Source organism: Microcoleus sp. N9_A2 (assembly GCF_036701775.1).
Lineage (GTDB): Bacteria > Cyanobacteriota > Cyanobacteriia > Cyanobacteriales > Microcoleaceae > Microcoleus.
The window spans coordinates 1-92,992 of the sequence record NZ_JAUBRH010000021.1 but is presented as its reverse complement, the minus strand read 5'-3'; the positions used below and the strand labels follow the sequence as shown (position 1 = coordinate 92,992).

The 92,992-nt window shown below is 45.1% G+C and carries 84 protein-coding genes; 47 read left to right on the top strand and 37 right to left on the bottom strand.

Going from position 1 to position 92,992, the window contains the following annotated elements; translation table 11 throughout:
• Positions 1-674: 674 nt before the first annotated feature.
• The gene (locus QUA44_RS14925) at positions 675-818 is read left to right on the top strand and encodes a ribbon-helix-helix domain-containing protein (protein ID WP_333252057.1); all 144 of its coding nucleotides are present in this window, start codon (positions 675-677) and stop codon (positions 816-818) included.
• 43 nt (positions 819-861) lie between these two features.
• Here the strand turns inward: QUA44_RS14925 and QUA44_RS14920 are convergent, their stop codons facing one another.
• The 5 genes from QUA44_RS14920 to QUA44_RS14900 all read right to left on the bottom strand — a co-directional run bounded on the left by QUA44_RS14920 (position 862) and on the right by QUA44_RS14900 (position 6,932).
• Entirely contained in the window at positions 862-1,437 is a 576-nt protein-coding gene (locus QUA44_RS14920) for a TIGR04376 family protein (RefSeq protein WP_333252058.1), read from the bottom strand.
• Positions 1,438-1,602: 165 nt separating this feature from the next.
• Complete coding sequence (locus QUA44_RS14915; RefSeq protein WP_333252059.1) at positions 1,603-2,817, bottom strand: hypothetical protein; 1,215 nt, start codon at positions 2,815-2,817, stop codon at positions 1,603-1,605.
• Between the two features lie 452 nt (positions 2,818-3,269).
• A complete protein-coding gene (locus tag QUA44_RS14910; protein ID WP_333252060.1) occupies positions 3,270-3,827 on the bottom strand; it encodes a hypothetical protein in 558 nt (185 codons plus the stop codon).
• Entirely contained in the window at positions 3,814-4,932 is a 1,119-nt protein-coding gene (locus QUA44_RS14905) for an AAA family ATPase (protein ID WP_333252061.1), read from the bottom strand. The genes QUA44_RS14910 and QUA44_RS14905 overlap by 14 nt, the downstream gene beginning before the upstream one ends.
• 77 nt (positions 4,933-5,009) lie before the next feature.
• Positions 5,010-6,932: an ABC-F family ATP-binding cassette domain-containing protein gene (locus QUA44_RS14900; RefSeq protein WP_333252062.1), complete on the bottom strand. Its 1,923-nt coding sequence runs from the start codon at positions 6,930-6,932 to the stop codon at positions 5,010-5,012.
• 119 nt (positions 6,933-7,051) lie between these two features.
• Here QUA44_RS14900 and QUA44_RS14895 point away from each other — a divergent pair, with 119 nt between their 5' ends.
• From QUA44_RS14895 to QUA44_RS14870, 6 genes are all read left to right on the top strand, one after another.
• Entirely contained in the window at positions 7,052-8,203 is a 1,152-nt protein-coding gene (locus QUA44_RS14895) for a dsDNA nuclease domain-containing protein (protein WP_333252063.1), read from the top strand.
• On the top strand, positions 8,196-8,714 hold the full coding sequence (locus tag QUA44_RS14890) for a hypothetical protein (protein WP_333252064.1): 519 nt from the start codon (positions 8,196-8,198) through the stop codon (positions 8,712-8,714). Before QUA44_RS14895 ends, QUA44_RS14890 begins: the two co-directional genes overlap by 8 nt.
• A complete protein-coding gene (locus QUA44_RS14885; RefSeq protein WP_333252065.1) occupies positions 8,711-10,570 on the top strand; it encodes an AAA family ATPase in 1,860 nt (619 codons plus the stop codon). The genes QUA44_RS14890 and QUA44_RS14885 overlap by 4 nt, the downstream gene beginning before the upstream one ends.
• 149 nt (positions 10,571-10,719) lie before the next feature.
• Positions 10,720-11,352, top strand: a complete 633-nt coding sequence (locus QUA44_RS14880; protein WP_333309749.1) for a TMEM175 family protein — start codon at positions 10,720-10,722, stop codon at positions 11,350-11,352.
• A 73-nt stretch (positions 11,353-11,425) separates the two neighbouring features.
• On the top strand, positions 11,426-11,914 hold the full coding sequence (locus QUA44_RS14875) for a cupin domain-containing protein (protein ID WP_333252067.1): 489 nt from the start codon (positions 11,426-11,428) through the stop codon (positions 11,912-11,914).
• Between the two features lie 142 nt (positions 11,915-12,056).
• Positions 12,057-12,272, top strand: coding sequence for a nucleotidyltransferase domain-containing protein (locus tag QUA44_RS14870; protein ID WP_333252068.1), 216 nt, complete (start codon positions 12,057-12,059; stop codon positions 12,270-12,272).
• Between the two features lie 112 nt (positions 12,273-12,384).
• On the opposite strand, the gene QUA44_RS14865 is transcribed toward QUA44_RS14870, so the two are convergent.
• Both QUA44_RS14865 and QUA44_RS14860 read right to left on the bottom strand, forming a co-directional pair.
• On the bottom strand, positions 12,385-12,516 hold the full coding sequence (locus QUA44_RS14865) for a hypothetical protein (protein ID WP_333252069.1): 132 nt from the start codon (positions 12,514-12,516) through the stop codon (positions 12,385-12,387).
• A 39-nt stretch (positions 12,517-12,555) separates the two neighbouring features.
• Positions 12,556-12,657, bottom strand: coding sequence for a helix-turn-helix transcriptional regulator (locus QUA44_RS14860; RefSeq protein ID WP_333309755.1), 102 nt, complete (start codon positions 12,655-12,657; stop codon positions 12,556-12,558).
• 480 nt (positions 12,658-13,137) lie between these two features.
• Between QUA44_RS14860 and QUA44_RS14855 the strand changes: the two genes are divergently transcribed.
• Positions 13,138-13,509: a DUF4342 domain-containing protein gene (locus QUA44_RS14855; RefSeq protein ID WP_333166918.1), complete on the top strand. Its 372-nt coding sequence runs from the start codon at positions 13,138-13,140 to the stop codon at positions 13,507-13,509.
• A gap of 86 nt (positions 13,510-13,595) precedes the next feature.
• Here the strand turns inward: QUA44_RS14855 and QUA44_RS14850 are convergent, their stop codons facing one another.
• Positions 13,596-14,927 (bottom strand): serine hydrolase, encoded by a 1,332-nt coding sequence (locus QUA44_RS14850; protein ID WP_333252070.1) that lies wholly within the window; start codon positions 14,925-14,927, stop codon positions 13,596-13,598.
• Here QUA44_RS14850 and QUA44_RS14845 point away from each other — a divergent pair.
• Positions 14,926-15,102: a hypothetical protein gene (locus QUA44_RS14845; protein WP_333252071.1), complete on the top strand. Its 177-nt coding sequence runs from the start codon at positions 14,926-14,928 to the stop codon at positions 15,100-15,102. The genes QUA44_RS14850 and QUA44_RS14845 overlap by 2 nt on opposite strands.
• Before the next feature lie 244 nt (positions 15,103-15,346).
• Here the strand turns inward: QUA44_RS14845 and QUA44_RS14840 are convergent, their stop codons facing one another.
• Positions 15,347-15,679, bottom strand: coding sequence for a hypothetical protein (locus tag QUA44_RS14840; protein WP_333252072.1), 333 nt, complete (start codon positions 15,677-15,679; stop codon positions 15,347-15,349).
• Between the two features lie 44 nt (positions 15,680-15,723).
• Positions 15,724-15,897: a hypothetical protein gene (locus QUA44_RS14835; protein WP_333252073.1), complete on the bottom strand. Its 174-nt coding sequence runs from the start codon at positions 15,895-15,897 to the stop codon at positions 15,724-15,726.
• Between the two features lie 276 nt (positions 15,898-16,173).
• Between QUA44_RS14835 and QUA44_RS14830 the strand changes: the two genes are divergently transcribed.
• Both QUA44_RS14830 and QUA44_RS14825 read left to right on the top strand, forming a co-directional pair.
• On the top strand, positions 16,174-18,039 hold the full coding sequence (locus QUA44_RS14830) for an AAA-like domain-containing protein (RefSeq protein ID WP_333252074.1): 1,866 nt from the start codon (positions 16,174-16,176) through the stop codon (positions 18,037-18,039).
• Positions 18,040-18,156: 117 nt separating this feature from the next.
• Positions 18,157-19,107, top strand: a complete 951-nt coding sequence (locus QUA44_RS14825) for a phytanoyl-CoA dioxygenase family protein (RefSeq protein WP_333252075.1) — start codon at positions 18,157-18,159, stop codon at positions 19,105-19,107.
• 459 nt (positions 19,108-19,566) lie between these two features.
• Here QUA44_RS14825 and QUA44_RS14820 read toward each other — a convergent pair whose 3' ends face one another.
• Positions 19,567-20,325 (bottom strand): 5-formyltetrahydrofolate cyclo-ligase, encoded by a 759-nt coding sequence (locus tag QUA44_RS14820; protein ID WP_333252076.1) that lies wholly within the window; start codon positions 20,323-20,325, stop codon positions 19,567-19,569.
• Positions 20,326-20,472: 147 nt separating this feature from the next.
• On the opposite strand from QUA44_RS14820, the gene QUA44_RS14815 reads away from it, so the two are divergent.
• On the top strand, positions 20,473-23,247 hold the full coding sequence (locus QUA44_RS14815) for an AAA-like domain-containing protein (protein WP_333252077.1): 2,775 nt from the start codon (positions 20,473-20,475) through the stop codon (positions 23,245-23,247).
• Positions 23,248-23,319: 72 nt separating this feature from the next.
• On the opposite strand, the gene QUA44_RS14810 is transcribed toward QUA44_RS14815, so the two are convergent.
• The gene (locus tag QUA44_RS14810; RefSeq protein ID WP_190659269.1) at positions 23,320-23,784 is read right to left on the bottom strand and encodes a COP23 domain-containing protein; all 465 of its coding nucleotides are present in this window, start codon (positions 23,782-23,784) and stop codon (positions 23,320-23,322) included.
• 368 nt (positions 23,785-24,152) lie between these two features.
• On the opposite strand from QUA44_RS14810, the gene QUA44_RS14805 reads away from it, so the two are divergent.
• The 7 genes from QUA44_RS14805 (at position 24,153) to QUA44_RS14775 (ending at position 37,694) form a co-directional block, all read left to right on the top strand.
• A complete protein-coding gene (locus QUA44_RS14805) occupies positions 24,153-24,650 on the top strand; it encodes an HNH endonuclease (protein ID WP_190659271.1) in 498 nt (165 codons plus the stop codon).
• Positions 24,651-24,888: 238 nt separating this feature from the next.
• The gene (locus tag QUA44_RS14800) at positions 24,889-26,163 is read left to right on the top strand and encodes a bifunctional oligoribonuclease/PAP phosphatase NrnA (RefSeq protein ID WP_333252078.1); all 1,275 of its coding nucleotides are present in this window, start codon (positions 24,889-24,891) and stop codon (positions 26,161-26,163) included.
• Positions 26,164-27,032: 869 nt separating this feature from the next.
• Positions 27,033-30,677 carry a diguanylate cyclase domain-containing protein gene (locus QUA44_RS14795; protein ID WP_333252079.1) on the top strand — a complete coding sequence of 1,215 codons (3,645 nt, stop codon included), beginning with the start codon at positions 27,033-27,035 and terminating at the stop codon, positions 30,675-30,677.
• Between the two features lie 93 nt (positions 30,678-30,770).
• A complete protein-coding gene (sixA, locus tag QUA44_RS14790) occupies positions 30,771-31,265 on the top strand; it encodes a phosphohistidine phosphatase SixA (protein ID WP_333252080.1) in 495 nt (164 codons plus the stop codon).
• A gap of 235 nt (positions 31,266-31,500) precedes the next feature.
• Positions 31,501-32,673, top strand: a complete 1,173-nt coding sequence (locus QUA44_RS14785) for a citrate synthase (RefSeq protein WP_333252081.1) — start codon at positions 31,501-31,503, stop codon at positions 32,671-32,673.
• Between the two features lie 349 nt (positions 32,674-33,022).
• Positions 33,023-36,532, top strand: coding sequence for a sacsin N-terminal ATP-binding-like domain-containing protein (locus tag QUA44_RS14780; protein ID WP_333252082.1), 3,510 nt, complete (start codon positions 33,023-33,025; stop codon positions 36,530-36,532).
• The gene (locus tag QUA44_RS14775) at positions 36,522-37,694 is read left to right on the top strand and encodes a hypothetical protein (protein WP_333252083.1); all 1,173 of its coding nucleotides are present in this window, start codon (positions 36,522-36,524) and stop codon (positions 37,692-37,694) included. Before QUA44_RS14780 ends, QUA44_RS14775 begins: the two co-directional genes overlap by 11 nt.
• Positions 37,695-37,781: 87 nt before the next feature.
• Here the strand turns inward: QUA44_RS14775 and QUA44_RS14770 are convergent, their stop codons facing one another.
• The 4 genes from QUA44_RS14770 to QUA44_RS14755 all read right to left on the bottom strand — a co-directional run bounded on the left by QUA44_RS14770 (position 37,782) and on the right by QUA44_RS14755 (position 45,503).
• A complete protein-coding gene (locus QUA44_RS14770; RefSeq protein WP_333252084.1) occupies positions 37,782-38,297 on the bottom strand; it encodes a DUF29 family protein in 516 nt (171 codons plus the stop codon).
• Positions 38,298-38,441: 144 nt separating this feature from the next.
• Positions 38,442-40,556 carry a bifunctional arginine dihydrolase/ornithine cyclodeaminase gene (argZ, locus tag QUA44_RS14765; RefSeq protein WP_333252085.1) on the bottom strand — a complete coding sequence of 705 codons (2,115 nt, stop codon included), beginning with the start codon at positions 40,554-40,556 and terminating at the stop codon, positions 38,442-38,444.
• 223 nt (positions 40,557-40,779) lie between these two features.
• On the bottom strand, positions 40,780-43,992 hold the full coding sequence (locus tag QUA44_RS14760) for a PAS domain-containing protein (RefSeq protein WP_333252086.1): 3,213 nt from the start codon (positions 43,990-43,992) through the stop codon (positions 40,780-40,782).
• Positions 43,993-44,564: 572 nt separating this feature from the next.
• Positions 44,565-45,503, bottom strand: a complete 939-nt coding sequence (locus QUA44_RS14755) for a glycosyltransferase (RefSeq protein WP_333252087.1) — start codon at positions 45,501-45,503, stop codon at positions 44,565-44,567.
• A gap of 380 nt (positions 45,504-45,883) precedes the next feature.
• Here QUA44_RS14755 and QUA44_RS14750 point away from each other — a divergent pair, with 380 nt between their 5' ends.
• Both QUA44_RS14750 and QUA44_RS14745 read left to right on the top strand, forming a co-directional pair.
• The gene (locus QUA44_RS14750; protein ID WP_333252088.1) at positions 45,884-47,086 is read left to right on the top strand and encodes an argininosuccinate synthase; all 1,203 of its coding nucleotides are present in this window, start codon (positions 45,884-45,886) and stop codon (positions 47,084-47,086) included.
• Positions 47,087-47,616: 530 nt separating this feature from the next.
• Positions 47,617-48,129 carry a hypothetical protein gene (locus tag QUA44_RS14745; RefSeq protein WP_333252089.1) on the top strand — a complete coding sequence of 171 codons (513 nt, stop codon included), beginning with the start codon at positions 47,617-47,619 and terminating at the stop codon, positions 48,127-48,129.
• Between the two features lie 317 nt (positions 48,130-48,446).
• Here QUA44_RS14745 and QUA44_RS14740 read toward each other — a convergent pair whose 3' ends face one another.
• Positions 48,447-49,895, bottom strand: coding sequence for a GTP-binding protein (locus tag QUA44_RS14740; RefSeq protein ID WP_333252090.1), 1,449 nt, complete (start codon positions 49,893-49,895; stop codon positions 48,447-48,449).
• 482 nt (positions 49,896-50,377) lie between these two features.
• Here QUA44_RS14740 and QUA44_RS14735 point away from each other — a divergent pair, with 482 nt between their 5' ends.
• The 5 genes from QUA44_RS14735 to QUA44_RS14715 all read left to right on the top strand — a co-directional run bounded on the left by QUA44_RS14735 (position 50,378) and on the right by QUA44_RS14715 (position 52,399).
• Entirely contained in the window at positions 50,378-51,211 is an 834-nt protein-coding gene (locus tag QUA44_RS14735) for a lysostaphin resistance A-like protein (protein ID WP_333252091.1), read from the top strand.
• Between the two features lie 63 nt (positions 51,212-51,274).
• A complete protein-coding gene (locus QUA44_RS14730) occupies positions 51,275-51,493 on the top strand; it encodes a hypothetical protein (RefSeq protein ID WP_333252092.1) in 219 nt (72 codons plus the stop codon).
• Positions 51,486-51,917 (top strand): hypothetical protein, encoded by a 432-nt coding sequence (locus QUA44_RS14725; RefSeq protein ID WP_333252093.1) that lies wholly within the window; start codon positions 51,486-51,488, stop codon positions 51,915-51,917. Before QUA44_RS14730 ends, QUA44_RS14725 begins: the two co-directional genes overlap by 8 nt.
• Positions 51,880-52,125, top strand: coding sequence for a hypothetical protein (locus QUA44_RS14720; protein WP_333252094.1), 246 nt, complete (start codon positions 51,880-51,882; stop codon positions 52,123-52,125). The genes QUA44_RS14725 and QUA44_RS14720 overlap by 38 nt, the downstream gene beginning before the upstream one ends.
• An 88-nt stretch (positions 52,126-52,213) precedes the next feature.
• Positions 52,214-52,399, top strand: coding sequence for a DUF433 domain-containing protein (locus QUA44_RS14715; RefSeq protein WP_333309746.1), 186 nt, complete (start codon positions 52,214-52,216; stop codon positions 52,397-52,399).
• Here QUA44_RS14715 and QUA44_RS14710 read toward each other — a convergent pair.
• Together QUA44_RS14710 and QUA44_RS14705 are read right to left on the bottom strand one after the other, a co-directional pair.
• Entirely contained in the window at positions 52,396-52,860 is a 465-nt protein-coding gene (locus tag QUA44_RS14710; RefSeq protein WP_333252096.1) for a DUF29 domain-containing protein, read from the bottom strand. The genes QUA44_RS14715 and QUA44_RS14710 overlap by 4 nt on opposite strands.
• A gap of 473 nt (positions 52,861-53,333) precedes the next feature.
• Complete coding sequence (locus QUA44_RS14705) at positions 53,334-53,480, bottom strand: hypothetical protein (protein WP_333252098.1); 147 nt, start codon at positions 53,478-53,480, stop codon at positions 53,334-53,336.
• Positions 53,481-53,738: 258 nt separating this feature from the next.
• Here QUA44_RS14705 and QUA44_RS14700 point away from each other — a divergent pair, with 258 nt between their 5' ends.
• The 3 genes from QUA44_RS14700 to QUA44_RS14690 are packed head-to-tail and all read left to right on the top strand — an operon-like array spanning position 53,739 to position 54,452.
• Positions 53,739-54,065 (top strand): nucleotidyltransferase domain-containing protein, encoded by a 327-nt coding sequence (locus QUA44_RS14700; protein ID WP_333252099.1) that lies wholly within the window; start codon positions 53,739-53,741, stop codon positions 54,063-54,065.
• Positions 54,062-54,334 (top strand): HEPN domain-containing protein, encoded by a 273-nt coding sequence (locus tag QUA44_RS14695; protein WP_332995933.1) that lies wholly within the window; start codon positions 54,062-54,064, stop codon positions 54,332-54,334. The genes QUA44_RS14700 and QUA44_RS14695 overlap by 4 nt, the downstream gene beginning before the upstream one ends.
• On the top strand, positions 54,312-54,452 hold the full coding sequence (locus QUA44_RS14690) for a hypothetical protein (protein WP_333252100.1): 141 nt from the start codon (positions 54,312-54,314) through the stop codon (positions 54,450-54,452). The genes QUA44_RS14695 and QUA44_RS14690 overlap by 23 nt, the downstream gene beginning before the upstream one ends.
• Before the next feature lie 167 nt (positions 54,453-54,619).
• Here the strand turns inward: QUA44_RS14690 and QUA44_RS14685 are convergent, their stop codons facing one another.
• A complete protein-coding gene (locus tag QUA44_RS14685; RefSeq protein ID WP_333252101.1) occupies positions 54,620-56,386 on the bottom strand; it encodes a bifunctional serine/threonine-protein kinase/formylglycine-generating enzyme family protein in 1,767 nt (588 codons plus the stop codon).
• A 56-nt stretch (positions 56,387-56,442) separates the two neighbouring features.
• On the opposite strand from QUA44_RS14685, the gene QUA44_RS14680 reads away from it, so the two are divergent.
• On the top strand, positions 56,443-56,763 hold the full coding sequence (locus tag QUA44_RS14680) for an S-layer protein (RefSeq protein ID WP_333252102.1): 321 nt from the start codon (positions 56,443-56,445) through the stop codon (positions 56,761-56,763).
• Here the strand turns inward: QUA44_RS14680 and QUA44_RS14675 are convergent.
• From QUA44_RS14675 to psbH, 5 genes are all read right to left on the bottom strand, one after another.
• Positions 56,725-57,015, bottom strand: coding sequence for a helix-turn-helix transcriptional regulator (locus QUA44_RS14675; protein WP_333309752.1), 291 nt, complete (start codon positions 57,013-57,015; stop codon positions 56,725-56,727). The two genes, QUA44_RS14680 and QUA44_RS14675, sit on opposite strands and share 39 nt — an antisense overlap.
• Before the next feature lie 306 nt (positions 57,016-57,321).
• Positions 57,322-57,588 (bottom strand): DUF3146 family protein, encoded by a 267-nt coding sequence (locus QUA44_RS14670; protein ID WP_194010069.1) that lies wholly within the window; start codon positions 57,586-57,588, stop codon positions 57,322-57,324.
• A complete protein-coding gene (gene pth / locus QUA44_RS14665) occupies positions 57,585-58,247 on the bottom strand; it encodes an aminoacyl-tRNA hydrolase (protein WP_333252103.1) in 663 nt (220 codons plus the stop codon). The genes QUA44_RS14670 and pth overlap by 4 nt, the downstream gene beginning before the upstream one ends.
• Entirely contained in the window at positions 58,248-58,505 is a 258-nt protein-coding gene (locus QUA44_RS14660) for a TatA/E family twin arginine-targeting protein translocase (RefSeq protein WP_333252104.1), read from the bottom strand.
• A 147-nt stretch (positions 58,506-58,652) separates the two neighbouring features.
• Positions 58,653-58,856, bottom strand: coding sequence for a photosystem II reaction center phosphoprotein PsbH (gene psbH, locus QUA44_RS14655; RefSeq protein WP_006633692.1), 204 nt, complete (start codon positions 58,854-58,856; stop codon positions 58,653-58,655).
• 212 nt (positions 58,857-59,068) lie between these two features.
• Between psbH and psbN the strand changes: the two genes are divergently transcribed.
• From psbN to QUA44_RS14620, 7 genes are all read left to right on the top strand, one after another.
• Positions 59,069-59,200, top strand: a complete 132-nt coding sequence (psbN, locus tag QUA44_RS14650) for a photosystem II reaction center protein PsbN (protein ID WP_190742515.1) — start codon at positions 59,069-59,071, stop codon at positions 59,198-59,200.
• Positions 59,201-59,512: 312 nt separating this feature from the next.
• On the top strand, positions 59,513-60,613 hold the full coding sequence (aroC, locus tag QUA44_RS14645) for a chorismate synthase (protein ID WP_333252105.1): 1,101 nt from the start codon (positions 59,513-59,515) through the stop codon (positions 60,611-60,613).
• A gap of 1 nt (position 60,614) precedes the next feature.
• Positions 60,615-61,526, top strand: a complete 912-nt coding sequence (locus QUA44_RS14640; RefSeq protein ID WP_333252106.1) for an MBL fold metallo-hydrolase — start codon at positions 60,615-60,617, stop codon at positions 61,524-61,526.
• Positions 61,527-62,159: 633 nt separating this feature from the next.
• Positions 62,160-63,083 carry a hypothetical protein gene (locus QUA44_RS14635; protein WP_333252107.1) on the top strand — a complete coding sequence of 308 codons (924 nt, stop codon included), beginning with the start codon at positions 62,160-62,162 and terminating at the stop codon, positions 63,081-63,083.
• An 843-nt stretch (positions 63,084-63,926) separates the two neighbouring features.
• The gene (locus QUA44_RS14630) at positions 63,927-64,526 is read left to right on the top strand and encodes a class II aldolase/adducin family protein (RefSeq protein ID WP_333252108.1); all 600 of its coding nucleotides are present in this window, start codon (positions 63,927-63,929) and stop codon (positions 64,524-64,526) included.
• 262 nt (positions 64,527-64,788) lie between these two features.
• Positions 64,789-65,343, top strand: a complete 555-nt coding sequence (locus QUA44_RS14625; RefSeq protein WP_333252109.1) for an Npun_F5560 family protein — start codon at positions 64,789-64,791, stop codon at positions 65,341-65,343.
• Positions 65,336-66,004 (top strand): hypothetical protein, encoded by a 669-nt coding sequence (locus QUA44_RS14620; protein ID WP_333252110.1) that lies wholly within the window; start codon positions 65,336-65,338, stop codon positions 66,002-66,004. The genes QUA44_RS14625 and QUA44_RS14620 overlap by 8 nt, the downstream gene beginning before the upstream one ends.
• 26 nt (positions 66,005-66,030) lie before the next feature.
• On the opposite strand, the gene QUA44_RS14615 is transcribed toward QUA44_RS14620, so the two are convergent.
• Together QUA44_RS14615 and QUA44_RS14610 are read right to left on the bottom strand one after the other, a co-directional pair.
• Positions 66,031-66,375: an STAS domain-containing protein gene (locus QUA44_RS14615; protein WP_333252111.1), complete on the bottom strand. Its 345-nt coding sequence runs from the start codon at positions 66,373-66,375 to the stop codon at positions 66,031-66,033.
• A 39-nt stretch (positions 66,376-66,414) separates the two neighbouring features.
• Positions 66,415-66,573: a hypothetical protein gene (locus tag QUA44_RS14610; protein WP_333252112.1), complete on the bottom strand. Its 159-nt coding sequence runs from the start codon at positions 66,571-66,573 to the stop codon at positions 66,415-66,417.
• A gap of 149 nt (positions 66,574-66,722) precedes the next feature.
• On the opposite strand from QUA44_RS14610, the gene QUA44_RS14605 reads away from it, so the two are divergent.
• The 3 genes from QUA44_RS14605 to QUA44_RS14595 all read left to right on the top strand — a co-directional run bounded on the left by QUA44_RS14605 (position 66,723) and on the right by QUA44_RS14595 (position 67,793).
• A complete protein-coding gene (locus QUA44_RS14605) occupies positions 66,723-67,346 on the top strand; it encodes a DedA family protein (RefSeq protein ID WP_333041712.1) in 624 nt (207 codons plus the stop codon).
• Between the two features lie 64 nt (positions 67,347-67,410).
• The gene (locus QUA44_RS14600; RefSeq protein ID WP_333252113.1) at positions 67,411-67,566 is read left to right on the top strand and encodes a hypothetical protein; all 156 of its coding nucleotides are present in this window, start codon (positions 67,411-67,413) and stop codon (positions 67,564-67,566) included.
• A gap of 14 nt (positions 67,567-67,580) precedes the next feature.
• Positions 67,581-67,793, top strand: coding sequence for a Uma2 family endonuclease (locus QUA44_RS14595; RefSeq protein ID WP_333252133.1), 213 nt, complete (start codon positions 67,581-67,583; stop codon positions 67,791-67,793).
• A 274-nt stretch (positions 67,794-68,067) separates the two neighbouring features.
• Here the strand turns inward: QUA44_RS14595 and QUA44_RS14590 are convergent, their stop codons facing one another.
• Positions 68,068-68,481, bottom strand: coding sequence for a DUF1542 domain-containing protein (locus tag QUA44_RS14590; protein WP_333252114.1), 414 nt, complete (start codon positions 68,479-68,481; stop codon positions 68,068-68,070).
• A 44-nt stretch (positions 68,482-68,525) separates the two neighbouring features.
• Entirely contained in the window at positions 68,526-69,182 is a 657-nt protein-coding gene (locus tag QUA44_RS14585) for a hypothetical protein (RefSeq protein ID WP_333252115.1), read from the bottom strand.
• Between the two features lie 157 nt (positions 69,183-69,339).
• Between QUA44_RS14585 and QUA44_RS14580 the strand changes: the two genes are divergently transcribed.
• Positions 69,340-70,125: a pentapeptide repeat-containing protein gene (locus tag QUA44_RS14580; protein WP_333252116.1), complete on the top strand. Its 786-nt coding sequence runs from the start codon at positions 69,340-69,342 to the stop codon at positions 70,123-70,125.
• A gap of 424 nt (positions 70,126-70,549) precedes the next feature.
• Here the strand turns inward: QUA44_RS14580 and purM are convergent, their stop codons facing one another.
• Positions 70,550-71,578, bottom strand: a complete 1,029-nt coding sequence (gene purM, locus QUA44_RS14575; RefSeq protein WP_333252117.1) for a phosphoribosylformylglycinamidine cyclo-ligase — start codon at positions 71,576-71,578, stop codon at positions 70,550-70,552.
• Between the two features lie 468 nt (positions 71,579-72,046).
• Here purM and QUA44_RS14570 point away from each other — a divergent pair, with 468 nt between their 5' ends.
• The 3 genes from QUA44_RS14570 to QUA44_RS14560 all read left to right on the top strand — a co-directional run bounded on the left by QUA44_RS14570 (position 72,047) and on the right by QUA44_RS14560 (position 76,530).
• On the top strand, positions 72,047-73,147 hold the full coding sequence (locus QUA44_RS14570) for a septal ring lytic transglycosylase RlpA family protein (RefSeq protein ID WP_333252118.1): 1,101 nt from the start codon (positions 72,047-72,049) through the stop codon (positions 73,145-73,147).
• A gap of 370 nt (positions 73,148-73,517) precedes the next feature.
• Positions 73,518-75,107: a bifunctional pantoate--beta-alanine ligase/(d)CMP kinase gene (locus tag QUA44_RS14565; RefSeq protein WP_333252119.1), complete on the top strand. Its 1,590-nt coding sequence runs from the start codon at positions 73,518-73,520 to the stop codon at positions 75,105-75,107.
• Positions 75,108-75,594: 487 nt separating this feature from the next.
• Positions 75,595-76,530 (top strand): polysaccharide deacetylase family protein, encoded by a 936-nt coding sequence (locus QUA44_RS14560; RefSeq protein WP_333252120.1) that lies wholly within the window; start codon positions 75,595-75,597, stop codon positions 76,528-76,530.
• 127 nt (positions 76,531-76,657) lie between these two features.
• On the opposite strand, the gene QUA44_RS14555 is transcribed toward QUA44_RS14560, so the two are convergent.
• Entirely contained in the window at positions 76,658-76,780 is a 123-nt protein-coding gene (locus QUA44_RS14555) for a hypothetical protein (RefSeq protein ID WP_333252121.1), read from the bottom strand.
• Positions 76,781-76,934: 154 nt separating this feature from the next.
• Positions 76,935-78,014, bottom strand: a complete 1,080-nt coding sequence (locus QUA44_RS14550) for an FAD-dependent oxidoreductase (RefSeq protein WP_333252122.1) — start codon at positions 78,012-78,014, stop codon at positions 76,935-76,937.
• Positions 78,015-78,291: 277 nt separating this feature from the next.
• Here QUA44_RS14550 and QUA44_RS14545 point away from each other — a divergent pair, with 277 nt between their 5' ends.
• Together QUA44_RS14545 and QUA44_RS14540 are read left to right on the top strand one after the other, a co-directional pair.
• Entirely contained in the window at positions 78,292-79,137 is an 846-nt protein-coding gene (locus QUA44_RS14545) for a YaaW family protein (RefSeq protein WP_333252123.1), read from the top strand.
• A 36-nt stretch (positions 79,138-79,173) separates the two neighbouring features.
• On the top strand, positions 79,174-80,730 hold the full coding sequence (locus tag QUA44_RS14540) for an O-antigen ligase family protein (protein WP_333252124.1): 1,557 nt from the start codon (positions 79,174-79,176) through the stop codon (positions 80,728-80,730).
• Between the two features lie 130 nt (positions 80,731-80,860).
• Here the strand turns inward: QUA44_RS14540 and glmS are convergent, their stop codons facing one another.
• The 3 genes from glmS to QUA44_RS14525 form a co-directional block, all read right to left on the bottom strand.
• Complete coding sequence (gene glmS, locus QUA44_RS14535; RefSeq protein WP_333252125.1) at positions 80,861-82,783, bottom strand: glutamine--fructose-6-phosphate transaminase (isomerizing); 1,923 nt, start codon at positions 82,781-82,783, stop codon at positions 80,861-80,863.
• A gap of 160 nt (positions 82,784-82,943) precedes the next feature.
• Complete coding sequence (psaC, locus tag QUA44_RS14530; protein WP_015175986.1) at positions 82,944-83,189, bottom strand: photosystem I iron-sulfur center protein PsaC; 246 nt, start codon at positions 83,187-83,189, stop codon at positions 82,944-82,946.
• Positions 83,190-83,292: 103 nt separating this feature from the next.
• A complete protein-coding gene (locus tag QUA44_RS14525; RefSeq protein ID WP_333252126.1) occupies positions 83,293-83,481 on the bottom strand; it encodes a hypothetical protein in 189 nt (62 codons plus the stop codon).
• Positions 83,482-84,275: 794 nt separating this feature from the next.
• On the opposite strand from QUA44_RS14525, the gene QUA44_RS14520 reads away from it, so the two are divergent.
• On the top strand, positions 84,276-89,630 hold the full coding sequence (locus QUA44_RS14520) for an AAA family ATPase (RefSeq protein ID WP_333252127.1): 5,355 nt from the start codon (positions 84,276-84,278) through the stop codon (positions 89,628-89,630).
• Positions 89,631-90,213: 583 nt separating this feature from the next.
• On the opposite strand, the gene QUA44_RS14515 is transcribed toward QUA44_RS14520, so the two are convergent.
• Positions 90,214-91,428 carry a chloride channel protein gene (locus QUA44_RS14515; protein WP_333252129.1) on the bottom strand — a complete coding sequence of 405 codons (1,215 nt, stop codon included), beginning with the start codon at positions 91,426-91,428 and terminating at the stop codon, positions 90,214-90,216.
• A 338-nt stretch (positions 91,429-91,766) separates the two neighbouring features.
• Complete coding sequence (locus QUA44_RS14510; RefSeq protein WP_333252130.1) at positions 91,767-92,672, bottom strand: CoB--CoM heterodisulfide reductase iron-sulfur subunit B family protein; 906 nt, start codon at positions 92,670-92,672, stop codon at positions 91,767-91,769.
• Positions 92,673-92,992: the final 320 nt, after the last annotated feature.

Below are 92,992 nucleotides of genomic sequence, written 5' to 3'. Positions count from 1 at the left end.
CCTCATTCTCTCCTAGCGCGGTGGCTCTAGTTCTTCTTTTGCCACCGTTCTCATCTTTGGTTAGTCTAAACTACAGTCACGGATATTATTCCAAAATATGGCGTTTGGCGTTGCTGAATATAGGTATGAATTCAAGATTTCGCAATTGCTATGGGCTAAGTCGGGTGAGTTTTGTAAGTTCCGAGAAAAGTTTATTCATACCGTGAATCAGCAACGCCAAACTATCTATCGGAACGGCAGTTCTTCAACCAAATATCCGTTCGATTAATTAAATATTGAGCCTAATTTAGTTAGTCCCAGAGGGTTTTGTCTCCCCAAGCGTTTGAGAATTCCTTCTCATTTTTCCGGAGGCCCTGCGGTACGATCGTTTAAATTCCCAGAACTTACTTTTCTGATTTGAGCTTACGTTAGTTAGTTAGTTAAGCTATGTTTTTCGTGGTGTTCGCCATCCACTAGCTATTATTATTTCCCGACCAGTCGTTTGAGCTTGGTATCTCATGTGGATGGGCGGTTATTCTATCTGTGGAATACTACTATAGCAGTTCTCAAAAAAGTGAGGATAGCCATAGCCATAGCCATAGCCATAGCCATAGCCATAGCCATAGCCATAGCCCGGATGGTACCTCATCTTTCTGAGAAAGGCTATATTATATATCCCAATGGGATAACGTGCCATGAAAACTGAGAGAATAAATGTTAGAACAACCAAACAATTGAAAGAGAAGATTACCAAAATGGCTGACGAAAAGGGAGTTCCTGTTTCTGAGTTGATTGACGACTATATTAAGGGACTTCCATCATCAAGCGGGATTAATTAAAGCAGTCCTAAAAGGAGGGGGCTTTTACCCAAATTCCCGGTAACTATCGGCCTATATTCCGCTTCATTTGATCGAGTTCTTCGTCTGCTTCCCAGCGTTGAAACTTTTCTTCTAAAGGGTCTGCAGCCGTAAAACTTCTATAAGTTGAGCTCTGATTCCAACCCTTTGTATCCCAATTCTGCTCTGTTTTAGTGGTAGTTCGAGTTGCAGCTTCTGCCGCTTTTGCTCGGACTTCTTTTCGCCGTACTTGAATTTGGCGGTACAGTTCTTTTGCTTTTTCAATCCGTTCTTTGCAGCCTTGCATTTGACCCCAGCGCTGATTTCCCTGACGCAGCAAAGCTGCTTGCCGCTCTTGGGCGGCTTGAGCTAAATCGAGCCTTTGAGCAGCTTTAGCTTTGTTGATTCGATCGTTCCAGCGCTGAATTTCTTGAGCGGCGGAGAGAATTTCGGCTTGCAGTTGTTTCTCTTGTTTTTGGATATCGAGAATCAGCCGCAGAGTGTCTTCTTCTTGTTCCTTCAGTTGTTCTTCTATTGCCTGCAATTCCAGATGGGGATTGCTACGCAAAAATTCTTCTAATCTGGTTTCTAGAAAGCGGCTGAAATCGTCAAATAAGCCCATTTGTTATTATTCCTATGTTATTTGTTATTTGTTATTTGTTATTTGTTATTTGTTGTTAGTTTTTCGCATTTGAGATTCCCCAGTGATTAATTTATTAGCTACTAACAACTAACAACTGACAACTAACAACTAACAACTGACAACTAACAACTAACAACTGACTAATTAAAATTTCTGCCCGACAAAAACCGATCGCACATCTCCTCCCTTGCGAATCACTGCTTCTTGATTTTTGATTTCTGCCAGCGTCCAACCGCTAGCGCCGATGCTTTCGCCGACATAAATTCTGCGGGCTACGCCGTCTACTTCAAACAAAGCAGCCGATCGATCGCCCAACTCCAAAATCCCTACCAACGTGTGCGCGGAAGTCGGGGCGCTGCTGACGGCCGGTGCGGATTGCTCGGGCGCGGGCGCGGATTGCTGAGCTGGGAGCGCTGGTGCCGGTTCGGTTTCGCGAGCCAAAATCTTCGGCTGGGGAGACTCCGACGTGGCAGGGGAAGCGGCGACGGGACTTCGATTCCCGGCCGCGGCGATCGCCCTACCTGAGACGGGATCTGCCGGCGAGGGGGAACCTGCGACGGCTGGAAGAGCCACTGTCACCTGAGTCGGAGGAGCCGGAGCCACCGTCACCTGAGCGGGGGGAGGGATGACTACGACTTGGGGTGCTGGTGCTCCTGGCTGCGAGGCAGCTTGTTCGAGGGCATTAGCAATGCGGTTGACTGCTGTCGAAAGACCTGCGGTTGCCGGCGGCGCGCCGGAAATTGGAATGCTCGGCAGCGTCCCCGGGATGGGGGCTCCGGGAACTCCTGCAAGTTGGGGGTTAGCTTGGGGTGCTTTTTTTTGTTCGATCGCTTCTAGGGAGCGCTGCACATATTCGACAAACGGGGTGTCTGGTGCTGTTTTGCCACTTGCTGTCGGCTTCTCTGGTGCGGGGGCGGCGGGCAAGCGCACCAGTCCCGACCTGCTTGCGAGCCACAACCCCATGACTAGCAGCAGCGACCCAAATGCTGCTCCGAGCAGCATTCTGTCGAATGATTGTTTGGACTGCTGTTTTTTGGTTGTTTCTAGGGCGACTTGGCGGGCGATCGCTTCTACGTCTTTTTCGCCTCGCTGCGGCGCGGGCGCCAACTGCGACAAAACTATTTGAGGTACCGAGATCGACTTGAGCGCCACGAATTCTGGCTGCACGGGTTCGGCTGCCAGTCCGCCGCTACCGTCGAATGCTCGATCGACTCCTTCAAACAGTTCATCCATCAACCGATCGGCGTAGGACTCTACTGCCACTGCTTCGGCTGGCACTGTTTCCACTGTCGCCACCACGGCGATCGGCTCTGACGCTGATTCCAAAGACATCTGTTCGGCGATTACTTTTTGAGGCATAGTTTTCTGTTTGCTCCCGCTCCTCGACAACCCTGAGATTCTCAACTATCAGACTTCTACAGGATACTTGTGATGTTAACCAATTCTTGGTTAAGAACAGGTCAATTGTATCTCACCCATCACCATATTTTTAGTGTTCAGCCAACTTACTTTGCCCGATCGACTTTTGTTGTACTTACTTTTGGGCTTTTTTCGCCCCTGCTTTCTGCTGCCAGTCTTACTCGCTTACCCTGACTTTTAATGCACGTTCTACTGCTTTTGTCAACCCCATCCTCCGGGCATTCACAGTTTTTGACACAAAGCTTTACTTGAGGATCTCACAAAAAAAGCGGGTTTTTGCCGCTGTGTCCGCTTGCATTGCAGCGTTGAAAAGAATTTCAGACTTTTACCAGTTTTAAATTTGTTGGTCTGTTTGGTTAAAAATAATCACAAATTCCAAATTTTTTCATAACTCATGGATCCACAAGTGGTAACAACCGCTGTAATTCCTCACAAGCTGCCTGAAGCGATCGTGGCGCATCTTCTGGTAAGCTCTGAGAATAACATTGATCGGCTAAATCCTCAACAGCGGTTTTGCAAACAGCCTCATTATTCTCAAATTTTGCATAAACAGTCTCCTCATTCACGGTTTCTCCCTGCAAATAGTGTATCCAAGTCTCAATATTGCGCTTAGCAACAAAAATCGCGATCGCTTCATTCGATCGCCTATTTTCCAGATCATTTTCATCAAGGACACTAGCTAACTGATTGAGTCTTGCTTCCAGCGTACCCGTATCTGCATCAATTAACACGACTAATCCAATCGACACCCGGTTTTTCTTCTGTCGATAAGCTTTCACTTCCACCGGATACTGACTGCGTACATATTGTTCTCCTGATTGGCTACCTTTCGGACAAATTTTAGCCCGAAATAGACCTGTAAAACCTCGTTTTTTTAGAAAATAACGCGCAAAAACCTCCTGCTGTCTGTCCTCGCAGAGAATGACAATCTGAACTTTACGCTGACTCATTCAACCATCCCCGTGCAATTAGTTCAGAAACTGGCAATCCAGAATTTTCAGCTACTTCACTGCTAATTCGTTTGACTCGAACAGCAGCATTGCTTTGACGCTCAAACCAATAGCCAATCGGTGAAGCCAAAAGGTAGTTAATTAATTCAGGATGGTGAGAAATTAGTAATGCTTGAAGTTTCCCTTCGCTACAAAGGTCATAAATCTCAATCAGCCAGGGTTGAATTTCTGGCAATGCTAAAAAATTTTCCGGTTCATCAATCCACAAGGTATAATCTTCAGATTTGCAGCCGTAAATCAGCGCGTATAAAGCCACCAATGTTTTTTGTCCATCCGACAATTCTCTGAGACGATATTCAATTGGCTTGCTGTTATCGGTTTCTCCTGAAAACCGCAGTTTTAACACTAAATTATCTTCGCTGACTCGCTCAAACTTAAAATTTGTGAATCCATCCAAAACCTCTCTTAAAATTATGCCAATTTCCGCAACTTTACCTTGATCTTCAGATAAGTAGCGATACCAAGAAACAAAATTTTCCATTTTAGGAGTCAAACGCATTTGTTCTTGGCTGCTTTCATCGACCATCAAGCTGGGAACAACTTGCACGATGATAAATCGCGCCATCCGTTCTCTAAACCAAGTTAACTTCGTGTTGTCGTTTCTTGGCATTAATGAAGGCAGAATAGATTGCGACCAGTCAAACTGGTATTTCGGGCCCGGTGAATAATCATCTCGATAGAGTTGAACTTCGCCGAATTCAAATTGTAGTAAAGGCTGGTTATCAAAGAGCAGACTCTCGTACCTAACACGACATTTATCTCTATAGTCATCGATTTGTAATTGATATGTGTAGCAGCCGCCATTACCGAGAATTTCTAGCTCGAAACGCTGAATTTGTGAGGTTTGCCAGCGGGTGCAGTCCGCTGGTTTGAAAATTCCTTCTACCTTACTGTCGCCGCTAACCAATGCTTGGATTTTCTGCAACACCTCAAAAACTGTTGATTTACCCGAGCCGTTAGCACCGAGAAATAGATTAATTGCATCAAAATGCAGTTCAAAGTTTACCAAACAGCGAAAATTGTTAATATATATTCGTTTCAGCATGGGCTTTTTTCACTTATAATTCCTCTAGCTCCTGTCATTGTTAACAGGAGCTAAGCACAACACTCGGACAACTAAAATTAACCCACCAGTTCCGCCAATTCCAACCAGCGCTCAGTCGCCCGATCGATCTCTTGAGTCAATTTCGCCAAACGATCGGATAATTTCTTCACCTCAGCAAACCCGCTCGGAGCATTGTTAGACAAAATCTTCTCAATCTCTGCTTTCTCAGCTTCCAACTGCGGAATTTTAGTCTCTAACTGCTCGTATTCCCGCTTATCATTAAACGAAACTTTGGTAGATTTTGAAGTAACAGCTTTGGGTTTTGAGTTGTTAGATGCTGCGGTGCGTGCAAGTTTTTCTTTTTCTTTTTGTTCTTGCACTTCCTTGGCTTCTTCGGCTTTTTTATAGTCCAAATACACCGAGTAATTGCCGGGATACAAGCGCAAATTGCCGCCCGGTTCCAAGGCGAAAACCATGTCAATTGTGCGATCGAGAAAATAGCGATCGTGCGACACCACAATCACGCAGCCGTTAAAATCTTCGAGATAATCCTCCAAAACCGCCAGAGTTTGCACGTCCAAGTCGTTTGTCGGTTCGTCCAAAATCAGCACGTTGGGTGCGCTCATCAGCACTTTCAACAGAAATAATCGGCGCTTTTCCCCGCCCGAAAGTTTGTTAATCGGCGCATACTGTTGGTTCGGCGGAAACAGAAACTTTTCCAACATTTGAGAAGCGGTAATGATTTCCCCGTCCGCCGTTTGCACCAACTCCGCCACACTTTTCAAGTATTCAATAACTCGCTGGTCTTCATTCGGCGTCAAATCCTCTGAATGCTGGTCAAAATAACCGATATGAATGGTTGTCCCAATTTCGACAGTACCCGAATCCGGCTGAATGCGTCCGGTGATGATATCCATCAGCGTCGATTTTCCCGCACCGTTGCAGCCAATAATTCCAATCCGGTCTTCGGGAGTGAAATTGTAGGTAAAATCTTTAATTAAAGTGCGATCGTCGTAAGCTTTACTGATATTCAGTAACTCAATCACCTTCTTACCAATCCGGCGGCCCGCTGTGGCAATTTCGACTTTACCGTTGGCTGTTTTGAATTCCTCTGCTCGCATATCTTTAATGCGATCGATCCGGGCTTTTTGCTTGGTACTGCGAGCCTTCGGCCCTTTTTTGAGCCATTCTAACTCGCGCCGCAATACTCCCGAAAATTTGCGCTGAGTGCTGGCTGCGGATTCTTCAGCTAGGGCTTTTTTCTCCAAGTAATAAGCGTAATTTCCAGCATAATTGTAAAGGTCGCCGCGATCGATCTCCAGGATGCGATTGGTAACGCGATCGAGAAAATAGCGATCGTGCGTAATCAGCAGCAGTGCACCGCGATAGCCGTTCAAATAGTTCTGCAACCACTCCACAGACAGCGCATCCAAGTGGTTTGTGGGTTCATCCATCAGCAACACATCGGGCTCGGACAACAAAGCCGTTGCTAAGGCAATTCGCTTGCGGTAGCCGCCGGACAAATCGGCAATTTTTGCATCAAAATCCTCAATCCCCAACTTGGTCAAAATCAATTTCGCCTTGGTTTCCAAATCCCACGCATCCACCTCATCGATGCGTTCCGACACTGCCGACAGACGCGCCATCAACTTGTCTGTATCGCCTTTGCCGTGGGACAATTGATCGGAAATTTCCTCGTATTCGCGCACTAAAGCCATTTGTTCGCCGCTGTCGGCAAATACTTGCTCTAAAACCGTATGCTTTTCGTCTAAATCGGGCTGTTGCGGGAGATAGACAATTGTAGACCCTGGATTGACCCAGCGATCGCCAGAGTCGATCGACTCCATACCCGCAATCATTTTCAGCAGGGTTGATTTCCCGGAACCGTTAGTGCCGATGAGTCCGACTTTATCGCCTTCATCGAGGCTGAAGCTGGCATCTGTCAAGAGTTCCTTGATGCCGAAGTCTTTTTTGATCGATCGCAGAGTAAAAATAGTCATGAGTATATAAAAATATTTACCTAACTTAGTGTAGCGCTGATGGTGATTTAAGCTTATTATGCGAATACCGACGATAATTAGATATCTAGCCTTACCCAACGCTTCCAGAGCAGTACGCGATGAAAAATCCTCTCCATCTGACACCGCCCGATGATACAGGCACAGATACGTTGAAACGGTTTCGCTATCAGGCTCAACTTGCTTTGCCTTTTTGTCTGGCATGTGCGCGTAAGGAGAAGATCCGCTCCATCATCATGGAGCACTTTGAAGATATTGTCATTGAATACGATGATTATTGGCATTTCATCCAAGTTAAAACTCGGAATGCAGAACGAGGTTCATGGAAATTGACTGATGCTATAGATGGGTTAAAAAGTTTATATCGAGCTTTTCATGAAACATCCCATTTAGAAGCTAAATACAGTCTCTTTATCGAAGGAGCGATATCTTCAAGAGATGAGCTTAATGCCTTAGCTCCAGGCAAGACGGATATTTCAGACGAAATTATACAGAAAGTATCTCAAAAACTTGAGATTGAAGATTCTAAATGCAGAGTTTTTCTAAAAGCTGTCACTGTTCATCCCAATCAGCCTCCTAGAACACATATTACATCACATAATATTCACCTAATGGGGCAAGTCTCAGCAAGCACCACAATCTGTGAAATCGAATCTTTAGAGGAAAAACTTACTGATGAAATTCTTCGAGCAATGTCATGCGATCGATTGGAGAATCTTTTGTATCATTACATCGCGAAGGTAGAGGAGATTGAAGATGGGAACAGATCCAGAATCGATGCAAAACGCCTTACTGCCAGCAATATCACTGATATCCTCGGCTCCCTCACAAGTGGCGATTATCCCTTGCTGCTGCGAATTACTGATCTCAATGCACCTACTCCAACGAAGCTAGAAAAGAAACTCATAGCAGGGGGAGCGACTGAACGTATAATTAAAAATGCCAAAGAGCTACGAGCAAATGCCTCTATCCGTGAAGCCGAAATTTTATCATCAGGCTTCTTTATGGAAGAAGAAAAAATTGTCGATGCGCAACTTCGGCTCGAAACGCTTGCCAATTCGGTTGTTGAAAGGTTTGAGGACTCAGATAAGCCAGCTAAGACCATCTGGCTAGAACTTCGGAAGGAAATAACTCAAACAGTAAGTTCTGTTGATCCCAATCGACTATACAAACAAGATCCTTATCTGTTACTTGGTGCAGTCTGTGGACTTTCTGATGAGTGTCGCATTGATTGGGGGGTTAAAATTGCGTAAGGAACTATTTCAACCTTCTATAGAAAGTGAAGCACGTATCCTGTTGCTTATTAATGCTTTCACTACACGAACCAAATCTCTGGAAGGCAGAACAAAATTAGCTAAGCTTGATTTTCTGCTACGCTATCCAGGCTTCATGCAACGCGCTCTAGCGATTCGTACATCAAGCCAAGTTATGGAAGTAGCCTCTGAAGAGCAACACAATATTGAGGGGCGCATGATTCGCTATCGATACGGTCCTTGGGACCCGTCATATTATGCCATACTTGGCAAGCTCATTGGTAAAGGGTTAGTTGAAACTGCTTCCCACAATCAAGGGATTGACTATCGTACTACAACATTAGGTTCAGAACTTGCCAAAAAACTTACCAAGGAAGATTCTTGGCAAGAAACTAGCGCACGTATCAAACTTCTAAAAAATAATTTCGACCTTTCTGGTAGTAATCTCAAGAATTTTATTTACAAGCATTTTCCTGAAGTTACTGGTGCTTCTTGGGGGCAAAAGTTATGAGAATTCACATCAATAAAATCGACTTGGTAGGCACTGGTCGTGAATTTTCCCTAACACCAGGACTGAAAATCATCACTGGTTCGATCACAACTGGCAAAACAACCTTGATCAAGTGCTTTCGCGGGTTGTTGGGTTCTATTCTCAAAGATTTTTCAAGGGAAGCACGAGAGAACATCACTAATCTTGCTGGAGAGATTATCATTGGCGACAATGCGTATGAGATTATCAGACCTTTCGTTACGACCCGTGATGCACTGATTTCTATCGCTGGTGAAAATGAGACAAAACGTTTACCAGCTTTGCTTGGTAAATCTGATGAAGAAACCTATGGAACGTGGTTGCTAGAAAAACTCAACTTGCCAACTTTGAAAGTTCCTACAGCCCCGACTCAAGATGACAGCGATACATCACCTTTATCTATCAATGATTACATGATGTATTGCCATCTTCGCCAAGATGAAATTGACAGTAGCGTTTTTGGACATACCAATTTTTCAAAAAACAACAAACGCAAGTATGTCTTTGAAGTTATTTATGGCAAGTATGATGTCGAAATAGCTCAGCTACAGATGAAACGCAGTGAAACAGTAAGTGAAATTCGGCGGTTACATAATTACACTAAAACAATTGATGAATTTCTTACTGGAACGCCGTTTGAGAATCGGGCAGCCATTGTCCAGAACCTTAACAATGTAAGTAGAGAACTAGAAACAGCATATTTGGATTCAGAAACTCTAGGGCAGGAAATTCGAGGCTATACAAATACGGATGAGTTGCGAGAGAACCTCTTAGAAGTGCAGCAGCAATTGGATGAACTTCACCAGAAGCTTCAGTATGAGCAATATAGCTTTGCACAGAAACAGAGTCTCATTGCCCAACTACAAACCCAAAGTGCCAGACTTACCAAATCCATTGTAGCAGGAAACTATTTGTTAGATTTCGATTTCCTTTCCTGCCCGCGCTGTGGCTCTTCTATTCAACAATCCCGAACCCAACCAGAAATTTGTTATCTTTGCCTGCAACAACCAGAACCTCAAATTACCCAAGATGATTTGATTAAGGAACAAGACAGATTAGAACAACAAATCACTGAAACCTTTGAGCTAGTGAATGCACATCGCACTGCAACTACCGATATTGAACAGGAAATCACCCGACTAGATGCACAACGCCAAACCTTATCTTCCGAGATCAATCATCGGACTCGTCGCTATGTTTCTGAGCAAGCAGAGCAAATCGCACAAGTGGAGCAGCATCGCACCCAATTACAGGAGCAGAAGCAGCGTCTAGAAGAATATCTCGGATTGTATAATCGGCACGATCAGGCTATCAATACTATTCAACAACTGGAATCCCATCTTGAAGAGTTAGATACGGCGATTGATCTAGCTAATAGCCGAGTTTCAGAATTTGACAATTACATATGTTTTCTAGACAGAACTTATCAAGCAATTCTTCAAGAAATCCGAGTACCTTCTTTTTCAGATCCGGGACCATCAATCATTGACCGAAAAACATACCTACCACGTTTTGAGGGCAGACGTTTTGATGAATTGGAGTCTCAGGGTCTTAAAGTGATGGTCAATGTTGCTCATGCGCTTGCACATCAATTAACTTGTATCCATTTTGACTTAAAGCTTCCAAATATCCTGCTAATTGATGGTTTATCCGGCAATATTGGCTATGAAGGGCTAGATCGCGAACGTATTGAAGCTGTTTACAGCTACATCATCCGAATTAGTCATGAGTATCAAAATCGTTTGCAAATTATCGTGTCTGATAATACTGTTCCCGAAAGCGCCCGTGAATACATATTAGTTGAATTCAGCGATGAGAATAAACTCATTCCTCTTTAATTCAAAGTAAGGAGGCTGAATGAAAACTGCGCTCGCCCTACCAATTGACCAAATCGCGAAGTTTCTTCGCAGATATCTCGTTGAGACTCTTATATTTTTCACATAAACCCGGTTGCTTTGCCTGAGTCTTGCTATACTTTGATTGAGAAATGATATGTTCGATAGCAACTTACTTTGAAGTAAGCAAAAAAGGAGCATTTACAAATATGGGTAAAGGGAGGTTAGAAGCATTCAGCGATGGTGTAATCGCCATTCTCATCACCATTATGGTGCTGGAATTGAAAGTGCCCCATGAAGCTGATTTAGCTGCGCTGCGTCCGCTAGTTCCAGTATTTCTGAGCTATGTACTCAGTTTTATTTATCTTGGTATCTACTGGAACAACCACCATCACTTGTTACAGGCGGCTCGGCAGGTCAATGGTAATGTGTTGTGGGCTAATCTGCATCTGCTGTTCTGGTTGTCACTCATTCCCTTTGTCACTGCCTGGACAGGCGAGAACCACTTCGCGGCCTGGCCAGTTGCGCTTTATGGCACTGTGCTGTTGTTGGCTGCGATCGCTTACTTCATTCTTACTCGTGTCCTTATTTCTCACCACGGTAAAGATTCCACTCTGGCAATTGCACTTGGGCGAGACTTTAAAGGTAAAGTATCAGTGGTGATTTATGCCGCAGCAATCCTGCTTTCCTTTGTGAACTCGTGGTTTGCCTTCATGCTATATGTTTTAGTTGCAATAATGTGGCTTATCCCCGATCGGCGTATTGAGAAGATTCTAACTTCGTGAAGAATGTTCCAGGAAAAGGCATCGCCAGCCAGCTAACACTTTGCTTTACCAATTACCAATTAACAATTAACAAATGACAATTCATCTAAACGGACTTTTTGTTGAACCTGGTCAAGGTCGTTCTTACTACCTTGGTCAAGACCTCTATACCTTCAAAGCAATTGGTGAAGAGACAGGTCAAGCCTATGCGCTTTGTGAAGTAATTGTTGCACCTCAAGGCGGTTCCCCGACCCATCGGCACCACCGAGAAGATGAATCATTTTATGTTCAAGACGGAGAGATTGAATTTCAGCTTGACGATCGTACTTTGGTGGCGACGGCTGGAACATTCCTTCATTCACCGAAAGGTCAGCTTCACCGATTCACGAATACGACCGCTACACCCGCTAAGATGATGGTTTGGGTCACTCCTGCTGGTTTTGAGAAATTTATTGCCGAAGCTGGAAAGGCAGTAAATGGTCAGATTACCCTTGGAGCATCCTTGACTCCTGAAGATTTGGACAAAATTCTTACCGCTGCTCCCAAGTACGGTATCGAGATCGTACCTCCACCATCCGAGTAACGATCGTGCGATTTCTTACCGCAAAACAACAACAACGCACAGGAGTAAAGAGATAGCTCATCAGGAGTCTAACTTGAGTCTATGAATGCTGCTTGATGAAGATTCTCAAGCAAAGTATGTGGTCAATAAGTAAGGAGGCTGAATGAAAACCGATCTCGCCCTGCCAATTGACCAAATCAACAAATTCTGCCAACAGTGGCAAATCATCGAACTCTCCCTCTTTGGTTCGATCATTCGTGACGACTTTCATGCAGACAGCGACATCGATATCCTAGTTGCTTTTGCCCCCACAGCCAACTGGGGTCTACTCGATCGCGCCCAAATGCAGGAAGAACTCGAAGCACTGCTAAGTAAGTAATTGGACAGAATTAATTACACACTGATTTTTTGCTAATTTTTTACTAAACAAGGCTTGTAGCAAAACTTTTGTGTAATTAATTGTGTCTTACTACTTAGACGAGTCGATCTAATCAGTAAACGGGCGATCGATCGCAGTTCCAACTGGATTCGCCGCCTTTGAAATTCTCTCTACCGCTCAAACTATTTATGTCAAATAGCCGCGATCGCGCTTCCTTAATCGATCGCTCTTTTTCTTTAAACAATTGCTTTGCCCGTTTTACCCGTTGCGCGATCGAATATTGTTAGGGAGATGTGCCGATCGACTGCTTCCACAGATGGCTGAAATGAAATTGACTCATGCCCAGCAATTGAGCTAAATCTGCAAGCTTAATATCTTGGTTCAGATGTTCGTTGATGTACTCGGTTTGCGTTTCTGATTTTATTGTGCTTCGCCAGTGCGATCGCTATCTCTGGGATGCTTTTGGGAACTGGCATTGCAAGCCATAGCTGGAGTGTACCTAGATAGCAATTACTCTTAAAGTCATTCTAGAAATATAAAGTTTTAATTTTAATAATTTTCCCTGATTTGAGTTCGCTTGGTGTCTAACTTAAAGATTCAACAGACAGCAGCCACCTTGACATGGCTGGCAGTACGCACCTTACTTGTATCTAGAGACGGGTTGTTTAAACAATATCTTCTCTACCTTTAGGAATAGATAAACCCGCCCTGATCTAACGCCAAAAATAAAGTTTTGAGTAAAAAAGCAGGGGTGGAAAGTACGAATGCAAATTGTAGGGTTTCCTTGCCTGTCATTCCCAAGTGCGATCGCCGAAGATAAGGGTATAGAAATTAAACGGCTGGTTTTCACCCGCCCTTACACAAAATGAACTCACAACTAGAACAACAAGTAACAATTCTACAAGACGAAACAGCAGCGGCCGGGAATTCAGCCAACCCAACAGTTGAAACTCATGTATTCGCCTCAGAATTTGCAACCGAGGAAAAAGTCAGAGTGGAAGAATTTAAGATTAGCGGCGACAGCCTAATTGGCAAAGTCAAAGAACTAATTCAGCAAGGAAAACTCCGCCGCCTCGTCATCAAAAACTCGCAAGGGCGGACTTTGGCAGACATTCCGCTGATGGCTGGATTAGTAGGCGGCGTTGCCGGCTCAGTAGTCTTTCCCATTGCTGCTGTACTTGCTACAGTGGGGGCAGTTGCGGCTCATTTGACTGTAGCAATCGAGCGCAAAGAATAGTCCTTAGTAATTAAAAATCTTCTCTTCAAGTCCGCGAAGGCGGACTTTGTTTGTTTAGTAGCGATTTCAATCGCCGAATTGTCTGATCAACGTAAATTATCCGGTACTCTCGCCGCAGGTTGGTCTAAATAATTGTAAACAATCCGCGAAATTCGACGGACAAAATCTCTGACAATCGGGTCATTGTAAGGACGTTTAACAAAGATTGCAGCTAAATAACGCTTACCGTTGGGCATATCAATAATTCCCGCATCGCCAACCACAAAGCCGATATCTCCGGTTTTGTCAGCAATAACTGCGCCGGGGCCTAAACCCGAAGGTAACAGCGTTCTAGTTGTTGTGTGCCGCAATAATTCTAAAGCTTGTTCCCGACTCGATTCAGAAACTAATTTATCGCGAGACAGCATCGCCAGCAGCTTTACCATATCCACAGAACTTGTTGTATTTGTTCCTTGAAAATCTCCCAACCAATTGCGAATTCTCGTATCAGTTAATCCCCAACTGCGAAAACGCTCGTTGAGTTTAGCAATTCCCCCCAAACGTTCAATAATCATGTTGGTGGCTGTATTGTCGCTGATGGTAATCATTTTATCTACGGTTTCTCTGATGCTAAACCGAGTTCCATCTGGTTCGTCTTGCATAGTTCCAGAGCCGCTGGCAACTAAGTCGGACTTCATAACTAATGTTTCGTCTAGGCTAACTTTGCCTGCGTCTACATCTTGATAAAAAGCAATCAGAATTGGTAACTTGATGGTACTCGCGGCCGGAAATACTCGATCGCCCTTGATATCCAAATAGTTTCCTGTATCTAAATCCAGAAAAAACATTCCGGCGCTCAGGGATCTATACTGTTCGATCGCACTTTCGATTTGAGGCTTGATGGCTATCATTTCCGAGCCTGTTGACAGCCCCAAATCAGCCGAATAGTTTCTCTGATTTCCCGGCGAAACAGTGGGCGTAACTTGACCTGCTGCTTGTTCTATGCGGGTAATAGCTGTGGGTATAAAAGACTCGTTGCCGGCTATTTGCTCGGGATTTGGCAACTGAAATGACCAGCGCGTGGCAGATTCTCTAATGACTCGGACTTTTTGGGGGTCTAACTTATAACCGGGAGTTAATTGTATCACTAACCTGGTAGTTCCGGTGTCAAACTGTCCGACTCTAATTTGTTGGATAGCTGAGTTGTAGCTTTGAGGACTTTCAGGATACTCCAAGACTATTCCCGGTAAATCAATTACTAAGCGGGTGGGATTGGCGATTAGTTTGACTTCCGGCTGAACTCCTGAATCTGTGGTTAAATTGAGTTGGTTGCCTTTGGGATCGAAGTGCCAAGATGTTAGTGTATCAGCTTTTGCGGGCAGGGCGATCGAGAAAAGACTAAGGGCGGCCGGCAACAGCCATCGCAGTTTAGGAGTCATGTTTAAAGAGAAAGAGTTTAACGGCTGCAACGAGAAAGCGGCTGGAAAAACCTTATCAACAGCTTTTGAGATGAAGCACCTAGCATCATACAGTCAACTCTTGCCCGCAGCCGTATTTTTTTTTCTTTTCTTTGAGAGTATTCCGTTTCCGGCACTAGACCTCTTGCAAAAATAATTAGGACGGGCTCTCCGGCCCATCCCACAAGAAAAAATAACTCTTGTGGGATGGGCCGGAGAGCCCGTCCCATCAATTGATGAAAAGGATTTTTGCAAGAGGTCTACTGATCTCAAATCTGGTTCTATTACCCCTTTTTCTTCCAGTCTCGCGCAGGCAGACAAAACTTTGTACACTGGCGGATTCTCTTGGCAGAATTCTTGTTTTGTAGGCACAACTTTTATTCACCTGAGATGAATTTAAGTTAGGCGACTTCTCGATTTCTAGCATCTTCAAAAGAGTCGATCGCGGCTTTGAGAAAAACTTTTCCTTTAGCAACAAATCGGCGATCGCTCAAAGGATCGTAAGCTTCCCAATTACCGCTAACTTCGCGATCGCGCCACAAAAACCAGCAGCGGTAGATTTCCCCGTCATCTATATCATCGCACAAAGCCAGCCAATCGTCCCCCGTGAGAGCGCTGGCGTCTAATGCTACCAATTCAACCCATGCAAGTGCAGTGCAGGCATCGATCGCATCAGCGTCAACCGAGTCAGATTTGGTAGCTATAGGTTGTGGCGAACACAGTGTAGACTTCATAATTTCTCCTTAATTTAATTAAATCAATCAATCAATGAATTGCCCTATTTATGGGACTGCCCCGGTACGCCAAGTGGAAAAATTGTGTTTTGATAAATTTCTGGTTGGTCAAATTTACCAGCGGCTGATGCTTCTGTTAAATTATTAAGTGTATTAATTGTAAAAATGGCGGCGGTTCCCAAAGCGGCCATTGCCAGTCTGTGTAAGATTTTGCTCATTTGGCTGCTCCTTTTTTGCTTGGTGTATCTACTCTAAAAAGTTAAGTGGTGATTAGTGGCGGAGATTGGGGAGTTAAGAAAAACTTTTTATCCTAAAATATATTCAACTGTTGAAGCCGTTATCAGGACAGAGTTTGAGGAGTCGATCGCTAAAAAAACCTCCCCAAGTAAAATTCCTTAAATTCCGGCTGGCTGATTATCTTCCTTAAAATCCCCCAAAATAGGAACTTAAGGCGTTAAAATTTCTAGATTCGTTCCCCTTTCACTGCAAGCGAAGTGCTCAAGTCAAAACGCGATCGCGGTCGCATTCTCACTGCCTCTGGCTTAAAGAAACTTAACGAGGCGCTCCAAGAATGGTCTGACCGATATAACATTAAAGGTACTCTGACTGAAATCGAGGCCGAGTCTGGCGTTGGTATCGATACAGTCAGCAAAATTAAGCAGGGTAGAGAAGGTGCGGATTTGAGTAAAATTCGCCAGTTGTTCGCGGCTTTTGAAATGACTCTGGCTGCTAGCGACCATCGATCGGCTAAACTTGAGGAACCGGAAAATTTAGACGAGCTGGACAATTCGCCGGTAGCGGAAGAAACAGCCACCAGCAGCAGAATTGTTAAAGTATTTGTCAGTTATCGCAGCGCCGAACCAGATCGCGAGTTAGGAAAACAGTTAGAAATAGCCTTAAGCGCGATCGGTCATACAGTTTTCACAGCAGAAAATAACATTAGATTGGGAGATAATTGGTTCGATCGCATTAATTTATTCCTCCAAGAATGCGATTATTTGCTGCTACTGTTGCCGCCAACGGGAAACCAAAGCGAACTACTAACATATCAAGTTCAGCAAGCAAAAGAACTACAAGACTCCCGCCCTGACAGAAAACCAATAATTCTCCCCATCCGCGTCGGCTTTCCCCTGAACGCGCCTCTAAATCACGACTTGCGGGGCTATCTGTACCGCATCAAACAGAGGGAATGGAAAACCACCGCCGACACTCCAATTCTTATCGAAGAAGTTCTGAATTTGCTCGCAGAAAAACCCGCATTATTCACAGAAGAAACGGAAGATTTAAAACAAAAACAGCTATTAGAAATTAGCAGCGACGAAATACCTCTACCCGCCGCCGAACCCGAATTACCGGGAGGACAAGTCGATGTCGCTTCTCAATTTTATGTAGAACGCCCGCCCATCGAAGAACGCTGCTATCAAACTATTGTGCAGCCCAGCGCGTTAATTAGAATCAAAGCGCCGAGACAAATGGGCAAAACTTCCTTGATGGCAAGAATTTTGCATCACGGAGCCCGTCAAGGTTATTGCACCGTGCCGCTAACTTTTCAGTTAGTAGATAAAGGCGTATTTGCCAACTTAGATAAATTCTTAAAATGGTTTTGCGCTTATGTCGGGCGCGAGTTGCACTTACCCAATCAATTAGACGATTATTGGGACGAGATTTTCGGCAGCAAAGTCAACTGCAAAGATTACTTTGAAAAATACATTTTGCCGCAAATCGACAGTCCTTTAATTTTAGGATTAGACGAGATAGATCGCGTTTTCCAATATCCCGACATTGCCGAAGACTTTTTAGGACTGCTGCGGGCGTGGCACGAAGAATCGAAGCGGCGCGACATCTGGAAAAAACTGCGATTAATTGTAGTTCACTCCACCGAAGTTTACATCCCGATGAACATCAATCAATCGCCTTTCAACGTCGGGCTGCCCGTAGATTTGCCCGAATTCAACTCTCAGCAAATACAAGATTTAGCAGCGCGCCACAATTTGAATTGGTCGGAGGCAGAAGTAGAAAAATTGATGGCAATTGTCGGCGGTCATCCGTATTTAGTGCGAGTTGCATTATATCACATTTCGCCATCGGATTTGACACTCGATGAATTAAAAGAAACTGCGATCGCAGATGCGGGAATTTACAGCGACCATTTGCGCCGCCAATTGTGGAATTTAGAAGAATATCCAGAGTTAGCGCAGGGGATGAGAGAGATTGTGGCGGCGGATTCTCCGGTGCAATTAAAGGCGATGCAGGCGTTTAAATTAGACAGTTTGGGGTTGGTGAAATTGCAGGGTAACGAGTGCGTGCCGAGGTGCGAACTGTATCGGCAATATTTTAAAACTAATTGGGGAGTTAATTAATTGGAGATTTTAGCTCGTTAATGACGTAGAATCAGCAGTAGGGGAAAAGAGCAGCACAAATATCGCAAAAGAGCGATCGGGCTTTCCCCCGTGCAGTATCAACGTAAAATACGATCGATGACTGAAGAAACCGTGACTCTAAGAAAGTCTCTTGACTTAGATAAATTAATTCCACTTCTACCGCAAGCAGAAGATATTAACTACTGGCGCGAGCTCAACCCCAGTTCAACTATTTCCGCTCGACCATTTGAAGGCTTTTCAGAAGTGTCGGGAATCCAAAAAGCAGAAATTGACGAGTACAGGCTGCAACTGCGAGAAGAAGGCTATTTCCAAACACCTAGCGTCATACCTGCTGCTACTATTCAGGAGATGCGCGACTGTATAGAAAATGTCCGAAAAGCAGGGTTTCCGACAATGTTTGCCCTCGTCTACGATGTCTTCTATCAAGCATTTGGTTACTTTAACTCAACATTGACAGGAATTTTGGGAAACGGCTACAAGCTAGTTCCCAATTTTTGGGTTTATTACATAGAAACTTCTGACAGCGGCAAAGGATTTGATCCTCACCGCGACGCCGAGTACGAAAATACTATAGACTCCAACGGTATGCCGACAGTGCTTACTCTCTGGGTGACAATTACTGAGGCCAATCCCCTCAATTCATGTATGTACATGATTCCGGCAAACCGCGATCCAGAGTATGCTGAAGCCATCAAAAATCTCAAGACAAAAGCTACTAAATTTGCCTTGGAAGATATCCGGGCTTTACCGACACAAGCTGGTACTCTATCGTGCTGGAATCAATACGTTTTTCACTGGGGAAGCCACAGCAGCAGTCGGGCTAAATCGCCTCGAATTAGCTATGCCGTATATTGTCAGCGAGGGGATATTCCACCAGTTGATGATGTGATTGTCGATATCCCCTCAGTCCTTGATTTCCCAACGCGCTTATCTCTGATTTGCAGAGGTTTGTATCGCTATTATTACGCCAGTTTACAGCCATCCCCACAGGCGGAAGCACTGTTATATTTATTGAGGAAGCATACGGCAAGTCTGAAAAAAACTTAATATAATTTCCCCAAAAAGCCCGTCATCTCAATAGCGGTTCCATCGGAATGATTTAACCGCAGAGGACGCAGAGTACGCAGAGTCTCGAGAAGAGAGAGATGGGGATAACTAACCTGGATTTGGTATAATTTATGTAATTAATAATCAGGTGAATGATACCCATGAACGATATTTTTTTGATAACTTCCGATAATTGGCTAGATTGGATAACCGTGTTTGGTTATCTAGGTTTTACTGCTTTCATTGCATGGCGCGTGTTCACCACAAAGTAGATATATTATGAAATTACCTTCTTCCTCTTCTTCTTCCTTCTTACTTTGCGTCCTTCGCGCCTTCGCGGTTCGTTAAATAAACAGTAAAATAAGACAATAATCAACTAGCCCATACCGATTATTATTGAAGGAATAGAAATTGGGGCGATCGCTGTAGATGCTCTTTTGCCTTGATTTTGATTAAAAGCTATTTGTTATTGGTTAATTGCTCTCTCAACTTTCGCAAAATCGGAATTTGTTCCAACTGTTCCGATCGCAAACTATCCCAGTTTAACCCAATTGGACGCGGATAACTTGTATTAGTCTCAATTACCTCCTGGGCAGTAACAATCCAATTCAGCGCCCAATCGTGAGCTTGCATTGGTAAACGCAAATCTTCGACTATTTGCAAAGGATGCACTGTTGTGACAATTGGCGTATCGATTTGTACTAACCCGAATTCTTGCAACATAGCCAATTCCAAATCGGCAAAACCTGCACCTTTCCCGGTTCTTCCCCCGCCCGGCCCTGCTGCTACGCAGCCGACTATTACTAAATCGATCGGCTCCATTTCTGCAAAACTTACCAATTTTCCGCAAGTGAGTGCTTTGCGAGCGATCGCACTTTCGGCAATAGATACATTTTGTCTCTGCAAATCCGCAGCAGTTAACTCTACAAAACAGCGATCGTCTGTCAATCGCGGTACTGCCATATACAGGCCTTTTCCATCTTGCAAAGCTTGCATCCGCACCGGAATTTGTGCCGAATCTGGATTGCACTTAATCGTTTTTGCTTTTTGCCATATTGGTAAAGTTGCCAATCTTTCGGCAGCCAAGTGTGCACCGACAAAGTTGGGAATATGACCGAACGGATCACCAATAGATGCGGCTTGCTGCTTCAGCAAAGACCAAATTTCAGCTCTTAACTTGTCTTTGTCGTCGTTATATCCAGTCCAATCAGTTTTCATGTTGTATTGTGGTACAATGTATCATACAAAAGTTTCCTTTAATACGCCTCATTTCTTCAGTCCGCGAAGGCGGACTTTGTTTGTGTAGTAGCGGTTTCAACCGCCGAATGACCCCAATATATTTTTTTGATTTTACCATTTTATCCTATGAATTTTACCACGAAACCCAGTTATTATCAAGTCGGCGGCAGTCTCACAAATAACGCTCCGAATTATGTGAAGCGGCAAGCCGACGACGATCTTTATAACGGATTGAAGGCGGGGGAATTTTGCTATGTTTTGAATTCCCGGCAAATGGGCAAATCTAGCTTGCAGGTGCGGACAATTCAGCGGCTGAGAAATGAGGGAATTGCTTGTGCTGCGATCGACATTTCGGAAATTGGCAACCGCGGCGTCACTCCCGAACAGTGGTATGCTGGTTTGCTCCGCATTCTCGAAAATAACTTTAACCTGTCGGATATTGTCAACGTGCGGACTTGGTGGCGCGATCGCAATTTTTTAACTCCAGTTCAAAGATTGAGCGAATTCATCGAAACCGTACTCTTACCCAACATTTCCAGCAATATAGTCATTTTTATTGACGAAATCGACAGCATTCTCGCCCTAGATTTTCCCGCCGATGATTTTTTAGCCTTAATTCGATCGTGCTACAACAAGCGCGCCAACAATTCAGAGTTCGATCGCCTAACTTGGGCCCTCTTAGGTGTAGCATCGCCCACGGATTTGTGCCGCGAGCAAAATGCCAGCAGCAATACCCCTTTTAATATTGGCAAGGCGATCGAATTAACTGGTTTTGACGAAACAGAAGCTCAACCGCTAGCAGCGGGGTTGGCAGAGCTGACAGACAGCTCTCATGAAGTTTTGAGAGAGGTTTTGTATTGGACTGGCGGGCAGCCTTTTTTGACTCAAAAGCTGTGCAAACTCCTGCTGGAAAACCCACAATTAATGCCGAATTTACCCCCCCCAGCCCCCCCTTGCCAAGGGGGGGAGGAAGATGCAGCCGCCCGTTGGCAAGGGGGGGAGGAAGATAGAATTCACACTTCTAAAGAGTGGGTTGAGAAGGTAGTGCGCTTGAAAATCGTGGAGAATTGGGAAACTCAGGATGTGCCAGAACATTTGTCCACAATTCGCGATCGGCTTTTCAAAGAAAACCAGCGGATTGTCAGGAGACTGGGATTGTATCAGCAAATTTTAGAGCAAACTGAAATTGTCCCCGATGGCAGTGCGGAACAAATGGAACTACGATTGAGTGGATTAATCGTTAAGCGCGGGGAAAGATTAACAATTTCTAATCCCATTTATGACGCTGTATTTAACAAAGAATTAATTGAAGAAAAGTTAGAAAAACTTTCGCCTTACTCGGAAGCGATCAAACTCTGGCTAAATTCTAGCTGTGAAGATGATTCCCAACTGTTGCGAGGGGATGATTTGCAGTCAGCATTAGTTTGGGCTGCCGATAAAAGCTTGAGAAACGAAGATTTTCAGTTTTTGACTGCCAGCCAAAAAGTTATTTTGAGCGACCAAAATCAACTGCTGCGTTCAGCTACACTCGAAACCAAAAAAGCTGTGCGTGATGCAGAACAAGCTTGGAGTGAAGCTGACTCTGCCAAACAAAAAGCCAAACAGTGGATCGGCGTCGGTTCTGCGGTACTGGCAGCATCGTTAGTGGCGGCGATCGGCTTTTCAACTCTCGCTTACCAGCGGTTTAAACTAGCACAAGCAAGTATTGAAATCGAACAAAATGCCAGCGATGCTTTATTGTTGGCTGTCTCTCAAAAGACCGAAAATAGCGAAGCTTTATCAGAAGCTTTACTGAGGGCGATCGCCTCGGGGAAAAAATTAAAAACCTTGGTTAAAAACAAACACAAGCTAGAACAATACCCAGCAACTAGACCACTATTAGCATTACAAATAATTCTCGATAAAATTAGTGAAACACAGCAGGTCAAAGGCTCATTAATTCCACAAAGAAAGATAAAGTTGCAAGCTCATAAAGGTGCAGTTACCAGCGTCACTTTTAGCCCAAATAGGCAAATTTTAGCAACCGCAGGAATAGACGATAAAGTTAGGATGTGGAACTTTTCCGGGCAAAAAATTGCTGAATGGAAAGCTTTACAGCAGTCAGTTAATATGGTAAATTTTAGCCCAGACGGTAATTTTTTAGCGACTGCCGGAAGGGATAGCACTGTTAAAATATGGAATTTATCAGGTAAAAGTATTTCTACTTTGAAAGGAATTCAAGGCTCTGTTACCAGCATCAGTTTTAGTCCCGAAGGAAAGTTATTAGCGGCGGCAGGGATAGACAGCTATGCTGCAATTTGGAAGTTGTCAAAACTGCCAAAGTTAATATCATCGAGCGTGAAACTTCCCGGTCACAACGGCTTAGTGAGAAGCGTGAATTTTAGCCCGCGGGGCGATTTTTTAACGACTTTAGACGGCAAATCTACAGTGCGAATTTGGAATTTGTCGGGACAACTGAAAAAAACATTGCCGGTTCAGGCAATTGGGATTAGTTTCAGTCCAGATCAACAGCAGCCTCGCTTTGCTACAGTAACATTGAACGGCAAAGTCGGGCTGTGGAATTTGTCAAAAAAAGAATTAGTGAATGAATTTCAAACCTTGCATTTAGATGCGAAATCAATTAGTTTTAGTCCCGACGGAGAACGGCTTGCTACAGTGGGAATTGACAAGACTGTACGGCTGTGGAATTTAGCGGGGCGGCAGGTTGCTCAATTTGAGTTCGAGGAGAATGTTGTTAGTGTCGGTTGGAGTCGAGACGGAAAGCAAATTGCTGTAGCTGGAAGCAACGGCACTGTCTGGCTGAGGCAGGTTGAAGGGTTAGAAGAACTGCTGAAGCAAAGCTGCAATTTTTTCACCACTCAACCGAAGTATTTTACCAGAGTTTCAACTATCTGCAAGTAGGGTGGATACATGACTTTAGCACGTAGGACACAGCATTGCCATGTCCTACCCGTAGCTAATGAGTTATAACTATCAATTTACTTTAACAGGGGAAACACTTACATTAGGATTTGTAACTCTTTTTAAGAGCTCTTGCCGGGCTTGTTCAGGATTTTGACCTTTGGGTACTTGATATAATAATCTACAGGAACCGTCTTGAGGATTAGCTGCACAAATAATTAGTTGGCCGCTGGTCGATGCACCTGCTGTGACAATATTATCCCAGCTTCCTTGCGGTTGCGAGTTGTTGAGAATTCCTGAGACTCTGGTACACCGAGTAATCGCATCTTCTCCTGATTCATTGAAATAGTTATCAGCTAGCCACAAAATGACGGGAATATTTTTGCCTTGTTGGACAGCAATTGTAGCTGGGCGGCCGCCAGCAGCGCCGCAGAAGAATGAAGGCGCTTGGGCAAAGGCTGGACTGTTTGCTAAAATCGGAGCAGCAAGGGCAATAATTGACGCGCTCAAAGCAGACTTTAAGAGCCGAAATTTCATGAGCAGTAATAAGCTTTTTCATTTAAGGTTACTAATAGTCTAAAAAGTTAAACTGTTTGTTGCCGGGAAGATTAGGCATTTAGAGAAAAAAATAAAATTTATTTTGCAAATTTTTGCCGTTAGCGAAGCCCTCGGAGAGGATCGCACACACTGGACTCATCTATACCAAAACTCAGGGAAAAAAGCTCGCTGACAAACACCAAAAGGCAGAAAATAGGTGCAGCCACAGGGGGCGCAGGCGCGAAGGTATAGGGTGAAGGAGTGGTTTTGCACCGTTTTTTGCGATCGCCTCGCTGTTCCTGATGTCGTCCCACCTAAAGTGGAACCTGTGTTAACATCGAAAAAAATATTCTCTTTAATAATCAACAATGGGCAATGTTCTGGTGCTGAACGCCTCCTACGAACCCCTTAACATCACCAATTGGCGAAGGGCGGTAGTTTTGTTGCTGAAAGGAAAAGCAGAACAGGTAGAACACAATGGGAAATTTATTGCGCCAAACTTCCCGCTACCAACTGTGATCCGACTGCGGCATTATGTCCGAGTTCCCTATAAGGATATTCCGCTTACCCGCCGGAACATCTTGCACCGGGATGCACACTCTTGTCAATACTGCAGTTATACGGGGGACGATTTAACCCTCGATCATGTAATTCCCCGATCGCGCGGAGGAGGCGACAGTTGGGAAAACCTCGTCACCGCCTGCGTGCGCTGCAATGTCAATAAAGGCAGCCGCACGCCAAAAGAAGCGGGAATGCCGCTGCGCTATCCGCCGAGGAAACCTCACAGCGGTCTTTATTTTGAAGTCACTAAACACGTTAAGAGCGGTATGCACAAAGAATGGCAAAAATATGTAATAGGCCTTTAAAACCCCTGTCAGCGCAAGCGCGGGGGTTTTTTGCGGAAGTTCTGAGTCCTGAGATTGCTTCCTTCCTCGCAACGCACACTCTCTGCATGAGGTAAAAAGTTAAAGAGAGAATTTACGCTCTTAAATCCGGTTTCTCGTAAAAAGTATGGGCTTTGACAAACAGGCATCTACAAAGAAACCGGGTTTAAGATCGAATGTCGCGCAAATCCTGAAATAGTTAAATAGTTAATTTTCAACGATGAAAGACCATCCCCCTAACAATTCCGATGAAACATCCGGCAACCGCGAAGGTGAACTTGAGGCCAGCAGCGAGGTTGTACCCGGAGTGAGTGCGCCAGGGAAACGGCGCAGCAAAGCCGAAGTTGCTTCCGAAGAGAATCGCGGCCGTCCCCGCGAGGAATTGCACGATCGCAAAGTCGAGCAATTGCGCCAGATGTTCGATCGGCACAAAGGTAATCGCCAGTTAATATTATTGCAAGACTTTCCCGATCCCGACGCACTTTCCAGCGCTTGGGCTTACAAATTAATCGCCGAACAGTATGATATCCAATGCGAGATTATCTACGCCGGCGCCCTCAGCCACCAAGAAAACATTGCCTTAGTTAAATTGACAGGGTTGCCGTTGCAGCGGTGGACGCTGGAAACAGTCAAAACTAAAGATTTGTCGGTTTATCAGGGCTGTGCTTTCATCGACAACCAAGGGACGACTTGTAACTTAACCGAGTTTATTTTAGCGGCAGGAGTTCCGATCGCCGCCGTCATCGACCACCACAATTTACAAGGGGAAATGAAGGCAGAATTTATTGATTTGCGCCCTCAAATCCGCGCTACAGCCACGATTTTTTCCGAGTATTTACAGGCTGGACTTTTAGCTTTCGACGCCAGCGTCAGTCTGCACATCAAGTGCGCTACAGCTTTGATGCACGGTTTGCGATCGGATACGATCGCCCTCAGACAAGCTCAGGAGGAGGACTTTTTAGCTGCGGCTTATTTGAGCCGATTTTATGACCCGCAGTTGTTGAATGCGGTGTTGCAGTCGTCTCGTTCTAAGTGGGTGATGGATGCGATCGAGCGAGCGCTCAAACACCGGACCGTCCAGAACAATTTTTCGATCGCCGGCATCGGCTACCTCCGCTATGACGATCGGGATTCTATTCCCCAAGCAGCGGACTTTTTAGTCACAGAGGAGAACGTACACACAGCAGTTGTCTACGCAATTGTTCACGACAAAGACGAAGAAATTGAAGTAGTAATTGGCTCGCTGCGAACTAATAAACTTACTCTCGACCCCGACGAATTTATCAAAGAAGCCTTCGGTCAAGATGCTCAAGGACGCTTTTTTGGCGGCGGCAGAAGTCAAGCTGGAGGTTTTGAAATACCGGTGGGATTTCTTTCCGGCGGGAATGAGAATAGCGATTATGCAAAGCACAAATGGGAAGTATTCGATGCTCAGATTAAGCAAAAATTGCTGAATTTAATTAGTCCTAAAGACAATCCTGTTTACGATCATTAACTCTGGAGTTTTTAGGTGCGGTTTTGATTCCAGCAACAGCCTGGGAATGCCGCTGGGTTATACCTCCCGTTGCTACCAGGTTTTGCCATATTTTTTTCTCATTCCGGGCTAACTCTCAACTTGGTAATCAGTCCTGCCCGCACTTCAACTCTCATCAACCTGGTTTTTTTAACTCTTATTGAGGGTTGGAAATCCCGCCCAGTCCACCTCTGCCATGAACAGGCTTTCCGGCCTGTTCCAAAACAACTGCATTTTCTTGTGGGGAGTAGGGGTTGGGCAGGAGAATCCGCCCCTAAAAAGTTTATTGAAAATCCTGCAAGATGTCACTTTTAACGAAGTAAGAAGGTTGAAAAACCCGGTTGACTGCTCCAGGACTAACACTAATCAATTTTATCCCGATTTCCCCAAAATATACATCAAAAAAACCGGGTATTTTAAGTATTTTCAAGGGATTAACGAAGTATTTTGCTCAAAAAAACTAGGTTGCAGGGCAAATTTAGTTTTATCTAGTTTACTAAATCCACAATAATTCTTAAGTTTTAACAATTATACAGGGTTGATTTTTTGATATTTTCTTATTTTCTCGCTAAATCAATCACAATTTGTTATAGTTAGTGCAGGATATTTTCGATAATAATTAGTAAAAAACGCTTGAGAAGAATCAAAATAGATACCCAACAACCTAAACCCTTGACTAAATGACATAAAAAAAGTAATTGTAACAGTCAAAAAAAGTTGGGTTCGTCACATAAATATTAGTTTTTTTCTAAGCCCAGGCAGCGATTACTACGAGTTCAAAAAAAATATTATATTTATTTTTTGCCGGTTAGAATAGTAGAAAATAGCTTAAAAAAACAAGGAACACGGAGATGTCTACAAAACAGACTTTCTCTTGGTCGTTAGAGAAAAGCATAGAAAAAGTTTCAGAAATTGCACTTAAAATCAACGAGTTCGTGGCTCTGGAGACAATTTTGCAATGTGCGCTACAAGAAACCAGGGTGCTGCTGCAAACTGATCGCGTGATTATTTATCGCTTCCTACCGCATAGAGATAGGGTAGTATTTGCTGAATCTGTTGGTGATCAGTGGCTGCCAATCCAGGGACAACTGATTCATGACCCTTGCCTGGAAGCAACCTGGGTAGATCGTTACAGCCAGGGACAAACGAGTGCCATTTCTGATATTCACGCTGGTGATCTTCAAGCTTGTGATGTCGAATTGCTCTCGCGAATCCAAGTTCAGGCAAATTTAGTTGCGCCAATCTTGCTAGATGGCCAACAGCAGCAATCTCCGAAGCTTTGGGGACTGTTGATTGCTCATCACTGCCGAAGTGCGCGTCAGTGGGAACCTCTCGACGTTCAAATCCTGCAACAGGTTGCAATGCACATCGGGTTGAGGATGCAGCACTTGGAATCTCACCGCCCTGTGCTGGGGTCAAATCAACCGCCGGAACTCGAAACAGAACCGAATCAAACTGATCCCAATACAGAAAGCGCGCCCAGAGTCAATCATCATCAAAATTGTCTACAACCAGAGTTTGCCTGTTCCCTGAGCGGGGATATTTTCCACCTCAAAACCTTTGACTTGTTGCAAAACCCGATCTGGATATTTGATATTGAGGATTGGCAAATGCGGTGGGCAAACCAAGCATCCTTGTACCTGTGGGATGCTTCCACGCGCCAGCAACTCGCGAGCCACAACTTTAGGGATATGTTCTCAGAGTCTACTCGGATTCGCTTGCAGAGCTATCGGCAGCAGTTTGAGCAAGGCCAAACCTTGTCCGAGCAGTGGACGTTTTATCCGGCCGGTGAGCCTGTTTCTGTAGGCTGTCGGTGCTCTGGCATCAGGATTGATAGCGGGCGTTTGGCAATCCTGGTCGAGGGTAAGGTCGAAACCGCTCCTCAAATCGAACCGGAAACCCTGCGATCGATCGAGGCAATCCGACACACCACGCTGATGGTTTCGCTGTACACCCTCGAAGGTGTGCCGCTGCTGCAAAACCCGGCGGCCTTGGGGTGTTACGGGGAGGCGCTGCACCCTGGCTCTGCGACCGATAATGCTTTTGTGAGTCACTTTGTTGACTCTGAGGTAGCAGAGCGAGCAATGGCAGTTCTTCAGTCCGGTGAGGTATTTAGCACGGAGGCTCAAGTGATTACTCTGGCGGGAATTCGCTGGCATGGGATGGACGTGCGGTGTACCAACGACCCGGTAACAGGCAACCCGATGTTGCTCGTGAACGAAAAGGACATTACCGACCGCCAGCAGACAGAAACAGCGCTGCAAAAGAGTCAAATTAGGTTGTCAGAAGCCCAGCGGGTTGCCCACATCGGTAACTGGGAATGGGACGCGATTACGGGTAAAATTACCTGGTCTCCCGAACTATTTGAGATTTTGGGACGCGACCGGGCACTGGGCGAACCTACCTATGAAGAAAACCTGCGGCTTTACCATCCCGAAAGTGCCAAACAGCTACACCTGGTAGTTCAACGAACGCTCACTCGCGGAGAGCCTTATCTATTGCGGCTCAGAGTCCTGCACCCGAATGGTTCTATGCGCCATACCGAAGCCAGAGGACAGGCCGAACTCAATGCAGAGGGACAAGTCATTCGGTTGTTTGGTACATCCCAAGACATTACGGATCTTGTCCAGGCCGAAACAGAACTCAGAGAAATGAGTATAGCCCTTGCTAATGCCGTCGAAGGCATCTCGCGACTGGATATTTTCGGACGGTATATCACCGTTAATCAAGCCTACGCGAATATAGCAGGTTATCAATCTGAAGAAATGGTTGGTATGAATTGGCAGACAACAGTTCATCCCGACGACTGTGACATGATGAGGGCGGCTTATCAAAAAATGCTAGCCGGCGGCCGAGTCGAGGTTGAGGCCCGTGGTATCCGAAAAGATGGTTCGATTTTTTACAAGCAATTGGTGATGTTGGCAGCCTACGACTGGCAGGAGCGATCGATCGGGCATCACTGCTTTATGAAGGATATCACTGCTCGCAAACAAGCAGAAGCAGCGTTAAAAAAAGAGTTCGAGCGTCTGGGTATAGTGATTGCTACCCAACAGGAAATCGCCCTTCGTAATCCTAACCTGGATGCAGTGATGGCGGTGATTATCGATCGAACTCAAAAATCGCTCGGTGCCGATGGGGCCGTGATTGAAATGCTGGAAGGGGATGAGTTGGTGTATCGGGCAGCCAGCGGTATCGCCAGCGCCTATGTTGGATTACGGATCAAAGTAGGGACAAGTTTATCGGGAAAATGTATTGCGACCGGCCAAATCATGCTTTGCGATGATTCACAAACCGATGCACGGGTGGATCAGTCTGCCTGTCAGCGCATTGGTATCCGGTCACTGGTGGTTGTTCCCTTGTTCTATCAGGACGATCGGGTTGGCGTCTTAAAAGTTGTTTCAGCTACACCCTGTGCCTTTACAGAGTCAGATATTCATACCTTACAACTGATGGCGGGGTTTTTGGCGGGTAGCCTGCATCTGGCTTCAGAGTTTGATGCTAAAAACTTTCTCCTGAGTCAATTGCAGGAAAGCGAGGAACGGTACCGTTCTGTGATTACTAGCATGACAGAAGGTGTCGTACTCCAGCTAGCAAATGGACAAATTACTGCCTGTAATGCAAGTGCCGAAAGAATTCTCGGGCTCACCCCCGAGCAAATGATGGGGCGCACATCCGTAGATTTAGACTGGCGAATCGTTCGGGAGGATGGCAAACCGTTCCCCGGCCAACAGCATCCGGCAACGATCACCCTGCGCACGGGAGAAGCGCGATCGAATGTGGTGATGGGCGTTCACAAACCGGATGGAACCCTGACTTGGATTTCGATTAATTCTCAACCGCTGTTCCATCTCAATCAGTCTCAACCCTATGCAGTTGTGGCGACTTTTGCTGATATTACAGAACGCAAGCAAGCCGAGGAGATGCTCAGACACCGGGCGGAAAAAGAAAGATTAATTGCTACGACAGATGGGTTAACACAAATAGCAAACCGCCGCTGTTTTGATGAGCGGTTGCAGTTGGAATGGCACAGGCTGATGCAGGGCAAACAACAGTTGTCGTTGATTATGTTGGATGTAGATTATTTCAAGCGATATAACGATTTCTACGGACATCAAGCTGGGGATACTTGTTTGGTGAAAGTCGCGAAAGCCGCAGCAGCCTCGGTTAAACGTTCCGCCGATTTGTTTGTGCGCTATGGGGGCGAAGAATTTGCTGCTATCCTGCCGAGTACGGATGCTGCAGGGGCGATCGCGGTTGCTGAGTCGATCCGAGAGGCAATCCGAGATTTGGCAATCCCTCACGAGCAATCTGATGTGAGCGTGATCGTGACCGTTAGCATGGGAATTGCAACTGTGATTCCCACTGCGGAAAGATCACCGGATGAACTCGTTGCCCTCGCCGATCGAGAATTATATGATGCGAAACGACAAGGGCGCGATCGCTACAAAAGCGCCAACCCGATGACGGCGCCAGATTTCAATGCAGTTGTAGAATAGGCAAAAGATGTCGAGCGCGCCAAACTTCACGCATAAGTTCGTAGGCGTAAGCCGGGGCGTAGCCATCGCACAGCTCTAAAAAGGACTGCCACAGTGCATTTATATCTGATCCGCCACGGTATTGCAGCCGAGCCCGAAGAATATGATACAGACTCAGAACGCCCGCTGACTAAAGAGGGCGATCGTAAAACCAGGAAAATTGCTCAACGGCTGTACGAACTCGAAATTCAGTTTGACCTGATTCTCACCAGTCCCCTACTGCGGGCGCAGCAAACCGCCCAAATCCTGCGGTCAGCGGGTCTGAGTTCCCAAATAGAAGAATCCGCCACCCTTGCACCTTCAGGAGACATCGGGAACTGGCTGGAGTGGTACAAACAGTGGCAGGAAATAGGTAGCCGCAGCTTGGCCCTGGTGGGCCATCAACCAGACTTAGGCCACTGGGCAGAAACTTTGCTTTGGGCTCGATCGCAAGATGCCCTGATTCTCAAAAAAGCAGGTATCATCGGCTTAATCCTCCCGGAAACCGGCTCCCCAGTGGGCCGCAGCCAAATGTTTTGGCTAACTGCGCCCAAGTTTTTGCTCCCCTAGAAACAGCGAACCGCCCCGACATTAACAGGACGCGCCAGCCCTCTTAAACCGGCATTCTGGGACGGCGAAACCGGATTTGAGGGGGGGGACAATACGCAGCGGTGCGATCGGGCTGTCTGTTGAAAAACCCGGTTTCTGAACCCCAATTAAATGATTATTTGTCAAGACTGTGACACTATCTTCGTTTCTGGTAATGTACTTTTAGTAGATTGAACTCACACAAAACGGTATCGCAATGGTCGTCGGCGAATTCAAACCAGGTTTAGAAGGTGTTCCCGCCACCTTGTCCAGCATTAGCTACGTCGATGGACAAAAAGGGTTGCTGGAATATCGCGGGATTAGCATCGAGGAACTGGCACTGAAAAGTTCCTTTCTCGAAACTTCATATTTATTAATCTGGGGGGTACTTCCGACTCAGGAAGAACTAGTAGCTTTCGAGCATGAAATTCGCTATCACCGCCGGATCAAATATCGCATCCGGGACATGATGAAATGCTTTCCTGAAAGAGGACATCCCATGGACGCCCTGCAAGCTTCAGCGGCCGCCCTGGGCTTGTTCTACTCCCGCAGAGCTCTGGCTAACCCAGCATACATTAGAGAAGCTGTAGTGCGGCTGCTAGCTAAGATTCCCACAATGGTAGCAGCGTTCCAGCAAATGCGACGGGGAAATGACCCGGTGCGACCGAGGGATGACTTGGACTACTCGGCTAACTTTCTTTATATGCTCAACGAGCAAGAGCCCGATCCGCTGTTAGCTAGAATTTTTGACACTTGTCTGACTCTCCACGCTGAACATACAATTAATGCCTCTACATTTTCGGCAATGGTAACAGCTTCGACGCTGACAGACCCTTACGGGGTAATTGCTTCAGCAGTTGGCACTTTGGCGGGGCCGCTGCACGGGGGAGCTAATGAAGAAGTGATTGATATGTTGGAGCAAATTGGTTCGGTAGAAAATGTGCGGCCTTTTGTCGAGAAGTGCGTTGCAAACAAGGAAAAAATCATGGGTTTCGGTCACCGAGTTTACAAGGTGAAAGATCCGAGAGCAACTATTCTTCAGAGGTTAGCGGAACAGTTGTTTGAGAACTTCGGTCACGACGATTATTACGACATTGCTGTCGAGTTGGAAGCAGTGGTTGAGGAAAAAATGAGTCATAAAGGAATTTACGCAAATGTAGATTTCTATTCGGGTCTGGTTTACCGAAAAATGGGAATTCCGATCGACTTGTTTACGCCGGTTTTTGCGATCGCCCGTGTTGCTGGCTGGTTGGCCCACTGGAAGGAACAGCTAGAGGCAAACCGCATTTACCGCCCGACTCAAATATATACGGGGACTCACGGTGCTCCTTATATTGCGATCGAGGACAGGCACCCATCCTATAGCACAATTATCAACCCAGATATGTAAATAACGAGAGGAATTGTTTGGCTTTCGTGAAGTGTTGAATTAAAAATTGCTTTGGCGTTGCGAGTCAGGAAGCAATTTTTGTCTGCCACAAGCTGCGGTGCTGGGTTGCGCCCCTCTTGTATGTTGTGCTGTTCGTTGGCGACAATAGTCAGAAGTGACGATTTTCAGGAACTCCGGGCCTCAGACTTGCGAGTCTGGGGTTTTTTATTGGAATATTACGAATATCTTTTGGTAGGTTGCTGCGCGCGCACCCTACTTGTATTTACGCTTGGCTTGTATAGTATTAGGTAGAAAGTGAAGATGCGCGATCGCATTTAAATTCCTCCCGCTTTTAGTCGTCAGAACATCTATGGCTTACAGCAACAACGAACTTGATGGCAAGTCTTTCTACCAATCCGAACCCTTAATCGCCCGCTTGAGAGGGATTATCCGAGATTATCCCGAAGGCGTTGGCATTATCAAGGAGTTGATCCAAAATGCGGATGACGCTAAAGCAACGCGGGTAGAAATTACTCTGGATTGGCGCCACCATCCGGTCAAACAATTGCCTGACGATCGCATGATACAGCTCATGGGGCCTGCGATGCTAGTCTACAACGATCGCGTATTTACAGATAAAGACTTTGACAGCATCCGCAGCCTGGGACAAAGTGAGAAAGCGCGAGACTTGCAGAAAACTGGTAGATTTGGTGTCGGGTTTAATGCAATATATCACGTTACAGATTATCCCAGCTTCGTTTCGCGCGATCGCATTATCTTTTTTGATCCCCACGGCGCAGCTATCCCCGGCACTTCCCGACAAGAACCCGGACGCGAGTGGAATTTAGCCGACGCTAAATGGTACGAAAAATATCCCGATTTTATGCAAGTCTACGCAGCGGGAGGATTGCCATTAGGAGATACAAATTTTCAAGGCACTTTGTTTCGCTTGCCTTTAAGAACCTCAGAACACGCGGAAAATAGCGAAATTCGCAAACAAGCATTTACCGAATCCAACGTCAAGGAACTGCTAGACGAACTGATTAATTCAGGTGAAGAATTGCTGCTATTTTTGAAATCAGTTCAGGAAATTCGAGTTTACGAAATCCCCGCAAACAGTCAAGAAACTAGGCAAGAAATTCTTGCAATTGTCACCCAGAACCAGCAAGAAGTACGAGAATCGCGGCAACAACTCCTCGATGCAATTCCCGATACACCAGACAAATTGCTGGAATTGGGCCGCAATAATCCCGCCGGTTTAGTCTCTGTTTCTTACCGCCATGAGATAGAAACAATTAGCCAACATCGCAATAGCAAATCAACTTGGAGAACAGTCAGTTTAATTCGCACAGACGAAGGTGGCGAGTTGGCAAAAGTCATACAAGCAATGTACGAAAGCCAAGAAAAAGTATTGCCTTGGGCGGGCGCTGCTGCGAGAATTAATGCTGTGAGCACCGAGGGAAATTCTCAACCTGTTAGCGGCAAAGTTTACTGTTTTTTACCGCTTCCCCTGGAAACTGGGCTACCAGTTCACATCAACGGTTTTTTTAACTTAAATAGTTCGCGGGATAACCTCAGCAGCGACAGCGGACAAACTGGAAAAGACAGACCGAGAGCTATTTGGAACCAACTACTCGCGCAGCACGTTTTGTCCCACGCTTATGTTAACTTAATTGTTGATTTAGTGCAAGATATCGGCAGGTATCAGCCAGAGGGATTTTACAAATTTTGGCCTGTTGGCAAAATTACTGTCAGCAAAGCTCTCGAAGAACTGCACCGCTTTGTCATACAGTTATTGTATCAGAGACCAGTTGTGCGATCGGCTGTAGAACACGCTGTAACTGAACGTCAATTCAGCGGATCAGTGATGTCACAAACAAGATGGGTGACACCTCCGAGAGTCAAAAATCTACCCTCGAAAAAGTCGTGGGACGAATTATTAGCACCTCTGCGCGCCGACAATATCGACATTCCCGAACCGCCATTGCCCGACTCAATTTTGGCAGCTTTTAAAGATGCAGGTTTGCCGTTGCCAACATTCACTGCTGCTAACTTGCGCCAGCACTTAACTGAAAACAAACAGCTAGGTGTGCCGTTGCAAGATGCACCGAAACCCAGCCTGCAAAATAGACAGTGGATTGCGAATATGCTGCGCTATTGCATCAGCGACAATCACCGAGATTTGCGCGGTTTGCCGTTGGCTATTCTCGCGAATAATACTTTACAAGTATTTGGTTACAACCCGATAGGCACTATTTACATTTCAGATGATACAGCAAGACAGATATTTGCCAATCATCTAGAATGGTTTTTGCATCAAGATTTAACCAATGTAGTGCCTCCACATAACATGATTGGCGTGTCTGAGATGAATGCCACCGAAGTAGCGAGGAAATTGGTTCATGTCATTAATTCAACGCAGTCAGAATGTGATTGGCAAGCTGATGCAGTAAATCCACCAAATACAGACTGGTTGACTCTCGTATACAATTATTTTTTCAATATCTCGCCCAGATATTTGTCGCAAGAAACAGTCGAGGAATTGAAGAAAGTTCCGCTGGTTCCGGGAAATGACGGTAAGCTTTACAAAGGAGGAAAACTTGACACTCCTTTGTTGTGCAGTGATAATATTGCAGCGGAAATCATCGAGGCTGTACAGTATTTTGGGGTGACGCTTGTCCAAGCACCGGCAAAACTTGAAAGTGCGATCGCCCAATTTGCCCAACGACACCAAAATCTGTTAGTCTATTTTCTGACAGGCCCAGATGTCCTAGACACAGTATCTTCGCGGTGCGAGGAAGGTTTGCCACCCTACCACCAAAAGCATTATACATCTCTCCTCAACTTCCTGGCAGCTTCAGAACCAACAAGTTACGACCAAGATAGCCTCAACAAACTGCGTCAACTTCCAATATACCCCACAACTTCCCACGAAATAGTTTCCCTCAACGATGAAAATGTCTACCTTCCTGGCGGCGGATACGAACCGCCGGAAATTGCAGGTACATTGAGGCTGTTACGGACAGAAAAAAACCAAGAATGGCTGCGACTGTTCCAACTTTTGCAAGTTCCGGTACTCAATCGTGCTAGACTAATTCGCGAATGCTTGTTGCCTGAGTATGCGTCCTTTGCCCCGGAAGAACAGTTAATCGCGCTGGCGTGGATTCGAGAGCATCTCACTGAAGCTTATAAAGAACTAGAAAAGGCAGGAGAGGATGCTTTTTCATTCAAAGAAGAGCTGAAAAAGGCGCGTTTGGTACGCTGTAGCGATCGCAGATTACGCTCTGCCGAATTAATTTACAATCCCGAAAGTCCAGTAATCCGCAACATTGTCGGAAATTTAGCAGCTATTCCCGACATGGGATTTTACTCTGACAATTATTCACTGTGGATCGACTTTTTTGAGAATTTGGGTATGCGAAAAACATTGAGTGCAGATGACATTGCAGCTTGTGTTGACAATCTAATTCAAACCGCTAATCGTTCAAGTGCCGGCGCAGTAACCGATGCTTCGATTGCGGTTTTTAACTACATCGTCGATAATTGGGATTCCCTAAAATATACATCAATTGGAAACACCAACAAAACACTGGCTGAAACACTCGCAGATAAACCTTGGCTTCCTGTCGAGCAAAATCCTCAAAAGTTAAGCCAATATCCCGCAGCTGTGATACCCGAACCGAGATTGTATCGCGCTAAAGATGTCTGTTTTATTCAAGATGTTCGGTTAGTTGCAAGCCAAAAATTCGTATTTGCACGCCCTCAGCGGGATTTGCTGAAACCCGAAATCAAAACAGCACTTGGTTTTATGCCTGTAGATAGAAATACAGTTATTGACCACTTTGATACATTAATAAAAACTTGGGAAAATGACAATTGAAATCACAATATCCGACGATTTAAACGCACAATTACAATCAGTCAAGGCAATTTACCAGTATTTCGATGATACTTTCATCAAAGGCAGTATTTCCAGCGAACAACGCCAGCAAATTCAACAGCGTTTTGCTCGCCGTCAATGTCTGTGGGATGAGTCTAGCAGCAAGTTTTGGCAGCCGAAACACGCTTTTTTGGATGACGTGCCTTTTTTCGGGAATCGTCGCACAACTATAGCTGTTTCTCATCCATTTTCCGAAGTCTATCAGCTTTTGGGGCAAGGGCGATCGCCCGTTGTGCAAGATTACCTAGATTTTCTGGAAGAATTAGCAGCCGAGTACAGCAACACACCGTTAAACGCAGCAGACAAAAACTATGCAATCGAGGTAATCAGCCGCCTAGAATCTCAACAGTCATTAGAAGGCCGCCCAGTTAAAAACCCACCGATTCTTACTGCTAATATCACACTTGCTCCCGCCTGTCAAGTTCTCATCCCCGACGCACCTTGGCGCAAAGATTACATCGACCCCAATCGGATACTGCACCAGCAAATCTCCCCAAAATTTGCCAAATCCGCCGGAAGTCTTTCTTTATTAAAAGATGTGATTGAACGTCCTGTGGCAGTCAAAAATGCCCTAAATACTCAAAGTAATGATTGGTGTCTAGAATGGCAAAATACGCTAAATTCCCCGGAATTTATCTCTGGTTTAAAGCGGCTGATTTTCCACCAGTACGACTCTGAACCAATCCTCGATACAAGCTGGATGGCCAAAGCTAAAGTTTCGCCAGCCAGTCAAATTCATGTAGATTTATTTTGGAAGGGTGAAACCAAAATTGCTTCATCTATACCGGGAACTCAATATTTTGACGAGTTTAATAAAATATTTCATATTATCAGTAGCGGTAGCAGATACATTATGCTATGCTATTTAGCAGAAAGTATTAACGCTCAACTCGGCGAATATGCAGTGCAAAATCTGCTGCCGCTAGCTAGCATTCTGGATGCTGAGCCGCACAATATTAATGGTTTGCTAAACGAGTTGCGGATTAGGTCTTTACCGAGCGATTTGTCTCCCGTCGCCGCAGCTAATTCAGAAATCAAATCCCCTGCAAGTTCCAGCGGCGATAAAAAGGGTGATAGTTCAATTTATTGGGGCGCATTTTGAGCGAAAATAATCAGCATTATTATCTGCTCAGGAAGGTGCGCAATGCGCACCCTACGGGCGAGATTACCGACGATCTCGTAATGTTTTTTAACTCTCTACATTCCAATCTTCACCCCCAGGTAACTGCGATAAATATTCGTCGATCGCATCCTCGAATTCTCCTCTAGCATAAGTGTATGTCAGGGATAGTAGCTGATTTGCGATCGCAACCATTTGCTCTCTGTCCACCCTCTTAGCAAGTTGAGCGCGGCTTAACCTTCCTTCCAACACTTCCCTACTAGCCTCACGAATTGCGGCTTCTAGTTCATCTTCTATGAAAAGCTCCCACTCATCGGCATTGATATAGTAAGATGTTTTATTATCTTTGAGATTTAGCTTTTTAATACCTCGGACAGAATTAGCAATAGAAGCAGCCCAAGAATTAGTTAAACGCTGCTCTACTTGGTTTTTAATTAAGTGGATTAGCAGAATTAGTAAAAAAGAACCGATATTCCGCAGAGTTGCTTGTTTGCTCATGCCCTCTAATTCATCGACAATCAAGATAGCATCTTCATTTCTGCCCTCTAAAATACAATTTCTCAGGTCTATTAATTCCTGTACCATTGATTTTCCTCTCAACATTTGTAGGAATTTCGTAAGGTGCGCTGCGGCGCACCCTACGCGCTCTATTCTTGAGTCCGCCGAGTCTACAGCGTTTGTGTAGACGCGGTTTCAACCGCCGAGTCTACATTGTTTCAACCGCCGAATCTACACAGATTGAGTTACATGATGGCGGCTAGTCAACTTATCCAATTGATTTACCAACAAACTCAGGAACAATCCCACATCGGTGACAACTCCCGTAGATTCGATCGACCCCCGATCGCTCAATTTCGTCACCACAGCCGGATTAATGTCCACACAGACCATCTTTACACCAGCCGGAGTCATATTTCCCACACCGATCGAGTGCAGCATAGACGACAGCATTAACACCATATCCGCGCCCCGTAACAGCTCAGTATACTCTTCTTGAGCCTTAACCATATCCATTTGCGTGTCGGGAAGCGGCCCGTCATCGCGGATCGAACCAGCCAGCGAAAACGGTATATTGTGCTTCACGCATTCGTACATCACACCGCTGGTAATCACGCCTGCTTCAACGACTTTAGCAATACTTCCATAACGCCGTGTCGTGTTAATCATTTTCAAGTGGTGTCGGTGTCCGCCGCGTACAGCAACGCCGCGTTTCATGTCAACTCCCAAAGAAGTTCCCATGCTCGATTGTTCCATGTCGTGAACCGCGATCGCATTTCCACCTAACAATGCTTGCACGTAACCTTCGCGAATCAAATGCGCTAAATGTTCGCCGCCGCCAGTGTGGATTACCACAGGCCCCGCCGTCACTACAACTTTACCACCCCGATCGCGAATTTGGCGCAATTCCCACGCTACTTGTTCCACTACCAACTCTACCCGGCGCTCACTAGAAACGCTACCGGACATAAAGCTAAATTCTTGAGAATTACGCTGTTCTCGCGATTCTGTTTTGCGAATCGTGCGAATACCGACAACATCCACAACGACTTTTTCACCTATTTTTAAATCCCGCAACAATTTGCACGTAGCCACTGGGCCTTCTGCGGTTTCAGTAATCGCAACTGCACCGTCCATTCGCTGATTGCGCGCCTTCACCCACTGACCGCTTACCCGCACTTCCGTGGGATAAATCGTACTAACATAAAAGTCATCCGGGCCGACGCCATCCTGCACTACATCTTCTAAAATAGCGTCGCAAATATCTTGCGGCGGCGGAACTGCACCCAAGTCAATCAGCAATCCCATGATTTCTTCCATCACATCGTGGGAAGGAGCCGAAACTTTAACGTCCGCAGAAGATGTGCTTTGGCGCTGCTCTCCTAAATTGAAATTGAGCACTTGGAAACTGCCGCCGTTTTCGATAATTAAGTCTAAAGCGCGGCTGATTAAACCCGCATCGAGCAAGTGACCAGCCATGCGAATTGTGCGGCTTTCTACCATCACGTTTGCCGATCGATCTTCTTGCACCGGTTCCGTTACCCTGAGCGTCAAACACTTACAAGCACCGCCCGCTTTCAGAAATTCGCTCATCGGCGTTTCAATGACTTTGAAGCCTGCTTGAGCGATCCGCGTTTTCAAGCCTTCGCTGACCTTGTTCATTACCACAGTTTTGTCAATATTGACGGCATTGCAGGCAAAATTGGCGGCATCTGCTTCTTCAATGGCAATGCGTTTTTCCGGCGCAACTCGCATTTCAATTAAGCGGTTGGAGTAGGAGTCAAATGCTGCTGGATAGTAGAGCAAATAGCCACCTGTTAGGGGACAAAAACAGGTATCTAAATGATAGAAACGTTCGTCTACAAGACGCAGCGAAAGCACTTCTATGTTGAGCCATTTTGCTAGCAACGGGTGCGAGTCGAGTTCGGAACGGAAGCCGTATCCAGCCCACAGCCAGCGTCCTTCGCGATCGAGCAAAGCATCACCTGCGCCCTCAAACGGCAAGTCCTTCGGGAGTTCGTGCACGGTGAAACCTTTGCTTTCAAACCATGCTTTGAAATAAGGTTCTTCGCCTTGACGTTCTTTGTGATAGAAACGGCTGAGGACAAAAGTATTGCCCAAAAGCAAACCTGCGTTGGCGGTGAACACCATATCCGGCCAGCCTTTTTCTGGCGGTACGAGGTCTACAAGGGCGTTGTCTTTGAGGACGTGATAGAGTTTTTCCCACTGTTCGACAGCGCGATCGCGCGATGATTTGTGGACGTTTCCCTCCATCCAAGGGTTAATTACATAATCGACATCGTAGTGGTCGGGAGCGCACATCAGGAAGCGTATTGAGTCAGTCATAAGTCAGTTAAAATGTAGTAGATGCTACAGACGCGAGTTGAAATAATATGTATGAAATCAACTGTAAAATTCATTCCCAAGAGAAAGAGTGCAACGTCTAGCAGCGAAAAAAGTAGCTTTTAATTCTATCACGATTAAGATAAGATTAAACTAGACCACAGATGTTTCCCATGAAATATCGGATCAAATGTCAGGGTTTGATATTATTTGCCGTCAATTAACCTTAATAAAAGGTTTTACTTTTCATTTTTTGCGAAATCGGCAGTTCGATCGCAAATTCTGTTCCCCGGCCAACTTCTGAATGACACTTCAACTTACCGCCGTGGGAGTCTTTCACAATTTGATAACTAATCGACAATCCCAAACCAGTGCCACTGCCGATCGGCTTTGTAGTAAAAAACGGGTCAAACATCCTTGACTGAACTTCGGGAAGGATACCGGGCCCATTGTCAGCAATCCGCACAACAACTTGATTGTCCCTATTTATTTCAGTGCTAATGCGAATCTGAGGATTTTTCTCAAACATTTTTCCAGCATCATTTGTAACTGTTGATATATTGTTTGCTAATGACGAATGAGTGATGACTAATGACTCTTCCACAGCGTCGATCGCATTCACCAGCAAATTCATAAATACCTGGTTTAATTGAGCCGGATAACACTCGACTTTTGGCAGTTCGCCATAATTTTTAATAACTTGAATTTCCCGACGTTTTGGCTGTGACTGCAATCGGTGCTGCAAAATCACCAAAGTGCTCTCTATCCCTTCATGAATGTCGATTACTTTGCACTCCTTTTCGTCGAGTCTAGAAAAGTTTCGCAAAGACAGCACGATCTGCTTAATTCGGTTAGCACCTTCTTGCATTGAAGCCATAATTTTTGGGAAATCTTCAGCGATAAAATCTACCTCGACTTCTGCCAGTTCTTGGGCAATTTCGGGAACTGGTTCGGAATAGTGTTGCTGGTAGAGATCGATCAATTTTACCAAATCGCGAGCGTACTGTGCGGCGGGAATAATATTGCCGTAGATGAAGCTGATGGGGTTATTAATTTCGTGGGCTACTCCCGCTACCATTTGCCCGATACTTGACATTTTTTCCGCTTGAATGAGCTGAGATTGAGCCTTTTTTAAGTCTTCCAGAGTTTTTTCTAACTGTTGTGCTTTTTCTCGTTCTCGCTGTTCGCTAAATTGCAAAGCTGCTTCGGCTTGTTTGCGATCGCTAATATCAATATGCGTGCCAGTCATCCGCAAAGGATTTCCCGAAGCATCGCGTTCCATCACCTTCGCTTGAGCTAAAATCCACTTCCACTCGCCGGATTTTGTCAGCATCCGAAATTCGTTTTCGTAAGTCGGCTCTTTGCCTTCCAGGTGAGCATTTAGCGCTGCTATAGCCGGACGCAAATCCTCTGGATGTACCAGTTTTTCCCACCCTGGGAAACTATTTTCTACCTCCTCTACTTCATATCCCAGCATTGTCTTCCACCGCGAATTAAAATAAACTTCTCCCGTCGCAAGATTCCAATCCCACAATCCCATCGCACTGCCTTCAAATGCCAGATAAAAACGTTCTTCGCTAATTTGTAAAGCTGCTTCGGCTTGTTTGCGATCGCTAATATCCATGACTGTTCCCAACAGTTTGATTACTGCCCCGGTTTCGTTAAAAACAGCTTCTCCCCTTGCTTCCACGTATAGGATTTGACCGCCCGGATGCAAAAATCGGAACTCTTTTTTGTAGGAAATTCCTTGTGAGATAGCGAGGGTGACAGTTTGTTGGAACAAGTCTCTGTCGTCGGGATGACACATCTGTAAAAGTTGGGCAGATGTCGGTTCAGGTGCGGTTGAGTCAAGACCAAAAATGCCGAATACTTCTTCTGACCAAATACTTTTATTTGTGACGACATCAAATTCCCAACTGCCGATATGGGCAATTTTCTGGGCTGCTGCTAGACTAGCTTCGCTGTGTTGAAGTTTAAGTCGCTGTTGTTTATCTTGTTCGAGAAGATTGGCTTGAGCGATCGCAATTCCCATATGTGCCGCCACAGCGTTCAATAATCGGCTCTCCTCCTGCGTCCAGTGGCGGGGGCGATCGTACTGATGCAAGCATATCATTCCGTTGGCTTTTCCCTGATAGGAAGTGCGGATAGATATCATCGACTTCAAACCTATTTGAAAGCACAAATCTCGGACATTTTCTAGCAGCGGTTCGGAAAAAACATCGTCAAAAACTACAGCTTGGTCTTGGGAAAATACAAACTGAATGTGAGGATTGCCCTGTATGGGAATTTCTAAATCTAAAAGCGATGTAGAAGCTGTTTTTCTGTACTCACCAACATTAGAAATTCGGGGAATTGGGTGTTCGGTGTAAGTATGAATTAAGCAGCAATCAGCATTAAAAATTCGACCTATTTGGGCAGTCGCTGTTTGAAAAACTTGATCTTGATTTAAGCTGTATCGAATTTCGAGAGTAATTGTTTCTATCAGAAATCTTTGTTTGATTTGCCGTTCCAAAGCAGCTAAAGCTGTTTTAAGTTCGAGTTCGGCTTGTTTGCGATCGCTAATTTCAGTAGCCGTTCCCAAAATTTTCCAAGGTTTGTCGTCGGCTGTTCTGGCAAACACTGTATCCACGCTAACAAACCAGCGATATTCACCATTTTTGTGCTGAATTCGGTACTCAAACTCAAAGCTTTCACCGTCTTTTGCTGCCTCAATCTTGCTCAGGTGTTCTGAGAATCCTGGCAAATCGTCAGGGTGTATTAAGTTAGGAAGAAATCCTCCTGCCATCTGCTGGATTTCTTCAAAAGAATAGCCAATATCGCTATAGATTTCGCGGTTGATATACAGAGTTCGCTGTTCAATTAAATCGGAAACGTACAAAAGATTAGGATGTGTTTTAATTACTGCCGACAGCCAGCATTGGCTGTCTCGGAGTTCGGCTTCGATCCGCTTGCGTTCTTCTATTTCTGCTTGCAGCCGCGCATTTTGTGCTAAAATTTGTTTATAAAGACGGCTCAGAAGCAGTTGATTTTCGACGCGACTCACCACTTCTTCTGTTTGAAATGGTTTAGTAATGTAGTCTGCCGCCCCCAGCGAAAAAGCTTTGACTTTATCAAAAACTTCATCTAAAGAGCTGATAAAAATCACAGGAATATCTTTGGTTTGCGGACAAGCTTTTAGCTGTTCGCAGACTTGATAGCCATCCATACCGGGCATCATGATGTCCAGCAAAATCAAGTCTGGTGGACTCGACAGAGCAAAGTTAAGAGCCAATTTGCCATCTCGTGTCGGCCGCACTTTATATCCCCGCTTAGACAAAAGCTGGGATAAAAGCCGCAAGCTTTCTGGATGGTCGTCTACCATTAAAATATTTTCTTGTAAGACAGTGTTTTGAATTCTAAGTGTTTCTAGTATTGGATTTTTATTGTCAGTTGTATTCACAGCAGACCCTCAAACTATTCAAGTTGTATATGTGGGAATATTTTTAAAGTCATTAACGGCTTGTAGCTAACACTCTCAGATAAACCAGCACAACTATTGGCTCTATAGCACACTCCTAAATTATCTGTGATTATATCAAAAATAATGCTCATTTGAAAATGTTGGTGGCTCAAATTATCGGAGCCGAGTAAGAAGACAGCCTAGATGCCTCAAATCACAGGCTAAGCAAGCAATCTTGATTAAAGGTAAAACTTTTAAAATTTCTATAACCCGGTTTTGCCTGCCTTGATCAGGTGGCTTTGTTTTGTATTTTTTTGAGTAGATATCCTCACTGGAAAGGTTAATTAAAACAGGTCGGAACATGGGTGTCAACTTAAGACTAAAATTCTGTGTTTTTCTGGTTTGTATCCAAGTCTTGAGTTCCATAAATTCCCCTTATTAAGCAGCGCTAGGGCAGTCTAGGCATAATTGTAAAACAGTATGCTGTTACTAATTATAAGCTTAAGTTGACACCAATGGGCCCTGAAAAACTCCTACAATATCTTATATTTTATTTGCGCTGTCGGGCTGATTTATGGTATCTTTGTCTCTGCCTGCAATTCCCCGCCAGCGGCGTATACGGCTTTCACGTTATACCAATTCAGAAAAATCCGAGCAATTTCTAAAGCTAGCTGGGGCTTGCCTTGGTCAATCAACCACTGCAAAAAAGGAGTCATCGTTCGCTCGTTCAGCATCCCACCTAATGATAAAACTCCCCACAGGATTTGGTGCAAAAAAGTCATTTGAATCATCATCTTTACTTCCCAAGTTGGGTGTTTTTGATAAAACAAAACTCCCATTCTCCCGCGCTGAATTTCGCGGTCAATCATGCCCGGAATTTGCTCTAAACTAAAAGGTGGATGCCAGTGATAGCCGACAGCATTCGGACATTTAATGAGTTTCAAACCTAATTTTTTCAACCTAACTCCCAACTCTAAATCTTCCCATCCATACAGTTGAAAGCGATTGTCAAAAAGTCCAGCATCCAGCAGCCAGTGGCGGGCGATTGCCACATTTCCCGTAGCAAAGTAAGCCGCTGAAAAATCGGTGATTTTGTAAGGCTCTGAGGTAGGATTGTCGAAATTGCAAGTATTAATCACACTGCCGTAAGTAAAAACAGCATCAGTATCTTTGTAACCCTGTAGTAAAGCATCGGCGTGTGCTTGCAAAAAATGCTCTGTTACCACCAAATCGCTGTCAATAAAAATAATCGTATCGCCCTTAGCATCTTCAACGCCCAAATTCCGTGCCGCCGCCGGGCCCTGGTGAGATTGACAGATCGATCGCACATGAGGCAAAAAATCAGCATTTGCGGCCAACCACTCCAGAGTCCCGTCGGTCGAGCCGTCGTCCACGACAATTACTTCATACTCTCTGACAATCTCACCGAAGTGCTGATTTTCCAAAGCCAGTAGACATTTTGCCAAAATCGGTTTACGATTATACGTCGGAATCACAACACTAAAAAACACGCCTTTTCCCCATTGCCACAGTTACCGTATTCCACGGTAGCAGATTTTTCGCAGCAACTCCCCCAGGAAATAGCCAAGTTTAGCAAAAAAAGAATATATAAATCTGTACTATTTCTGACAAGAATCGATCTCAATTAGGTGCATAATGAAAAGTCGGTTAAATATCAAATCTTGCACCATTCTCCAGAACAGGCAAGATGCCTGTGCCGCAAAAATTTAATTTTATTGTGGGGCGGGCATCTTACACCATTCTCCAGAACAGGCAAGATGCCTGTGCCGCAAAAATTTAATTTTATTGTGGGGCGGGCATCTTGCCCGCCCCTAAAAGGCTGATTCACAGCGGGTGCAAGATGTCAGTTAAATTCAGGATGTAAAGAGCAATGAGTCGCGCTAAAAAAGTTGTACTAGCATATTCGGGCGGAGTAGATACCTCCGTCTGTATTCCTTACCTCAAAAACGAGTGGGGTGTGGAAGAGGTAATTACTCTGGCCGCTGATTTGGGACAGGGAGACGAATTAGAACCGATCCGCAAAAAAGCTTTAGCATCCGGTGCTTCGGAATCTTTAGTTATTGATGCTACCGAGGAATTTGTCAAAGACTATGCGTTTCCAGCCATTCAAGCTAACGCACTTTACGAAAACCGTTATCCCCTTTCGACTGCCCTGGCTCGCCCGCTGATTGCTAAATTGTTAGTAGAAGCTGCGGAAAAATACGGTGCAGATGCGATCGCCCACGGTTGCACAGGCAAAGGAAACGATCAGGTACGGTTCGATGTGTCGATCGGCGCGCTGAATCCCAAGATTAAAATCTTAGCACCAGCGCGGGAGTGGAAAATGAGCCGCGAGGAAACGATCGCATACGGCGAGAGATGCGGAATTCCGTCCCCGGTGAAAAAGTCTTCGCCTTACAGTATCGATCGCAACTTATTAGGAATGGCAATTGAAGCCGGAATCCTGGAAGATCCTTGGGCTGAACCGCCGGAGGAAGTTTATTTGATGACAAAGGCGATCGAGCAAACTCCCGACACACCCGAATACCTAGAAATCGGTTTCGATGGCGGCAATCCTGTCAGTTTGAACGGCAAAGATTTATCACCAGTCGCCCTAATTTCCCAACTCAACGAAATAGTTGGCAACCACGGAGTCGGCCGGATTGACATGATTGAAAACCGCCTAGTCGGGATTAAATCGCGGGAAATTTACGAAACACCAGCGATTTTAGTTTTGATGCACGCGCACCGAGACTTAGAAAGTTTGACGCTGACAGCAGATGTGACTCGGTACAAGCGCGGCATCGAAGAAACCTACAGCCAAATGATTTACAACGGTCTTTGGTACAATCCTTTGAAAACAGCTTTAGACGCATTTATTCAGGACACGCAAAAGCGAGTTACTGGAACCGTGCGACTCAAACTATTCAAAGGAAATGCGACTATTGTCGGCCGCAAATCTGACAATTCTCTGTACAGTTTCGACTTAGCAACCTACGGCGCAGAGGACGAATTCGACCACAAAGCTGCCGAAGGATTTGTCTATGTTTGGGGACTACCAACCCGCATTTGGTCGGAGAAAAATCGGGGTTAGAAATAGGAGCGAATTAGGGTTAAAAACTTGATGTTAAGCCGCCGAATCGAATTCGGATTAAAAATTCGATATTAACCCGCCGAATCGAATTGGTGGCTTAACAAACAAAGTCCGCCTTCCCGGAATTAGAGTAGGGTGTGCACAGCACACCTTATTTGCCGCACTCGCCCAACCTGTGCCAGTTGCGTAAGTCCTGTTATTATTAAAATCGGTGTATGATTATTAACATCGGTAAATAACCTAAAAAGTTTCAGTCTCATCACTCACATCGGGGTATTATACTGAAAAAGTCAGTCTAATTAATAGTTAGACATCAGCATATTTGAAGCATAATATTTGAAGCATAAGATAAGGAAAAAATTTGCTATGTCTAAAGTATGTTTTAATGTCAGTGGTCATAAAATACAATTAATTATAAGCCAGTTGGGAGGAAAAGAAAGTATTGTTCATGATAACAAAACGATTTCCGAAAAAAAAACTATCTCGCTCTGACCTCTAACCACTACTTTAAAGTCAGTGAAGATGGAGAAATGTCAAGCTATGAACTGGTTTTCAAAGCCAAGTTTTCGGGTGTAATAGAATATAGTGTTAAACTAAATAATGTGCTGGTTAAAAAGGGTACATTAAGTGTATGGACAGGCGGAGTAATCAGGATATTCTTTTTCCCCATTGGTCTGGCTCTGTTCTTACGGACAATATCTTTAATTTTTATTCCACAATTAAGAGAAATTTTAAGTCAGCAGCTTTTAGGTTATCTTGATGTCGGAATAAATTTCCTGTTTTCTCTTGCTTTTTTGGGATTTGCAATCTCCTTAAAGAGAGTTCTTTTAAGAAACTTGCGCTTTGTCACCACAGTGCTCTGGACTCGTGTAGGTTTAATGATTTTCGGCTCCTTATCACTGATTTTCAGCTACCTACAAGAAGGAATTATTTTGAGTTACATTTGGGTTATTGCTCTTAGGCTTGGATTTATCAGGCTTTTTTGGTTTCTTTTGAAGAATTGTGACGCGCTAGCTCAAGAATTTAAGTTCCAATCTTCCTAATGTGAGAGTTACCCGGCGATCGTCAAAGCAGGCGGTAAAGTACGCAGTGCCAGCCTTGTCAAAGTCAGAGCGAGCGATTGGCGTCATCAAGGGCGATAGTAATAATTGTTCATTCAGTTGACAGTTGACAGTTGACAGATGAGTGCGACCTCTACCTATAAGGAAGAGGATTGGAGAATAGTTTTATTTTAATTTCTCGCCTTTAAGGGAGAGGCTTTAAACCAATTCTTTCTGGTAATTGGTTATTAATAATTGGTTGTTTATTATGATTTTTATTTATTTCATAGTTGCTCCTTCTTCCTTTTTGCTGCTTATCACTAAAATTTCTGTTTTTCCACACTTCCCAAATCCAACTTAGCCCGCAACTCTTCCTTAATCCGATTTAAAATAGAATCCTCATCCAAAGAAGACAAAATCTTGCTCACAACAGCCTTCGGCCCATCATCTCCCCAAGAAGCACCATTAGCCAAATAAGCCTTAGTAACTTGACCGATTCCGTAGGAAGAAACCCCCGCAATTGCAGCTTGAGTCACCGCCACAGACAAATAAGGCCCTAAAGCCAAACCCCCCGTCGCCGGCGTAGCCAAACCCAACAATCCTTTCAAAGAACTCAAACCCAAATTAGCCAACAATTCGCCAGCAGTAATTCCCCCCATACTAATCGCAATCTTTTGCAGCAATTCCACCGCCCCCGCTTCTGTCATCGCAATGCCGTAAACTTTAGAGAGTGTTAATATCATCACCACATCAATTACCGCACCGCTGAGAATATCAACTACAGTAATTGGATTTAGGGCGATCGCCACAGCTTTAGTCATTACGCCATTCCAGATAATGCGATTAGCAGCATCATCTCGAATTTCCATTTTTCGCTGTACTAACTGCTCGTTAATATCTCCCGCACAGAGCATCGTATTCAGCGCGACCAAAGATTTGCCTTCTCGGTCTAAAATCTCCAAAATTTTTAATTTTAAATCTTGCACTTGTGGCAAACTGCGCGTCATTTTGACTCCCATACTTCCATCGGGACGGCGCACCGCCTGCGCTGTCAAAGGTGAAGCCGCCGACATCACAATTTCATCGGGAGATAACAATTCTCTCACGCGATCGTCCCGAATTTTATGATAAATTGCCAGTCTATCTGCATCGGGATACTGGTCAATTTTATTAAATACTAATAACATCGGTTTTCCGGCTTCCCGCAACTGCGAAAGTGCTTGATATTCGACTTTCGTAATGTCGCCAGCAACTACAAACAAAATTAAATCTGCTTGTTTAGCAACGCGGCGGGCTAAAAGTTCGCGAGTTTCGCCGTCAACTTCATCTATTCCCGGAGTATCGATTAATTCTACTTGCGATAAACGGTAAATAACAGGCGAAAGTCGATCGGGTAAACCGTCATCAACACCATCTCCGACATCCCACTGGCCAATAGTTGTGGTACGAGTCACGCCGTGAGTCGGGCCAGTTTCAAACACATTTTGACCGAGTAGCGCGTTTAAAACCGAAGATTTCCCCCTTCCTACCATCCCAAACACAGCGATTTGCACGCAAGCGCGCTCTAGCTTGTCGAGCATTGTTTCCAAGCCGCCAATTTCCGGCTCCAGTCCAGTTCGCTCTTGTGGTGTCAAATCGAGATGTTCTACTATATCTCGCAGAGCATCTTTAGCGCGGCGCAGGTTGAGTTCTGCTTGAATGTCTGCGAAACTTAATATTGTGTCGTCTAATTCGCGATCGACATTTGAGAAATCCGATACTTCAGTCATCTGATGTTATGGCTTTGCTTTGCTTAAAGTTTCAACCGATATGATGCTATTCTAGCTTTTTCTGCGGCCTTTGTACATTCTCTCAGATTTATCCAACTCTAACTCTCGGATGTACTCAACTCTAACTCTCGGATTTACTCAAATCTGACCCCGCCAAAAATTCTCGCATTCACCCACAAGTCCGCCGGGGATTTAAATCCCCGTCTCATAGCAAAAGTCGGTTTAAACCGACTACAAACCTCGATTAGAGTGTGATGGATTTCAGTCTAAAGTCCTCCCATTCACCCACAAGCCCGCCGGGGATTTAAATCCCCGTCTCATATCGAAAGTCGGTTTCAACCGACTGCAAACCTCGATAATAATCTGATAAATTTCAGTTTTCTTTCAGAGGACTTTCGCTATGAGACAGAGATTTAAATCCCTGTCGGACTGTCGGACTGTCGAACAGTCGAATTTACCGAATTTAAAATAATTTACAACCAATGATTAACGCCAACAAAATAGCAAATTATCCATTTCTATTACGTGTAATAATTTTTTTATTAATCTTAGCAACAATCTGGCTGCCCGTCGCCACCCCAATTTATCTCTTAGTTAAAGATAGCAACCTCGCAACTATTCTAACAATGGGATTGTTGTTTGTCGAATTTCTTTTCCTAGTGCGGCGCTGGGGAAAACAGGTTTACGGACAAACCCAATTACTCAAAAGTTACGGTTTAGTAAATACGCGACAAAACGGTTTTGAACTTTTGACTGGATTGGCGATCGGGCTTTCGATCACTTTCACCCTGTTTTTAGTGCAAGGACTGTTCGGCTTTGTCTCGTGGCAAAATTCTGATAACTTGCCTCGAATCATCGCAGAAGGGCTATTAAGCGCCCTGGGAGTGGGTTTTGCGGAGGAGTTGGTATTCCGTGGTTGGTTGCTCGACGAGTTGCAGCGGGATTACAACAATCAAATTTCTGTGCGGGCGAATAGCCTGGTATTTGCCCTATCTCATTTTATCAAACCCGTGGAGGCAATGCTGCGGAGTTGGCCTCAGTTTCCGGGCTTGTTGTTGTTGGGTTTGATACTGGTTTTGGCAAAGCGCAACTGTCAAAATCGATTGGGTTTGTCGATCGGGCTTCATGCAGGTTTAGTCTGGGGATACTATATAATTAACATCGGAGAGTTAGTACGATATTCTGGCTCTGTTCCCGATTGGGTGACTGGAGTTAATGGCAATCCGTTGGCTGGGGCAGTGGGGCTTTTGTTTTTGAGCGTCTTGGCTGTGGGAATGCGGCAAATGTCAGAACGTTCAAAAGGGCGATCGGATTAATCAATCCTTGAAAATGGCATAATAGATAAGACCATACTCTACCACCAACCTTGGGCAATTTTTATGCAGCTTGCTGAACTTCTACCACTCGTGAAAGATTTGCCTCACACTGACAAACTTTTACTACTGCATTTTATCGTATCCGAATTACTGCAAGAATCAGGTATAGTTCCGCTAGAAGAGCCAGGCAAAGCATCTAGCACTAATTCCTACAACTCTTTTGAAGCCGCTGCTGTTTTAGCGCAGGCATTATCAGAAGAAAAAGCAGTAAAACATGGTTGATAAAGTCAGATTTGCGTTTACCGAAATCGATCCGCAACTGGGTGCATTAAGTACATTGCCTTACTTGCCACTAACTTTAACTTATCACAATTGCTCTTTAAGTGCATCAGGCTTGCTAGATACAGGTTCTAGTGTTAACGTATTGCCCTACGAAATGGGATTAAGATTAGGAGCAATTTGGGAACGTCAAACACTTTCTGTTCCATTAGGAGGCAATTTGGCTAGGTTTGAGGCGCGGGCATTGGTATTGAGGGCGAACATTGAGCGCTTTCCTCCAGTGGATTTAGCTTTTGCTTGGACAAAAGACAGGAATGCTCCATTAATTATGGGACACATGAATTTCTTTCTGGAGTTTGATGTCTGCTTCTACCGGGCTGAATTATTATTTGAAATTAGTCCTAAAAGAAGAGGCGAGCAAAGATAGGCTGGGTTTGTCGATCGGGCTTCATGCAGGTTTAGTCTGGGGATACTATATAATTAACATCGGAGAGTTAGTTCGATATTCTGGCTCTGTTCCCGATTGGGTGACAGGAATTAACGGCAATCCGTTGGCTGGGGCAGTGGGGCTTTTGTTTTTGAGCGTATTGGCTGTGGGAATGCGGCAGATGTCCGAACAGTCCAAAGGTTCGTAGCTCGCTCGTAGGGGCGGTGTCCCCGTGCCCGCTATTTTCATGGCGACGCACCCTACAACTACTTAGGCTTATGTCTCAGAATTTTCAGATGATTAGCATTTCCGGTGAAATCATGGGCGGAACTCCTGTTTTTATTGGCACTAGGATTCCTGTTCAAACACTTTTTGACTATTTAGAAGCCGGAGAGTCAATTGATGATTTTTTAGAAGGATTTCCAACTGTAACTAGGGAGCAAGTAATTGCTCTGTTGGAAGAGGCTAGAGCCGATAACTAACCATAAAAATTATCATCTAATATCTGCTCAAGAGAAAATGGACAAACATTAGGATATTCACTAACATCAGGAATTCGCACCCCCAAAGCAGCAAATTTACTTTCCTTAATTGCTAATTTACAAGCTTGAGGATAGGCTTTATCAATTGCTTGAACAAGAAAAGTTTTCAAAGAAGGTGTATCTTCTAAACTGCTTAAGACTCGCTGGCGATGTTCAATAATTGAATTATACCAACTCATTTTCATAGTATCTGGAGCATCAAATTGCACCTTCACCTTTAGCAAGTGAGCTAACAATATCATTAAATTACTTTTTAGTGCATTCTGCTCGGATTTACCCAAACTATTTAATTCCTCAATCAGATGTTCAATATCAAGGGATTCAAATTGACCATTTCTTAGATGCTGAATTGTTGAATCAATCCAGATTTGAAAATCCTGTTCATAGAGAGGTTCAAGCATTGTTATAAATCAAATAATAACCGATAGTGATATGATAGCTTAAAAAACTCAAGATAATACGAACGACTGATAGCATCCCTCAATCGCGCCTCCTGTTCAGCAGCAATAGTTGCTTGACCAGCAAGTTCTTTTGCTAAATTTAGGTATTGCGACCAATCAGAACTCATCAGTGTATTCCAAAATTGTATAAAAATGCTCCCGAATTTCGTGGGATAATCCCCTAGACCAATTTTTACGCAATTCGTCTTCTCTATCCATTGCTTCATCGGGATCGAGGTCTGTTAAGATGATTGAGAGAACCAGATGAACATAGTTAGGGATTTCCGGGTCATTGATGACTTGAAGTAATAGTTTTTGTTCGGGGAAATAATTGCTAATTTGAACGGGTTCTTCTAGGACAACGGGAAGTAAAAACGGATATTTGTTAATAAATTCAATGACTTCTATTTTGTCTCGGAAAATGTAGGATTTTTCTAGGTTTCGATGTCTGATTGGGAAATGAGGAAAGGCGCGACTCTGGGTGCTGATATCTTTTGTAAGATTAAGGATGCTATGGCATTTTGTTCTGCTTCGGGTAGTTGAGAGACAGTGGCAAAACTTTCTGCTAATAGGTTATTCATTTTGTAAATCTCCTATGCGACTATTCGTGATAAAAATCAATATTTCTAATTATAATCTGTTCGGCGGTGAATCGGGGAAAAAAATTAGTTTACTACGCTGGAACCCATCCTAAATCAGCACCAACTACTCCGTAAATAAACCAAACTATTTCAACCGATCGCTCTTTGTGCATTTAGACATATACTATGTACATGGATTGACAAGTACGCGCTGTAGCTATCCCGTAGGGAATCGCCATCCCAGCATCCATCACAAATATGAACGTCAACGATAAGCTCAAGACTATTTTAACCCAATTGCGATCGCAATTCGAGATCCTGTATGGCGATCGGCTCACCCAAATGGTACTCTACGGTTCCCAAGCACGGGGCGACGCACAGCCCGACTCAGATATTGATGTTTTGGTGGTTCTCAAAGGGTCAGTCAATCCAGGCGAAGAAATCAAAAAAACCAGCTATATTCGGGCAGACTTATGTCTACAAAATGATGAAGTGATTAGCTGTTTATTTATGGACGAAAATCGGTTCATGCACTACAACGGGCCTTTGTTGAGGAACATTCGTAAAGAAGGAATAGCTTTATGAAACCTGAACAATTAGACTTGATTCTGAAAGCTCGTGAAAGCATCTCAGCAGCAAGATTATTGCTAGATAATGGCTTTTCTGGCTATGCGGCTGCTCGCGCTTATTATGCTATGTTTTATATTGCTGAGGCATTTTTAGATGGTGAAGGAATGTCTTTTTCTAAACATTCCGCAGTGATTGGAGCTTTCGGTCGAGAATTTGCTCGTACAGGAAAAGTCCCTGCTGAGTTTCACAGATTTTTGATTGATGCTCAAGATTTACTCTCATAGTGGAGATTACGGGGGAATTGATACTGTCACTGTCGAACAAGCTGCGGAACAAATTAACTATGCCGAACAATTTGTCGAATTAGCTCAAAATCTAATTGGCTCTCTACCGCCACCTTAAAATTGTAGTTAATCCCTAAATATATAAAAACCCGGTTTCTTTGTCGGGAGTGCATCCACGAGTGCCAAAAACAAATCGAGTCACCAGAGGCGACCAAAAAAGTGAAAAAGAAAAAAGAGTAAAGAGCAAAAGGGCAAAATAGCAAAGAAGAGTCCTCGCGGGGAAAACTAGGACAAGAAAGAAACCGACGCCACCGCTACGCGAAAACCCCCGTTCCTCCACCTGCCGTCCGCCGAGTGGTAGTAACGAACGGCACTACGGCAATCGACCGCAAGGTCGTACCAGGAACCACCACGCAGCACTCGGTTTTTACTATCTCCACCACTTTCCCAGGCACTTCCGTCAATCGGCGCACCGTTATAATTATCGTGGTAAATATCTTGACACCATTCCCAGACATTCCCGTGCATATCATAAAGTCCAAAGCTATTGGGCGGAAAACTACCCACAGCAGTTGTTGTTTCACGATAGATTCCCTTCGGTGCAGAACCGTAGGAATTATTCCCGTCATAATTAACTAAATCCGGGGTAACTGTGTCCCCAAAATGAAATGGAGTAGTTGTCCCAGCCCGACAAGCATATTCCCATTCCGCCTCACTAGGAAGGCGATAGCTTCTACCCGTCTTTTGAGACAATCTCACACAAAATTCAACAGCATCATTCCAAGAAACGTTTTCTATAGGAAGGTTTTTACCCTTGAAGTGAGAAGGGTCGGGTTTAAGGTCATACTGAATTTTAGGCAGATTAGCTACTACTTCCCACTGTGCTTGAGTAATCGGGTATTTCCCCAGCAGAAACGGTTTGATTGTCACCTGATGTTGAGGTCTTTCAAAGTAATAGCTTTTTGCTTCACTTGCAGGTGCACCCATTGTGAAGCTGCCTTTGGGGATAGAAACCATTTCTAAAGTAATGTCCTTGACGATAGTTTCTGTAAAAACCTGTGCTTGACTTTGGCTGCGCTTGATGATTTGCCCCTTTGAATTCACTGTCACCGTTTCAAATTGAACTGTTTTTAGGGAATTTGACAATACTTTTACAGGTTGAGGCGATTTGTTCCCCACACTTTGATACACCGTTGGTGGCGGTGGTGGCGGTGGTGGTGGCGGGGAAGGCCGCGACAAAGATAAAATTGCTTGTAATGCTTCCCCTGCATTTTGATAGCGCTGACTGAAATGGTCGCGCACCATTTTATCTAAAATATTCCCTAAGTTATTGCTAACTTGCGCCCGATTTCGCCAAATAATTTCTCCCGTCTGCGGATCTTCTGGTAAGGTATGAGGAGGTTGACCAGTCAATGCTTGAATCCCAATCATCCCCACTGCATAAATATCACTACACAGTTTAGGTTTGCCCTTCGCTTGTTCGCTGGGCATATAACCCGAAGTACCAATACCAACGGTGAAGCTAGTTTGTCCTTGAGCATTAACAACCATTGTGCTAATTTCCTTGACCGCCCCGAAATCAATCAAGATAATTTTACCATCTTGGCGACGCATTAAATTAGCAGGTTTTAAGTCGCGATGAATCACATTTTGCTGATGAACAATGGCTAAAACTGCTAAGATATCGTGCAATAATTTAATAGTATGGGATTCGCTTGATTTTTTACCGAGAATCAGTTCTTTGGTAAGGTCATGTCCTTCGATAAAATCTTGCACCAAATAAAATTCGCCATTTTCCTCAAAGTGGGCGGAAAGGCTGGGGATTTGGTCGTGTAGCTTACCCAATTTATGCAGCGTTTCGGCTTCTTTGTCGAATAAGCCTTTGGCAATTAGTAAAATGGCGGGATTGGGGTCTTTCGGTTTAAGATGTTTGACAACGCAGTGGGGATGTCCGGGTAAGTCTAAATCTTTGGCGAGGTATGTGTCGCCAAAACCGCCTTCTCCCAAGTCTTTGATAATTTGATAATGATTGCGGAGGGTACGACCCAGCATAGTTTTCAGGGAATGCAGTGGAAGTTAGGATATATTGTCGCACAAAAAGTAATGAGATGCTTAAACTCAGAATCGTTGCCGCATTTATACTGCTAGTTAGTGCCAGTTGCTCATCTCCCGCACAAGCACAAAATCCTGCACGAGTAAAGCCAAATAACTCTTTAGTTCAAGTCCAGCCAACCCGCGAACAAATCCTCAATGCTTGCGTGCTCAATCAGGCTGAAACTTTGCCAAATCCTTTTACGGATGTGCCATCAAATCACTGGGCTTACAAAGCGGTTTTGACCATGTATTATTGCGGCGCTTACCGAGAAGCAACTGCGCCTGTGTTTCCGACATCAGATACTGACAACACTAATTCCAGGAATCGCAGGTGATTTTAGCTTTGGCTTCACCACAATTTGCACATCGCACCCTAAAGCATTTAAAAACCGAAACAACCTTTCTGTAGAAAAACCTGTCAGTTTCCCTCTCATCAAAGCTGAAACTTTGGGCTGGTCAATTCCTAATACTTCTGCTGCTTGAAGTTGATTCAGTTTCCTTTGAGTAATTATCTGATTTATCTGGCGCACCAGTTCAGCCTTCATGAGCATTTCATCCGCATTAGGCATACCCAAATCGGCAAATATATTACCACTACTAACTTGAATAATCGATCTCTTTACTCATGATTATCCCCTTTTATCTTGTCTTGGTTATCTCTACAAAAGTAGTGATAAGCGGTTTCTTAGTAGCCGTAGGGTGTGTCGCCATCGAAAATTCATCAAGAAAAACCGACAATCTGATAGCGACGTACCTGACAAAATAGTTAATCAAACAAATCCAATTTTTTTTCGTAGCCATAGTTTTTATGAATTATCTAAGGTGCGTCGCTGTGAGATTGTCGATCGATTTTGGGGACTTTCGATGGCGACACACCCTACGACTAATGTTACTCAAAACTGGGCCCGAACCGTAAAGGAATAGTCCCCGCCCGGTTCAAGCTGATAATCCCATTTTTCCAGAAAACGGTGCAGCGGTTCTTGAATCAATGCCCTACCCCGAGATGGTTCCAGTATCAGTGTTTTTTCTGCGGTGAAACGCCACTGAAACTGCCACTCAAAATTGCCGGCACTTACTTCACCCTCAATGGTGCCTTTTAGCCAAGATTGGCCAGTCACTCGGACATATGCAGTTGTTTCGGGCAAACGTCTCGAACTCACCTTTTTGTTTCCGCGTTTGTTTCTGCAATGGTACGATTGTTGTAGAGACTCATGGCTTTTTCTACTCCTTGGTGGAGACTCAGTTCCACAGCTTCTACAACCAGTTTAAGCACTTTCTCTACTAATTGAGTTTCCTCTGAGGAAAATTTTCCTAAAACGAAGGAAATCGTATCTTTGTCATTTTTAGCAGCATCGTTTTGAGGTTTGCCGATGCCGATACGCAAGCGGGGAAATTTGTCCGTGCCCAAATGAGAAATTGTCGATTTCATGCCGTTGTGTCCGCCCGCTGAACCTGCTAGTCGCATTCTGAGTTTGCCGATCGGCAAATCCATATCGTCGTATACTACTAATACGGACTCTGGAGGTATTTTGTACCAATCCGTCGCCGCCCGAATCGATTGGCCCGACAGGTTCATGTACGTCAACGGTTTCAGCAAGCGGATTTTCTGTCCCCGCGGCCGATTTCCCTCGCCAAATATGCCTTGAAATTTGCGGTTTTCCGACAGGGAAATTTGCCAAGATTTAGCTAAAGCATCTACTGCATTAAAGCCGATATTGTGTCGCGTGCGATCGTACTTTGGTTCAGGATTCCCCAAACCCACAATTAGCTGGGGAATTACTAACTCCGCTGGTGTTTCCGATTTTTGAGTGTTGTTCATCTAATTGTCTGTGATATCTTCCTTAGCAGCCGCCGCGAGTTTTTCTGGTTCCGGCTTTTTGGTAGTTGCTACTGCTTCTTCTAGCTGCTTGGTTTCCCGCGTAAACTCCGACTCAAAATCCCGCGAAGCATCTTGAAAACCCCGAAGTGCTTTCCCGAAACTCCGACCAATTTCTGGCAACTTTTTTGGGCCGAATACCAACAGGGCGATGGTAAAAATCACTGCCATTTCCGGCAAACCAATGCCAAAAATATTCATTTTTTGTCTCCGGTAATTTGTTTAATTAGTTAGCATTTAATTACGAGGGACTAACGGGAAAGGGCAAGGGAAAATGGGAAAACTTAGCTTTTACCATTTCTCCTCCACCCTCAGCTTTTACTGTTAGCCTTAATTTTCGCTCAAATTCTAGCGGCCGAGACTCGACCAATCAACATCCACATTCTCTAGAATCAGAGAAGAGTTGTAGATTTGCAAAATAATCAACAAGAACACGAAAAACAATCCGATGAAAACGCTCATCAACAGGGTGGTTCCCCAACCAGGGGCTACCTTGCCGTATTCTGAGTTAAGGGGTTTGAGTATATCTCCTAACCAAGTCCGCTGTGCCATAAGTCACCTACAATGAATCTCTACAGAAAAGTTTGACATACTTCCACCGCTAATTGCGATCGCAATTTCTCAGAAATGCAGGAAGGGGACTCGGACAACGGCGAGTGGGGGTTGGCGGCAATACCGTATTGCGCCTAAAATCACTAGACTTTCAGACGGATTGTTATTTTTTGTAATATTATGGAGTGGAGCACTCATAATCGATCAAAAATATGGAACCCGCAGCAGTTCTAGGCATTTCACTGGGCGTGTGTCTGGTGGCAATCACCGGATTCTCGATCTACACGGCTTTCGGCCCTCCCGCTAAGGAATTGAGAGATCCTTTTGAAGAACACGAAGACTAAAAAAGTTCGGCAACGGATTTTGTAACGGATGTAACGGATGGATGGATGGATGGATGGATGTTCGGCAGCCGATGTAACTGATGTCAGAAAGAGGGAAGAAGAGATTTTCACTTTTCCTCTTCTCCCAATTCCCTCCTCTCCCCTGTCCCTCGTAGATATTCTGCTACCGGGATGCGATCAAACTTCTGCAGTGCCCGATCGACTGTCGGCATCCCAGTCAATGCTATATTCTTCAAAAATACAGTAAATCTATATTTGAAAAATCTATCTTCCAGTTAAAGTAAAAATTATTAGGTTTCAGGCGAAAGCACTATGGGCAACACCTTCGGGCATTTATTTCGGATATCGACATTTGGGGAATCTCACGGCGGCGGTGTGGGAGTAGTAATCGACGGTTGTCCGCCCCTGGTATCGCTAGACGCATCGGAAATTCAAGCGGAACTCGATCGCCGTCGCCCCGGCCAAAGCAAAATTACGACACCTCGCAAAGAAGCAGATACCTGCGAAATTCTGTCGGGGGTGTTTGAAGGCAAAACTTTGGGAACGCCGATCGCCATTTTAGTCCGCAATCAAAACACTCGCCCCCAAGACTACGAAGAAATGGCGACAACTTACCGCCCTTCCCACGCTGATGCTACCTACGATGCTAAGTACGGAATTCGTAACTGGCAAGGCGGAGGTCGCAGTTCGGCGAGGGAGACAATAGGTAGAGTAGCAGCAGGGGCGATCGCTAAAAAAATTCTCTTCCAAGCCACAGGCGTAGAAATAGTCGGCTACGTTAAACGCATCAAAGACTTAGAATGCGTCGCCGACCCAGACACTGTTACCTTAGAACAAGTAGAAAGCAACATCGTTCGCTGTCCAGACGCCGAATGTGCAGATCGAATGATTGAACTGATCGAAAAAGTTCGCGACAGCGGAGATTCGATCGGCGGCGTAGTCGAATGCGTCGCCCGCAACGTACCCAAAGGCCTGGGAATGCCCGTATTCGACAAACTCGAAGCCGACTTGGCCAAAGCCATCATGTCCTTGCCCGCCAGCAAAGGCTTTGAAATTGGTTCCGGGTTTGCCGGGACTCTACTCAAGGGCAGCGAACACAATGATGAATACTATACTGATGATAAGGGTGTAATTCGTACAGTGACGAATCGCTCCGGCGGAATTCAGGGCGGCATTGCTAACGGCGAAAATATTATTTTGCGGGCGGCCTTCAAGCCGACTGCGACCATTCGCCAGCAGCAGCGCACAGTTACCCGAGAAGGCGAAGAAACCCTGCTAGCGGCCAAAGGACGGCACGACCCTTGCGTTTTGCCAAGAGCTGTGCCAATGGTGGAAGCAATGGTAGCTTTAGTTTTGTGCGACCATCTGCTGCGCCATCACGGACAATGTGGAACCTTAAAATCTGAATTTTAAAATGGAAATCAGCTTGTCCTCTGTAGCGGCAACTCCCGTTGATTGCCCTCAACCCTCGGAATCAATAAAAGGTATGGATGATTTTGTCGTACAGTTCTGGGGCGTGCGGGGCAGCGTTCCGACACCCGGACAGGAAACTGTTCGCTACGGCGGCAATACTTCTTGTTTGGAAATGCGAGTAGCTGGCAAACGCTTGATTTTTGACGGCGGAACAGGCTTGCGGATGCTGGGAGACCAGTTGCTGGAAGAAATGCCGGTGCAAGCTTATATGTTTTTTACTCACTATCACTGGGATCACATTCAAGGTTTCCCGCTGTTCGCCCCAGCTTTCATCCGCGGCAATAGGTTTGATATTTATGGGGCGATTCCGCCGGATGGAGATTGTCTCAAAAGGCATTTTGTGGAACGGATTCTGCACTCAAATTCGCCGGTGCCGCTGATGGGTTTGCCTGCAGATTTGAATTTCTACGAACTCAATCACAACCAGACGATGATGCTGGACGATATTGAGATTAGGACTGGTTCTCTGAATCACCCGAATACTGCTATGGGATATCGGGTGAGTTGGCAGGGACGTTCGGTGGTTTACTGTTCTGATACGGAGCATTTTCCTGATCGACTAGATGAGAATGTCTACAATTTGGCCCTCGACGCTGATGTGCTGATCTACGATGCGATGTACACCGACGAGGAATATCACAACCCCAAGTCTCCGAAGGTGGGTTGGGGACACTCGACTTGGCAGGAAGCGGTGAGAATGGCTAAGGAAGCGCGGGTGAAACGAGTGGTGATTTTTCACCATGATCCGGCTCATACTGACGATTTTCTCGATCGCATCGCCGAAGATGTGCAAATCGCTTTCCCCAAGGCTGTCATGGCCCGCGAGGGTCTGATTTTGCCGATCGGCTTCTGAACTTTCGCCTCTGAGGGTCGATCGAACCATCAACCGATCGAACCATAATTGTTATGTGAATATGTGGATCTGGGGGCGAGACCAGCTCCACAATTTTTTTTAATACGCAGCAAACTCTTAACTGCATGGTATAATTCTTGCTTGTTAAGTTTTTAGGCAGAGTATTTAAGGTTTTTTTTATTCTTCAACCGCGTCCGCAAGACGCCAAGACGTAAGATAATTGGAGAATTGTCAAGGGTGAAAAGGAGACTGTTTTGAATGTCAACAAACACGGGGAGGCGAGGCGATCGCACGCCTGAGTGCTAGTCTGATGCCAGTAGACTTCCAGAAGCCTTGTTACAGATTAATTATTAAGGACAAAAACTGAAGTTATAGCTCGGATCAAATAAAAGCGCGATCGGTTTTTTCGGATCATGAATATTGACAACTCTCAAAAGCTAATAGCTTTTAGGTAGAAACTGAGAAAATTTTCAGCAGTCAATTTGACTAACCAGAAAGAAACGATCGCTCTGGCGTTTGGCAGTAGCTGCGGCAAGCGAATGTTATGACTTGACTATCAAAATGGGAAATTTACGTTTTAGATCTTCAGCACATCAATACAGATGGATTGCCCTAGGCAGTTTTGCTGTAATTATGGGTATTTCAGGCGCCCTAGCCTACCGCCTCGCCCCGCCCCCCGGATTCATGGCTCAAGGCACTCTCACTTCTAATAATCCGCCAGTCAAATTTTCGAGCACGGGTACGACAATTCTCAAGCAGGGAGAGCAACTCACCCCGGAGGTTCTCCTAGCAGATAATGTTGTCAAAGCAGTGGCAGATGCAGTTAAGCTGTCGCCCCAGCAAGTTCGACAAAATGCTAGTGTCAAAATTTCTAAGCCGGAACAACCCCTAGAAATTATGGTTGGGTATCGCTCGCTCGATCAGGAGCAAGCAATCCAAACGGCAGATATGTTGATGAAGGGCATGGTTGAAAAAAGCCGCCTGATTAACAGATATCGGTGGCAATCGGTCAATCAGACGCTAAACCAACGCTTGGCACAAGTCACTCAAGACTTGAAACAAGCTCAGCAAAAACTCGACCAATACGAAAGAGAGCGCGCTCGCCTGTTGCAGCAAATGAAGCTTCAACAAGACGTTTATAACAAAACTCAGCTTGCAATGGCGGATACGCAAGCGTCGGAAAAAGAAATGGTCAGCAGTTTGGCCGCCGCTACAGTGCCGCAAATTGTGGCGACGCCCACGAGCGATCCGACTGTGCCTCTGATTTTTGGAATTGGCTTGCTGTTGGCGATTTTGGTCAGCCGCGGTTTGATTCCTTCGGTGGCGGATTGGAGGTACAAAGCAGCTTTTCAGCGAGAAGAGAGCGACAGGCTTCAAAGTGCTTTGTACCGACTGATCAAAGAAGGCCGCGGCGAAATCACTCTGGTGCGGTTTGCTATGGAAACGCGGCTGTCACCGGATGTCGCTCAGCGTTTTTTGAACCAACAAGCTGAAGTTTTTAATGCCAATTGCGAAATTAAAGACGACGGCAGCATCTTGTATCACTTCCACATTTAAACGGCTGCGGGCGATCGCGCTCCACAGAATAATTTAGCCGATCAAGTCATCACTGCTCGATCGGCTTGTTTTTTTGTTACTAGGACTTATATCAAGTTCGGTCGATCCACCATCCCGCTCTCGGTCAACGCCGGTTTACGGGATCTATAATTTATACTACAGATTTTCGTGAACCCGCCGGCACGAGCTTAATTGCGGTCATTTTATCGGAGATGACATTACGACCCGGTTTCTGAGCTTGTAGGGTACCCCGGATCTAAAAATTGCTCGATCAACAGAGGTGTTGACGACCGTAGCGCACCCAAAGATTTGGTCAGTTGTCTCCAAGATTAAAAAATGTTTCATTTTTGTGTTCCGCTCCCTTAAATATATCTATAATCATAAAAAGTATGTAAATGTACGGTTGCTTTTTACCTCAGTTACTGCATAAACAGGTATTTTATCGTTAAACCTTTCTTAAGGGGTAAGTCAGCTCAGTATAAATGCTTTAGTCTGGAACAATAACTTGTTCAGGGAAGTTACGTAGTTTCACATCAAAAACTTGATGGGCCAAAAGCCTGGAATCAAACTCCCCGACTGAAAGCGTACATTTTCATATTGAACTTTTGTAATCACCTAGAGGCTAGACCATGACGTTAGGAATAATTTGTTCTTCTTTCGTAGCTTACTTTTTGCTAATGTCGATCGCTAATTACGGCGACACTGGAATGTAGATTAGTTAAGGCACTTATGCACCGAGACATCAGGCAGCAGGCAAAAAAAGCTGTTTGACAACTTCTTGACAACTTCGATTAAGTCTCAGCTTGGGCCATGTCTGTGGTGTCATATCGGACAAAAAAATGGATGGATGAAGGAGTCGTTAAGTACCGCTGTGACTGGGAAGAAGCAGACCCTGTAGCTGGCGGGAACATAGCAGATTTGATGGACTGGCGCGATCGGCTCCACGCTTGGGGATTAATTGGCGTCTACGAAAATGGCATAGGGTTTGGCAACGTCAGCGTCAGACTCGGCAATTCTTGCCAATTCGTGATTTCGGGAACCCAGACTGCACATTTGAGGACTCTGGGATCAGAATTCTACTGTACTGTTACCGAATTTAACTTAGAAAAAAATTACCTCGGCTGCCGGGGCCCGGTACAAGCTTCGTCGGAGTCCCTGACTCACGGGGCCCTGTACCTTCAGAGAGATGATGTGGGCGCGATAATCCACGTCCATAATCCTAAACTATGGCAGCACCTGCTGTTTAAGATTCCTACGACTAGAAAAGAAATACCTTACGGCACTCCCCAGATGGCCTTAGAAATGTTTAGACTTTTTGAGGAGGAGAATTTGGCAGAGCGCCAAATTCTGGCGATGGCAGGTCACGAGGACGGCATAATCTGTTTTGGCAGCACCGTGGACGAAGCTGGCAAAGTCCTTTCGGCTGTGATTGGTTACAGATGAGATCTTGCACTATTCTCAGAAAAAGCTAAGAAACCGGGTTTATGGACAAAAAACCTAGGATTTTACCTGTGTCTATGGCAAGAAACTAAGGTGATGACGGGGATGCCTGATTTGAGTTAGACTGAGCTTTACCCTTGACATCGGGCCGCGGGCTCGATTTAGCCTAATGGGTTCAAAACTTTTGAACTGCCTCTTGCCTCTGCGGTAAGGGAAAGATATTTTTAAATAGAAACACATTATATAACAAAAGCTGAGAGTCATCGTGAATCCAACTAAACTTGTAAGCTCAAAAGAATTGCAATCAGAGGTATCTCGTCTCACCGAAGAGCTGCAAATGCGCGACCAATTGGTGCAGCAGTTGTCTCAAGAACTTTTCAGGCTGGTGAAGGGCAATTCGAGTTTTGTGCCGGCGCCGGAAGTTTCCGATCGCCACCAAGCTCAAATGCAGGCAATGCGGGAACAACTCCAAGCTGTTGAGGAACAGGTGGGTTTTTATCAGGAACAAATCGCCGAGCGGGATGCTGAGGTTTACCAACTGCGGCAGTCAGTGCAAGAATTGACAGATCGCTCTCGGATGCTGGAACAGGTGGTTCAGGAATTGCCAGGGGTTTACCGCCAGAAGTTTGCCGAACGGATCGAGCCAATTAAGGAAAAATTGGATCAACTGCAAAAGGAAAACCGCCAACTGCACACTGAGTTGCAAAGCGTCACTTACCGTCTCGCTGTGCGGAGCCGCAAGGCTAAGGGCTTGGATCTGCCGAGTGTCGATGAAACGGACGATCGGGGCATTCAAATGCCGAGCTTTGGCAATGTCTAAGGTTTTGATTGTGGCGGGCGACGAGAAAAGCGCGGCCGCAAGTCTGAAGGCTGCGATCGCTCAATCTCATCCTTTAACTGAAGTTAATATCTGTGGGGTTTCTGAACTCAATTCTGGTGCGATCGCTCCGAGTGGGGCGATCGTTTGTCCTTTGACGCTGGATCTGCCAGAAAATCTGCTTTTTCCTGCTCAAGATGTGTTTCGCTTTTGTGGCAATGTTGCGGCGGCGCGCGATCGAGTCTCCCAGGAGTTGCTTTTTCCCGTCGGGGGTGGCAATTTTTGGCTGCCTGTGGTGTTGACGGCAAAGGGGCCGCTGTATGCTGAGGCGATCGGTGGGGAACCTGACAAGCACTCTGGCGAGTTGAGTTACTCTCAACCGGTGCATTTGTCGGATGTTTGGCGACAGCAGTTGTATGAGTTGGCTTACCGCTTGCTAAATCTTTTAAATGCGCCGCCGGCGACTTATTTGATGCAGTTCGGGTTTGTAGGGGAAAGGATTTGTTTCGATCGACTTTGGCCTTTTCCGGCTGCACCTGCGATCGCTTCTGTCGGCGTTCAAGTGCCGGATTTATTTGTTTGTCATTGGTATTGCTTGACAAATAAACCTATTTATGATATACAAATTAGTTCTGCGGTTGCTGGAAGTCTCTTACAAACTTGAGATTTCAGCTCGGCAGATGATTTTAATCAAGCAACTAGAGCGGGAGTTTCAGCGGAGATAATTTGGTCGAAGCTGTCGAAGATTTCAAACAGTTGGTCGAGTTGAGTAATTTCAAAAATTAGCTTGACTGTGGCTGAGAGGTTGCAGATGACGAGGCGGCATCCCCGGTGGCGGGCGGCGTTGAGTCCGCCGACTAAGGCGCAGATCCCGGAACTGTCGATGAAATCTACGGCGGCCATGTCTATTACCCAGAGTTTGTGGCGATCGGGCACAATCTCGGCTAGCTGTTGCTGGAGGAGGCTGCCGGCTTGGGAATCCAGGCAGTTGTGAGGTTGAAGGACGATGGGTGGGTTGAAGTTGGGAAATTCCATAGCAGTTATCCTACGATCGTAAAGTATGAATAAGTTAGTTTAGTTGCTGACTCTCTTGAAAGACTCAGAGGATTTCAGCGTATGTTTGAGGATGTGCGATCGCCCTTGTGGAATCGGTGGGGAGAGCCGTTGTGATAAATTTAGCAGGAAACTGGCTAGCGATCGCGCGGAACGCAACCGCAACAATTCTCTATTCATCTAGTATGCCTGAAAGCTTAATTTTTAGTTGAGCCAGCGATCGCGACAACAGTGTGTTTTTCATCACATCGAAAGATTGCACTATTGGCTGAATCGAGCCAATATATAAATGTATTGAGCTTTGCAAAAGTTTACGAAGGCAGTATCGAATGTCTTTTGAGTTTTTATCGTTAGAGACTATTCAGCAGTTTGCGCGTGATTACGGCTACTGGGCAGTATTTCTGGGAATTTTGCTGGAAAATCTGGGAGTTCCTCTTCCAGGCGAGACAATTACAATTGCGGGCGGGTTTTTAGCCGGCAGCGGGGAACTGAATTACTGGTTTGTGCTCGGCAGTGCGATCGCCGGTGCTACATTGGGGGGAAATTTTGGTTATGCGATCGGCAGATACGGTGGCTGGCCGCTGCTGCTGAAGCTAGGACAATTTTTCCGCTTTCGGGAAGAACAACTGTTTGACCTAAAAGAACAGTTTAGCAAAAATGCAGCTAAAGCCGTATTTTTAGGCCGTTTCATCGCACTACTGCGAATTTTTGCTAGCCCCCTAGCGGGTATTGCAGAAATGCCTTTTTGGAAATTTTCACTGTTCAATGTTCTGGGTGCTGCAAGCTGGGCATCGGTAATGGTGAGTTTATCCTACTTCTTGGGACAAGTTGTGTCTTTAGAGAAATTGGTAGCTTGGGCCGCTCAATTTGCGGTATTTGCTTTGCTGTTAGCAGTTGCTTGGATTGCAATTCCTATTTGGTTGGAGTCGCGGACTTTGGACAAGACTAAGTAAGATTGGTGGTTAGACTTTTTGCAAGAGTTCTGGATTTTCTGTTTTTAACCGCAGATGAACGCAAATGAACGCAGATATTATCTATTTTTGCAAAAAGTCTAATGATTGGCGATCGCCTATTAATAAGTCAGGACTTCTGTCTCAAAATCATCAAATTTGTAGCGATAATTTCTGGCAGCAAAATCATCAAGTTGGTATTCAGGAATTCTGTCCTGAATAGGGGAATATTAGTGAATAAAGACTAAACTTTTTTCTCCCACAACTGAGGTGTTTGACAGAGTAGATAAATTTGCCGATTATCGATCGCTATCAACTATACAAGAATATGTATTAATTATTCAACAAGTGATGAATGTAGATTGCTACCGTCGCGATGTGGCCGAACGTTGGGGTTTTTCTTTCTACCGTGAGGGGGAATGTTTAGAGTTGGCTAGTCTCAATTTTTAGTGTCCAATCTCTACTTTGTATGAGGATGTTCTTGGATTGAGTGAAATAGTCCTGAACGCACTCCAACCCAAAAAACCGGGTTTTTTAGCTAATCTGCAGGCTGCAACGCGTCTTTTCGTAAAAAAAACCCAGTTTCTGAATGCCCATGCGTCCAAAACTATTAAATCGCACTTGACAAGCCTTTCACCATCCGTCAAAGAGTGTTGTGAACAAATGAGAGGAGAGGAAGTGCGATCGTAATTATTTGGCGTGTTTGCCGAAGGGCGATCGCTTACTAAAACCCAAACACTTTAGTAATCAATGGTAGTAGATTATTACAGAATTCTAGGAGTTTTGTGGCTTGTGGTACAGCGGAGATAATTCGTCCGAGCATCCGATCTGCCTTTTTGGCTTTATTCTTCATTTCTGCATCATTAGGATTTTGAGCAGCTTCAGCTAACTCTTTTACTTGTTCTAAAGCATCCTGTTTGTCATCTTCTGTTAAGTTTGGATCTGCTTTAATTTCTGCTTGGAGTTGGGTAAGTAACTCTTTGATTCCGGGTTTATCAGGTTCAGAGGATGAAGGTAACTCGTTTATAGCGAAGGAAACATTTCCTCCAACATAACTTGATGAAGCCCCTTCAATCTTACCTGCCGTAACAGGACCTCCAACACTTCCTCCGATCTGAATACGTTGTTTATCTTCCATTATTCCCTCCTAATTTGATTTATCTTTGGATGACACTTTTATTTTTAGTCATTTCGAGAGACATCTCCTCCAACTTGACTTGATGAACTGCCTCCAATATTACCTGCTGTGACGGAACCTCCAACACTTCCTTCTATTCGGATAGATCGATCGGTTGAGTATACTACATAACTACCTTCTGCATTACTTTCCATGAATTTGTGTAAAACTAAAACTACTTTTTCTAAACCTGGCATATCGCTAGTAATAAATACTGGGGACGGTGAACCTGAATTAAGGTATAATTTAAGCCCGTAATATTTGGGCATAAAAAAACTATTTATGATCAATAAAAAAATTGCCACTATAGCCATAGTTATTCCCCACAATCTACCATCAGAATTATTAGCTACAATAAGTCCAATAACAAACAATCCTAAAATCCATTGTAAGGGGATATTTTCGGTCTTAACTGGAGATATGCCAAAACCTGTGACGTTGCGAAACTGATAGATATCTAAACCAAATTGAACTGTATTTTTGGTAATATATATCTTGGTGTCATCCCAGATAGGTCTATCAGTATTTTGTGGTGATATGTTATTTGCAGCCATCATTCCCCCTTTCAAAAAAAACAGTGAACTCACCAGCAGATCAGCATTAACCTGCTCCATCAGGAAATGAAGTCCTTGGGAGTGTCGCTTAGTGTTATTGATATTCACATCCCTGTGCATCTAGAGATACAATAGCAACTCTATGCCAGGTTCAACAGTGAGAAAAAGTAACAAAAAAGTAATAAAAAAGTAATATCAGCTCCCTGTTGCGCTAGAATCTATGTTAAACCTACATTAACGCTTCACTGCTGAAGGAGTGTGATACATGACCGTTGACGAAGCCATCACGATCGCAGAAACAGCCCTCAACTACGATCGCCTCAACAAAGTTCAAGAAATAGTGTTTCGTCAATCCTGGGAAGGGCGGTCTTATATAGAAATTGCTAAAAGCGCAGGCTATGAATATGATTATATCAAAGATGCTGGTGCTAAACTGTGGAAACTACTTTCAAAAGCACTAGAAAAAAAAGTCAAAAAAGATAATCTAAAGTCAGTATTGAAACGATACTTACGGCGAACTCAAGTGAATCTACAGCGGAATCTGACCATCGAAGTTAACCTCAGCGGTGCAAATCTCAGTGGCGCCAACTTAAGTGGAGCTCGATTATTCGCAAATTTAAATGAAGCTGATTATGTTCAAACCGATTTAGATAAAACAATAAACGCTGACGGTGAAACTGAATTATCTAACTCAGAAAACGAAATTGACTGGAATGGTTTTCGCCTTCACTCTGACGCACAAGTGAAAATTGCCGAAATACTCGATCGCACTTCCACTCTCTTTATCCCCAACTCCCAACTGCGACTGACAACACCCGCCGGCAGACAAAACCAAGAAGCTGACTTTCTGATCTTCCACCAAAACAAGCTAGGGATACTGAAAATTGACAGTGGATCATCCTATCCAAACGCAACAGAAGATGAAATGTGCCAGCTTTTCATAGATTCTGGCATCAGTCTTGTCAAACATTACGATGCTACCCGATGCAGCGAAGAACCGGATCTAGTTGTGCAGGAGTTTTTGGAAATTTTGAGTCACGTACAAGCCTAATAAGGTGTTTTTTATTTAAACTGTGATACAAACATTACCTTGGTTTTTGATATTTTCTCACTTCAACAATTAACAATCCTTCATTTCCGAGTCGATGTAATAAATAGTATAGCTCTTCAATTAATTTAAACGTTCGGTGGAAATTTTTACACTAATTCACACGGAAATAATTTTGAATTATACCGTATTTAAAAGCACAATAGCTTATTTCAATTGCCTTTAAAATTGTAGCAACGAGTTATCTCTTGTGAATTCCTTTTTCTCTTTCATCCTCTGTGTCCTCTGCCTCCTCTGCGGTTACTTTCAAAATTATAAATTTAACCGCAGATATACACAGATGAAGGCAGATTGAGATTGTCTGTTAACGCATAAAACAAAGCGAAGCAATCTTCAGCCCCTGCGATTGCTTCTTACTAATTACCCATTAACCGTTATCCATGATCAATTCTCCGTTCCCCTCAATCACTTCCCCGATCGCCCAAGCACCAATTCCCTGAGATTCAAACCATTTAACAGCCTGTTCTACTTCCCTCGAATCGAGCAACAGCACAAAGCCAATCCCCATATTAAAAGTATTGAACATATCTGCTGTGGCAACTTGACCCGCTTCAGCAATCCACTGGAAAATTGGTAAATTTGGCCAGCTATTACTGTCAATTCTGACAGATTGATTAACTCCCAAACAGCGGGGCAAATTTTCCGGCAAACCGCCGCCCGTAATGTGAGCCATGCCGTGAATTTCTAGACCGCTCTTAATTGCTTCGAGGACTGGTTTCACATAAATTTTAGTCGGAGTTAGCAGCACTTCTCCTAAAGTTTTGCCACCTAACTTTTCTGGTTGGGAATGCCAGTCAAAACCCCGATCGCCCGCAATTTTTCTCACCAAACTAAAACCGTTGCTGTGCACGCCCGAACTTGCCAGCCCCACAGCCACATCTCCCACCTGCACCCGCGAACCGTCCAACAATTTGCTCTTTTCGACAATTCCCACACAAAACCCAGCCAAATCGTACTCACCCGAAGAGTAAAAACCGGGCATTTCTGCCGTTTCCCCTCCGAGCAAAGCACAGCCCGCTTGCTTGCAACCGTCAGCAATGCCGGCCACCACCGCAGCTAATTGTTCGGGATTTAACTTTCCCGTGGCTAAATAATCGAGAAAAAAGAGGGGTTCGGCCCCGGATGTCAGCACGTCGTTGACGCACATCGCCACCAAGTCGATACCTACCGTGTCGTGCCGATCGAGATCGTGGGCCAATTTCAACTTAGTCCCAACGCCGTCAGTACCCGAAACCATCACCGGCTCTTTTAAACCCTCCGGGACGCTGAAAAAACCGCTAAACCCGCCGAATCCGCCCAAAACACCCGATCGGTGCGTGCTCTTGACCATACTCCCGATGCGCGAGACAAAAGCTCTGCCCGCCTCAACATCCACACCTGCTTCTCGATAATCCATAAGTCCGCCAAATCGATTTCTAATTTTTAGTTTATGCCCATAACAGTTGACAAACAGCTTTTTTAAGACTAGCCATTCGGCAGCCCACAAAATAGAATAAATTTTTGTAAATTTTTGTAAATTTTTCTGGAATAACTGAAACGGCTGTAAGCCTTGGAACTAAAGGATTTTATGATAGAGGGTTTTGAGAAGATTTGATGAAGATTTGGTGAAAATCGCGATCGCAGCGATCCCCAAGCGCAAAAGTTTGTGGTAGTCTGTTGCAGTTCGTGAACAAAACACAAATTGCGGATCGAGTACGAGTTGTTGAGTGTCAGGGAAGTTTCCGCCAATTTTTTTTGGGGCGGAAGCATTAAAGCAAAAACGCACCCGGATACTTTGCTTTGACTCACGGGGGAATGGCGAAGGGCAAGAGAGAAATCCTTGACGCCCGCCGCCAAATGGCCCATCCTCCAATCTCGGTTGGCAATGGCTATTCACAAAAATGGACGTATGAAGGAAAAATTTGTTGGTGGTCTACTCGCTGTCCTGTTAGTTCCTGTGGTAGGAACGGCATCCTCTTGTCACGCACAAGCAACAGGTGCCGACAACCAAAACTCTCAGGTTTCCGAGCAAGTAATTGCCACCCAACCGTCCCGGCAGTTAAACGCTACTCGGGTCGAAGCGCAAAAAGTCGGACAGTATCAGTATCAAGCAAGAGCTGAAATTGCCCGAGACTCGATCGCCAAAATTCAGCCCCACGACTTAGGCGGGCGACAAGCAGCGACAGTCTACGTGCGAAACATTCCAGTCATCACCTTTCTGAACGCGAATCCGGAAACAAACACGCCTTTGGGAGAAACTGGCAACAGCCAAGCCGGTGCTAGCAGTCCGTCAAAAGTAGCGGCCGCCAGAGAAAATCCCAAAGTCGGAAACATTGCCAGCAAATCCAGCAACCAAGAACCTGATGCAGTTTGGCAGGCATCAACCTTAGCAGCAAGACTCAATCAGCTAGCCCGCAACAACATCGATCCCAACAGCATTACCGTTAAGTGGGAAAAAGGCGATCGCTACATTATCCAGGCAAACGGCGAGGACTTGGTAAACATCAACGCCGAAACCATCCTCCCCGACACCACCAGCGACTTTAGCCGAGACGCCCTGCAAGCAACCAATCGCCTCCGCCGGCTTCTGGGCAACGCCCCACCCCTGGAAGAAGTCGCAGGCAAACCCCAACCAGAACCCGCTGTGCTGTCTCTGGGCCCAGTTCAAGTGCGCCTCAGCGGCTGGGCTTCCTGGTACGGCCCCGGATTTGACGGCAACCTCAGCGCCAGCGGCGAGCGTTTCAACCAAAATGATATGACCGCAGCCCACCCAAATTTGCCTTTTGGAACGAGAGTCATGGTGAGAAATCTAGACAACGGCCGCACCGTAGTCGTCCGCATTAATGACCGCGGCCCCTATGTGGGCGATCGGCTCATTGACTTGTCCGCAGGCGCCGCCAGCGTGCTGGGAATGATCAGCAGTGGCGTTGCCAGAGTGGAAATCGAAGTGATCGAACCGCCGCAGCAAACAACTGTTGGACGTTGACAGTTGACCGTTGACCGTTGACAGTTGACCGTTGACAGTTGACCGTTGGCAGTTGACCGTTGGCAGTTGACCGTTGACAGTTGAGGGCGACCTCTACCTGGAGGGCCGAGGATTGGATTAATGAATAGTCTGATTTTAATTTCTCCCTACAAGGGTTCCGGCTTTAAACCAATTCTTTCTGGTAAGACAGAATAAATAAGTTATCCGAAGTGTAGAAGGCAGAAAGTAGAATAAAACTGACATCTTGGACTCGTCGAGTCCCGATGCGGGCGGGCGAGTTTGTTGCTAACATCGCTGCAAAATGTCCGATCGAACAAATTCAGACAAATAAATTCTGCATTCTGCCGAATGCCTTCAGGAGATTCTACCGGTGCGCCTGTTTACTACCATTGCAGCACTTCGCTGCTACTTAAATTCACAAAAGTCTGCTGCACCTCATTTGACAGTCGGTTTGGTGCCGACGATGGGAGCTTTGCACGCAGGGCATCTGAGCTTGATCCAGCGGGCAAGACAAGAAAATGCGATCGCCCTGGTCACCATTTTTGTCAACCCGCTGCAATTTGGGCCGACAGAAGATTTTCAAGATTATCCTCGGAATTTCGAGCAAGACCGGCTGTTGTGCGAACAAGCTGGCGTTGATGCCATATTTGCTCCCTCAGCAACCGAAATGTTTGGCCATCAAGCAGTCGGCACAGAAACAGAGCCAACCGCCGAAAAACAGATAGATATTCACCTTTCCTCCTTAACTCAAGTAGTGCCGCCACCGGCGATGACATCGGTTTTGTGCGGCAAGGCAAGGCCGGGTCATTTTCAGGGCGTCGCGGCAATTGTTACTAAACTTTTGAGTTTGGTGCAGCCGACAAAAGCTTATTTCGGTCAAAAAGACGCCCAGCAGCTAGCAATTATTCGGAAGCTGGTCTTGGATTTTAACTTGCCTGTAGAGATTGTCGCTTGTCCGATCGCCCGCGAAGAGTCAGGACTGGCAATGAGTTCTCGCAATCAGTATTTAACAGCAGAGCAAAAACAGCAAGCCTCCGTACTCTACCGCGCCCTGCAACAAGCCTCGAAAACGTTTGCTTCAGGCGACCGCACCGCAGCAGCCGCACTCGCTGCCGTGCACGCAGCAGTCGCAGGAGAGCCCGCAGTCAAGCTCGAATACGCCGAACTCGTCGATCCCGACACTTTGACGCCCTTGCAGGTTGTGGAAACGGCAGGACTTTTAGCCGTGGCCGCCAGAGTTGGCTCTACTCGCTTGATTGACAATATAATTCTCAGGAACCGCCGGCCCATTGTGGCGATCGACGGCCCGGCGGGAGCTGGCAAATCTACCGTAACTCGCCTTGCAGCAACAGCTCTGAACTTGTTTTATCTGGATACGGGCGCGATGTATCGGGCGCTGACTTGGCTGGCATTGAAAACAGGCACGCCGATTTCTGACGAATGCGCGATCGCCGAATTAATCAGTTCCAGTTATTTGGAATACAACCTCGATCCCGCATCAAAGATGTTGAAGATTAACGGCGAAGACGTAACCGAGGCAATTCGCAGTTTGGAAGTGACATCCCGCGTCTCGGAAATGGCGGCAATTCCCGCCGTGCGGCAGTTTCTGGTGGAGGAACAGCGACGCTGCGGCACAAAAGGCGGAATTATAGCAGAAGGCCGGGATATCGGCACTAACGTGTTTCCCGATGCGGAACTAAAGATTTTTTTGACGGCTTCGGTACAAGAGCGATCGCGCAGGCGGCTGTTAGAACTTAAAGACACCGATCGGGCTAATATTAGCTTGGCCCAATTGGAACAAGACATCGCCCTGCGAGACGAAAAGGACAGCACCCGCGAGGTTGCACCTTTACGCAAAGCGGCAGATGCTGTGGAAATTCAAACAGACAATCTGACTGTTGCCGAAGTTATCGATCGGATTGTCGGCTTGTACAAGGAGAAAATCGGCCTTAAAAGTTAATTTTAGGACTGGCGGGCATCGATCGCCCCTCATATCAAATCCGGTTAAACCAACTTGCACCATTCTCAAGAACAGGCAAGATGCCTGTTCCACAAAATCTACTCTTTGTGGAACAGGCATCTTGCCTGTTCATAAAAGGCTTATTGACAATGGTGCAACATCTCAGGTTAAACTCACATCTTGCAGTGTCAGGTAGGGACGCGGGTCGATGCGGGCTGAGTCCTTAAGAATATCGTGCCATGAATCCGATTTGAGCGCCGTCCCCCTGGCTGGGAAAAAAGTTCAACCATCCCGCGTTTTCATGGGTTAGGGCATTTCTGGCGCACAAATCTTAAATTTTTTTATCCGGACGGACTTCCCCACGATCGGTTATTTCCAGTAGCATTTTTACGGGCAGTCCAATTTAAGATTATCCTCTTAAGTGGATTAACTTGATATCAACATAAAATCTCAAATTAACTGTACAAGGTGTGAAGGAGAGAATGACGTGACAAAATTGAAACTGCTGTGGAGGCGGCGAAAAACTTTAATCGTTGCTTTTATGGCCGCCACAGGGAGTTTTTTGCTGGGTGTGACATGGCCGATTAACTTGCGGGCAAATCAGCCATTGCAACCGATTCAGGCGCAAGTCTTGGCCGTATCCCAGTCGCCAGAACAACAGCCGATGTCCAATATTAATCAGTTCTCCGAGGCGATCGCCCGTCGAGTTGAATTTTCCCAAAATGCTCTAGCCCAAGTGCAGGCAATCCGATTTCAACCAGCCTTACCGGATCAGTTTCAAGGTACAACCATTAGTCACGCGAAACTAGACTCCCAGCACAAGGCGATCGCCCTGACATTTGACGACGGCCCCTGGCCGAAAACAACTACACAAATCCTAGATATTCTCAAGGAAAATAATATTAAGGCTACATTCTTCTGGGTAGGAAGATACCTGCAAACTTATCCCGAAATTGGCAAACAGGTCGCAGCAGCCGGTCACGCGATCGGCAATCACACTTGGAGCCACCAATACCTTCAGTATAACGAAGACGGTGCTGCTCGCGAGATCGATCGCACTTCATCCTTAATTGAGGAGTTGACTGGCATCCAAACATCGATTTTTCGCCCGCCAGGAGGCATTTTAAACAATGGATTGGCAGCTTACGCTCAAAAGAAAAATTATGCAGTTGTGATGTGGTCTGCTGATTCTTTTGATTGGCGAACTCTTACGGAATCTTTGATGGACAACGTGATGAGGCAGGCAAAATCCGGGGGCATTGTGCTGATGCACGACGGCGGCGGCAATCGAGCGAGAACTGTAAAAGCTTTACCTGATATTATTGCTCGATTCAGAAAGGAAGGGTACATTTTCGTAACAGTTCCCGAGTTATTGCAGATGCAAGAACAAGAGTCAAAACAGCAGGAAACAGCACAAAAATAAAAATTTGGAAAAATGGGATTTTACACCATTTTTCCATTTTTTTGTAAGTCGTTAGATGGATTTTTCATAACTGTATCGCGCTGGTGAAGGTTAATCGCAGTTATAAAATATTAATACAAACACGGCTTTAGTCATCGCTACCTCCCGCCATCGCGTACACCAAACCGCGCCGATATTCATGCCGGACAGTATTATCACGTTCGAGGGCAAGGTAATCTTCGGGGCTAAAACCAGACGGGATGGCAATCATAGCGAAGTCGGCAAAATCGATACGTTAATTGTAGCCATATTACCAGAAAGAATTGGTTTAAAGCCGGAACCCTTGTAGGGAGAAATTAAAATCAGACTATTCATTACTCCAATCCTCTTCCTTCCAGGTAGAGGTCGCTATCAACTGTCAACTGTCAACTGTCAACTGAACAATTTAGGTTTGAATCTAACGGCAAATCCTGCAACTGAGAATTCACCCAATTAGCCGCCGCCAAACCCGATCGCAAAGCAGCTTCAATTTGACCATCCCCGCACAAATCCCCCGCACAAACCAGCGGCAAATCCCCCGCAGCCGCCAAACAAGAAACAGGCAAAGGATTCCGACAAAAAGCATAGCGCCAGCGGTGAACCTGCAACCATTCAGGCTGCTTCAGCCAAGGCATTAAATGTTCAGAAGCGCGATCGAGCAATTCTTGACCGATAATATTCAAATCAGCAGCTTCTAAATAGCGATCGGCAAAATTAGCAGTGCTGTGAACCACAAACACAGGCTGCTGCGGCTCGAATCGCTTGCTGCTGTCCAGGCCAATCCAAGCTAAATCAGAATCATCGGGAAAAGAAACAGATTTCAACTGCGGATTTAGATTGCTCAAATCTAACTCCCGTTCCGCAGAATAGCCAGCCATCACTGTAATGCAAGGGTCATACTCTACAGAACGCAATTTGTCAAGAAAATCTGGCGACAAACCGATTTCCGAATCCAAAAACATTAAAGCTTGAGGAGCAGGAATTGCCACAACCACCGCCTTAGCAAACAATTCTTGAGGTAGCTCTAAATTGTCGTCGGTAACTTCCAGGGAAAGACGCCACATTTGATTGTCGGTACGAGAAATCGCCTTGACTCGGCGGCCGTACCAAATATCTAAACCCTCTGCGATATACTTACCGACAGCATTCATCCCAGCAGGCGCGACATAACAAGAATTAGGAATAAAAGATATTTCTCCTTGTCGGAATTCTCCCACACTATCCGTCCAGAGTTTCATGAGCTGTCGATCGACCAAAGCCTCAATTAACCCCTGCACCGCATCCCCCTGCGGTTCCAGATACCGCGCCCCGTGATCGGCCCTAGTACCCTGTACGCGGCGGGTAGCAACACGTCCCCCCGCGCCGCGAGATTTCTCAACAACCGCCACAGAATAGCCAGCGAGGCGCAACTGCCGAGCACAAATCAGCCCCGCCATCCCCGCACCGATCGCCACAACATCGAACATAGTTAAAGTGTCAGTATTTTGGATTTAGTAATCAGCTTAAAGGCTGCGGGGCCCAAGATGCTCTGCGCCACGAGCATAAAAACCCACAGCCGTAGCGTAGCGCGGCTCCATCCATCGCCCTGCACCACGTAGTAGAATAGGGGTTGGCACGAATCGACAGGTAAGATTAGTTTAAAAAAATGTAGCGCTCGGCAAGTTCCTGGCGCGCGATCGTTACTAGGGCACAATCTAAAATCTAAAATCTAAAATCTAAAATAGCATTAGCGAGGGCAAAATCTTGGACGAACTCAGAGCAGCACTAGAATTGACAACAGAAGAAGAATTGCAGCAACTAACCGAACTGTTGTTTAGCCGCAAGTTTAACCCTTTAGATTACGTGCAAACCCCCGCACCGATAGACGTACAAAGTCGCGATCGCGAAGCATGGCTAGACGCCGTAGAACAGCGGTTTCGCTACCTTGCAGCCGACGGGTTGACGGTACTCAGAGGGCGAACCGAACAAGTAACTTACAGACAAGCACTAATTCAAGTTTGTCGCTATCTCAAAATCCCTTATCCCAAACAATTGTCTACCACCGACTTAGAAGCCGAAGTATTTCTGCACTTAATGGGCCGCGCGTGGAAGCGTTTGCCGGCAGATGAACAGCAAGCGCTGACAGTGCGCGTACAGCGAGCAATTGTTGATTCTAAACTCTCTGAACCCTTGCCAATTTCTGCGGAAAAAGACCCGCTGGGTTTGCTCTTCAAAGGTGGCAGCGCTTTAGCCGTTAGTTCCATCTTAAAACCCATGTTGCTGAAATTGATAGCCCATCAATTTGCCCTGCACTTTGCCACCTATCAAATGGCTAAACAAGCAGTGATTACAGGGACTGCAACCGCAGCAACCCAGTTTCAAAGTTATGTCGCAATTCAGACGGCGCGGCGCGGTATGGCCGTGAGTGCTGCTCGTTACGGTGCGACGCGGAGCGTGTTTTCGTTGCTTGGCCCGGTGATGTGGACTTGGTTTGTAGCGGATTTGGGTTGGCGATCGATTTCCACGAACTACGGCCGCATTATTCCGACCATTTTTGCCTTAGCTCAAATTCGATTAACGCGATCGGAATGCGTTTGGGAACTAGCATAACGATTTTGGATTTTAGATTGAAGAATTGGAGTGTGGGTGAATATCAGAAATTGGTTGAGACTAGCTACTCAACAGACAGCCAAAAATCTCAAGTCTCGTCTGCAACAACATCCCGATACCCGCCTGGAAATTCCTTGGAATTTCGCTCAAATCGGGATGATGATTTTTCCCTTAATTCCAATTTTGGGAGCTTTAGGAATATTCCTGGGATTGGCCGGCACTTGCAGGCAAAAGTTCCGGCAAATTAGCCGTAGCCCGCTGAATCGAGGATTCGCAATTCTAAGCGCGCTGCTAGTCATCACGGCGATTTTGGCCAACAACCGTATTGAGGCTGTTTTAGGCTTGTGCAATTTTTTGCCGTTCTTTATATTGTTTGCGGCTTTCAGTAGTTTAATTCAAACTCCGGCTCAGTTGCGACAATTGTCTTGGGCGATCGTAATTAGTTCAATTCCCGTGATAATTTTAGGTCTGGGACAGCAATTTTTAGGTTGGAGTGGCATCGATCAATTGCAGCCTATTTTTGGCTGGGTACTCGAACCCCAAGGCAATCCCCCCGGCCGTATGGCTTCTGTATTTATGTACGCTAATATTTTAGCTTGCTATCTGACAATTGCTTTTATTTTAGCAATGGGACTGTGGATGGAAGAAGTCAGTTGTCAGTTGTCAGTTGGCAGTTGTCAGTTGGCAGTTGTCAGTCGTCACAACTTACCAATTCCCAATTCCCAATTCCCAATTTCCAATTACCGATTCCTATTTTTAAGTTTTGCAGTGATCGGAAATGCTGTTGCTTTGATTTTTACTAATTCTCGCAATGCTTGGGGACTGGCAGTTTTGGCAGTTTTGGCTTTTGCATTTTATGCGGGTTATAAAAAATTATTAGCTGCGGTTTTTAGTGTGGCTAGCACAGTTTTTTTGTCGGCTTTAGGTCCCCAACCTTTACGGCAGTATTTGCGAATAATTGTCCCGGCTTTCTTTTGGGCTAGACTCACCGACGAGATGTTCCCAAATCGGCCGACTGCTACTTTGAGAACTACTCAGTGGGAATTTGCTTGGTCAATGACTCAGCAGCGTCCTTGGACTGGTTGGGGATTGCGAAATTTTACGCCTCTCTATCAAGCTCAAATGCAAGAATGGCTTGGTCATCCTCACAGTTTGATACTGATGTTGACTGCGGAAACGGGAATACCCGCAACGCTTTTTTTGTTTGGTTTAGTTGGTTTGGTTTTGGCTAGGGGTGTTTTGCTGCTGGCGAATTGGCCGCTTTTTTCTGCGGATATTAAACAGGAGCAAATAGCAGCACTGGAAAAAGCGGAAAATGCTTTAGTTGTCAATCAAAAATCAATATTTATTAGCACAAATCAGGTAGTTTGTCAAGATGTAAGAGTAACCGATCGCCTAATTTTTTTCAGTTATTTATTAGCCTTCGTCGCCTGTACGCTTTTTAACACTGTAGACGTGACGGTGTTTGATTTCCGAGTCAATACGATAAGCTGGTTGCTGTTAGCCGCAATTTGCGGTGTTTGCAAAGACGGCATCGGGAATGGGGCATCGGGAATTGGGCATCGGGCATCGGGAATAGGGCATTGGGAATAGGGCATCGGGCCTTGGGCATTTGGCCTTGGGAATAGGAGGAAAAAGGAAAAAGCCATAATTCTTCCTTCTTCCGACTTTCATTGGACTGACATCCGTTACATCCGTTACAGAATCCGTTGCCGAACTTCCCTTATTCTACCGTCACCGACTTCGCCAAATTGCGCGGCTGATCCACATCCAAACCCCGACGGGCTGCAATGTGATAGGCCAACAATTGCAGCGGAATCACTGTCACAATCGGCGACAACAATTCATCCACCAAAGGCACGGGCAAAATGTGGTCAAAAATATCGGCCTCCGCCATACCTTGCTTCGGCGTAACGCCAATTAAACGGGCGTCACGCGCCTTCGCTTCCTGAGCGTTGGAAAGCACCTTTTCGTAGACGCTACCGGGCATGGCGATCGCCACTACAGGCACTTTCGCATCCAAAAGGGCGATCGGGCCGTGTTTCATCTCACCCGCCGGATATCCTTCGGCGTGAATGTAGCTAATTTCCTTCAGTTTCAGCGCCCCTTCCAAAGCAATCGGAAAGTTAATTCCCCGCCCCAAAAAGATAAAATCTTGGGTTTCTGTAAACTGGTGGGACAATTCCTCGACATACTGTTCCTGAATCTCCAAAAACTTCTCAATTTCGGCTGGCAACTGGCGCAAACCCGAAATAATTTCTGCCAATCTCTCGGTGCTGATTGTTTGCCGCTGGTGCGCCAAATCCAAAGCTAAGAAATAGAATGCCATCAACTGAGTGACAAAAGTTTTAGTGGCCGCAACGCCGATTTCTATACCGGCGTGGGTGTTGAGGACGTGCGGCATCATGTGGGCGATCGAACTTTCAGTCCTGTTAGTAATGCCTAACATTCTCGCCCGAAACTTATCGGTAAAACCAGCGCGGCGCTGCTGTTCCATCCCCAAAGCAGCCAGCGTGTCCGCCGTTTCTCCCGACTGAGTTACCCCAATAGTTAAAGTATTTGCTGTCAGCGGTGCGGGCGCGTAGCGGTACTCAGAAGCGTACTGCACCGCAGTGGGAATATTAGCTAATTGTTCCAACAAATATTTGCCAATTAGCGATGCGTGCCAGCTCGTTCCGCAGGCGAGAATTGAAATTTGTTCGACATCGGCGCAAAGTTCCTTGGGCAAGTTGAGATTGATGGGAGAGCGCGGATTTCCCGGCTGCCAATCGCTGTCTAAATAAGCCTCTAAACAAGCTCGGACTACCGCTGGCTGTTCGTAAATCTCCTTGTGCATGAAGTGTTTGAAGCCTTGTTTTTCGACTAAAACCGGACTCCAACCAAGGATGCGCGGGCTTTTTTTCAGCCTTTCCCCTGCAAAGCTGTAAACTTCCACTCCCATCGAAGTTAGTCTTGCCAATTCGCCATTTTCCAAGGACAAAACAGTGCGGGTGTGAGATACTAAGGCTGGCGTGTCGGAAGCGCAGAAAAATTCGCCTGCACCAAACCCAATCACCAAAGGAGCTTGCTGTCTGGCGACAATTATTTCCTCTGGAAAATCTGCACATATAACGGCGATCGCAAAAGCTCCTTCTAATTTATTTACCGCATTTAAAACAGTTTCCAAAAACGATAAATCAGCAATTTTTTCTGTTTTTTTATCTTTTGCTTCTTCCTTCTCCCTTCTTGCTTCTTTCAAAAATTCAGCTATTAAATGAGGAATAACTTCTGTATCGGTATCCGAGACAAATTTATGTCCCTTTGCTTTCAATTCTTCCCGCAACTCGCGATAATTTTCGACAATTCCATTTTGAACTACCGCAATTCGCCCGCTATTATCTAGGTGAGGGTGAGCGTTATATTCTTCAGGCTTGCCGTGAGTTGCCCAGCGGGTGTGTCCGATGCCAATGGGAGCCAGAGAGTCTATCTCTGCTAGCTTTTCCCGGAGGTTGTGCAATTTGCCCTTGGCTCGGATGCAGGTAATTTCTCCTTCCGAGATGGTAGCGAGGCCCGCTGAATCGTAGCCCCGGTATTCTAGTTTCTCCAATCCTGCTAGCAAAATCTCGCTTGCTGCTTGCGTGCCGATATAGCCAACGATTCCGCACATTTAAGGTACTGCTCCTGCTTAGCGATCGTAATAAAACTCAAGTTTTATCATTTTTACCTTCTTCCGGCCCCAGAATGCAGATTCCGCGACAAAAAAAGGGGGGGCAATTTAATCGCCCCCTCTTTTGTGCCCGTAATTCGATCGACAATTCGATCGATATTTAGTAGGCTAGACCCATACTGCGAGTAGTTTCTGCTCCCAGGTAGACCCGGATGCTCAGAAAATCGGTAGGGCAAGCTGTTTCGCAACGTTTGCAACCTACACAGTCTTCTGTGCGGGGAGAGGAGGCAATCTGAGCTGCTTTGCAGCCATCCCAGGGCACCATCTCCAAAACGTCAGTCGGACAAGCGCGGACGCACTGAGTGCAGCCGATGCAGGTATCGTAAATTTTGACTGAATGAGACATTGAATAAAGGCTCCCAACGAGTCACTAAAAATTTGCTGATTCTGTGAGTTAAAAGATTTGACGGCTTGATGCCACCGCTATAACCTGCACAGAGAATTAAAGGCTAGTCTACCGCAGTGGCTGGAAGCACTTCGCCAAAAAGCGACAAAACTTCACAGTTATTCACGCTGGGAGTCTTATAGAACCCATTTGGGATGTATTCATTCGCCAACCGTTTGAGCATCAGCCCGATTAAATACAAATTGAGTTTGGCATTAGCATTGATGAGAGTCTGCTCAAAGTTCTTGACCAAACTCTTACAGCGTTACATCCAAGGGTTTGACCGTTTAATCGCGATTAACGCGAGTTGCCACCACGACAAATCCAGTTTTCCCATCTAGTGCCACTTTTTCGGCTTTCGTTAGTTTCCGTGCCACTTTAAACCGGATCTGGGTCATAATCTGGGGATAAAGTTTTTACTTTCTGTGCGATGAGCCGATCCGGGTAATACCGCTTGCCTTTGCAGAATGGTAATCTAGGACTTACGCATTGACAAAAAACATTATCTATGTATTCTCGATCGTGCCATCACTGAATCGGTTCGCCAAAATATGCTCGCGGACAACTAAAGTGAACAGATTCCTGGGTCTTCCGTACAAATTAGTGTGCCAAAATATTAGTCTAAGTAGTCAGAAAGCCGATGATACCTGAACTGGCTATAAAAAAATCTGTTTTTGACGTTTGCAATTACCAACAAGCCTGACCAAACAAGGGTTGCAAGCGCATTTTTGTAACAAATTAGCACAGTAAGTACGGTAGACCCAGGAATATTAGAAAAAACACTAGCCTGTTGGCTGCGATGCTAAGTTGTTGGAGCGACGAATTCAGTGGGGTCAGACAAGTCAATTTCAAGAAGCCTTGAGTCTTGTCAACAAACGTTTATTTTCTACCTATAAATTAAAGCTCGCTAAGGTGAGGGGTCAGCATTGGGTAATCTGCGAAATGTTTACGCTTCCCTGGGCAACTCGGCCTTGGCGATTGAGTACCATCAGCAGTCGTTGACCATCGCCCGTAAGGTTCATAACTGCCAAAAATCGAGAGCCAAACATGATTAAACTCCCTGGAATTCAAGTTTTAGCCCAAATTTACTACGAAAGTGCCAATACACTTGTCTATCGAGGGATTCGAGAACAAGATCACAAAGCAGTAATTCTCAAAGTTCTGAAACAAGACTATCCCACGCCCTCTGAGCTAACCCGATATAAGCAGGAATATGAAATCACCCGCAATCTGGACATAGATGGTGTTGTTAAACCTTATGCCTTAGAACCGTATCAAAGAACTTTGGTTATTATCTTAGAAGATTTTGGCGCATCATCCTTAAAACAATTGATGAATGACCCTGTAGAAACGCATGGCATTGCACCCCTACCAGAATTTCTAAACATCGCTATCAGAACGGCTGAAATTTTAGGTACTATTCATGCTGCCAATGTCATCCACAAAGATATTAATCCTGCCAACATCGTCTTTAACCCAGAAACAAGAATTACCAAAATCATTGACTTTGGTATCTCCACTCAATTAACCCGCGAAAATCCTACGCTGAAAAATCCCAATGTTTTAGAAGGCACTTTAGCCTATATTTCACCGGAGCAAACGGGACGAATGAATCGTTCTTTAGATTACCGCACTGACTTTTACTCTCTTGGCGTTACCTTCTACGAGCTACTTACGGGACAGTTACCTTTTGAAAGTACCGATGCGTTGGAACTGGTGCATTGTCATATAGCCAAACAGCCAATACCCCCTCATCTTTTAGGAGGAGGAGAGGGGGAGAGAAGCAGAGGGGGAGAACCTTGTCCTAAAGCCGTTTCGGATATCGTCATGAAGCTGATGGCGAAAATGGCAGAGGAACGATATCAAAGTGCCTGGGGACTCAAAGCCGATTTAGAAGAATGTCTTTACCAACTACAGAAAAGTGGAAATATATCAGACTTTCCCCTCGCCTCGTCAGATATTTCTGACAAGTTTCAAATTCCCCAAAAACTCTATGGACGTGAGGCTGAAGTTGAAACTTTACTTGCAGCATTTGAGAGAGTAGCAGACAATCCCCAATCCAAAATCGAAATGATGTTGGTGGCGGGCTATTCCGGTATTGGTAAGTCATCGCTGGTAGCCGAGATTCATAAACCGAATACCCGACTACGGGGCTACTTTACAGAGGGCAAATTCGACCAATTTCAGCGCAGCGTGCCCTACAGCGCGATCGCTAGTGCCTTTCAAGGATTGGTGCGGCAACTGTTAACCGAGAGCGAAGCACAATTGGAGCAATGGCGAGACAAACTGCGACGCGCATTTGGTACTAGCGGTCAAGTAATTATAGACGTGATACCGGAAGTGGAGCTGATTGTGGGCAAGCAGCCCCCTGTGTCAGAGTTAGGGCCAACCGAGTCGCAGAACCGCTTTAATCTTGTCTTCAGCAAGTTCATTCGGGCCTTGTGCGTCAAAGAGCATCCGTTGGTTATCTTTCTGGATGACTTGCAGTGGGCGGACTCCGCCACCCTTAAGTTAATAGAACTGATGATGACAGATGCTTCTATGCAATATCTGTTTCTGATGGGGGCGTATCGGGACAATGAAGTCAGCTCAGCGCACCCCTTAATGATGATGCTGGATGGATTGCGTAATCAGGGAGCAACTGTCAATTCTATTACCTTAGCCCTTTTAGCACTCGAACATATTAACCAACTAATTGCCGATACCTTACATAGCAATACCAACCAAAGTCAACCTTTAGCAAACCTGCTAATGACCAAAACGGGAGGCAATCCGTTCTTTGTCAATCAGTTCCTGAAAACCTTACACAGCGAAAACTTAATAACGTTTGATTTTGAACGTCACGGCTGGCAGTGGGATATTTCAAACATAGAAGCACAAGGCATCACCGACAACGTGGTGGAGTTGATGATTGGTAAGTTAAAGAAACTGCCAGAATCGACTCAACAGGTTTTGCGTTTAGCATCTTGTGTAGGCGCTTTCTTCGACTTAAACACTCTCGCCATCATTTGTGAAAAATCACCGAGAGAAGTTTTCCGAGATTTGGTAACAGCAGTGCAGTCAGGGTTAATCCTGCCCAAATCTGAGTTAGATGCAGAACTGTTAATTCAAGATTATAAATTCTTGCACGACCGGGTACAACAAGCCGCTTATGCTCTGATTGATGATGACAGCAAAAAAGCGGTGCATCTCCAGATTGGGCAGTTGTTACTAAGGAATGTATCTACTGATGAGCTAGCGGAAAAAATCTTTGAGATAGTCGATCATCTAAATTTAGCTTGGGAATTGATAACTGATGAATCCCAACTTGTTGAATTAGCGCGGTTGAACCTTGAGGCAGGGAGAAGAGCCAAAGCTTCAACGGCTTACGCTGCTGCTTTAGCTCAATACTTTACTCCGGGAATAGAGATTTTACCTGGAGATATTTGGCAGGAGCATTATGATTTAACTTTTAATTTATATCGAGAACGATCTGAGTGTGAGTATCTCTGCGGTCATTTTGAAAAGGCAGAAGAATTGGTTGATCTCGTATTAAGTCGAGCCAAATCTAATTTGGAGCGAGCGGAAATTCAAAACATTCGTATAACTTCATACGAGCGAAGTATCAAATATTTAGATGTCATTAATACCGCTTCAGAACTTTTAAATACTTTGGGAGTAAATTTACCAACGACCAATTCAGAAATTCTGGCGGAACTTGAACTAGAGTTAGGGGTGTATAGAGCCACGTTGGAAAAAATTAAAATAGCTGAGCTAATTGACGCACCGGAGATGATTAATCCCGAAATCATACTCAGTATGAAACTCTTAATGAATATTACTGCGTCTGCTTATTTCACAAACCAAGATTTGATGGCTTTAATCTGCCTAAAAATGGTCAATCTTTCTCTTTACTATGGCAAATCAGAAGTCTCAGCTCATGGATATGTTTTCTGGGGATTTATAGCAGGCGCGAGATTAAGTGACTATAAGACAGGTTATGAATTTGGTCAATTGGCTATTCAGCTTAATGAGCAATTAAATAACGCTAATTTAGTTAGCAAAGTTTGCAATGTGTTCGGTGGTCTTATTAGTCCTTGGCGTCGCCATGTTAAAAAAGGTTTGCCGATTCTCAGAAATGGCTACCTAGCCGGAGTGGAAACTGGAGATGCTTATGGCGCTTATAATGCTTACAATATAACTCTCCACAGAATTCTAATTGGCGATGATTTCAGTAGCATTCTTGAAGAATCCTCCAAGCTTATTGAGTTTCTTAAGCAAAGCAAAAATCAGGAGTGGTTGGGAGTTCAGCAATTGTATCAGCATTTCATCTTAAATTTACAGGGATTAACTCAGGACAAATTTTCTTTGAATGATGAGGAGTTTGATGAATTTCAGTGCCTTCAAATGTGGCAGAAAACCGATTTCATGACTGGAATAGCACCGTACAACATCTTTAAAGCCCAAACTTTATTCCTCTATGAAGATTATAAAAATGCTCTAAAAGAGATAAAAAAAAGTGATAAAATTTTAGTCTTCATTTCAGGTATGCCCCTTCAAGCCGAACATTACCTTTCCTATTCTTTAATTTTAGGCGCTCTTTATCCCATCGCCAGCAGCTCCCAGCAGAAGGACTATGGGGAAATTTTCAAAACAAATCAACAAAAGATGAAAATCTGGGCAGATAACTGTCCAGAGAACTTCCTTCACAAATATCTGTTGGTGGAAGCAGAAATAGCTCGCATCTCTGGTAAAGAAATAGAAGCGACATGGGAGTTGTACGATCGCGCGATCGCTTCAGCCCGTGAGAATGGCTATATCCAGAATGAAGCTTTGGGCAATGAACTAGCAGCCAAGTTCTGGTTAGGTAAGGGCAAAGAGGAAATCGCTCAACTCTACATGAAAAAAGCTCACTATGGCTACCAGCTTTGGGGCGCTAAACGCAAGGTGGAAGATTTGGAGGAAAAATACCCGCAGTTACTGCCAAAATCATCTGCTGGAAAGGGCATTACTTCCACGCGCACGGTACCAAGCAGTACCTCAACTAGCACTCAGTCAGGGGAAGCTTTGGATCTAGCCACCGTGATGAAAGCCTCTCAAGCAATTTCCGGCGAAATTGTACTGGATAAATTACTCACCTCCTTGATGAGAATTCTCATTGAAAATGCCGGAGCGCAATGTGGCTATTTGATTTTAGAAACTGAGGGGAAACTGCGGATTAAAGCGTCAGGTTCCGTAAATTCTGATACCATTACAGTGTTGCAATCAACTCCCATTGAATCTGTAGGGGGACAAGGCGTCGCACCCCTACCCGTGTCCATCATCAACTATGTCGCTCGCACTTGTAAAAGTGTAGTTTTGAATGATGCCACTCATGAGGGCAACTTTACTAACGAACCCTACATCAAAGAGCATCAGCCTAAATCAATTTTGTGCTTTCCTCTCCAACATCAAGGTAAACTAGCAGGAATTATCTATTTAGAAAATAATCTAACCACAGAGGCTTTTACTTCTGATCGCATAGAACTCTTAAATCTGCTTTCCTCTCAGGCAGCAATTTCCATTGAGAATGCCCGCCTCTACAATAATCTCACCGAACTCAACCAAGCTTTTGAGCGTTTTGTCCCTCGTCAATTCCTCCAAATTTTGGATAAAAAGAGCATTATTGATGTTAAAGTAGGCGACCAAGTTCAACAGGAGATGTCGGTACTCTTTTCCGATATTCGTGACTTCACAACTTTATCGGAAAGTATGACCCCTCAAGACAATTTCACATTTATTAATTCCTATTTGTCTCACATGGAGCCAGCTATTACTGAAAACCAAGGGTTTATTGATAAATATATTGGCGATGCAATTATGGCTCTATTTAGTGGTGAGGCAGATAATGCAGTGAAAGCAGGAATTGATATGCTGCATCGTCTTAGCGAATATAATCAACATCGCACCGCTTCTGGATACGTGCCGATTAAGATTGGCATTGGCATCAATACAGGTTCTTTAATACTCGGTATGGTTGGGGGAAAAAACCGGATGGATAGCACGGTGATTAGCGATGCAGTGAATTTAGCCTCACGGATAGAAAGCTTGACCAAACAATATGGGATTTCGCTGTTAATTAGTCACCTAACTTTTCAGTCTTTGCCAGATTCTAACCAGTATGCTATCCGTCTTATCGATCGCGTAAAAGTTAAGGGAAAATCAAAAGCAGTATCGATGTTTGAAGTTTTCGATGCCGATCCGCCTGAGACTTATGAGGGCAAGTTAGCCACAAGAACGTTATTTGAAGAAGCTTTGATACTCTACCATTGGCAAAATCTTAGAGATGCTGAACGATTGTTTGCTGAGTGCCTGCGCCGCAATCCTACAGATAAAGTGGCTCAATTTTATCAACAGCGCTGCACTCAACCCGATCGGGACTAAGGATGCGATCGCTCAAATCTTGAAATCGGGGTTTGAGTAGCAATCGATACTGTTGGCGAACTTCACGATTAACTGCCTCCGGTGAGCCGTTTCCGGGAATGCAGCAATCATTGACTTCACTCACAAAAAATCCTTGCAATATACGGGAGGAATCTGTTCACTTTAGTTGTCCGCGAGCATATTTTGGCAAACCGATTCAGTGATGGTACGATCTAGAATACATAGATAACGTTTTTTGTCAATGGGTCAGTCTTATAATCTTCGGAATATTGACGAGTCCGACTGCAGGAAAGTCATTGAGGTTGGGACGATCGAGAATGGGGTGTGCGGGGGGTAGGGTTGCAGAAAAAGGGGAAGATGTTATGTTCCCACACCCCACTGTGTTTTTATGCAGGTAGTGCCCAGGATTGAGCGATTCCTTACTTGAAACCCCTGATTTTCATTATGGGGCTCCCCTTTCCCTGCAACCGCTCTTCATTCAAGATTTCCATCAAGCCACAGTCAGTCGATTTTAGATTTTAGATTTGCTCCACCGATAAATCTGGAAGCTTGAGCAACTACCTAAAATCTTTCTAGCCTTTGGTTAATCCACTTTATGCTGTGAGGTAATGAAGGGAACTCGTGGAGCCAAGAAGAAACCCACGAGACTAGCAAATAAAATCGGTGTAAAAGTGCTTAACCCTGTCAACTTCGCGAGGAGCAGAGTTGTACTAATTGGAGTGCGAGTAACCGTTGAATTCAGAGCAGCCATTACACAAATCATTGCCAAAGTCTCATTCGATCCGATGGGATTCATGATGGTGATTGCCTTTCCCAAACAGGCTCCTATAAAAAATAGCGGAATAATTATTCCTCCTCGCCAGCCCCCATTGATGGTCACACTAATGGCCAATACTTTAACAACAACTAAAGTCAAGAGAAATGTCAAAGAAAAGTTTCCCTCAACAATTTTTTCAATTTGATGTTCGCCAAAGAAACGAGTGAGCGGAAAGTAAGCTGAGAAACCACCAAGTGCTAGTCCGGCTAAAGTAGTTCGCACATAAATGGGACTGCGTATCGAATCAAACAAGCGACCAACACTGCGAAATACAGCGATAAAAAACCACCCCATAATCGCCCCTACGATTCCATAAGCAATCGCTGCGCCAAAGTCATAAAGGCTGTCCACATTGTACTGAGGAAAATTCCAGGTAGGCCCAAGTCCAAGCTGAGTAATTGCGACAAAGATGGTGTAACTTGCACAACTTGCCACTACCGCAGGCAATATTGCTTCAAAATACTCTACAACATTCTGATGATGCAGGATTTCTAAAGCAAAAAAAGTACCGCCTAAAGGAGCACCGAACAAAACTGTAAACCCAGATGCCATACCAGCAAGACTCAAAGTTCGTAGTGCTTCTCCGCTTAAATTAAAGCGATCGGCTAACCAGGTACCAATTGAACCTGTGACTTGCACCATTGGCGATTCTGGGCCAGCACTGCCTCCACTGGCAATACTGAGTAGCGACGACAGAATCATCGAAGGATTTTCATTCATTGGTAATCGCCCACCCTTGAGATGAATGTTGTCAATAATCAACCCAATTTCTCCAGGATTTCCCAGCCAATGAATGATCAAACCGATGAGCAAACCAGCAACGGGCATGACGATTAGTAGAGAAACTCCACTAAAATTTTCAAATCCCCGCATCAGGTAAGACAAACATATCCAATAACTTGCAGCAAATAAACCACAAATTATTCCTAGCATTGCCCATATTAATACCGAACGTGTGAGATTTATTGGGTTTCGTTTCATTGTTTTTTCTTTGTCTCTAACTAGGAAGTTAGGAAGTCTTAAAACTATTTTGTATAATAGTATACTGTTTTTTTGTCTGTATCTTGTATTGACTCAAAAATGTATGAGCCCGATCGGGCTTTCGGCTCGCGGGCTCTGTATAATTCCGATCTAACCGGATTTGATTTGAGTAAAAACTCAAGTATTTATGCTGATTTCCCAAACTTGTGCAACAGTTGTAAGGACTTGTTATTTGAGATTCTGGCTTGTAGCAAGGATTTGGGTGAGCCAGCCCCTATACCAACTGTTGCACAATTTTTGATAATTAGTATTGCTGCAAACTGGTGCAAATCGATCGACTAAAAGCCTAATTTTTCTAACACCGGCTTAGTGGAAACAATATGCCGATCGAGTCCTAGTTTTTTGGGCTCCACACCCAAAGCCAAAGCCACCAATTGTGGGAGATGCAGCACCGGCAAACCCAATTTGCGATCGATCGCTTTTTCCACCTCCGGCTGCCGCGAATCCAAATTTAAATGACAAAGCGGACAAGGAGTTACCATACAATCAGCGCCATTGTCAATAGCATCTTGAATGTGTTTTCCAGCCATCTGAAAAGATTGGTTAGTGGCATAACTCGCCAGCGGCCAGCCGCAGCACTGCGTCCGCCCTCGATAGTAAACCGGAGTTGCGCCGATCGCCCGAAACACATTTTCCATCGATTCCGGTTGATGCGGGTCATCGTAAAGCAGCTTATCCTGAGCTCGCAGCAGATAGCATCCGTAAAAAGAGGCGCACTTCAAACCGGAAAGCTTGCGGGTGACTCGCTTCTGCACTTCCTCCAGGCCGTAATCTGCAACGATCGCCCACAGCAGATGTTTTACCTCGGTAGTGCCTTGGTAGGGCGAACAGCCTTGTTTTTCCAGCAAACCGTTGACTTTTTCGAGGTAAGGTTGATCGGTCTTCTGAGATTGCTTGAGGCGATCGTCCACATGACCGATTACCCCTTGACAAGTGCTGCAATGGGTGAGTAAAGGCAGATTCAGTTGCTCGGCTAAAGCAATATTCCGGGCATTGACAGTATCTTCGAGCAACTGCGAATCTTCCTTAAAAGTACCAGAACCGCAGCAGGAAGCTTTTTTGAGTTCCACCAGTTCAATGCCCAAAGCTTGAGTCAGTGCCATTGTAGACAGATAAAGTTCGCGGGCCGCCCCTTGGGCTACGCAACCGGGAAAATAAGCATATTTGAGAGTTTGGGATGGCATAGTCGTTTTTGCTGGGGAGACAAGGTTCGGGACAATGGACAAGAGCGATCGAATTTCTTCTTCATGATTACCGTATTACCGCCTAGCTAGCGGTCAATTGTCAGCTTTTCTCAAGGAATTTGTACCAGTTTCACAAATAAATGCAACTATAGGAAAACTTAAAACCCATATCCACCAAGTCATTTCAATCTAAAATATAAAATTTAAAATCTAAAATCTAAAATGGTTATGAGTAAGTTGGTAGGTAGGGTCGAGAGAAGATGTTACCATCTTCTCCCTCCCATTCGGAACCGTGCTTGCGACTTTCATCGCACACGGCT

What these genes read in the sequence shown, in the direction of transcription:
- QUA44_RS14925 (WP_333252057.1), top strand. Translation starts at nt 675, where the DNA reads ATGAAAACTGAGAGAATAAATGTTAGAACAACCAAACAATTGAAAGAG.
- QUA44_RS14920 (WP_333252058.1), bottom strand. Translation starts at nt 1,437, where the DNA reads ATGGGCTTATTTGACGATTTCAGCCGCTTTCTAGAAACCAGATTAGAA.
- QUA44_RS14915 (WP_333252059.1), bottom strand. Translation starts at nt 2,817, where the DNA reads ATGCCTCAAAAAGTAATCGCCGAACAGATGTCTTTGGAATCAGCGTCA.
- QUA44_RS14910 (WP_333252060.1), bottom strand. Translation starts at nt 3,827, where the DNA reads ATGAGTCAGCGTAAAGTTCAGATTGTCATTCTCTGCGAGGACAGACAG.
- QUA44_RS14905 (WP_333252061.1), bottom strand. Translation starts at nt 4,932, where the DNA reads ATGCTGAAACGAATATATATTAACAATTTTCGCTGTTTGGTAAACTTT.
- QUA44_RS14900 (WP_333252062.1), bottom strand. Translation starts at nt 6,932, where the DNA reads ATGACTATTTTTACTCTGCGATCGATCAAAAAAGACTTCGGCATCAAG.
- QUA44_RS14895 (WP_333252063.1), top strand. Translation starts at nt 7,052, where the DNA reads ATGAAAAATCCTCTCCATCTGACACCGCCCGATGATACAGGCACAGAT.
- QUA44_RS14885 (WP_333252065.1), top strand. Translation starts at nt 8,711, where the DNA reads ATGAGAATTCACATCAATAAAATCGACTTGGTAGGCACTGGTCGTGAA.
- QUA44_RS14880 (WP_333309749.1), top strand. Translation starts at nt 10,720, where the DNA reads ATGATATGTTCGATAGCAACTTACTTTGAAGTAAGCAAAAAAGGAGCA.
- QUA44_RS14875 (WP_333252067.1), top strand. Translation starts at nt 11,426, where the DNA reads ATGACAATTCATCTAAACGGACTTTTTGTTGAACCTGGTCAAGGTCGT.
- QUA44_RS14870 (WP_333252068.1), top strand. Translation starts at nt 12,057, where the DNA reads ATGAAAACCGATCTCGCCCTGCCAATTGACCAAATCAACAAATTCTGC.
- QUA44_RS14855 (WP_333166918.1), top strand. Translation starts at nt 13,138, where the DNA reads ATGAACTCACAACTAGAACAACAAGTAACAATTCTACAAGACGAAACA.
- QUA44_RS14845 (WP_333252071.1), top strand. Translation starts at nt 14,926, where the DNA reads ATGTTTAAAGAGAAAGAGTTTAACGGCTGCAACGAGAAAGCGGCTGGA.
- QUA44_RS14850 (WP_333252070.1), bottom strand. Translation starts at nt 14,927, where the DNA reads ATGACTCCTAAACTGCGATGGCTGTTGCCGGCCGCCCTTAGTCTTTTC.
- QUA44_RS14840 (WP_333252072.1), bottom strand. Translation starts at nt 15,679, where the DNA reads ATGAAGTCTACACTGTGTTCGCCACAACCTATAGCTACCAAATCTGAC.
- QUA44_RS14835 (WP_333252073.1), bottom strand. Translation starts at nt 15,897, where the DNA reads ATGAGCAAAATCTTACACAGACTGGCAATGGCCGCTTTGGGAACCGCC.
- QUA44_RS14825 (WP_333252075.1), top strand. Translation starts at nt 18,157, where the DNA reads ATGACTGAAGAAACCGTGACTCTAAGAAAGTCTCTTGACTTAGATAAA.
- QUA44_RS14820 (WP_333252076.1), bottom strand. Translation starts at nt 20,325, where the DNA reads ATGAAAACTGATTGGACTGGATATAACGACGACAAAGACAAGTTAAGA.
- QUA44_RS14815 (WP_333252077.1), top strand. Translation starts at nt 20,473, where the DNA reads ATGAATTTTACCACGAAACCCAGTTATTATCAAGTCGGCGGCAGTCTC.
- QUA44_RS14810 (WP_190659269.1), bottom strand. Translation starts at nt 23,784, where the DNA reads ATGAAATTTCGGCTCTTAAAGTCTGCTTTGAGCGCGTCAATTATTGCC.
- QUA44_RS14805 (WP_190659271.1), top strand. Translation starts at nt 24,153, where the DNA reads ATGGGCAATGTTCTGGTGCTGAACGCCTCCTACGAACCCCTTAACATC.
- QUA44_RS14800 (WP_333252078.1), top strand. Translation starts at nt 24,889, where the DNA reads ATGAAAGACCATCCCCCTAACAATTCCGATGAAACATCCGGCAACCGC.
- QUA44_RS14795 (WP_333252079.1), top strand. Translation starts at nt 27,033, where the DNA reads ATGTCTACAAAACAGACTTTCTCTTGGTCGTTAGAGAAAAGCATAGAA.
- QUA44_RS14785 (WP_333252081.1), top strand. Translation starts at nt 31,501, where the DNA reads ATGGTCGTCGGCGAATTCAAACCAGGTTTAGAAGGTGTTCCCGCCACC.
- QUA44_RS14780 (WP_333252082.1), top strand. Translation starts at nt 33,023, where the DNA reads ATGGCTTACAGCAACAACGAACTTGATGGCAAGTCTTTCTACCAATCC.
- QUA44_RS14775 (WP_333252083.1), top strand. Translation starts at nt 36,522, where the DNA reads ATGACAATTGAAATCACAATATCCGACGATTTAAACGCACAATTACAA.
- QUA44_RS14770 (WP_333252084.1), bottom strand. Translation starts at nt 38,297, where the DNA reads ATGGTACAGGAATTAATAGACCTGAGAAATTGTATTTTAGAGGGCAGA.
- argZ (WP_333252085.1), bottom strand. Translation starts at nt 40,556, where the DNA reads ATGACTGACTCAATACGCTTCCTGATGTGCGCTCCCGACCACTACGAT.
- QUA44_RS14750 (WP_333252088.1), top strand. Translation starts at nt 45,884, where the DNA reads ATGAGTCGCGCTAAAAAAGTTGTACTAGCATATTCGGGCGGAGTAGAT.
- QUA44_RS14745 (WP_333252089.1), top strand. Translation starts at nt 47,617, where the DNA reads ATGTCAAGCTATGAACTGGTTTTCAAAGCCAAGTTTTCGGGTGTAATA.
- QUA44_RS14740 (WP_333252090.1), bottom strand. Translation starts at nt 49,895, where the DNA reads ATGACTGAAGTATCGGATTTCTCAAATGTCGATCGCGAATTAGACGAC.
- QUA44_RS14735 (WP_333252091.1), top strand. Translation starts at nt 50,378, where the DNA reads ATGATTAACGCCAACAAAATAGCAAATTATCCATTTCTATTACGTGTA.
- QUA44_RS14730 (WP_333252092.1), top strand. Translation starts at nt 51,275, where the DNA reads ATGCAGCTTGCTGAACTTCTACCACTCGTGAAAGATTTGCCTCACACT.
- QUA44_RS14725 (WP_333252093.1), top strand. Translation starts at nt 51,486, where the DNA reads ATGGTTGATAAAGTCAGATTTGCGTTTACCGAAATCGATCCGCAACTG.
- QUA44_RS14715 (WP_333309746.1), top strand. Translation starts at nt 52,214, where the DNA reads ATGATTAGCATTTCCGGTGAAATCATGGGCGGAACTCCTGTTTTTATT.
- QUA44_RS14710 (WP_333252096.1), bottom strand. Translation starts at nt 52,860, where the DNA reads ATGCTTGAACCTCTCTATGAACAGGATTTTCAAATCTGGATTGATTCA.
- QUA44_RS14705 (WP_333252098.1), bottom strand. Translation starts at nt 53,480, where the DNA reads ATGAATAACCTATTAGCAGAAAGTTTTGCCACTGTCTCTCAACTACCC.
- QUA44_RS14700 (WP_333252099.1), top strand. Translation starts at nt 53,739, where the DNA reads ATGAACGTCAACGATAAGCTCAAGACTATTTTAACCCAATTGCGATCG.
- QUA44_RS14695 (WP_332995933.1), top strand. Translation starts at nt 54,062, where the DNA reads ATGAAACCTGAACAATTAGACTTGATTCTGAAAGCTCGTGAAAGCATC.
- QUA44_RS14690 (WP_333252100.1), top strand. Translation starts at nt 54,312, where the DNA reads ATGCTCAAGATTTACTCTCATAGTGGAGATTACGGGGGAATTGATACT.
- QUA44_RS14685 (WP_333252101.1), bottom strand. Translation starts at nt 56,386, where the DNA reads ATGCTGGGTCGTACCCTCCGCAATCATTATCAAATTATCAAAGACTTG.
- QUA44_RS14680 (WP_333252102.1), top strand. Translation starts at nt 56,443, where the DNA reads ATGCTTAAACTCAGAATCGTTGCCGCATTTATACTGCTAGTTAGTGCC.
- pth (WP_333252103.1), bottom strand. Translation starts at nt 58,247, where the DNA reads ATGAACAACACTCAAAAATCGGAAACACCAGCGGAGTTAGTAATTCCC.
- QUA44_RS14660 (WP_333252104.1), bottom strand. Translation starts at nt 58,505, where the DNA reads ATGAATATTTTTGGCATTGGTTTGCCGGAAATGGCAGTGATTTTTACC.
- psbH (WP_006633692.1), bottom strand. Translation starts at nt 58,856, where the DNA reads ATGGCACAGCGGACTTGGTTAGGAGATATACTCAAACCCCTTAACTCA.
- psbN (WP_190742515.1), top strand. Translation starts at nt 59,069, where the DNA reads ATGGAACCCGCAGCAGTTCTAGGCATTTCACTGGGCGTGTGTCTGGTG.
- aroC (WP_333252105.1), top strand. Translation starts at nt 59,513, where the DNA reads ATGGGCAACACCTTCGGGCATTTATTTCGGATATCGACATTTGGGGAA.
- QUA44_RS14640 (WP_333252106.1), top strand. Translation starts at nt 60,615, where the DNA reads ATGGAAATCAGCTTGTCCTCTGTAGCGGCAACTCCCGTTGATTGCCCT.
- QUA44_RS14635 (WP_333252107.1), top strand. Translation starts at nt 62,160, where the DNA reads ATGGGTATTTCAGGCGCCCTAGCCTACCGCCTCGCCCCGCCCCCCGGA.
- QUA44_RS14630 (WP_333252108.1), top strand. Translation starts at nt 63,927, where the DNA reads ATGGATGAAGGAGTCGTTAAGTACCGCTGTGACTGGGAAGAAGCAGAC.
- QUA44_RS14620 (WP_333252110.1), top strand. Translation starts at nt 65,336, where the DNA reads ATGTCTAAGGTTTTGATTGTGGCGGGCGACGAGAAAAGCGCGGCCGCA.
- QUA44_RS14615 (WP_333252111.1), bottom strand. Translation starts at nt 66,375, where the DNA reads ATGGAATTTCCCAACTTCAACCCACCCATCGTCCTTCAACCTCACAAC.
- QUA44_RS14610 (WP_333252112.1), bottom strand. Translation starts at nt 66,573, where the DNA reads ATGAATAGAGAATTGTTGCGGTTGCGTTCCGCGCGATCGCTAGCCAGT.
- QUA44_RS14605 (WP_333041712.1), top strand. Translation starts at nt 66,723, where the DNA reads ATGTCTTTTGAGTTTTTATCGTTAGAGACTATTCAGCAGTTTGCGCGT.
- QUA44_RS14600 (WP_333252113.1), top strand. Translation starts at nt 67,411, where the DNA reads ATGAACGCAGATATTATCTATTTTTGCAAAAAGTCTAATGATTGGCGA.
- QUA44_RS14590 (WP_333252114.1), bottom strand. Translation starts at nt 68,481, where the DNA reads ATGGAAGATAAACAACGTATTCAGATCGGAGGAAGTGTTGGAGGTCCT.
- QUA44_RS14580 (WP_333252116.1), top strand. Translation starts at nt 69,340, where the DNA reads ATGACCGTTGACGAAGCCATCACGATCGCAGAAACAGCCCTCAACTAC.
- purM (WP_333252117.1), bottom strand. Translation starts at nt 71,578, where the DNA reads ATGGATTATCGAGAAGCAGGTGTGGATGTTGAGGCGGGCAGAGCTTTT.
- QUA44_RS14570 (WP_333252118.1), top strand. Translation starts at nt 72,047, where the DNA reads ATGGCTATTCACAAAAATGGACGTATGAAGGAAAAATTTGTTGGTGGT.
- QUA44_RS14555 (WP_333252121.1), bottom strand. Translation starts at nt 76,780, where the DNA reads ATGATTGCCATCCCGTCTGGTTTTAGCCCCGAAGATTACCTTGCCCTC.
- QUA44_RS14550 (WP_333252122.1), bottom strand. Translation starts at nt 78,014, where the DNA reads ATGTTCGATGTTGTGGCGATCGGTGCGGGGATGGCGGGGCTGATTTGT.
- glmS (WP_333252125.1), bottom strand. Translation starts at nt 82,783, where the DNA reads ATGTGCGGAATCGTTGGCTATATCGGCACGCAAGCAGCAAGCGAGATT.
- psaC (WP_015175986.1), bottom strand. Translation starts at nt 83,189, where the DNA reads ATGTCTCATTCAGTCAAAATTTACGATACCTGCATCGGCTGCACTCAG.
- QUA44_RS14520 (WP_333252127.1), top strand. Translation starts at nt 84,276, where the DNA reads ATGATTAAACTCCCTGGAATTCAAGTTTTAGCCCAAATTTACTACGAA.
- QUA44_RS14515 (WP_333252129.1), bottom strand. Translation starts at nt 91,428, where the DNA reads ATGAAACGAAACCCAATAAATCTCACACGTTCGGTATTAATATGGGCA.
- QUA44_RS14510 (WP_333252130.1), bottom strand. Translation starts at nt 92,672, where the DNA reads ATGCCATCCCAAACTCTCAAATATGCTTATTTTCCCGGTTGCGTAGCC.